The sequence below is a fragment of the Rhizobium sp. RM genome (assembly GCF_013390595.1).
Taxonomy (GTDB): Bacteria; Pseudomonadota; Alphaproteobacteria; order Rhizobiales; family Rhizobiaceae; genus Agrobacterium.
Window position 1 is genome coordinate 115,343 of record NZ_JACAWV010000020.1, and the last position, 101,689, is coordinate 217,031.

Annotated in this window: 94 protein-coding genes and 1 pseudogene; 34 read left to right on the top strand and 61 right to left on the bottom strand. The window is 56.6% G+C overall.

Annotation, left to right across the window (positions count from 1 at the left end; genetic code table 11):
* The first annotated feature begins 74 nt into the window (after positions 1-74).
* Entirely contained in the window at positions 75-917 is an 843-nt protein-coding gene (locus HWX89_RS15920; RefSeq protein ID WP_138791762.1) for a LysR family transcriptional regulator, read from the top strand.
* A 15-nt stretch (positions 918-932) separates the two neighbouring features.
* Here the strand turns inward: HWX89_RS15920 and HWX89_RS15925 are convergent, their stop codons facing one another.
* Positions 933-1,292: an ArsR/SmtB family transcription factor gene (locus HWX89_RS15925; RefSeq protein ID WP_138791761.1), complete on the bottom strand. Its 360-nt coding sequence runs from the start codon at positions 1,290-1,292 to the stop codon at positions 933-935.
* A 105-nt stretch (positions 1,293-1,397) separates the two neighbouring features.
* Between HWX89_RS15925 and HWX89_RS15930 the strand changes: the two genes are divergently transcribed.
* On the top strand, positions 1,398-2,504 hold the full coding sequence (locus HWX89_RS15930) for an NADH:flavin oxidoreductase/NADH oxidase (RefSeq protein WP_138791760.1): 1,107 nt from the start codon (positions 1,398-1,400) through the stop codon (positions 2,502-2,504).
* A gap of 70 nt (positions 2,505-2,574) precedes the next feature.
* Here the strand turns inward: HWX89_RS15930 and HWX89_RS15935 are convergent, their stop codons facing one another.
* On the bottom strand, positions 2,575-3,039 hold the full coding sequence (locus tag HWX89_RS15935; protein WP_178340797.1) for a heme-degrading domain-containing protein: 465 nt from the start codon (positions 3,037-3,039) through the stop codon (positions 2,575-2,577).
* A 349-nt stretch (positions 3,040-3,388) separates the two neighbouring features.
* On the opposite strand from HWX89_RS15935, the gene HWX89_RS15940 reads away from it, so the two are divergent.
* Positions 3,389-4,447 carry a D-alanyl-D-alanine carboxypeptidase family protein gene (locus tag HWX89_RS15940; protein ID WP_138791758.1) on the top strand — a complete coding sequence of 353 codons (1,059 nt, stop codon included), beginning with the start codon at positions 3,389-3,391 and terminating at the stop codon, positions 4,445-4,447.
* A gap of 77 nt (positions 4,448-4,524) precedes the next feature.
* On the opposite strand, the gene HWX89_RS15945 is transcribed toward HWX89_RS15940, so the two are convergent.
* The 6 genes from HWX89_RS15945 to HWX89_RS15970 all read right to left on the bottom strand — a co-directional run bounded on the left by HWX89_RS15945 (position 4,525) and on the right by HWX89_RS15970 (position 10,937).
* A complete protein-coding gene (locus HWX89_RS15945; protein WP_138791757.1) occupies positions 4,525-5,013 on the bottom strand; it encodes a GlcG/HbpS family heme-binding protein in 489 nt (162 codons plus the stop codon).
* Positions 5,014-5,110: 97 nt separating this feature from the next.
* A complete protein-coding gene (locus HWX89_RS15950; protein ID WP_138791756.1) occupies positions 5,111-5,692 on the bottom strand; it encodes a response regulator transcription factor in 582 nt (193 codons plus the stop codon).
* Positions 5,689-7,179, bottom strand: coding sequence for a sensor histidine kinase (locus HWX89_RS15955; RefSeq protein ID WP_138791755.1), 1,491 nt, complete (start codon positions 7,177-7,179; stop codon positions 5,689-5,691). Before HWX89_RS15955 ends, HWX89_RS15950 begins: the two co-directional genes overlap by 4 nt.
* Before the next feature lie 136 nt (positions 7,180-7,315).
* Entirely contained in the window at positions 7,316-8,746 is a 1,431-nt protein-coding gene (locus tag HWX89_RS15960) for a c-type cytochrome (protein WP_210271424.1), read from the bottom strand.
* 2 nt (positions 8,747-8,748) lie between these two features.
* Positions 8,749-10,380 carry a GMC family oxidoreductase gene (locus tag HWX89_RS15965; RefSeq protein ID WP_138791753.1) on the bottom strand — a complete coding sequence of 544 codons (1,632 nt, stop codon included), beginning with the start codon at positions 10,378-10,380 and terminating at the stop codon, positions 8,749-8,751.
* Positions 10,381-10,409: 29 nt separating this feature from the next.
* A complete protein-coding gene (locus HWX89_RS15970; protein WP_210271425.1) occupies positions 10,410-10,937 on the bottom strand; it encodes a sugar dehydrogenase complex small subunit in 528 nt (175 codons plus the stop codon).
* 385 nt (positions 10,938-11,322) lie between these two features.
* Between HWX89_RS15970 and HWX89_RS15975 the strand changes: the two genes are divergently transcribed.
* The gene (locus HWX89_RS15975; protein ID WP_178340798.1) at positions 11,323-11,709 is read left to right on the top strand and encodes a MarR family winged helix-turn-helix transcriptional regulator; all 387 of its coding nucleotides are present in this window, start codon (positions 11,323-11,325) and stop codon (positions 11,707-11,709) included.
* A 125-nt stretch (positions 11,710-11,834) separates the two neighbouring features.
* On the opposite strand, the gene HWX89_RS15980 is transcribed toward HWX89_RS15975, so the two are convergent.
* On the bottom strand, positions 11,835-12,668 hold the full coding sequence (locus tag HWX89_RS15980) for an oxidoreductase (protein ID WP_138791750.1): 834 nt from the start codon (positions 12,666-12,668) through the stop codon (positions 11,835-11,837).
* Between the two features lie 73 nt (positions 12,669-12,741).
* Entirely contained in the window at positions 12,742-13,203 is a 462-nt protein-coding gene (locus HWX89_RS15985) for a VOC family protein (RefSeq protein ID WP_138791749.1), read from the bottom strand.
* A 113-nt stretch (positions 13,204-13,316) separates the two neighbouring features.
* On the opposite strand from HWX89_RS15985, the gene HWX89_RS15990 reads away from it, so the two are divergent.
* The gene (locus HWX89_RS15990; RefSeq protein WP_138791748.1) at positions 13,317-14,201 is read left to right on the top strand and encodes a LysR family transcriptional regulator; all 885 of its coding nucleotides are present in this window, start codon (positions 13,317-13,319) and stop codon (positions 14,199-14,201) included.
* An 18-nt stretch (positions 14,202-14,219) separates the two neighbouring features.
* Here the strand turns inward: HWX89_RS15990 and HWX89_RS15995 are convergent, their stop codons facing one another.
* Entirely contained in the window at positions 14,220-14,942 is a 723-nt protein-coding gene (locus tag HWX89_RS15995; RefSeq protein WP_138791747.1) for a response regulator transcription factor, read from the bottom strand.
* A 1-nt stretch (position 14,943) separates the two neighbouring features.
* The gene (locus HWX89_RS16000; protein WP_138791746.1) at positions 14,944-16,179 is read right to left on the bottom strand and encodes a GAF domain-containing sensor histidine kinase; all 1,236 of its coding nucleotides are present in this window, start codon (positions 16,177-16,179) and stop codon (positions 14,944-14,946) included.
* Positions 16,180-16,470: 291 nt separating this feature from the next.
* Between HWX89_RS16000 and HWX89_RS16005 the strand changes: the two genes are divergently transcribed.
* The 8 genes from HWX89_RS16005 to HWX89_RS16040 all read left to right on the top strand — a co-directional run bounded on the left by HWX89_RS16005 (position 16,471) and on the right by HWX89_RS16040 (position 25,838).
* Positions 16,471-17,487: an ABC transporter substrate-binding protein gene (locus HWX89_RS16005; protein ID WP_138791745.1), complete on the top strand. Its 1,017-nt coding sequence runs from the start codon at positions 16,471-16,473 to the stop codon at positions 17,485-17,487.
* A gap of 95 nt (positions 17,488-17,582) precedes the next feature.
* Complete coding sequence (locus HWX89_RS16010) at positions 17,583-19,046, top strand: ATP-binding cassette domain-containing protein (RefSeq protein WP_138791744.1); 1,464 nt, start codon at positions 17,583-17,585, stop codon at positions 19,044-19,046.
* Positions 19,043-19,984, top strand: coding sequence for an ABC transporter permease (locus tag HWX89_RS16015; protein ID WP_138791743.1), 942 nt, complete (start codon positions 19,043-19,045; stop codon positions 19,982-19,984). The genes HWX89_RS16010 and HWX89_RS16015 overlap by 4 nt, the downstream gene beginning before the upstream one ends.
* Entirely contained in the window at positions 19,981-20,928 is a 948-nt protein-coding gene (locus tag HWX89_RS16020; RefSeq protein WP_138791742.1) for an ABC transporter permease, read from the top strand. Before HWX89_RS16015 ends, HWX89_RS16020 begins: the two co-directional genes overlap by 4 nt.
* A gap of 34 nt (positions 20,929-20,962) precedes the next feature.
* Entirely contained in the window at positions 20,963-21,883 is a 921-nt protein-coding gene (locus HWX89_RS16025; protein ID WP_138791741.1) for an SMP-30/gluconolactonase/LRE family protein, read from the top strand.
* 480 nt (positions 21,884-22,363) lie between these two features.
* Positions 22,364-23,512: a mandelate racemase family protein gene (locus HWX89_RS16030; RefSeq protein ID WP_138791740.1), complete on the top strand. Its 1,149-nt coding sequence runs from the start codon at positions 22,364-22,366 to the stop codon at positions 23,510-23,512.
* A gap of 11 nt (positions 23,513-23,523) precedes the next feature.
* On the top strand, positions 23,524-24,153 hold the full coding sequence (locus tag HWX89_RS16035; RefSeq protein ID WP_138791739.1) for an SGNH/GDSL hydrolase family protein: 630 nt from the start codon (positions 23,524-23,526) through the stop codon (positions 24,151-24,153).
* Positions 24,154-24,239: 86 nt separating this feature from the next.
* The gene (locus HWX89_RS16040) at positions 24,240-25,838 is read left to right on the top strand and encodes an ABC transporter substrate-binding protein (protein ID WP_138791738.1); all 1,599 of its coding nucleotides are present in this window, start codon (positions 24,240-24,242) and stop codon (positions 25,836-25,838) included.
* Between the two features lie 292 nt (positions 25,839-26,130).
* On the opposite strand, the gene HWX89_RS16045 is transcribed toward HWX89_RS16040, so the two are convergent.
* The 14 genes from HWX89_RS16045 to HWX89_RS16110 form a co-directional block, all read right to left on the bottom strand.
* Positions 26,131-26,892, bottom strand: coding sequence for an ABC transporter ATP-binding protein (locus HWX89_RS16045; RefSeq protein ID WP_138791737.1), 762 nt, complete (start codon positions 26,890-26,892; stop codon positions 26,131-26,133).
* Positions 26,892-27,728: an ABC transporter ATP-binding protein gene (locus HWX89_RS16050; RefSeq protein ID WP_138791736.1), complete on the bottom strand. Its 837-nt coding sequence runs from the start codon at positions 27,726-27,728 to the stop codon at positions 26,892-26,894. Before HWX89_RS16050 ends, HWX89_RS16045 begins: the two co-directional genes overlap by 1 nt.
* A gap of 4 nt (positions 27,729-27,732) precedes the next feature.
* Positions 27,733-28,620, bottom strand: coding sequence for an ABC transporter permease (locus HWX89_RS16055; protein ID WP_138791735.1), 888 nt, complete (start codon positions 28,618-28,620; stop codon positions 27,733-27,735).
* Positions 28,620-29,642: an ABC transporter permease gene (locus HWX89_RS16060; RefSeq protein WP_138791734.1), complete on the bottom strand. Its 1,023-nt coding sequence runs from the start codon at positions 29,640-29,642 to the stop codon at positions 28,620-28,622. The genes HWX89_RS16055 and HWX89_RS16060 overlap by 1 nt, the downstream gene beginning before the upstream one ends.
* 399 nt (positions 29,643-30,041) lie before the next feature.
* Positions 30,042-30,782, bottom strand: a complete 741-nt coding sequence (locus HWX89_RS16065; RefSeq protein WP_138791733.1) for a FadR/GntR family transcriptional regulator — start codon at positions 30,780-30,782, stop codon at positions 30,042-30,044.
* A 275-nt stretch (positions 30,783-31,057) separates the two neighbouring features.
* The gene (locus HWX89_RS16070; RefSeq protein WP_138791732.1) at positions 31,058-32,014 is read right to left on the bottom strand and encodes a LysR substrate-binding domain-containing protein; all 957 of its coding nucleotides are present in this window, start codon (positions 32,012-32,014) and stop codon (positions 31,058-31,060) included.
* Positions 32,015-32,057: 43 nt separating this feature from the next.
* Positions 32,058-33,569 (bottom strand): carboxylesterase/lipase family protein, encoded by a 1,512-nt coding sequence (locus HWX89_RS16075; protein ID WP_138791731.1) that lies wholly within the window; start codon positions 33,567-33,569, stop codon positions 32,058-32,060.
* A 7-nt stretch (positions 33,570-33,576) separates the two neighbouring features.
* Positions 33,577-34,365, bottom strand: a complete 789-nt coding sequence (locus tag HWX89_RS16080) for an ABC transporter permease (protein WP_138791730.1) — start codon at positions 34,363-34,365, stop codon at positions 33,577-33,579.
* A gap of 8 nt (positions 34,366-34,373) precedes the next feature.
* Entirely contained in the window at positions 34,374-35,243 is an 870-nt protein-coding gene (locus HWX89_RS16085; RefSeq protein WP_138791729.1) for an ABC transporter permease, read from the bottom strand.
* A complete protein-coding gene (locus HWX89_RS16090) occupies positions 35,243-36,298 on the bottom strand; it encodes an ABC transporter ATP-binding protein (protein WP_138791855.1) in 1,056 nt (351 codons plus the stop codon). Before HWX89_RS16090 ends, HWX89_RS16085 begins: the two co-directional genes overlap by 1 nt.
* Before the next feature lie 20 nt (positions 36,299-36,318).
* Complete coding sequence (locus tag HWX89_RS16095) at positions 36,319-37,392, bottom strand: ABC transporter substrate-binding protein (RefSeq protein WP_138791728.1); 1,074 nt, start codon at positions 37,390-37,392, stop codon at positions 36,319-36,321.
* Positions 37,393-37,421: 29 nt separating this feature from the next.
* Entirely contained in the window at positions 37,422-38,423 is a 1,002-nt protein-coding gene (locus tag HWX89_RS16100) for a dipeptidase (RefSeq protein WP_138791727.1), read from the bottom strand.
* A complete protein-coding gene (locus HWX89_RS16105) occupies positions 38,420-39,064 on the bottom strand; it encodes a 2-hydroxychromene-2-carboxylate isomerase (protein WP_138791726.1) in 645 nt (214 codons plus the stop codon). Before HWX89_RS16105 ends, HWX89_RS16100 begins: the two co-directional genes overlap by 4 nt.
* The gene (locus HWX89_RS16110) at positions 39,057-40,553 is read right to left on the bottom strand and encodes an NAD(P)-binding domain-containing protein (protein WP_138791725.1); all 1,497 of its coding nucleotides are present in this window, start codon (positions 40,551-40,553) and stop codon (positions 39,057-39,059) included. The genes HWX89_RS16105 and HWX89_RS16110 overlap by 8 nt, the downstream gene beginning before the upstream one ends.
* 285 nt (positions 40,554-40,838) lie before the next feature.
* On the opposite strand from HWX89_RS16110, the gene HWX89_RS16115 reads away from it, so the two are divergent.
* Positions 40,839-42,569 carry a methyl-accepting chemotaxis protein gene (locus tag HWX89_RS16115; protein WP_138791724.1) on the top strand — a complete coding sequence of 577 codons (1,731 nt, stop codon included), beginning with the start codon at positions 40,839-40,841 and terminating at the stop codon, positions 42,567-42,569.
* Positions 42,570-42,581: 12 nt separating this feature from the next.
* On the opposite strand, the gene HWX89_RS16120 is transcribed toward HWX89_RS16115, so the two are convergent.
* The 10 genes from HWX89_RS16120 to HWX89_RS16165 form a co-directional block, all read right to left on the bottom strand.
* Positions 42,582-43,283 (bottom strand): ParA family protein, encoded by a 702-nt coding sequence (locus tag HWX89_RS16120; RefSeq protein ID WP_138791723.1) that lies wholly within the window; start codon positions 43,281-43,283, stop codon positions 42,582-42,584.
* A gap of 116 nt (positions 43,284-43,399) precedes the next feature.
* The gene (locus HWX89_RS16125; protein WP_138791722.1) at positions 43,400-44,488 is read right to left on the bottom strand and encodes a protein-glutamate methylesterase/protein-glutamine glutaminase; all 1,089 of its coding nucleotides are present in this window, start codon (positions 44,486-44,488) and stop codon (positions 43,400-43,402) included.
* 11 nt (positions 44,489-44,499) lie between these two features.
* The gene (locus tag HWX89_RS16130; protein WP_138791721.1) at positions 44,500-45,360 is read right to left on the bottom strand and encodes a CheR family methyltransferase; all 861 of its coding nucleotides are present in this window, start codon (positions 45,358-45,360) and stop codon (positions 44,500-44,502) included.
* On the bottom strand, positions 45,357-45,851 hold the full coding sequence (locus HWX89_RS16135; protein WP_138791854.1) for a chemotaxis protein CheW: 495 nt from the start codon (positions 45,849-45,851) through the stop codon (positions 45,357-45,359). Before HWX89_RS16135 ends, HWX89_RS16130 begins: the two co-directional genes overlap by 4 nt.
* Positions 45,852-45,853: 2 nt before the next feature.
* Positions 45,854-47,674 (bottom strand): methyl-accepting chemotaxis protein, encoded by a 1,821-nt coding sequence (locus HWX89_RS16140; RefSeq protein ID WP_138791720.1) that lies wholly within the window; start codon positions 47,672-47,674, stop codon positions 45,854-45,856.
* A 1-nt stretch (position 47,675) separates the two neighbouring features.
* A complete protein-coding gene (locus tag HWX89_RS16145) occupies positions 47,676-48,221 on the bottom strand; it encodes a chemotaxis protein CheW (RefSeq protein ID WP_138791719.1) in 546 nt (181 codons plus the stop codon).
* Complete coding sequence (locus HWX89_RS16150; protein ID WP_138791718.1) at positions 48,218-50,185, bottom strand: chemotaxis protein CheA; 1,968 nt, start codon at positions 50,183-50,185, stop codon at positions 48,218-48,220. Before HWX89_RS16150 ends, HWX89_RS16145 begins: the two co-directional genes overlap by 4 nt.
* A complete protein-coding gene (locus HWX89_RS16155; protein WP_138791717.1) occupies positions 50,182-50,550 on the bottom strand; it encodes a response regulator in 369 nt (122 codons plus the stop codon). Before HWX89_RS16155 ends, HWX89_RS16150 begins: the two co-directional genes overlap by 4 nt.
* Before the next feature lie 4 nt (positions 50,551-50,554).
* On the bottom strand, positions 50,555-50,878 hold the full coding sequence (locus HWX89_RS16160) for an STAS domain-containing protein (protein ID WP_138791716.1): 324 nt from the start codon (positions 50,876-50,878) through the stop codon (positions 50,555-50,557).
* Positions 50,868-51,998 carry an HD domain-containing phosphohydrolase gene (locus HWX89_RS16165; RefSeq protein WP_178340799.1) on the bottom strand — a complete coding sequence of 377 codons (1,131 nt, stop codon included), beginning with the start codon at positions 51,996-51,998 and terminating at the stop codon, positions 50,868-50,870. The genes HWX89_RS16160 and HWX89_RS16165 overlap by 11 nt, the downstream gene beginning before the upstream one ends.
* A gap of 606 nt (positions 51,999-52,604) precedes the next feature.
* On the opposite strand from HWX89_RS16165, the gene HWX89_RS16170 reads away from it, so the two are divergent.
* Positions 52,605-53,375 (top strand): SDR family oxidoreductase, encoded by a 771-nt coding sequence (locus tag HWX89_RS16170; protein WP_138791715.1) that lies wholly within the window; start codon positions 52,605-52,607, stop codon positions 53,373-53,375.
* On the top strand, positions 53,372-53,812 hold the full coding sequence (locus HWX89_RS16175; RefSeq protein WP_210271426.1) for a cupin domain-containing protein: 441 nt from the start codon (positions 53,372-53,374) through the stop codon (positions 53,810-53,812). The genes HWX89_RS16170 and HWX89_RS16175 overlap by 4 nt, the downstream gene beginning before the upstream one ends.
* Positions 53,813-53,876: 64 nt before the next feature.
* On the opposite strand, the gene HWX89_RS16180 is transcribed toward HWX89_RS16175, so the two are convergent.
* Entirely contained in the window at positions 53,877-54,776 is a 900-nt protein-coding gene (locus HWX89_RS16180) for a LysR family transcriptional regulator (RefSeq protein ID WP_138791714.1), read from the bottom strand.
* Between the two features lie 116 nt (positions 54,777-54,892).
* On the opposite strand from HWX89_RS16180, the gene HWX89_RS16185 reads away from it, so the two are divergent.
* The 3 genes from HWX89_RS16185 (at position 54,893) to HWX89_RS16195 (ending at position 58,227) form a co-directional block, all read left to right on the top strand.
* Positions 54,893-55,825, top strand: coding sequence for a VOC family protein (locus HWX89_RS16185; protein WP_138791713.1), 933 nt, complete (start codon positions 54,893-54,895; stop codon positions 55,823-55,825).
* Between the two features lie 245 nt (positions 55,826-56,070).
* Complete coding sequence (gene ppk2 / locus HWX89_RS16190) at positions 56,071-56,979, top strand: polyphosphate kinase 2 (protein WP_138791851.1); 909 nt, start codon at positions 56,071-56,073, stop codon at positions 56,977-56,979.
* Between the two features lie 219 nt (positions 56,980-57,198).
* Positions 57,199-58,227 (top strand): CorA family divalent cation transporter, encoded by a 1,029-nt coding sequence (locus tag HWX89_RS16195; protein ID WP_138791712.1) that lies wholly within the window; start codon positions 57,199-57,201, stop codon positions 58,225-58,227.
* A 51-nt stretch (positions 58,228-58,278) separates the two neighbouring features.
* Here HWX89_RS16195 and HWX89_RS16200 read toward each other — a convergent pair whose 3' ends face one another.
* From HWX89_RS16200 to soxR, 8 genes are all read right to left on the bottom strand, one after another.
* Positions 58,279-59,376 (bottom strand): branched-chain amino acid aminotransferase, encoded by a 1,098-nt coding sequence (locus HWX89_RS16200; RefSeq protein WP_138791711.1) that lies wholly within the window; start codon positions 59,374-59,376, stop codon positions 58,279-58,281.
* A 250-nt stretch (positions 59,377-59,626) separates the two neighbouring features.
* Positions 59,627-61,804, bottom strand: a complete 2,178-nt coding sequence (gene katG, locus HWX89_RS16205; protein WP_138791710.1) for a catalase/peroxidase HPI — start codon at positions 61,802-61,804, stop codon at positions 59,627-59,629.
* The gene (locus tag HWX89_RS16210) at positions 61,801-62,271 is read right to left on the bottom strand and encodes a Fur family transcriptional regulator (RefSeq protein WP_138791709.1); all 471 of its coding nucleotides are present in this window, start codon (positions 62,269-62,271) and stop codon (positions 61,801-61,803) included. Before HWX89_RS16210 ends, katG begins: the two co-directional genes overlap by 4 nt.
* Positions 62,272-62,623: 352 nt before the next feature.
* The gene (locus tag HWX89_RS16215; RefSeq protein ID WP_138791708.1) at positions 62,624-63,847 is read right to left on the bottom strand and encodes a pyridoxal phosphate-dependent aminotransferase; all 1,224 of its coding nucleotides are present in this window, start codon (positions 63,845-63,847) and stop codon (positions 62,624-62,626) included.
* Positions 63,848-63,862: 15 nt separating this feature from the next.
* Positions 63,863-65,386, bottom strand: a complete 1,524-nt coding sequence (gene amaB, locus HWX89_RS16220) for an L-piperidine-6-carboxylate dehydrogenase (protein WP_138791707.1) — start codon at positions 65,384-65,386, stop codon at positions 63,863-63,865.
* Positions 65,387-65,441: 55 nt separating this feature from the next.
* Positions 65,442-66,839 (bottom strand): 2-oxoadipate dioxygenase/decarboxylase HglS, encoded by a 1,398-nt coding sequence (gene hglS / locus HWX89_RS16225; protein ID WP_138791706.1) that lies wholly within the window; start codon positions 66,837-66,839, stop codon positions 65,442-65,444.
* A 197-nt stretch (positions 66,840-67,036) separates the two neighbouring features.
* On the bottom strand, positions 67,037-68,068 hold the full coding sequence (locus tag HWX89_RS16230) for an L-idonate 5-dehydrogenase (RefSeq protein ID WP_138791850.1): 1,032 nt from the start codon (positions 68,066-68,068) through the stop codon (positions 67,037-67,039).
* Between the two features lie 183 nt (positions 68,069-68,251).
* A complete protein-coding gene (gene soxR, locus HWX89_RS16235; RefSeq protein ID WP_138791705.1) occupies positions 68,252-68,731 on the bottom strand; it encodes a redox-sensitive transcriptional activator SoxR in 480 nt (159 codons plus the stop codon).
* A gap of 88 nt (positions 68,732-68,819) precedes the next feature.
* On the opposite strand from soxR, the gene HWX89_RS16240 reads away from it, so the two are divergent.
* A complete protein-coding gene (locus HWX89_RS16240; protein ID WP_138791704.1) occupies positions 68,820-69,422 on the top strand; it encodes a superoxide dismutase in 603 nt (200 codons plus the stop codon).
* A gap of 38 nt (positions 69,423-69,460) precedes the next feature.
* On the opposite strand, the gene HWX89_RS16245 is transcribed toward HWX89_RS16240, so the two are convergent.
* The 7 genes from HWX89_RS16245 to HWX89_RS16275 all read right to left on the bottom strand — a co-directional run bounded on the left by HWX89_RS16245 (position 69,461) and on the right by HWX89_RS16275 (position 76,800).
* A complete protein-coding gene (locus HWX89_RS16245) occupies positions 69,461-70,840 on the bottom strand; it encodes an FGGY-family carbohydrate kinase (protein ID WP_138791703.1) in 1,380 nt (459 codons plus the stop codon).
* Complete coding sequence (rhaM, locus tag HWX89_RS16250) at positions 70,837-71,160, bottom strand: L-rhamnose mutarotase (RefSeq protein ID WP_138791702.1); 324 nt, start codon at positions 71,158-71,160, stop codon at positions 70,837-70,839. The genes HWX89_RS16245 and rhaM overlap by 4 nt, the downstream gene beginning before the upstream one ends.
* Positions 71,161-71,163: 3 nt before the next feature.
* Positions 71,164-72,177, bottom strand: a complete 1,014-nt coding sequence (locus HWX89_RS16255; protein WP_138791701.1) for an ABC transporter permease — start codon at positions 72,175-72,177, stop codon at positions 71,164-71,166.
* Entirely contained in the window at positions 72,174-73,175 is a 1,002-nt protein-coding gene (locus HWX89_RS16260; RefSeq protein WP_138791700.1) for an ABC transporter permease, read from the bottom strand. The genes HWX89_RS16255 and HWX89_RS16260 overlap by 4 nt, the downstream gene beginning before the upstream one ends.
* Positions 73,176-73,186: 11 nt before the next feature.
* On the bottom strand, positions 73,187-74,707 hold the full coding sequence (locus HWX89_RS16265) for a sugar ABC transporter ATP-binding protein (protein ID WP_400969648.1): 1,521 nt from the start codon (positions 74,705-74,707) through the stop codon (positions 73,187-73,189).
* A gap of 207 nt (positions 74,708-74,914) precedes the next feature.
* Positions 74,915-75,925 carry a rhamnose ABC transporter substrate-binding protein gene (rhaS, locus tag HWX89_RS16270; RefSeq protein WP_138791698.1) on the bottom strand — a complete coding sequence of 337 codons (1,011 nt, stop codon included), beginning with the start codon at positions 75,923-75,925 and terminating at the stop codon, positions 74,915-74,917.
* A 44-nt stretch (positions 75,926-75,969) separates the two neighbouring features.
* A complete protein-coding gene (locus HWX89_RS16275) occupies positions 75,970-76,800 on the bottom strand; it encodes a DeoR/GlpR family DNA-binding transcription regulator (RefSeq protein WP_138791697.1) in 831 nt (276 codons plus the stop codon).
* Positions 76,801-76,997: 197 nt separating this feature from the next.
* Between HWX89_RS16275 and HWX89_RS16280 the strand changes: the two genes are divergently transcribed.
* From HWX89_RS16280 to HWX89_RS16290, 3 genes are all read left to right on the top strand, one after another.
* On the top strand, positions 76,998-79,094 hold the full coding sequence (locus HWX89_RS16280) for a bifunctional rhamnulose-1-phosphate aldolase/short-chain dehydrogenase (RefSeq protein ID WP_138791696.1): 2,097 nt from the start codon (positions 76,998-77,000) through the stop codon (positions 79,092-79,094).
* 52 nt (positions 79,095-79,146) lie between these two features.
* Positions 79,147-80,439, top strand: a complete 1,293-nt coding sequence (gene rhaI / locus HWX89_RS16285; protein WP_138791695.1) for an L-rhamnose catabolism isomerase — start codon at positions 79,147-79,149, stop codon at positions 80,437-80,439.
* A gap of 63 nt (positions 80,440-80,502) precedes the next feature.
* Positions 80,503-81,150, top strand: coding sequence for an alpha/beta hydrolase family protein (locus tag HWX89_RS16290; protein WP_138791694.1), 648 nt, complete (start codon positions 80,503-80,505; stop codon positions 81,148-81,150).
* On the opposite strand, the gene HWX89_RS16295 is transcribed toward HWX89_RS16290, so the two are convergent.
* From HWX89_RS16295 to HWX89_RS16310, 4 genes are all read right to left on the bottom strand, one after another.
* The gene (locus HWX89_RS16295) at positions 81,139-82,509 is read right to left on the bottom strand and encodes an ABC transporter permease (RefSeq protein WP_138791693.1); all 1,371 of its coding nucleotides are present in this window, start codon (positions 82,507-82,509) and stop codon (positions 81,139-81,141) included. The two genes, HWX89_RS16290 and HWX89_RS16295, sit on opposite strands and share 12 nt — an antisense overlap.
* On the bottom strand, positions 82,506-83,192 hold the full coding sequence (locus HWX89_RS16300; RefSeq protein WP_138791692.1) for an ABC transporter ATP-binding protein: 687 nt from the start codon (positions 83,190-83,192) through the stop codon (positions 82,506-82,508). The genes HWX89_RS16295 and HWX89_RS16300 overlap by 4 nt, the downstream gene beginning before the upstream one ends.
* Before the next feature lie 5 nt (positions 83,193-83,197).
* Complete coding sequence (locus tag HWX89_RS16305; protein ID WP_138791691.1) at positions 83,198-83,656, bottom strand: hypothetical protein; 459 nt, start codon at positions 83,654-83,656, stop codon at positions 83,198-83,200.
* Between the two features lie 78 nt (positions 83,657-83,734).
* The gene (locus HWX89_RS16310; protein ID WP_138791690.1) at positions 83,735-85,492 is read right to left on the bottom strand and encodes an alkaline phosphatase; all 1,758 of its coding nucleotides are present in this window, start codon (positions 85,490-85,492) and stop codon (positions 83,735-83,737) included.
* Between the two features lie 227 nt (positions 85,493-85,719).
* On the opposite strand from HWX89_RS16310, the gene HWX89_RS16315 reads away from it, so the two are divergent.
* From HWX89_RS16315 to glpK, 9 genes are all read left to right on the top strand, one after another.
* Positions 85,720-86,490 (top strand): DeoR/GlpR family DNA-binding transcription regulator, encoded by a 771-nt coding sequence (locus HWX89_RS16315; RefSeq protein WP_138791689.1) that lies wholly within the window; start codon positions 85,720-85,722, stop codon positions 86,488-86,490.
* A 105-nt stretch (positions 86,491-86,595) separates the two neighbouring features.
* Positions 86,596-88,122, top strand: coding sequence for a glycerol-3-phosphate dehydrogenase (gene glpD / locus HWX89_RS16320; RefSeq protein WP_178340800.1), 1,527 nt, complete (start codon positions 86,596-86,598; stop codon positions 88,120-88,122).
* Between the two features lie 38 nt (positions 88,123-88,160).
* On the top strand, positions 88,161-89,243 hold the full coding sequence (locus tag HWX89_RS16325; protein ID WP_138793786.1) for an ABC transporter ATP-binding protein: 1,083 nt from the start codon (positions 88,161-88,163) through the stop codon (positions 89,241-89,243).
* 12 nt (positions 89,244-89,255) lie between these two features.
* Positions 89,256-90,326 (top strand): ABC transporter ATP-binding protein, encoded by a 1,071-nt coding sequence (locus tag HWX89_RS16330; protein ID WP_138793785.1) that lies wholly within the window; start codon positions 89,256-89,258, stop codon positions 90,324-90,326.
* A 3-nt stretch (positions 90,327-90,329) separates the two neighbouring features.
* The gene (locus HWX89_RS16335; protein ID WP_138793784.1) at positions 90,330-91,196 is read left to right on the top strand and encodes a carbohydrate ABC transporter permease; all 867 of its coding nucleotides are present in this window, start codon (positions 90,330-90,332) and stop codon (positions 91,194-91,196) included.
* A 14-nt stretch (positions 91,197-91,210) separates the two neighbouring features.
* A complete protein-coding gene (locus tag HWX89_RS16340) occupies positions 91,211-92,038 on the top strand; it encodes a carbohydrate ABC transporter permease (protein WP_138793783.1) in 828 nt (275 codons plus the stop codon).
* A 15-nt stretch (positions 92,039-92,053) separates the two neighbouring features.
* Positions 92,054-92,335, top strand: coding sequence for a DUF2160 domain-containing protein (locus HWX89_RS16345; RefSeq protein WP_138793782.1), 282 nt, complete (start codon positions 92,054-92,056; stop codon positions 92,333-92,335).
* 75 nt (positions 92,336-92,410) lie between these two features.
* The gene (locus tag HWX89_RS16350; protein ID WP_138793781.1) at positions 92,411-94,132 is read left to right on the top strand and encodes an ABC transporter substrate-binding protein; all 1,722 of its coding nucleotides are present in this window, start codon (positions 92,411-92,413) and stop codon (positions 94,130-94,132) included.
* Positions 94,133-94,202: 70 nt separating this feature from the next.
* Positions 94,203-95,699, top strand: coding sequence for a glycerol kinase GlpK (glpK, locus tag HWX89_RS16355; RefSeq protein WP_138793780.1), 1,497 nt, complete (start codon positions 94,203-94,205; stop codon positions 95,697-95,699).
* A gap of 18 nt (positions 95,700-95,717) precedes the next feature.
* On the opposite strand, the gene HWX89_RS16360 is transcribed toward glpK, so the two are convergent.
* The 5 genes from HWX89_RS16360 to HWX89_RS16380 form a co-directional block, all read right to left on the bottom strand.
* Complete coding sequence (locus HWX89_RS16360; RefSeq protein WP_138793779.1) at positions 95,718-96,545, bottom strand: ABC transporter permease; 828 nt, start codon at positions 96,543-96,545, stop codon at positions 95,718-95,720.
* Positions 96,546-96,649: 104 nt separating this feature from the next.
* Entirely contained in the window at positions 96,650-97,729 is a 1,080-nt protein-coding gene (locus HWX89_RS16365) for an extracellular solute-binding protein (protein ID WP_138793778.1), read from the bottom strand.
* Between the two features lie 23 nt (positions 97,730-97,752).
* Positions 97,753-98,790: an ABC transporter ATP-binding protein gene (locus HWX89_RS16370; RefSeq protein ID WP_138793777.1), complete on the bottom strand. Its 1,038-nt coding sequence runs from the start codon at positions 98,788-98,790 to the stop codon at positions 97,753-97,755.
* Positions 98,787-99,572, bottom strand: coding sequence for an ABC transporter permease (locus HWX89_RS16375; RefSeq protein ID WP_138793776.1), 786 nt, complete (start codon positions 99,570-99,572; stop codon positions 98,787-98,789). The genes HWX89_RS16370 and HWX89_RS16375 overlap by 4 nt, the downstream gene beginning before the upstream one ends.
* 87 nt (positions 99,573-99,659) lie before the next feature.
* Complete coding sequence (locus HWX89_RS16380; RefSeq protein WP_138793775.1) at positions 99,660-100,286, bottom strand: TIGR00725 family protein; 627 nt, start codon at positions 100,284-100,286, stop codon at positions 99,660-99,662.
* Positions 100,287-100,374: 88 nt separating this feature from the next.
* Between HWX89_RS16380 and HWX89_RS16385 the strand changes: the two genes are divergently transcribed.
* Both HWX89_RS16385 and HWX89_RS16390 read left to right on the top strand, forming a co-directional pair.
* Entirely contained in the window at positions 100,375-101,151 is a 777-nt protein-coding gene (locus HWX89_RS16385; RefSeq protein WP_210271428.1) for a DeoR/GlpR family DNA-binding transcription regulator, read from the top strand.
* 381 nt (positions 101,152-101,532) lie between these two features.
* Positions 101,533-101,689 (top strand): annotated as a pseudogene (locus tag HWX89_RS16390) (hydrolase); the annotation flags it as partial.

Sequence of the window (101,689 nt, forward strand, 5' to 3'; positions counted from 1 at the left end):
CGGAATAGCGCTCTATTAAAGTCTGCAGAATTAGGGGCTTGCGCATTTCAGCGATAACAGTTTGTTATAGATGTATGCGCTCCCTTGATCTTGAAGCCGTCGAGGCTTTTCTTCTCGTCGCCGAATTACAGTCATTCACTCGGGTTGCTGGAGTGATGAGCACGACGCAAGCCGCGATCTCCCTACGCTTGCGCAGGCTCGAAGACATGCTGGGGCATCGTCTTGTCGAACGAACACCGCGTCGCGTCCGTTTGACGGCGGCAGGTGAGCGTTTCCTGGAGCCGGCACGTGCTTATGTTGCTGCGGGCCGTCGCGCCCTTGATGTTTTTGGTAAAGAACCAACGCGTCTTGCGATTGGTGTCACGCATCACTTGATCGGTGCCGATCTGCCCCGCATCCTTCGTGTTGTGAGTGAACGGGAGACGAGCGTAACGCTTCATCTTCGAACCGCCGGCACTAGAACGCTGCTCGAACTTTACGATTCCGGCGAGCTCGACGCGATCGTCGTGTTACGGCACGACGATATCCGTCGCGACGGTGAGACCTTGTTTCAGGAAAACTTCAACTGGTACTGCAGCGTGGACTTCAGTCTGCCTCCGGACGCCCCTGTACCTCTCGTGCTTCAACCGGAACCCTGCAATCTGCGCGCCATGGCGCTTCGATCTCTGGAGAGCGAGAATATTGCCTGGCGTGAGGTCTTTGTAGGGACTGGAGCAACGGCTGTGGGGGCGGCGGCTGAAGCTGGGATCGGCGTTGCACTTCTGGCGCAGAGCGCAGCACCTGCCGGGGTGCGGGAGATCAACGGCACTCTTCTACCAGAGCTTCCAACGTTGGATGTCGTGATGATTTCTGCGGTGACGGGGGATCACGCCAACGCTGTACTTCGACGGATAACACGTGCTTTTCAGTCATCGTGAAGCAGCAATGATGGCTCAACGTTTTCCGGTTGAGGCGACAGCTTTATCGACACCACCATCCCGCTCCAGCTCTTCCATCAAAAGAGCGAGAAGGCCCGGGAACCGGGCGTCAATGTCGTCACGACGAAGCGAGGACGCGCGACGGTTACCGTAGTCGATCTGGCTGATCAAACCCGCTTCGCGAAGAATTTTGAAGTGGTGGGTCAGCGACGCTTTGGCGACCGGAAAGCCGAACGATGCGCAGTTGCGCTCAGTGCAATCAGGGAGCGTCGCCAGAATGGCAATCACCGTGCGACGCAAGGGATCGGACAGGGTGGAAAACACGACGCTGAGGTCGATTTCATCACGCGTGGGCTGGGGAAGAATTTCTGGCATACTGTAAATTACGAGGATTGGCTGCCTGGTGCAAGTCTAAGGTATGGCTTGACGCATACCCGCTTGCGTCCTAGGTATGGCCTATCCCATACCAAAGGTGACCTCATGCCCCAACCCCAACTTTTTACACCCTTCAAGATCCGTAACCTCGAACTCGAGAACCGTATAACCATTGCTCCTATGTGCACCTACTCGGCCGTCGACGGTTGCATGACGGATTGGCACCTTATTCATCTTGGGCAGCTTGCCCTTTCCGGCGCTGGTTTGCTGACGATCGAGGCGACAGCAGTTGTCCCTGAAGGGCGCATCAGCTACGCAGACGTCGGCTTGTACGATGACGCAACTGAAGATGCGATGCGCAAAACACTCCAGGGCGTCAGGAAGTGGTCGAACATCCCGATTGCTATCCAACTTGCTCATGCCGGACGAAAAGCATCGACGGATCTACCTTGGCAGGGTGGTGGGCAGATTGCGCCAGAGCACAAGAATGGTTGGCAAACCGAGGGGCCGTCGCCTGTCGCATTCAAATCGACCGACAATGCGCCGACCGAAATCAGCCGCGAGCGCATGAACGCGATCCGCTACGCTTTCGCAGAAGCTGCCGTCCGTGCCGCGCGTATCGGCATCGATGCTGTACAGATACACGCCGCGCATGGTTATCTGCTCCATTCGTTCCTGTCGCCGCTCGCCAATCAGCGAACGGATGAATACGGTGGAAGCCTTGAAAACCGGATGCGCTTTCCGTTGGAGGTCTTCGACGCGGTACGCGCGGCCTTCCCAGCAGACAAGACTGTCTCTGTCCGTGTTTCCGCGACGGATTGGCACGATGGTGGCTGGAATCTCGAGGAAACGGTTGAATTTGCCAAAGCTCTCGAGCTGCGTGGCTGCGATGCGATCAATGTTTCGACTGGCGGCCTGCATGTCGAGCAGAAGATCCCTGTTTCTCCTAGCTACCAGGTGCCATTCGCGCGCGTTGTGAAGGCTGCCGTGAAGATGCCGGTCGTTGCTGTCGGATTGATCACCGAGCCATCTCAGGCGGAAGGTATTGTTGCGACGGGAGATGCTGATCTGATCGGTCTGGCCCGCACGATTCTCTATGATCCACGTTGGCCATGGCATGCTGCCGCAGCGCTCGGTGGCGAAGTTTCCGCCGCTCCTCAATATCACCGCAGTCAGCCGGCGACCCTGAAAACCTTGTTCAAGGCCCTCTAAAATCAGGCATACCCCGACGCTTAAGTCGGGGTATGCTTTAACCCTTTGCGGGTATCGCCAAAGATCCCGCTCACGCTGGATCGATTTTCAGATGCTCCATGAGGATCTGGGCTGCAAATGCATGATCTTCTTCCCCGGTGAGACCTGAGATTGTCAGGCTTCCGATAATTCCGGCGTTCTGTACGACAATCGGGAAGCCACCGCCTGCCATGACGTAGTCGGCGATATCGGCACCGGTCTTCGGTGAAAACTCACCCTCGCGACCCTGCTCGAGCACGATGCGATAGGTTGACTTCAGGAACCGGCGCACGGTGTTTGCCTTGCGTCTCACCCATTCGCTGTTGTTTGAGGAGGCGCCTGGCCGCGACAGATAGACAATCTGACGGTCGAACGTTCTGATATCGATGGCAATTGGCAATTGCCGCTCGCTGGCAATTCTCCAGCCGATTGTTCCAAGCTCGAACGCGATATCTTCATCAAACTTCGGCAGGACAAGTCTGCGCTCCTGCTCCAGGACGGTCTTCAAATCACTCATCATGTTCTCGTTTTTGCTAAGGAAACCCGATCTTCCGTGCGTGACGTTATCGTCTCGGAACGCGGATATCAATTCGTCAGGAAGCATCTGTGCTTAGTCCAAACCGATCTCGCAGGGGCCCGTCAGAGCCGAACAGTTTCTCGTGATGTCGAAGCGTTAGCCATTGCGCTGTCGGTGGTACTGGTAGTATTCGAACATCTTGTTTTTCTGATCTTGCGACGGCTTCGACACATCAGCTCGATCTTCCCTATCTCACATGAACCGACCACAGCCAAAGCATCTGCCCATGTTATTCTCAAAGCATTCCATTTTTCATCGTCTAGGATGCGGCTTACCTGGCAACCCGGATATGCCGGGAAAACAGCCGACGAAGCGAATGTTCAAAGGCGCTTTGCTTGTTGCCTCTTGCCTGGCGAGCGTGCCGGCCAGTGCAACGCCGGTGCTGGTTGTGGATGTCGCAAGCCGTGATGTGCTTTATCAGGAGGATGCCGGCGTGCCTTGGTATCCGGCCTCGACAACCAAAATGATGACGGCTCTGCTGACCTTCGAGGCTCTTCATGCAAATGTCGTGAGCCTGAAGACGCCTGTTGTGATGTCGCGTAACGCGACGAAACAGGCGTTTTTGGAGTCTGGCCTCACGTTTGGCCGAACGATGACGATCGAGGATGCGCTTTATGCGACGATTACCGCGTCTGCAAATGACGTGGCGGTCGCTTTGGCCGAAACCGTTGCATCCAGCGAACCAAAATTTGTTGCCCGCATGAACGAGAGGGCCGCGCAGCTTGGGATGACTGGTACGCATTTCGCCAGTCCGAACGGTCTTTTCAGCCGGCAGAATTATTCAACGGCCCGTGATCTTGCGATCCTTGGTATGGAAATTGATCGGCTGTTTCCCGAGTACCGCCATTTCTTCCAGGCCACGGCAGTGACCATCGACGGCAAGGAGATCAAGTCGAACAATTTGCTCCTGAGCCGCTACCCGGGCACGATTGGAATGAAAACCGGTTTTCTCTGTGCGTCGGGGAGAAACTATGTCGGCCTTGCCACGCGCAATGGCAAGCAGGTTATGGTCGTCGTGCTCGGTGCGACTACGGAGCGAGAACGCAATGAGCGTTCCGCGCAGTACCTCACTCAGGCCTTCGACGGGCAATTGGCGGCACGTGCGGAGCGCGTGGATGACATTCCAAACAGGCCAGAGGTCGCGCCGGAAGATATGCGGATACGTCTCTGTACCAACCAGAGCGCGGCTTACGAGACCAGCCGCGAAGCGCTTTACCCAATGGGGTTGCCCGGCCACGAAACCTATTTGCAAGGTGAGGGGCCAAGCCAGGTCTACGCCATCCGCACATGGGCCAGCGAAACCGTTGAGAGTGTGCCGTTACCTGCTCCACGCCCCGTCACGCAGTGACGTAAGCCTATTGCCAGAATAGAGAAGACCAGCACCCGCAAGTCATTTGGCAGGCGCTGGTCATCGATCATTGAAGCTCACTTCAGCCGGTCAGCAAGTTTCTCGATCGCCTTCGTCGCGCAAGCCTCATCGAGGTGACCGCCGGGCGCGCCACCAACGCCAATTGCACCGATGGTGTCTTTTCCGATCTTGAGCGGAACGCCTCCCGCCAAAACCAGGAAGCCTGGAATGTCGACGAGACCGGCAGCTGCGGGGTTTTTCGAGACGGTTTCAGCCATCCCGCTGGTTGGATTGCGTGAGGATGCCGATGTGTATGCCTTGGCCGTGGCGGCATTTGCCGTGTGGGCACCAGCATTTTCAGCGCGAACCAGTGCCAGCAGGATGCCAGCCCGGTCGGTGACGGCTGCCGCAACATTGTAACCTTCGGCAGAGCACGCGGCGACTGCTGCGTTCGCCAGTTCGACTGCCGCAGCCGTGCCAAGGCTCGTCTGCTTGACGGTGTCTTGCGCGAAGGCGCAGCTTGCGAAAGCGGTTGAAAGTGCGATCGAAAGCAAAACGTTTTTCATATCCGTGGGTCTCCAGTTGCTGGTGTTGCTGGAGACATATTTAGCCAAAGAGAGATATTGCCAAAATTCGCAGAGACACTGACCTCTATCGGTAGAATTACCGATTAAGCGCAAGCCAGATACGCGTCTGTTCAGCAACGGCAGGCGTTCCAAGTTTCAGCGCAATATTTGCCCGGTGGCTGTCCACGGTACGGATCGATACACCGAGCGCGGCCGCGATCTCTTTGCTGCCGAAACCTTTTGTGACAAGGTCGATGACTTCGCGTTCGCGGCTGGTGAGTTGTTCCAGCAGCTTGCCCGTTTCGTGCTGCGCCATCAATTCTGACAGCTTGGCTTCGCATGATGTGATCGCGTCAATCAGTACATGTTCGTCCACCGGCTTCACCAGAAAATCCATGACGCCTGCCTTGAAAGCGCGACGACAGGCTTCGATATCGCCGTGCCCGGTGATCATGATCGCCGGCCAATCTATATCCATCTCGGACAGTTTTTTCAGAAGCTGAAGTCCGCTGGTTGCTGGCATGCGCAGATCCAGAATGATGACACCTGGCTTTGCTTTGTCCAGATGGGCAAGAAGATGGGCGGCATCGGAAAAAGCGGTCACCTCTTTGCCGTAGGTGGCGAGAAGCAGAGAAAGGGCTTCGCGAACGGAGGCATCATCATCGACGACGTAGATCATTCGGCGCTCCCCAATGGTATGCGGATCGTAAAACAGGCGCCATCATCATTGTGTGCTTCAAGTGTGCCGTTCATTTTTTCGATGAGGCGTGCGCAAAGCGGAAGGCCAAGACCCATCCCGTCTTTCTTCGTCGTGAAGAATGGTTCGAATATGCGCTCTATCAAGGCAGGGTCCAAGCCCGGACCGTTGTCGCTGACATTGATGATCACTTCCTTTCCTTGAGGTTCAGCCAAAATTCTGATGTGTGGGGCCGGGCGGTTGACCAGCGCGTCAACAGCATTGCGGATCAGATTGTGGATCACCTGCTGGAAGGAAATGACGTCGATGGCGATAAGACATGGCTTCTCGGAAATCGACGTTTCCAGAACGATGCCCCTTTGTGCAATGTCGGTCTCCACCAGACGCAGTGCACCAGTCAGCGCGTCAGTCAAGGACACATTCTCGATCTTTGCATCAGCTCCGGAAATATAGGCCCGCATACGGCTGAGAATGTCTCCTGCTCTTTTGGCTTCTCGGACATTGGCGTCAAGCGCCTGTTCGAGAATGTCTGTGCGGTTGATCGTGATCGCGCGGCGCGCTGCCTGGCTTTGCGCGAGCATTGCAGCCACAGGCTGGGCCAGTTCATGTGCAATCCCTGACGCCATTTCACCGAGCGCGTTTACCCGCCCAGCATGAGCAAGCTGCGTTTCTTGTTCAAGCAGGGCCGCGCGTTGCTCCTGACGCCGTCGCTCGCTGCTGGCATGGCGATACTGTCGAACAAGCCAGAGTGCTCCAGCCAGCACAACGAGAACCGGTATCAGAACTAGTGGAGGCAACAGTTCTTTCGGTCCGAAAACGCGACTGACGGTAAGCTTCAGAGGTTGTCCGGCATTGGAGGACGAAAGCGCTTCGCTTGCCGAGGTGATGGCAGGTGCGCTCGTTGGGCGCGTGAAAAGCACACTGTCGCCGAGAGACAGGCCTACAGAATACTCCGGTGGCATCTGCTCGATTGCCAGCAATCGGGTTGCGTCGATCCTCAGCCGCAGCAGCCGATTGAACTCAACCAGCTTGTAGATGTCATAGGCGTGCGCGCCCGGGATTGCGCGAACCATTGTGTCACCAGGGCTTTGTGGCTGGAGCAAACCTTCTGTGGGTTCGGAGGAGACAAGTGGACCTGTCGCTGCGCCATAGGTGACCACGCGCGAGACCGGGCCTTCGATCCTGATCGTGGCGATGTTCGTAATGCGTGAATAAAACGTGCTTACGGATTGCGCGAGCCCCTGCAGGCTTTCTGCAGGTTCATCGTTCGACATGCGGACGACTGCCGCAAGCGCCGTCAGGTGTGCGTCGTGCTGCGCCAGTTTTTCTGCCAGCAGGACATCAGTCTGCCGGGTCGTGGCGGCAAGTTCCGACAATCCCGTGTTGTAGCGGACGACCGCGACCGCGCAGATGGCGAACAAAGTCGTGACGAGGAATGTGGCCCAAAATCCTAGTGTGGCTGCTCGCAAAATGATCCCGATTGTTCAGATGCCATCGAAAATGGCATGTCTTGTGGACAGGGACCTGTCAAGCTTTGTCAAAACAGTAGGTTGCCCGCCATGGCATGGCGAGCAACACGTATGCGTCAATAATGTATGGTCATCCCTATAGCGGCATGGTGGATTTGCGGTGGCGCCGACGTAGCAGCACATAAAGTCCTGTAGCCAGGACAACCAAGGCTACGGTTACCCCGGCGCCGACACCAATTTGTGCCATGACCACCAGGTTGGAGGCTGAGCCGCCATTACGGATAACCTGAACGTCATCTGGCGTTACGGCAAGATCGGCGTTCCCGTAATGTTTGAAGATGTAGTTGGCAAGTGATGCCACTTCGACGTTGTTAAGCGACGTCAACGCATTGGACTGATCACCAAACGGTGGCATGAATGCGTGGTCGTCTCCGGTATGACGGTCAACACCATAGAGGATCGTTGCGATCAGATTGACGCCGTTGTCACCAGCAGTTGCGGCGTTCTTGAACAGGCTTGGGTAATATCCGTCACCTGTGCCCTCAGCGTTGAAGCCATGGCACGATGCGCAGTTGGCGGAGTAGATTTGCGCACCGGAGTTTACGCCGGCGAGGCCCTTTGCATAGTTTTGACCGCGGAACCCGGTCAATTCATTCGCCGCGCTGCCCAGATCGAAGCGGGTCGGAGCTGCCGTCTCTTTCGCAGGGCGAGCGGATGGCACGCTGCGAATATAAGTGGCTATCGCGTTGAGATCGGCATCTGTCAGGTGCTGGAAGCTGTAGCTGATCGCTTCCGCCATGCTTCCGGCCGCCTGGGCGCGGTGATCCAGTCTACCGGTCTTCAGGTAGGTCACGAGGTCCTGCTGGCTCCAGGAACCGATACCGGTGACCTTGTCGTTGGTGATGTCAGGCGCATACCAGGGGCCGACCTGGCCACCGCTGAGATTGGCAGCCTTCTGCTCCTGCATAAGCAAGCCGCGTGGCGTGTGGCACGTGCTGCAGTGTGCAGCACCCTCGGCGAGATATCGTCCACGGTTCCATTCGGCCGACCGCTGTGGATCATCCACATGGGTTCCGCTGGGGCGGAACAGAAGGTTCCAGCCCATCATCGACGCCCGGATGTTCATCGGGAAAGGAAGGCTGGTCTGCGGGGCCTCTTTCTCAACCGGCTCGACGCCCTGCATGAAATAAGCATAAAGCGCGTGGATGTCCTCATCCGTCATCACAGAATAGGACACATAAGGCATCGCCGGGTAGAGATTGGCGCCGTCGGCACGAACACCCTTTCGGACAGCATTGGCAAATGCCGCTTCGCTGTAATTTCCGATACCGAATTGTTTCGATGGCGTGATGTTGGTCGACATGATCGTGCCAACGGGAGAGGCCATCGGTAAGCCGCCGGCCATTGGTTCGCCGCCATGATGATTTGTATGGCAAGCGATGCAATCGGCGGCGGTGGCGAGGTATTTGCCTCTGTCCACCAGTTCTTTCGAGAACTCCTGCGCAGTGCTGATGCCCGGCAGGAAAGCGCCGAGAGCCAAGGCGAGAACGAATGTCTTTGTAGTCATGATCATGCGCCCCGCATCTGGCTGACGATTGCATCACCGGCCTTGATGGCAAGAGCGGTCATGGTGATCGTGCTGTTGCCGCAGGCTGTGGATGCCATGGCACCACCGCCGGGAATAAAAAGATTTTCGTGGTCGTGTGAGCGGCAGTCGGCATCGACAACAGAATTGCTCGCGTCATTGCCCATGATCGTGCCACCCATAATGTGCTTGCTCTGGTTGAACTTGGGGCTGATCTTGACGTCGGTCGCGCCCATCGCCTCGGCGATGCGACGACCGATCGGCAGCGAATAGACTTCGGCAGATTTGCGGGTGTACTCGCCGACATCGTAGTGGATCGATGGCTTGGGCAAGCCGAGCCAATCTTTCTTTTCGGATAGCGTCAGTCGGTTGTTCGGGTCTGGAAGGACTTCGTGCGCAGCGACGATATCGGCCGTGCAGGCTGTAAGCCGGCGGATTTCGGCGTCGAGCGCCTTGCCGACGAGCCCCTTCTTCAAGGCCGCGAAGGTGACGAAACGGTTGCGGGCGAAGTTGTTGAAGCGGAAATAGGCGCCAGCATGTTCGGAGCGGAATGCCCCTTGGGACGTTTCCATAATGCCGCTGTTGACCACGGGTCCAACGCCTGCCCAGAAGGGTTCCTTCGTCGTCACGGTCAATGTGAGCTGAGGGTGATCCATCATGTTGCGGCCGACCTGATCGGAACTGTTGGCGACCCCGTTTGGATTGCGGTCGTCTGCCGACATCAAGAGCAGCTTGGGATTTTCGAGGCCATTGCAGGCGAGGACGAAAAGCTTGCCGGTGACACGATGTGTCTGTTTGTTCTGATCGAGGTAATGGACAGCCTCGATCTTGTTCTGTGCATTGGTCTCCACCTTGTAGACGACAGAATCGACAAGGATCGTGGCGCCTTTGTTTTCCAGCCGATGTAGCGAGGTTGCCGCATCGTATCGTGCCCCAACGGGACAGACGGGGACGCAGTTGTTGCTGGCACAACAGGCGGGGCGGTCATCGTAGGGCATGCCGCTGTTGCGCGCCTGCGCGACCGGAATGTTGTTGTATCCCAGGGTCTTCACGACCTCGGTGAAACGGTTTTCGCCGGGAGAGAACGGCAATGCAGGCATGGGGTAGGGTGCAGAGCGCGGGCGTTGCGGCCATTGCAGCGCAGGGTCAGAGGGGCCGCAGATGCCAAGCTTTTGCTCAGTGCGAACGTAATAGGGCTCGAGCGTGTCGTAATCGAACGCCCAGTCTCGGCCAACGCCGTAGAGAGAGCGAAGACGCATGTCTTCGGGTGTCAGGCGCCAGGACGTACCAGCCCAGTGCCAGGTGGAGCCCCCGGCGTAACGAATGAAGGTCTGGGCGTAACTGTCGGGACCGCTCAATTGAAGATAGGCGTCTTCCGGCTTTTCTCCGCCGGTTGGATGGGGTGCCCAGGGACGCGGTGGATAGGCAACGGATGTATCGCCTTTGACACCGAGTGGGGCGTTTCGGAAGTTCTCGACGACTTCGGCCCGCGTAACGCGCGGCCCCGCCTCGATCATCAAAACGGAATGACCGGCATCGAGCAATTGTTCTGCGATAACGACGCCAACGACGCCCGTTCCGACGATGACGACGTCGGCACTGTTCTTGGTAACCATGGGAAAGGTCTTTTCTTCGCTGGGTTTTCTTAGAAACGCGGCATATCCGCGAGCGGCACGCTTGGACGGTGCCACATGTTTGGACCAGTCAGTCCGTAAGACGGGATCGTCACGATATCGCCCGTCGTCTTGAAGGTGAGCGCTTCTTCGAAGGTGAAGACCGTCGCATCGCGCTTTTCGGAGGAACAGCCGCTATACCAGGCAGATATTACCCACAAAGCGAAATCCTTCAGTTCTCCATCCGGCACGTCGGGGAAGAAGTCCTCGACGACTTTGGCGTTGTTTTTCTCGGCAATGGCGATGATTGCATCAAGCATTTCGGAGCAGCGGACGTATTGCTTGGAGGCCGTTTCTGCGATGCGCGCGCCGACATCGGCATTCAGCCGATGGTCGATCAACAGGTTGGACATTCTCATGAAGCGCCCGCTCATGTCGGCGGCATCTGTCGCTGCAAGCGACAGCGGCGGACAGAGTGTAGCAAGCATGCTGCCGCCGATGAGGCTTGCTCCGCCGAGCAGCAAGCTGCGGCGAGATAAAGTGTTGGCTGTTTGGGGCACTATCGTTCGTCCACTTCAATGATTGGAACCGCCGCGCAGGAAAAACCAGGCGCGAAAACGCCGGTTGCGGAGCGTTGCGCGAGCGGGCAAGGTCGGGCAATATTTGCCCTGCGGCAGCCTCTATCGAGTCTCGTGAAAGGCCGGCGCGTTGTTATGGGGAGGGAAGCTGTATTCAGTCATGGATTCAGTCGTGTCATCGATGCTGGAGGTCTGCGACAACAAAGCGCAGCGTCCTTCCATAAATTAGTTGGATTACTGATAATCAGCTACGCCACTAATTTCCTATTGTCAATTCTGGGAAGAGGCACTCGCAGTCTTAATGCTTACAGCCGCGCATATGCTTAACACCCACGGTATCCTCCTGCGGCGTTGCCAGCAGGTCGCCTTGGGCATATTTACCGAGGAAGCGGAGGACATTGGCTTTTCTCCGACACAGTTCAGCGCACTTGCCTTTGTGCAGATTGAACCTGGCATTCAACAGAACATGCTTGGTGAACGCATCGCCCTTGATCGCTCTTCGGTCACCAAGTGTGTCGAGATCCTGGAGGCACGCGAACTGATCACACGAACGATTGACCCCTCTGACAAACGCGCCCGCCTTCTCCACATCACGCCGGCGGGGATCGAAGTTCTGGATCAGCTCACCAAAGCTGCTGCCCGTGCCCGCGCCCGGATTGAAGCTTCCATGGGGAAGGATCAGTTCCAGGCGTTTCTCAAGAGCATGAATGATTTCGTCGCGGTGCCTGCATCCGAAAAGCAGGACAAGGATTGAATTGTCGCCGCAGTATCATGGCTGCTAGCAAAGTCGTGTAGAGCTCCCAGAGAGCCAGCGTTCTCAATTGTAAGAGAAAAAAATACACAGAGACGAGTTATCTCCGCCTCTGTGTATGAAGAGTGTCATTCAGAAATGAAATCGGTCGATATCGATACCGCACGCCATTCCGAGAGAATTGCCGCGTCTTTGCGATGTTTGTCTTCAATCGCGGCGACAGTGTCACTGCCGAGGGGCAGTCTCAGCGGGGGATTGGCGGCATCTGCGAACTCGAGGAGAACTGCCGCCAGCTTTTTCGGATTACCGGGCTGGTTGTGGCTGAGGTCGGCCGCGACCGAGCGGACCATCCCGGCGGTGGCTGCGTAGTCGGCGATAATGTTTTTGCTGACGGACAGCGAAGTGCTGTCGAGAAAATCGGTGCGGAAATAGCCCGGTTCGATCACTGTCACATGGATACCAAGCGGTGCGAGTTCATCGTGCAGGGCTTCACTTATTCCTTCAACCGCAAATTTGGTCGACGAATAGACACCAAATCCCGCAGCACCGCGATAGCCGCCGATCGAGGAAATATTGAGTATGCGACCCGAGCGCGCTTTCCGCATATGCGGCAGGATTGCGCGTGTAACATTCAGGAGGCCGAAGACGTTGGTGCGGTAAACTGCTTCTACCTCGGCGGCAGAAGCTTCCTCAACCGCTCCCATCAGTCCGAAGCCGGCATTGTTCAGAAGGACATCGATGCGACCGAAGCGGGCGATTGCTTCACGTGCTGCCGTTTCGGCCTGCTGTTCGTTGGTGACATCAAGCGAGATCGGCATCAGATTGGGATGTGTTCCGAAACGATCGGTTATCGCCTTCGGGCTACGGGCCGTGGCGACGACGTTATCTCCATTGGACAGAGCCAATTCCGTGACGAGAGCGCCAAAGCCGCGGGATGCACCTGTGATAAACCAGGTTTTCATGGGTATTCTCCTTGTAAGATGAAGATGTTGATGAGCCGTCGTCGGATGATGAGCGGGCGGCGATGAGGAAAGATCAGGCAAGCACTTCAGCAAGTTCGATCAGATTGCCGAAGGGATCACAGAAGAACGCGAGACGCCGGCTGATCGCGGGCAATTCAAAGGGTTCGGTCACGATGGTGACGCCGCGTTTTCGCAGCTCCTCAACCGTATCGATGACGCTGGTGACGTTCAGGCAGAAATGGTGGTAGCCGGCATATTTCAGGCTGTCTCCGAGATCTGCGTAGGGACGAAGCTCGATGGGAGAGGGATCGCCGCCCCCCAGTATTTCGATGTAGAAATGGTCGTCCGTCGCCGGGGCAAGATAAGCGAGTTGCTCATCTGCGTAATTCCATTGCGCGACCACCCGGAAATCAAGTTTCTCGACATACCAGCGTTTAGCACTTTCAAGGTCAGGTGTGCGAACGGCGACGTGGTGGCCGTGCATGTCGGCAAACGGCGATGTTTTGTTTTGTGGAGGAGCAATAAAGTCGGCCATCGGTTTCTCCTTGTCGGTAAGGCGTTCAGAGGCTTGCGAGGAGAAATCTGGACCCTTTTCATGTTTTTGATTAGAGAGGTAATTCTCTCTTCAATCATGAGCGAGGCTCATTAATGCGCGCAGCCGATCTGTCTGAACTTGCAGCTTTCGATGCCGTTGCTCGGCATCGAAGTTTTCGCCGGGCTGGGGAGGAGAGAGGTGTGACCGCATCCGCAATCAGTCACGCGGTCAGCAATCTTGAGGCGCGGGTGGGCATACGTCTGTTGAACCGGACGACACGCAGCGTTTCGTTGACAGACGCCGGCGCAATGCTTCTGGCACAGCTTTCACCTGCATTCGGAGACATTGGTTCAGCGCTCGATGCATTGAACCAGTTTCGCGATACACCTTTCGGAAAAGTTCGCATCAATGCGCCGAGTTCGGTCGCGCCTTTCGTTTTCCGCTCGGTCATGGCACCACTGATAACGGCCAATCCCAATCTTGAAGTTGAGATTGTTACAACGGATAGACTGGTGGATATCGTCGAGGAGGGGTTTGACGCCGGGATAAGGCTCGGAGAAAGCCTTCGGGATGGTATGACGGCGGTAAAGATCAACCCTCGTCTCAGGTTTGCGGTGGTTGGTTCGCCCGCATATCTCGCCACGCATCCGGCTCCGAAATCTCCGGAGGATTTGCAGAGTCATGTCTGTCTGCGCAACATTTACCCTAGTGGCACGCCATATCCCTGGGAGTTCAGTCGAGCTGGAAAAATCATTGAATTTCAACCGTCGGGACCGCTCTCGCTTGATGACCACGAGTTGATGGTTGAGGCGGCGCTTTCCGGCATCGGTCTCGCCTATGTCTGGGAGGAGAGGGCACGCCCCCATATCGCCGATGGCAGGCTGGTAGAATGCCTAGCGTCCTGGAGCGCCCCGATGGAATGGCTCTACATCTATTACCCGACACGCAGGTATATATCCGCAGGCTTGCGTGCCGTGATTGAAGCCTTACGGGTCTAGTGAGACCGGATCAGGCGGTTAACGGGGTCCCGCCCATTCGGACAATTCTCGTTCTGCCCGTTCGAGCGCGCTGTAGTTTAACAGCTTGCGCAGGAAGGCGACGGTCACTGCGCGCGTTCTGAGATTGTATCGGCCTTCAGCTTCATCGTCGCCGGCGGCCTGATGAACGTTCAGTTTTTCGTAAAGACTTTGTAGGCGATTTTGCACGCTGCGTAGCGAAAGATTGCGCCGACGGGCAATCGCCTTGTCAGTCAGACCGAGTGCAACATCGACCAGGATCTCATACTCGGAGTCGGTAAAGCCGTGCGCTTTGCCCAGGCTTTTTTCCTGTAGACCGCGCACTTCCCGGTCGATCACACATTGTGCCTCGATGAAAATGCTGCGCAATGCCAACCGCAAGCGGTCGTCGGATGCTGATTTCAGAACATAACCGTAGGCTGCGCCTTCCGGAACAATTCGGGATACCCCTCGGACATAGGCCTCGTCGGAGTAGTTCGACCAGAACAGGATGCGAGTATCAGGTCTTTCCTTCCAGATGGTGCGAGCAGCCTCAATGCCATTACGCTCGTTCATCTGTAAATCCATGACGATGTGAGCCGCGCGGTTTTCGCGTGCGAGTTTTTCGCCGGTCCTGCCGTTTGCAGCTTCCAGAACGGTGTCGCATTCCGGCAGGGCGGCCCGCACTGCTTCGTTAAGATAGGCGCGGTGCAAAGCGTCGTCCTCAACAATCAACACATCCATGTCAAAGCTCCTTGCGCCCGTCGAAAACATCCTTGGGCAAGAAAACGGTGATGCAGGTACCTTTAGCCTGATCGTTCCTGCCAATCTCAAACCGAGCGGAAATCAGCCGCGCCCTTGTTTTCATGTTGCTGATGCCATGACCGCCGACACTGCCATTTTCGCCACCGCCCGTACCGTCGTCGCTGATTTTGACCCTGAGGCCACCATTCACAATCGATAATGTCACCGCAATCGCCTCGGGTTGGGCATGGCGGATTGCGTTGTTGATTGCCTCCTGAACGATACGGAAGAGCGAAATCGCCACTGTTTTATCGAGCGTTTCGACCAGACCATCCGTATCGTCGGCGACTGACCAGTTGATGATGTATCCGCTGTCGCGCACGGACCGGTCTACATAGGTTTCGATTGCCTGCACGACACCAAACAATTGCAGAATTGAAGGCTTTGCCTCCTCGATGATTTCACGCAGATCCTGCATGCAATGCTGGAGGCTTCGCACCACCGGCTCGAGCATCTCACCGGAGAGGTCTGTCGTATAACTCATCCGCTCGATACGTCGTGCAAGCCGCGTCAAATCCGCCAGTGTCTGATCGTGCAGATCCATGCCTATGCGTTGTCGTTCGGCCTCCAGCGCTTCGGTCAATTGTAGGGCGCCCAGCCGAAGGCCCTCCTCGCGGGCGTTGGCACGGGCTTCTTCAATCGCGGAACGCTTTGCCTGCTCCGCGGCGCGGATCGCGTAAAAATAGGGGGCCAGCAAATCCGCGACGGCGCGGGCATTGGTGACATCCTCCATCGAGTAGGCATTGGATTGATGTGACGAACAACTCAAAGCACCAATAATGTCTCCATGCACCTTCATCGGCACATGCAGACGGCTATGTAGATTGAGCTCTATGATCGGGCTGGAAAAGGCGCCTTTGAAATGGAAACGTGGATCCGCGCAGGCATCCCCGCTCAATAGATAGTCGACCTCGCCTGACAGCACCGAGCGGATAGGGCTTCCCGTCAAAAGTGCCGGTGGCTGTTTGCTCCAGGCGCTTGCGAGGCCACTTTCATAGGCAATGTGATATTTGTCGTCGAGTTGCTTGATGCAGACATCAAGATGGTCATGCGGGATGATATGGGTGACCTCGGTCGCCACTGCCTGAATGATCGCATTGAACTCGAGCTGCCCGGCAAGCAGACGCGAAATGCCCATATAGTGATGGAAAAGAGCGCTTTTTGGCGTGTCCAGCATGTGCGGACGCCCTCCCAAGCGCCTGCCGTATCGATATTGGGTGTCACACGAGCACCAGCAACTTATTGTGCGCTTCACGATGCTGTTCGTCTTGCGGGTTCCCGCATCCTTTCTGCGGAAACGCGCAGAAAGATTGCCGTTATGCGCCTATACAAGCCCAATCTTCTTGGTCATTCTCGCTTGTACTGGGGAAAGGAGCTCCAGTGCAAAGGAATTTCGACTACCGCCGAGGAGATTTGCGGGAGATCGGATTTCCGGCCCGCAAAGGGCAAGCCACCAGGGAGGAAATCAATGGCTTTCAGGAAGATGCTTTTGGCATCGGTCGCTGTCGCGTGCGCAGCTTTGCCGATCGTCGCTCACGCCGACACATCGGCAAAAAAAATCGCGCTATCGAACAATTATGCTGGGAACTCATGGCGCCAGGCCATGCTCACGAGCTGGGACAAAATCACCAAACAGGCGGTGGCCGATAAACAGGTCGCTGCGGCCGACCCGTTCACGACTGCCGAGAACCAGGCGACCGAGCAGGCCGCCCAGATCCAGAACCTCATTCTTCAAGGTTATGATGCGATCGTCATCAATGCTGCATCTCCTACCGCGTTGAACGGTGCGGTTAAGGAAGCTTGTGACGCGGGTATCATTGTCGTTTCCTTTGACGGCATCGTCACCGAGCCGTGCGCATGGCGTATTGCCGTGGACTTCAAGGCCATGGGCGAAAGCCAGGTCGACTATCTTGCGAAAGCAATGCCGAAGGGCGGAAACCTGCTGGAAATCCGCGGACTGGCAGGTGTCTCGGTGGATGACGAGATTCACGCCGGCATTGCTGCTGGCGTTGCCAAAAACCCGCAATTCAAAATTGTCGGTTCAGTTAATGGCGATTGGGCGCAGGATGTCGCACAGCGCGCTGTCGCAGGTATCCTGCCGAGCCTTCCTGAGGTTGCTGCTGTCGTGACGCAGGGTGGCGACGGCTATGGTGCGGCGCAGGCCTTTGCTGCTGCAAAGCGCCCGACACCGACCATCGTCATGGGCAACCGTGAAGACGAGTTGCAATGGTGGAAGCAGCAGAAGGACGCGAGCGGTTACGAAACCATGTCGGTTTCCATTGCACCTGGCGTCTCTACGCTTGCCTTCTGGGTGGCCCAGCAAATCCTTGACGGCAAGGATGTCAAGAAGGATCTGACCGTTCCCTTCCTTCGCATCGATCAGGGCAATCTCGAGGACAATCTCAAGAACACCCAGAAGGGTGGGGTGGCGAATGTCGAATATTCGCTGGAAGATGCCCAGAAGGTTATCTCCTCGGCCAAATAGGCTCGTGCTTCCTGATCACAAGAGATTGCGGCGTTCTTTGAAGGGCGCCGCGACCTCGCTCTATTCCTCGTCGCAGATTACTGGCGTATTTGCTCATGAATGACATCATCGAGACCGAAGAGGTCGTCGCCGCGCGCGGTGTGAAAGTCGTATTCGGCGCGGTAAAGGCGCTTGATGGTGCAGATCTGGTTATCCGCTCAGGCGAATGCGTCGGGCTCGTTGGCCACAACGGTGCGGGAAAATCTACGATCGTCAACGTTATCAATGGCGGGTTGACCCCGCATGAGGGGGCCGTCTCGTACCGCGGTCACCAGCACCATCACGGCATTGCTGTAGCACGAGCCAACGGTGTGCGTTGTGTCTTCCAGGAGCTTTCTCTCTGCCCGAACCTGACGATCAGCGAAAATGTCAGGGTCATGCATGCGGCGATGAGCGGACGAAACTGGCGCGGCCGTGCGCTTACGATGATCCGGCAGACACTGGATGACATTTTCCCTGGCCACGGTATCGACTGCGAACTGACCGTTGATGAACTTTCGATCGCTGAACGGCAAATGGTCGAGATTGCCATCAATTTTTGTCGGAGCCCGGAGGCGCCGAGGCTGGTGATCCTTGACGAACCGACATCCTCGCTCGATGCGGGGCTGGCTGAGCAATTGATGGACTATGTTCGTCATTTCGTTCGCGGCGGCGGCTCTGTTTTGTTGATCTCGCACATTCTTGGCGAAATTCTTTCGACGGCGACCCGTATCGTGGTGATGAAAGATGGTCGGGCCGTCGCCAACCGGCCTGTTGGCGAGTTTACCACCCGCACGCTGGTAGAAACCATGGGTAGTGTCGTCAAGGAGCAGGATAGACGCAAACGCGACGATCAGGGGGCGGGTGACCTGGTTTTGTCCATGCCTGCTCGTAAGGGCGAAGGTCTCGCTTTTAAAGCCTATCGTGGTGAAATCGTTGGGTTGGCAGGTCTAGGCGGTCACGGCCAGACGGAAGCGCTACTTGATCTATATCTCACGCAAAACAGCAATTGGCTGCCATCTCGCAAGACCGACATCGCCTTTGTTGCTGGCGACCGCAGCCTGAACGGCACGTTTCCCTTGTGGAGCATTCTAAAAAACCTCTCCATCGCTTCACTACGCGATATCTCCTCCTTGGGTCTCGTCGACCGGCAAAAAGAAGGTGAACTCGGCGCTCAATGGAAAAAACGTATCGAGATCCGCACGCCTGATATGGGCAACAAAATTCTTTCTCTCTCCGGCGGCAATCAGCAGAAGGTGCTTTTTGCGCGCGCTCTCGCAACTACGGCCGGCACTGTGCTGATGGACGACCCGATGCGTGGCGTCGATATCGGTACCAAACAGGAGGTCTACGATATCTTGAGAACCGAAGCATCTCATGGCCGCACGTTCATCTGGTATTCTACGGAAATGGATGAGATTCGTCTTTGCGACAGAGTTTATGTGTTTCGTGATGGTGCCATCCAGGCGGAATTGATCGGCGAGGATATAACCGAACAGAATGTGCTGGCTGCATCGTTTTCCGGAGGCGATCACGCATGAAGGTCTCTGCGAGCGCTCTACGCCTTATCATTCCTGCCGCCTCCCTTAGCTTTCTTCTCATCGCGGTCTTTTACATGCAGCCGCGCGCTATGAGTTACACGGGCCTCAATCTGCTCTTCAATCTCGCGGTGCCAATCGCACTTGCCACGATTGCGCAGATGCTGATCATGTCCGTCAACGATCTCGATTTGTCGATGGGTACATTCGTCAGTTTCTGTGCCTGCGTGACTGCGACGTTTCTGCAGGATGCGCCACTTGTCGGGATTTTGATCTTCGCCGGAGCGATCGCCGTCTATGCTCTGCTTGGCGCCGTCATCCATATTCGTGCATTGCCGTCCATCGTTGTGACACTCGGCATGAGTTTCGTCTGGGGCGGTCTTGCAGTCCTGATACTGCCATCGCCGGGAGGACAGGCTCCTGCGTTCATCCGCTCCCTCATGACGGCAAAACCGCCATTTGTACCGATTGCCATCGTTGCGAGTATCCTCATCGCTGCCTTAGCTCACTACATTGTCATGCGCTCTTCCTTTGGTGTGTTGATGCGCGGCGTCGGCGGAAATTTCCGGTCTGTCGAGCGGTCCGGCTGGTCTGTCGTCGGCATTCGTGCTGGTACCTTTGCACTTGCCGGCTTCTTCGCGGTGCTCTCAGGCATTGCACTGGTCGGATTGACGACGTCTGCTGATGCCAACATCGCGTTGCGCTACACGCTCCTGTCGATTGCTGGTGTCATTCTGGGCGGTGGGGAATTTGTCGGTGGCCGTGTTTCGCCCATCGGCGCGGTGATCGGTGCACTGACGCTGACGCTCGCGGGCTCGTTTCTGTCTTTCATGCGTATTTCACCTGACTGGCAAATTGGTGCCCAGGGAGCGATCCTTATCATCGTGCTTGCCTTGCGCATCCTGCTCAACCGTCTTGAAAAGCGGGAGAAAAATCAATGAACGGTTTTGCTACTCTCTCCAAGAAACCTTGGATCTGGTCTTTTGCGGCTGCGGCGGCGGTCTGGACCATCACCGTTCTGTTCACCGGTGGCGCGAGCTCCTTTGGTCTCTCGCATGCGGCACTGACATTCGCGGCCTTTTCGGTCATTGTCGGAATTGGCCAGATGTTCGTTATCACGCTTGGGCCGGGAAATATTGATCTCTGCGTCCCTGCGACGATGACGCTGTCCGGCACGCTAGCGCTCAAATTCATGGATGTGTCGGACGGACTGATCCTGCCAGGTTTGCTGGTGGCCATACTGATCGGTATCGGTATTGGCATTGGAAACTACGCGCTCATAAAGCTTCTGCGCATTCCGCCGATCATCGCAACGCTTTCCATGAGTTTTATCGTGCAATCCATTGCGATCTGGTCAAACCGTGGCCTGCGTATCAAACCTCCGGAAACCCTGGCGACATTTGCCACCTCAAGCCTGCTGGGCATTCCAAACGTGGCACTTGTGGCATTGCTGCTTTCTGTCATCGCATGGCTGTTGCTCGACCGCACGTTTTACGGCCGCTGGATTTCGGCGATAGGGCAAAGCACCTTCGCTGCCCGTATGACTGGTATTCCCGTCGATGGCGCGCGCTTTATCACCTATGTGCTGTGTGCCGTGCTGGCGGCTATCGCCGGTTACCTTCTCGCCAGTTTTTCCGGCGGTGCAGCACTCAATATGGGCTCGGAGTATCTCTTGATGTCTATCGCCGTTGTGGTGATCGGCGGGACAGCCGTCGCGGGTGGAGATTCCAACGTGCCGGGCATCTGGGGCGCCTCGCTCTTCATGTTTCTGGTGGTTTCCATGTTGAATACCTACGGCTTCGGCGCTGGAATTCGCCTCATTCTCACCGGGCTCATCATCATTTCCGTCATTCTACTGGCAAGTGGCCCCAAGGCAACGCGCTGAACCCTGAACAAGAAGCTGCAAGCGGATAACGCACATGACAACAGACCTCACCTCTCCGTACGAAATCCATGATGAGCGCTTTCGTCTCCTGATTGTCGGCAATGCCGAACTGGAAGAGCTTTATTCCGGCTGCCGTTGGGCGGAGGGGCCAGTCTGGTTCTCGGACCTGAATTGCCTCCTGTTCAGTGATATTCCCAATGAGCGTATGCTACGGTGGGTACCGGATGGCGGGATTTCGGTCTTCCGCCAGCCGTCGAACTTCACAAACGGAAACACCCGCGATCGGCAGGGGAGGCTGGTATCGTGTGAACATGGCGGGCGACGTGTCACGCGGACCGAGGTGGATGGCTCCATCACTGTGCTCGCTGACAGTTTCGACGGAAAGCGTTTGAACTCTCCCAATGATGTGGTGGTAAAGTCTGATGGCAGTGTCTGGTTTACTGATCCGACCTACGGCATCCTCTCAGATTATGAAGGTTATAAGGCCGAACCCGAGCAGAAAACCCGCAATGTTTATCGGCTGGACCCCGCAACAGGCGAGATCATGATCGTTATCGACGATTTCGTTCAGCCAAATGGTCTTGCTTTTTCACCTGACGAAACCAGGCTCTATGTTGCAGATAGCTCCTTCAGTCATGACGTTTCCCGCCCGCGCCACATCCGCGTCTTCGACGTGGTTGATGGTGTGAAGCTCGCTAATGGGCGAGAGTTTTGCAATATCGACAAAGGCCTGCCCGATGGGTTTAGGCTGGATACGGCGGGTAATCTTTGGACGAGTGCAGGGGACGGGGTGCACTGCTTTTCTCCGGACGGGACGTTGCTCGGCAAGATCAAGGTGCCGCAGACGGTGGCAAACCTCACATTCGGCGGTCCAAAGAGGAATCGCCTGTTCATCACAGCAACGAAGTCGCTTTACTCGGTCTATGTCGCGGCGACCGGCGCCCAGGTACCCTAGACCCAAGAGACGCTGACGTGAATTTGGACCAACCGGCGTGCCGCAAACCCCTTGCGGCACGCTTTTCTCGTCGCGGGCCATCGGTTACGACGGCGCTATCCGTTGGCCCCAACATTGCGCTTTCCATTTGCCGCTACTCCAGCGCATCGAACGCTACACAGGCCAATGGAGTTGTTTCTTAATCTGTCCACAAGTTGCTCCTCTTAAGACTGGAATGGCAAAAAACGCGCGAGTTTTCCATGTCAGGAGCTGTGTTGCACGACATGTCCCATCGTCTCGATGGACGCTTGACGTTGTTGCTAGGATGCACTGTTTCGTGATTATTTAGATAGATCAGCGTCTTGTCTGGCCTATCGCAGGCTTCACAATACAAAGCTGATTATTTGTCATGCAAGTTTGACAAGTTGTCTGTTGTCTGTCTAATATCGTGTTAGACAAGACGGCGTTCGAAACTGCGCCTGTTTGCATACTGGAGGAACAATGATTATCACCGACGTCGAAGTGCGGGTTTTCCGCACGACCACGCGCCGCCATTCGGACAGTGCTGGCCATGCACATCCGGGTCCCGCGCACCAGGTCGAGCAGGCCATGCTCACCATTCGCACTGAAGACGGTCATGAAGGGCATTCGTTTACAGCTCCGGAGATTGTGCGTCCGCACGTCATCGAGAAGTTCGTGAAAAAGGTGCTCATCGGACAGGATTATCGCGATCGCGAACGTCTGTGGCAGGATCTTGCCCATTGGCAGCGTGGCTCCGCTGCACAGCTTACCGATCGCACACTTGCGGTTGTTGATTGCGCGCTGTGGGATCTTGCCGGTCGCACGTTGAATCAGCCTGTATACAAGTTGATCGGTGGTTATCGCGACAAGGTTCTGGCCTATGGGTCAATCATGTGCGGCGATGAAATCGAAGGCGGCCTTGCCACGCCGGAGGACTATGGCCGGTTCGGTGAAACGCTTGTTAAGCGTGGCTACAAAGGGATCAAGCTACACACCTGGATGCCGCCGGTAAGTTGGGCGCCCGATGTAAAGATGGACCTGAAAGCCTGTGCTGCTGTGCGCGAGGCTGTGGGCCCCGATATTCGCCTGATGATCGATGCGTTTCACTGGTATTCGCGTACCGATGCGTTGGAACTCGGTCGCGGCCTTGAAAAACTTGGCTTCGACTGGATCGAGGAGCCAATGGATGAGCAGTCGCTGTCTTCCTACAAGTGGCTTGCCGATAATCTCGATATTCCGGTCGTCGGTCCCGAAAGCGCCGCTGGCAAGCACTGGCATCGCGCCGAGTGGATCAAGTCAGGCGCTTGCGACATTCTGCGTACCGGCGTCAACGATGTCGGTGGTATCACGCCCGCCCTGAAGACCATGCATCTGGCCGAGGCCTTTGGCATGGAGTGTGAGGTGCACGGCAACACGGCGATGAACCTGCACGTTGTGGCGGCAACAAAAAATTGCCGCTGGTATGAGCGGGGCCTTCTTCACCCGTTCCTCGAATATGACGATGGGCACGATTATCTGAAATCGCTGTCTGACCCGATGGATCGCGACGGTTTTGTCCACGTGCCGGATCGCCCAGGCCTCGGCGAGGACATCAATTTCGAATTTATCGAAAACAATCGCGTTCGGTGAAGGCGGCCACGATGAAGAATGTTCTGGCTTTTGGTGACAGTCTGACGTGGGGTGCTGATCCCACGACGGGCTTGCGGCACCCGCCTGAAGGTCGCTGGCCGGAGGTGCTGGCCGTGGAACTCGGCAGTGCGGTAACCGTCGTTTCAGAAGGATTAGGTGGTCGCACCACCTGCTATGACGACCATGCCGGGCCGGCCTGCCGCAACGGTGCTAAAGCACTACAGGTTGCGCTTGCCAGTCATATGCCGCTCGATCTCGTGATTGTCATGCTCGGCACGAACGACATCAAGCCTGTTCACGGAGGACGCGCTGATGGGGCATTTTCCGGTATGCGCCGTCTCGCGCAGGTCGTCGATACCTTTCCTTATAAGCCAAGCGGTGCAAAACCGAAACTTTTGATCGTGGCGCCACCGGCCTGCGGCCCAAGTGCTAATGGCCAGCCGGCGGCGGGACGTAGCGTTGCCGAGTCGGAACGACTTGCCCCGCTTTACCGCAAGCTTGCCGATGAACTCGGCCACGGTTTCTTCGATGCCGGTTCCGTTGCCTCGGCGTCTACCGTCGATGGCGTACATCTCGAAGCCGTGGAAACGGCGGCGATCGGTCGGGCGCTCGTTGCGCCCGTCCTCGAATTACTTGGTTGAACCGTCCAGTTCCTGTGGAGGAACAGGCTGGCGGGTCTTGTAACCGTAGGCCGTATTCCGTGTGATCGGCCACAAAAGGAGGAAGCATGAAACATTTTCTAGCAACGGTCGCGTTCGGTGCGCTTCTGGTTTCAGCCATGCCCTACGGCGCCTTGGCCGAGACCCCGGAAGATCAGCTCGTCGTCGCAACGACCATGAACAACATCCTGACACTTGATCCGGCTGCGATCACGGGTCGTGAAACCGTTCAGGTGCTCAACAACATCTACGACACGCTCGTGGTGCTCTCGCCTTCAGATCGCAGCGTTCAGCCGCGAATTGCTGAGAAATGGGAGATTTCCGAAGATCGCAAGTCTATCCGTTTCCATCTGCGCAGCGACGCGAAATTCGCCTCCGGCAATCCTGTCACTGCCGGGGACGTTGCATGGAGCCTGAAGCGCCTTCTCGCGCGCAATCTGGCGCAGTCCTCATTCTTGAAAACGCGCGGTTTCACGCTTGACGCTGCCGACAAGCTGTTCGTTGCCGAAGACGACCACACTTTTGTGCTAAACCTGCCAAAGGCTGATGACCCCAACTTGCTGCTGATGATCCTGGCGCAAAATGGCCCTGGTTCCATCCTGGATAGCAAGACGGTCTTGGCCAATGAGAAGGATGGCGATCTCGGTGGCGCATGGTTGACACTGAATTCCGCAGGTTCCGGCCCATTCAAATTGACGCAGTGGAAGTCGAACGAGTTCATCATTCTGACCCGCAGCAGCGATTACTGGGGCAAGGCTCCGGCCATGAAGCGCGTGTTGTTGCGCCACCTGCCGGAATCGCAGTCCCAGCGCCTCCTGCTCGAAAAGGGCGACATCGACGTTGCCTATTCGCTGCAGGCTCCAGACCTCAAGTCGCTTGAGGCTGACAAAGAGGTTGCGATTGAATCCACGCCCGGTTCGGGCTTCTATTATCTCAGTGTTTCGATGAAGGACGATCACTTCGCAAACAAGAAAGTGCGTGAGGCGCTTCGTTACCTGATCGACTATGACGGTCTCGATAAGGCGGTTATGCCTTATTACGGCAAGCTTCATCAGCGTCCGCTTTCCACCGGCGTCATGGGCGCTCTGCCGGATGAAGGCTACAAGCTCGATGTCGAGAAGGCCAAGGCGCTTCTGGCTGAGGCGGGCTACCCGAACGGCTTTAAGACAACGCTTCGCGTACTCTCCGAAGATCCGTTCATGAAAGCGGCGACAGCGATCCAGAATACGCTGGCACAGGCGGGCATTCAGGCCGAACTGATCAGCGGTTCGGGCGACCAGATTTACGGCGCGATGCGTGAGCGTAAATTCGAGATGCTGCTCGGTCGCGGCGGTGGCGGTCAGCAGCCGCATCCAGACAACAACCTGCGCTCGATTGCCTATAACCCCAATAATTCTGACGATGCAAAGCTGACGAACTATCAGAGCTGGCGGACAAGTTTCTTCGACGAGAAGCTGAACAAGCTGATCGAAGAAGCGTTGGTCGAGCAGGATCCTGCCAAGCAGGCCAAGCTCTACGAGGGTGTGCAGCAATATATGGACGAGATCGTCATGTCGATCCAGCCGTTCTCGGAAGTCATCGATACCGCCGCGTTCCGCAGCGACGTCAAGGGAATGATCGTCAGCCCGTGGCTCTCTCGTTTCGAAGAAGTGTCGAAAGCCCGTTAATCACTGACGTCAGTAGTAATGTTATGGAAAGGCGTGTCTCAGGACACGCCTTTTTTTTGTGACTCCCGCACTCGACAGGATTTCTGTCGAATAGAGAGAACGACTGGGTACGCGGAGCTTAGACCCGGCGCAGTTTGTCATGATCCCTTCACTGGTTTCCGCTTACCGACGCAGACATCTTCAAACGCTGGGCTTTGAACGACGGCCAAAAAAATACCCGGCACAGAGGCCGGGTAAATCGGGGAGGAAGACTGTTGGTTAGTCGTCGAGCGGAGTGGTCTCGACCCGTAGCTCAGTGCGCGCCTTCATACTCCAGCGATGCGCCGATCAGTTCACGCGCGTAGGGGTGGGTGGCCTGGTTGCCAGCGATTGCTTCGCGAGGGAGAACCTCGGTGATCTCACCATGGAGCATGACGGCGAAACGGTCACACATGTGATCGACGACGGCCAGATCGTGCGTGACCATAATGTAGGTGAAACCTCGTTCTTCCCGCAGGCGCTGCAACAAGTTCAGGATTTCAGCCTGTACGGAGACGTCGAGTGCCGATGTCGGTTCATCAAGCAGCAGCAGTGACGGCTCGAGAATAAGTGCGCGGGCAATCGCCACACGTTGGCGCTGCCCGCCAGAAAGCTGGTGGGGGAACCTGTCAAGAAACGAGACGGGAAGGCCAACGTCAGTGATGGCCTTGCGCATGCGGGTTTCGCGGTCGTCAAGCTTGTGGATGGCAAGCGGCTCGTTCAGAACGGTACGAACGGACTGGCGCGGATGAAGGGAGCCATAGGGGTCCTGAAACACCATCTGCAGCGTCCTGCAGCGCTCGATCAGTGGCATATCCCTGACCGATTTCCCATTGATCAGGATATCGCCAGTCCATATGTCGTTGAGCATCGAGATGCAGCGTAGCACCGTCGATTTGCCGGAGCCGCTTTCTCCGACGAGGCCAAAGCATTCGCCAGGTACTACGTCGAAGGTGACGTCGGGCAGGACTTTGGTTGCAGTTGGACCGAAGCCGAAGGTGATGGAAAGATTACGAGTTTCGACGGAAACGGACATCAGGCATTCTCCTCCAGCCATTCCGGACGGCGATCGAGCATTGCAAGAGGCGCGCGTGCGCCGCCAATCCTCGGTTGGGCCGCCAGCAGGCCGCGGGTATAGGGATGGGTGGCCTTTTCAAGATCTTTCGCGGCCACCGTTTCGACGATACGTCCCGCATACATGATCAACACGCGGTCGCAGAAATTACGAACGAGATTGAGGTCGTGGCTGATCATGATAAGGCCAATGCCGCGATCGCGTACCAGTCCGTCGAGGATATTCAGCACCTGGAGACGCACCGTCACGTCAAGCGCGGACGTCGGCTCATCAGCAATGACGAGGTCAGGATCTGCCAGCAACATCATGGCGATCATCACACGCTGACCCATGCCGCCGGATATTTCGTGCGGATATTGGTCATAGACCCGTTTGGGATCGCGGATTTTGACGGCGTCGAGCATGGAGAGCGCTTTTTCTCGCGCCTCAGCCTTCGAGCATCTGAAGTGCCGCAGGTAGGTTTCCGCAACCTGCTCGCCAACGCGAACAATGGGGTTCAGCGAGAATTTGGGGTCCTGCAGGATCATCGACATGCGTCGGCCACGGATCTTGAGCATCTCCTTTTCGCTGAGCGAAGTGAGATCCAGACCATCAAAACGCAGTGTATCTGCGGTAATCGTCGCACCGGGGAGAAGTCGCAAAAGCGCACGGCCGACGGTGGATTTGCCGGAGCCAGACTCACCGACAATGCCTAGGCGTTCACGGCCGAGAGTGAAAGAAACGCCACGGACGGCATCGACGGGTGATCCGCCATAGCGGATACGAAGGTTTTCGACGTCGAGAATTGTCTTGTCCATCGCCTTATCTCCGGTTCATCTGCTTGGGATCAAGCGCGTCGCGCAGTCCGTCGCCAAGAAGGTTGAAAGCAAGGCTCACCGACAGGATCGCTACGCCGGGGAAAGTTACCAGCCACCAGCTATCGAGCATGTAACGGCGACCGGTTGCGATCATCGCACCCCACTCCGGCAAGGGAGGCTGGGCGCCGAGGCCGAGAAAGCCGAGGCCTGCTGCCGTCAGAATTACGGTTGCCATGTTCAGTGTCAGCCGGATGAGGACCGACGGCAGGCACATGGGCATGATCGACTTGACGATGATGCGTGTCGACGATGCACCCTGCAGGCGCGCTGCAGAAATGTAGTCGGCGTTGCGGAATGTCATTGCCTCGGCGCGCGCAAGACGTGCGATCGGCGGCCAGGACGTCAGTGCGATGGCTATGATCGCATTGTTCAGGCTTGGTCCAAGTGCAGCGACAAAGGCGAGCGAAAGGATGAGGCTTGGAAACGACAGGAAAATATCTGTCACACGCATCATCACGGTGTCGACCTTGCCGCCAAGGTAACCGGACGTGGCGCCGACGATCAGGCCGATAGGCCCGACAACGATCGAGACGAGGAAGATGATCGTCAACGTGATCCGGGCACCCCAGACCAATCGGCTGAAGATGTCGCGGCCCAGTTCGTCCGTGCCGAAAAGATGGCCGTTGCCGGGCGCCTGCAGCGTGTTGACGAGGTTCTGGGCGTAAGGATCATGCGTCGCAATCAACGGTGCGAAAACCGCTGTCAGGATCAGAAGCGACAGGACAGCGAGGCCGAATGCCGAGGTCGGGCTTTTCAGCAGGAAACGAACGATGTTTTTAAGTGCGATCAGCGAGGCTGGCAGACGCACGGTGGCTTCAGCACGGGTGGTCATTAGCGGGTCCTCGGGTCGAAGATACGGTAAAGGGCGTCAGACAGAAGGTTCAATCCGATAAAGATGACGCCGACGATCAGCACACAGGTCATCACGGCATTCATGTCGCCGGTGATGAGGTTGCTGGTAAGATACTGGCCAAACCCCGGCCACGCGAAAACGGTTTCGATCAGAACGGCGCCTTCGAGCAGTGAACCGTAGGCCAGCGCAATAATCGTGACGAGCTGGACGCGGATATTGATGAAGGCGTGTTGCCAGATGGTCTGGTTCTGGGACAGTCCCTTCACGCGGGCCGTCGTAACATATTCCTGGCCGAGCTGATCGAGCATGAAGCTGCGTGTCATGCGGGTGATGTAGGCCGAGGAAGAATAACCGAGCAGGGCGGCAGGGAGAATGATGTGGTTAACCGCAGACCAGAACACATCCATCTCTCCGGCGAGCAGGCTGTCGATCAACAGAAACCCTGTCCGTTCGTCCACAAGTCCGATGTAGAACTGATCCATTCGTCCACTTCCGCCGACGATGCCGAGATGGGCGTAAAAGACGATCAAAGCGATCATGCCGGTCCAGAAAATCGGCATCGAGTGACCGAAAAGGCTGAAGACGCGTACGACGTGATCCGGCCAGCGGTCCTTGTTGACGGCGGCAATCACGCCAAGCGGTATGCCAAGTCCCGCACCGATCAGGATCGCAAATGTAGCCAGTTCGATGGTTGCTGGCATGACATGCAGGATGTCCTGAATGACGGGCTGGCCGGTACGGATCGATGTGCCGAAGTTGCCGGTAAAGACATCGCCCAGATAGTAGATGAATTGTTCCCACAGTGGACGGTCGAGGCCAAGCGAGCGGAAGACCTGCTCATAGGTTTCGCGGGTGGCGTCTTCTCCAATCATGGCGCGGACCGGGTCGGCCGGCATAAGCCGACCGATGAAGAAGGTCAGAAGCAGTAGCCCGAGCAGCGTTATAGCTATCGTGCCAATCTGACCGGCTGCACTGTAGAATCGTAAGGGGCGTTTTGACATGGTTCCTCCCTGCGGCCTCACCTCCGGAGAGGCGGGCTATACAGGCTCCCATCCTGTATGACAATTATGGCAAACCTGTCACAGGTTATCAGGGCTGTCAAGCCGCGCCGACGGCCGGAAACGGACCGGTGTCGCGTAGTAGAGCAAAAATTAGCTGAGAACTATGACTTCCAAGGTGCGCGCATTGAGCGAGAGGGCCTCGGATTTTCGTCGGAAAAACAGGTGTGACTGCACGAGGATGGTTGGGAATCACGAGATCATCTCGCCGCGCCTTTAGATGGAACGCCAAGAGGCGCGAGCGAGGAGTCCAACTTGTATGATCACTTGATAGCGATGTTTCCGGGTCGTGCGGCTCTGCCGGCGAGATAGACCTATCTTGCCAGAAGTTTCTGGAAACAATCAGGACGATTCGGGTGTTGTCGTGCGGGAACGAAGAAGCACATTATATCGTTCAAGGCTGCCGCGAAGATGCGCGCGCATCCGCTCGCGTGCTGCAGTCGCATTGCCTTCAATGATCGCCTCGACGATCAGCCCATGTTCTTCTTGCAGATGAAGATTGTAGTCCTTGGGTCGTGATCCAGGTGCGGAGCCCTGAAGCTCGCCACGCGGGATGATACCCGACCGTATCAGTTGCAAAAATTCCGGGAAACGGCGGTTTTGCGTCGCCTCGGCAATGGCAAGGTGAAGTTCGAAATCCGCGTCGCGGGTTGGGCTTCCAGTTGCCAGACAGTCTCCGACACGTTGATGCGCATCAATGATCGCTTCGATCTGGGCCGCGGACCGGCGCGATGCCGCGAGCCCGGCTGATTCCACCTCGAACACCGTTCTCAGTTCGAGAAGCTCGATAACGGATGAGATGCGCTGTGTCGTCAGATCCTTGAACGGCTGATCGGGTTTCGGCTTCGTTTCAAGCGCAAAAATACCGGCGCCTTTTCTTGCTTCCACCAATCCATCGGCGCGTAAAATGGCGATAGCCTCCCGCACAACGGTACGGCTGACGGAATATTCACGGGTCAGGGCATTTTCGCTCGGCAGTCTGTCGCCGGGCCGAAACACGCCTTCTGTCAAATCTTTTCGCAGCGCGGCGCTGATGGTTGCCGCGAGCGATGCACCACGTACGGTCGTGTTTGCAGCGTCCATGTCCGCCCTCACTTGTTAGAACCTGTCTGGCATGTTAGCCGTTATCACGCCGAAAGCAAGAGTAGCATCATGCGAACAGATGCTCAGGCATGGGGCGGCGCCTTCCAGCCGACGTCATGCGTCGTCTTCCAGCTACTATCCGCGGACATGGAACTTAAACTTCACGTTGTCATCGCAATCAGGCGCGATCTAGCGGAACAGGTTGCAGCATTTTAGGCGGATTGAGATCGTAGAATGTTAGCTCTGGATGCTGGCGATCAGGGGAAAGGATGTTGTCAGTTGCCTCTGTCGATTGCGGGCACCTCGGCCAGCGTATCATAGATCACAGCATGGGGAATGTCGGCAACGATCCTGCGGGCCGCTGCCACCAGCTGTTCCACTTCCGATATGGCTGGGCGACCGGCTGCGGTCACCAGACCCCACTGGAAAGGGATACGGAAGGACAAAGGTAGAACCTTCACACCCTGGACAGGCAATCCCCAGAGCGTAACGGACTCAACGATGGCGATACCAAGACCCATACGCGCAAGCGAGAGGGAAACGTAGGTGGCGTTGCTGTCGATGACAGATGCCGGCTCGACGCCATGTTTGCCAAGGGCTTCGTTGATCCGCATCCGGAGACGGAACGGGTTGGCAGAGGCAATCAGCCGGTGACCGGAAAGGTCGGTGGCGGAAAGTACATTTTTGTCGGCCAGCGGGTGATCTTCTGCAACAACTGCGACACAGGGCACTTCGCCCAACCAATGAACTTCGATGCCGGGATTGTCGAGCGGTAGGCTGACTACGCCGAGATCTGCCGTTCCGGCAACGACCGCCTGCACGACGTTCTCCGATGATATGCTTTGCAGATGAACGTGGTTGGGAAATCGTTCGGGAGATAGCGTTGCAAGTGCGCGCGGCAGCAAGCTTGCGGCAATAGCGGGAATGGATGCCACTTCAATCGAGGTGGGACGGCTGGCTTCGATACGCCGTGCCCGCTCGCTGATGGTCTTTAGCCCGCTTAGAAACAGTTCGGCCTGCGAATAGAACGCCACGCCTTTTTCCGTCGGGGTTATCCGGGGACCATTGCGATGCAGAAGTGCGAAACCGAGCTCTCCCTCCAGATCCTGGATTAGCCTGGTCACGACCGGCTGGGATTTCCCCAGTGCCTTGGCGGCGCCGGTTATGCTGCCAATTGAAACGACAGCAACAAAGGCTTCCAATTGCCGTGTGTCGAGATAATCAGACACCATTTTTCGCTCCGCCACGAGAATTCACGTCTTCTATTTTAGGGGCTTATGCCGCGTTGTCGTCTGCTTTGCCAGTCTGCTTCGTCCATAGAGCTGTACGCACATCAAAGGGATCGATCCTGGCGACAAATCCGTTCGGTGCCAGCTGAAGCACGACTGGGTTCAGCTCGGTGTAAGACGGCCATTCGATTTCCTCCGCCGCCGACCGCTCATCCTTTATGAAAGCGGCCCACAGATTGTGTATTGCAGCAGCGAAGGACACGTCCGTTACGCGCTGACGTTCCGGTAAAGCGTTCTCGTCACGGCCAGCCCTGAACCAGACTGCACCGACTTCCGCGCCGTGCGCAGCGCCGAGTTCGTGGGCTTCAAACGCTCCATAGAGATATTTGAGAACCGGGTTCGCACGGGCATGCAATCTGGCGAACCGGACAGCCGGTAGCTGGAATACGAGATCGCCAGCGACCGCTCGCCAAATGCCGCGTGGGTTGTGTTCTGGAAGCGCCTGGCGGTAACGTGTGACAATGCCGCACCCGTCGAGGCCACACGGCCGCACTCGTTCATGCAGCAGTGCTGCGCAGAGATCGAAATCCATCTCCGGCTGTGCCGTTGCATGTGTGAGATACTCTGCCGTTGTGCAGCCTATCATCATCGGGACAGGTGCGGTTCGTCCTGCAGCCGCCGCGCATTCCGGATGTTCCGGAAGGCTCGTGCCGTCTATGACGGGCACGAATGGAACACCGAGCATGGCGGCCGATCCATCGCGTTCGAAATCGTGTCGCTCGTAGGATTCGTTGCAGAGGTCGCGCTGGATTTCGAGTAGCCGGGTGATCGGAAGTTCTTCAAGCGTGCTCTCGTCGGCGGCCATCGCGGAGACAAAACGCTGCGTCAGCTTTCTGGCGTCATCGGGTGATGCAATGGCCGTGCTTGCGCCGCTTTGCGGCATGGCGCGGTGAAACAGTCCATGTGCTGCCGGCATGGCCATCAATGTTGCAACAGCAAAGCCACCGGCAGATCTTCCTGCCAAAGTCACGCAGGTCGGATCGCCACCAAAACGTTCGATGTTGTCGCGCACCCATTCCAAAGCCGCGACGATGTCGAGCAATCCACGATTGTCCGGCTTGCCGTCGACATGGAGGAAACCGAGCGCGCCGAGGCGATAATTCACCGTCACCTCGACAATGCCGCTGGCCGCGAAAGCGCCGCTTTGAAGTACAGCCTCATTGGCGGAGCCGACTGCATAACCGCCACCGTGCACCCAAAGCAAAACTGGTGCCTTGCCGGCCGGATCTGGCGTGCGAATGTTAAGTGTCAGAAAGTCGGTCCCAAAGGTCAGTGTCGAGGTTGCTGCGGTCCCGACCGGCCCATATGTCGGGATTTGTGGGCAGACCGGACCAAGTGTCGTCGCGTCCCGTATGCCACGCCATGGTGAGACTGATTGCGGCGCCTCAAAACGCAACGCCGGTGTGATCGGTGCTGCATAGGAGACACTCAGGAAGGAGTGAATGCCATTTTCGACGAATCCGCCTATGGCACCTCTGGTGGTTTTGACAACCGTCATCGTCTCCTCACAATGCCTTGCGCAAACCGATCAGCCGTTCAACAGCCACGACCACGGCTACGGAAATCAGGATGAGAATGACCGAAAGTGCTGCAATCTGCGGATCGGTCGAGTATTCGAGGTAGTGATAAATCTCCGTCGGCAACGTTGAAGATTTGACCGACACGATGAAGAGAGAAATTGTCGCTTCGTCGAAAGAGATGAGGAAGGCGATGACCGCACCTGCAATCAGGCCAGGTCTGACCAATGGCAGTGTGATGCGCCAGAGCACCATTGCGGGTGAGGCACCATGGACCAGTGCCGCTTCTTCTATGCGGCGATCAACTGCCATCAGGCTCATGCTGATCGTACGCACAGTATAGGGTGTGGTAATGCCGAGATGGGCAAGGAAAATGCCGGTATAGCTGTCGAGCAGACCGAGCGGTCCCAGCACAAGCATAACGCCGACGGCCAGCACGATGTGTGGGACGAGGAAGGGCGCAAGGATCAGGAAGTTGATAGCGCCCTTGCCCTTGAAGTCGTAACGCGACAACGCAAGCGATAGAAGAAGCCCGGCGAAGATCGAAACAAAACCGACCAGTAGACCAATGCCGAGGCTTCGCCAGAAGGCGGCGATAAATTTGGCGTTGGCAAATACCTTCGCATAGGAGCCGAAAGATAGGCTCTCTGGCGGAAATGCCAGATATTGCCTTGTATCAAAGGAAATGACGAGAACGACGATGATCGGCGCCAGCAGGAAGAGGTAGAGCAGCGCGATCGTCAGGCCGAATGTGAGACGTCCGAGTTTGGCGTTCATGGACGGCCTCACGTTTCAAGCGCGCGCATCGCGCGCTGGTAAATCAGGATCACGCTGCCGAAGAGGACGAGGAGCAACACAGAAAGTGCCGCTGCCAATGGCCAGTTCAGGGTGACTGTCGCCTCATTAAATACTTCCGTACCGATGACGAACACACGGCCACCGCCCATCAGGCGCGGCGTGACGAAGGATGAAATTGCCAGCACGAAAACCAGCAATGCTGCGGTGAGGACCCCCGGTAGCGACAGGGGCAGGATGATGCGCGTGAAAACGCGAAAACGGTTTGCCCCGAGCATTGCGGCTGCTTCTTCCAGCTGGGCGTTGAGGCGGCCAAAGCCACTCAACATTGCGAGAATGGCGTAGGGCATCAGAATTTCGATCAGTGCTACCGTCGCGCCGAAATAATTATTGGTCAGCCTGATGACACCATCCGTCAAGCCGGCAGATTGCAGTGTTGTATTGATAACGCCGCGGTCACCCAGGATGACCATCCAGCCATAGGTACGGACGACGGAAGAGGTCAACAGAGGCGCGACCGCCAGCGCTGTCAAAACGCCGCGCCAGCGGCTCTTCGTGCGGGCAAGAAACAAAGCAATCGGATAGGAAAGCACAACCGCGAAAAACGCGACATTCACGCCAAGATAGAGCGTGTTCCAGGCGAGTTTCCAATAGAACGGATCGAATAGAACGGTGCGGTAAGATTCAAGCGTCCAGTCGCCACCTTTCAGTGCTGCGACGGCGGATGAGGCGAATGACGCGCGCACAAGCCAAAACAGTGGCAACAGAAATGTTGTCAGCAGGGCGAGAAGCCCGGGCAACAGCAGAAGCAGGAGAACACCGCGAGAACCGCCACCGGAGGAATGGCCGGGAACCGCCATTACGCGGCCTCCCCGACAAGCGTCACATCGTCGGGCGCGACCGAGAGGGTGACGTGGTCACCCTTCATCGGCAAAGTCGCGGCATGGGTTGGAAGATCGGCTTGAAGGCGATGATCCCCCGCTTTCACAGAAATCGTCAGCATCTGGCCGCGATAAACGACGTGATCGACGATGCCTGAAAACGAATTGACGCCTTCACCCAGCACAAAGCGATGCGGACGCACGAGGAAACGCGCAGTTTCGCCAACGGAGGCTTTGCCCGAAAAATGAAGCGGACCGAGGCCTGAAATTTCTGCGTGACCCGGTGCCGTTACGGTTCCAGCCAGGAAGGAACCGGCACCGATGAAGGACGCCACAAATTCCGTACGTGGGCGGTCGAAGATCTCGCGTGGCGTACCGATCTGTTCCAGCCGTCCCTCGGACATCACGGCAAGTCTGTCGGCCATCGAAAGCGCTTCATCCTGATCGTGGGTCACGAAAATGCTTGTGACGCCTGTGCGGTTCTGGATATCGCGAATTTCATCGCGCATCTCGTCCCGCAACTTGGCGTCGAGATTGGAAAGCGGTTCATCGAAAAGGAGGAGGGCGGGTTCGATGACAAGTGATCGGGCAATTGCCGCACGTTGCTGTTGTCCGCCGGAAAGCTGCGACACGCGTCGTTCGCCATAGCCAGACAGTTTCACGAGATCGAGGGCTTTAAGCACCCGCTCGGTTCTCTCCGGCTTGGCGATGCCGCGCATTTCCAGACCAAAGGAGATGTTTTCGGCAACGGTCATATGCGGAAAAAGGGCATAGGCCTGAAAGACCATGCCCATGTTGCGCTTGTAAACCGGGGTAGCCGAGATGTCGCGACCATCGAGACGGATCTCGCCCAAGGTTACGGGAATGAGACCTGCGATCATGCGCAGGATCGTCGTCTTTCCACAGCCCGAAGGGCCGAGCAGCGCCAGCATTTCCCCGCGCGGCAGGGAAAGGCTGACGTGATCGACGGAGGGCTTGAGGGCGCCCGGATAGGTCTTCACGAGATTGTCGATCTCGAGGTGGTGATCGGCCATGGCGTCCTTTGCCTCTATTCTCAGTTTGCCGCGATAACCTCGCGGTTGATCCGCTGAATCCATGCCGAGTATTTTTCCGACACGAAGTTCCAGTCCAGCGAAGACTGTGCGGCTTGTGCTTCCTTGCTGCCATAGATACGGGCAGCAACCGGTTCCGTCAGCGAAACCTTGGTGTTAACAGGACCGTAGAAGCTCTTCTCGGCGAAAGTCGCCTGTGCTTCCGGGCTTAGTGCGTAGTTCACGAAGAGTTCCGCGGCTTCCTTGTTCTTGGAACCCTCGACGAGACCAATGGTATTCGTCTGGCCGATTGAGCCTTCCTTTGGAAGCGCCACACCGATCTTGCCGCCCTGCGTATCATGCAGGTACTGGGCGCGACCGTTCCAGCAGATGGAAAGATCGACTTCACCGCTTTGTACCACCGCATAGCAATCGGGAGCCGGTTCGAACGTTGAAACGCTTGGTGCGATTTCGTTCAGGAGTTCGATCCCCGGATCGATCGAGTTCTTGTAATCGCCGCCCTTCAGTTTGGTCAGGATCGGCAACAGGATGACACCGCGTGTGTCGGAAAGCTTGGCGGCAATCTTGCCCTTGTATTGGGGATCGGTCAGATCGTTCCAGCTTGTGGGCGGGGTTTTGACGCTGTCGGTGTTGTAGAGAATAGCCAGGTTGTCTTGCGAGAAGGCGACGGCGCGGTCACCGTCGATCCGTGCCCATTCTGGCTGATCGGCAAGATTGGTCACCTTGGCGGCATCAAGCTTGGTGAACAGTTCTTCCTTGTTGGCCTTGATAGCAACCGAAACGTCGATCAGCGCGACATCGACCTTCGGGTCGGCGCGTTGGAGGGTAAGGAGCGCCAGTGTCTCGGCAGAGTTCTTGCTCTGCTGATACGTGACTTCAATGCCCGGATATTTGGCCTTGAAGGCGTCGATCACGAACTTCTGGTAGTTATCCGCAAACACGCCTGAGAACCCGACGACGTTGACGGTGCCTTTGGTCGCGTCCTGCGCGAAGACAGAGCCAGAAAGCGAGGCGATACCGGCAGCAACGATGCCGGCGAAGGTCGCGGCCTTGCGGCCCTTGATAGCATTTTTCATGTCAATTGCCTCCGATTGATAAAGTCTTGTCAGTTTGTCGGCCGCCAGGCGGCATCAAGTACGCGTAGCCAGTTCTGCCCCAGGAGTTTGAGAACCAGAGCTTCGCTCCAGCCGCGCGCGAGCATGCGGGACGTTAGGTTCGGAACGTCGCCAATTCGTTCGATGCCCTGCGGTTTGGAAATCTTCACCGTTGCAAATTCAGTCAGGGTGCGGGCTGTTCCCTTGTCCTTGTTCGCCCAGATCTGCCAAGGACCAGGGCGCGGGCGTTCCTGAGAGAAGTCGGTGCCGATTCCCACGTGATCTTCCCCAACGAGGTCAATGATGTAGGCCATGGCATCAAGATAGTCTTCGACCGTTGCGTCGTTGCCGGCTGCAAGACCCGGCGCGAACAAGCTGACGCCGATGATTCCGCCCTTTTCGGCGCATGCCTTGAACAATTCGTCCGGCTTGTTGCGCTTCACGTCACGCAACGCGCGGGGCAACACATGCGAGATACAGACAGGTGACTTGGATCGCTCGATCACATCTGCCGTCGTCCTGTCACCCACATGGCTGAGGTCGCAAAGCACACCAACGCGGTTCATTTCCGAGAGCACTTCGCGCCCAAAACCGGTCAGGCCGCTATCGTTCTCTTCCAGGTATCCCGCTCCGGAATAGTTCTGGGTATTATAGGTCAACTGCATGATGCCGACGCCGAGATCCTTGAAAATCTCGACATAATCCAGCTTGTCTTCGAGCGGCGAAGTATTCTGCCAGCCGATGATGATACCTGTCTTGTTTTCTTCCTTGGCGGCGTGGATATCGGCAACAGTACGCACTGGTCGGATAATATCATCGTTTTCGCGCATAAAGCGCTTCCACTCGCTGACATAACCGACGCCTTCGCGGAAGTTTTCCCAGATCACGCTCGACGCGTTTACTGCGGTCAGACCGCCCTTGCGCATGTCCTCGAATATCGACCGGCTCCACTGGCAGGTCTGCAGGCCATCGATCACGATGGCTTGGTCGTGGAGTTTTTGAGCATCGGTCATCGGAATGTCCTTACCGCAGATGGTGTCTGTTCTTGCTTGAGGGCCGCCAAGGCGCGGCCGGCGAATTCCAGTCTGTCCTGACCCCAGAACAATTCGCCGTTTACGACATATGTGGGCGTGCCGAAGATGCCGAGACGCTCCGCCTCCGCCAGATTACCGTGCCATTCGGCAACGATGTCGTCGGGCTGAGGATCACGCACGAGCGCGGCGCCTTCGGGGCCAATAGTCGCCGTAGCAATGTCGCGCAACGTGTCGAGGTCGGCGATATCGCGTTCCTCCGCCCACAGGCCACGCTGGATTGCAAAGGAGAGGCTGATGGCATCGAGACCCGCCGTCTGTGCGGCGATGACGGTCTGTGCTGCTCGCTCTATGGTGGCACAGGGGTAGAATTTTGGTGTCAGGTTAAGGGGCATGTTGAGGTGCCGGCGCCAACGATCGAGCTCGACAGCATGGTACCGCTGTCGCGCGTCGGGACGCGTGCGCAGCGGAATGCCGCCATTGGCCTCGATGATGCGAATTGGGCGCAAGACAACCTCCGCACCATTCGCCTTTGCGATTTTAACCGCGTGCGGCGCACCGAAATAGGCCCAAGGCGAGGAGATGCCGTAGAATATCTCCAGTTTTACAGCCGTCTCAACCATTTGCGGTCTCCTGTTCTTGATTTTCATCCGCGTCGAGCCATTCGTCGCCAATGATTTCCGAGACGTCGTGGCCCATGAATGTCTCGAGATGGCGGTAGCGATCTTCGACGAAGAGTGAACGGGCGATGCCTTCGGCCAGCCGCTCGGCACCGTGGCTGACGGAAGGGATGCCGCTGGTGATCTTGCCGTGAGAAGGAACCGCCGGGTATGCGAAGCAATAGATGTGTGAAATTGTCTCCGCTTCCGCAGCGCTGAGGTCAGGCTTGGGCAGAAACTCGAACGATGGCCCGAGATAGGGATAGATACCCAGCGCCTCGTTCCGGTTATGTGCCGGTGGCTGATAGACATCGCGCCATAAAAGGACGCGGTCCTGAAGAGCCGTGAATTCGGGCCGTTGTGCAAAATTGACGTCGAATCCCGTCGCGAAAATGATGATGTCGACCGTATAGCGGCCTTTGGGGGTGCAGATTTCCACGGCGTCGTTGGTTTGCGTCAGTGCGTTTATGGGGCTGCCAAGGTGGAAAAATGCATTCTTATGGCGCGACACGCGAAGAACGCTGTGACGCGGCGGTGGAATTTGTGTGCGCTCGGCTTCTGTCATGAAGGTCCAACGATCTTCGTCCGGCAGGCCGATAAAACCGTGTGTCATGCCAAGACCGGCAACGCCTCCAAACTTCTCGACGCGGGGAATATCCTGACGCCGTATAAAGAGATCGACGCTCGCCGCACCCGCCTCTAGTGCTGATGCAGCATTATCCATGGCTGAAGCTCCGGCCCCGACGACGGCGACACGCTTTCCACGTAATGTCGAGATATCGAACACATCACCGCTATGGCGGATAAAACGGGCTGGAACGGTCGCCGCGACGTCCGGCAGTCGTGGTGCGCCAAGGCCATCCAGACCGGTGGCAAGAATGACGCGTCGCGCCAATACGCGCTGGCTTCCTGTTTCTCCACCGAAATCGAGTTCCAGCAGTCCGTCATGCCGGATTGCCAGGTTTTCGAGTGCTTGGTCATTGCTCACAGGCAGGGTCAGAACACGTCTGTACCACACCATGTATTCCATCCACATTTCACGCGGAATAAGCTGCATGGCCTCGAAGGCCTGTCCACCAAACTGGGCTTCGTACCATGCGCGGAAGGTTAGCGATGGAATACCAAGCGCCGGGCCTGCAAGTTCCTTGCGCGTACGCAGTGTTTCCATACGCGCCGACGTGATCCACGGCCCTTCCTGGCCAGCGGGAGCCTTGTCGAAAGCCCGGACATTGTTCATGCCGGTGAAAAGCAAGGCAGCAAGGGCCGTCAGGCCGCAAAGTCCCGCCCCAATCACCGCAACATCAAGAACGTGATCTTCAGCAGAGTTCGTCTCAGGAACCCACGACCGTGCCGGTCGCTCAAGCAGCTGCAATTCATAGGCAAGCCTTTCCTCAAGCGCCTTCAGCCCGAAGGATCTTTCCTGTGAACGGCTTGTCCCGTAATCGTCAATCATGCTTTTTCTGCATTTATCAATGTAATGAATTCTATTTACGCATCATAAGAACCACAGAACGCCGATCCCGGGAAGCAAAAATCTTCTAATAATTGGCCGTTTCAGGCAAAAAATAAGGCGCTGAACATTTTGTGGGCACATGCCGCCCTCCATGATGATCCGCGCGGTAAGGTAGGACTTGGTCAACCACGCGCGTTGTTAACGCGCGATCAACTTAAAATATTCACTGACTGTTTTTGAGCTCGCCCTATCCTTGCGTTATTCAACTACAGGAAAAATCGCGACGTGAGACATCTATCAAAAGCTGAAACGCACGACCCGCAGGCCTATTTGACCGAGCGTCTGGCGCTTGCGCAGTCTCGCATCGAGCAAACATTCCTTGATGGCGGTTCGGTCCTCGTCTCAGTCATGGAAATCCTGAGCGAGCTCATCGCGATCCTGGATCGCATGACCGGCTCCATGGATGGCGATACCGCCGGTACGGCAGTGTCCAACATGCAAAAGACGGTGGAGGAGCTCATCCGTCTTCCCGAAATGGAAAACGCACGGCAAGCAGCATTCACTGAAATGAGCACGCTTTGCAAATCCTCGAACGGCCATGTCGACGATATCAAGGAGACTATCCGCTATTTGAAAACCTTCGCAGTCACCGTGAAGATCACGGGCGCGGGTATCTCCGAGTTTTCCGCTTTTGCCGAGGAAATACGAGAGCGTATTCATTTCGGAGGCGATGAAGTTGCCAAATTTGCGCAATATCTCGATCTCATGGATAAGCAGCTCGCCAAAGCGCGTGATGTTTCGTCCGCTATCGGGGTGGATTTCGAAGCGACGATCCCGGAAATTGTCGGAGGGTTGAAGACCAATGCGGGTCGCATCGGTGACCAACATCGCGATATGACGGCGATGGCATCCAAGGTGAAGTCGATTGCACAGGGCGTACAGGTCAAGATCGGATCGACACTCTCTTCGCTGCAGATCGGCGACATAACCCGCCAGCGCATCGAGCATGTGAATACAACACTGGCTCTTTTCGACGAGTATCGGCGCTCAGAGGAAGCAATGGTGCTGAGCGCTGCCGAAATGGATGCCTTAAGTGATACGGTGTTCGAGCTGGTTCGCGCGCAGATCGACGAAACAGCTGCAACCTTCCAACAGGATTGTCGCAAGATTTTTGCTGGAATCGCAAGCTTTGCCGATGATGCCGCCAACATTCTCTCTCTCCGCGATCGGCTGGTGGAAGATGCGGACAAGGACGGCGGCAGCGCGCTTCAACTGCTTGAAAGAGATATCGCCAAGGCGTGCAATCTCGCAGGTCGCGTGCAGGAGAGTATGGTTGAAGCTAACGCGGCCGTCTCATCGGTGACCGGTACGGCGCAGGATCTCTTGCAGGGCATCGAGGTTCTAAGGTCCATCAAAACCGAAATTCACTACATGGCGCTGAACTCCAACCTGCGTTGCTCAAAGCTGGGTGACGAGGGACGTTCGGTCAATGTTGTCAGCGCTGAGCTTCGGGTCTTCGCCGACAAGCTGGAGACACCTGCAGACGCAATCGTTGGCGATCTTCGCCGGATCGAGGCGGCGATTGCCGATCTGGCTGGCGAAAAACAGAGCTCCGCAGATCTGCGCGAACCGTTGAATGAGGCGCTTGACGCAGTCAGCCAGGCAAAGATCCAGATGGAAACCGGTCTGCGGGATCTGGCGGAAGAAGGGCAGGCGGTTTTCAGCCGTATCAGCGCCGCCGTGGTGAAGCTTGATTTTGAGAGCGAGCTTGGCAACGTTCTGGAAGAATGCAGGCAAATTGCCGGGGATATCGCTGTTACCAGCGCTCAGGATATAACGGCATTCGCAGAAAAGATCCTTCCCTTATCGTCTCGCATCTACAAGATCTATACAATGGCACAGGAGCGCGACGTCCATATGCACTACCTGCCGGTCGATCTCGCGTCCGGCCCGAAAGAGCTGATGACTACAGCCTCGGATGACGACGACGATCTGTTCGCCGACGCGCTTTTCTAGAATTTCCTTGTTTCAGGCCGCCTGCATCAGTTTGCTGGCGGTCTCCTTCTCTGAAGCTTCAAGCAACCGCAGAACTTCGTCTGCGAAAGCGCCTGCATTTCTGAGGGCCTTGTCGAGGTTGCTGACAGTGCCTGAATTCATCGTGTGCAAGCATCCATCGAACTCGAACATATCTCTGAATGCCGATCTCTCGAAGATCGGCGTATCGAGGACACGGACATTCCTTTGTGCCAGGAGTTCGCGTGCGGCCAGCAGGGCACGCGTGGTGACAAGCGGATTAACGCGGGTCAGGACGACCGAATGCTCGATCCGGATATTTGCTTTTTCATAGAGGTAGCGCAGCAGTTCAAGAACTTGTGCGCCACCCTGAGCATCCATCGTGCTGCCCTGTACGGGAATAATTACGTGGTTAGAAAGGCCGATCGCCGTTGCCAGCAATGGTGATTGGGCGCCCGGCAGATCGATGAGGATGTGGTCGAACGCGCGCCGGCTATCGAGGACATGCTGTTGAAGTGTCGTCGCGGTCACATAGGTGATGACTGAAAATTCGACTTTGGCGTCGGCTTTTTCGCGCCAGCGGGATATCCAGCGTTGCGGATCGGTATCGATCACGCAGACCCGCGACCCGCGCCGGGCCAGTTCGGACGCCAGCAGCAACACAGCAGTTGTTTTGCCTGCGCCGCCTTTGGTGTTCGCGAAGGTGATAACTGGCATGGCATGACCCGGAAGATTGGTCGGAGACAGTCATGCCTCGCTCAACGCACCTGTTGCATGGTGTTGCCAGCATCATTGGCGAGTTTGGTTAACGCTGGGTAAAACAGTCGGCGATATTAACGACGGCGATCCTCTGCCAGGATTTCCTGCGCAATCTTGTCGAGGTGAAGGATCTTGTCGACACCGCCATGTGCAATTGCTTCCTTGGGCATGCCGAAGACGACGGACGATGCTTCGTCCTGAGCAACTGTGAAAGCACCGGCCTGATGCATCTCCAACATGCCGCGAGCACCGTCGTCGCCCATGCCGGTCATGATGATACCCATTGCATTTGCCCCTGCCGCGCGTGCGGATGAGCGAAACAGGACGTCGACAGATGGGCGATGCCGTGAAACGAGAGGACCGCTGCGAATTGAGACACGGTAACGGGCTCCTTGCCGTTCCAGCAGCATGTGCTTGTCGCCCGGCGCAATCAGCACATGGCCACGCAAAACCGGGTCACCGTCCTCTGCTTCCTTGATTTCCACATCGCACAAGCTGTTTAGACGCTTTGCAAAGGCTGCGGTGAATTTCTCCGGCATATGCTGGACGATAACCATACCGGGAGAGTTTGCCGGTAGCCTCATGAGCATTTCACGCAACGCTTCTGTCCCGCCCGTGGACGCACCGACACATATCACCATTTCTGTGGTCCGCGCCATCGCCTTGCCCGACGGGGGCGGCAGCACGGCATCGGCCGTCAGTTTGGCGAGGGGACCGCTGGCTGAGGCTGATCGGAGGGCAGGGCGTGCATTTCCGACGCGGGCATGGGCAGCACTTTTGACGACTTCGCAGATGCGGGAAGCCTGCTCGGCAAGATGATCTGCCGCAGCGATTTTTGGTTTGAGAATGATGTCGACAGCACCCGCTTCCAGAGCCTGCAGCAGTGTTTCCGATCCGGCTTCCGTCAATGACGAGCACATGACCACCGGGATTGGTTTTTGCGACATGATCTTGCGCAGAAAAGTAATGCCGTCCATGCGTGGCATCTCCACGTCGAGCGTAATGACGTCTGGGATTTCTTCCTGGATACGCTTGGCCGCGACAAAGGGATCAGATGCGGCTCCGATCACTTCGATCTTTGGGTCGCTCTCTAGAACCTGCGTCAAGGTCTGCCTGACGCTGGCAGAATCGTCGACAATAAGGACGCGGATCTTTTTCGACATGGTGCCCGCCGTTACTGTTTCTTGAAAACGGTATTGGCGACCTGACGTAACGGCAGGTCGATACCGGTTATGGTTTCGGAATGGCCGATGAAAAGATAGCCTCCCGGCACCAGGCGACGGCATAATTCGGTCAGCACATGTGTCTGTGTTTTCTTGTCGAAATATATCAAAACGTTACGGCAGAAAATAAGCTGCACTGCATCGCCGATCTGATACGTCTTATCCATAAGATTAAGACGAGCGAAGCCGATTTTTGACCGCAACCTTGGAACAATCCTCACGTCCCGACGACCAGCGTCGACCGGGCGCATGACGTATTTGCGCATCATTTCTGCGGGAACCGGATCGAGAAGCTCACGGGCATAGATGCCACTATGGGCTTTCCTGAGTACGTCGGTGGAGAGATCGGTGGCGAGGATGCTAAAGTTGCTAATCACCTGTTTATCGAGAGCTTCGGACAGCACCATCGCCATTGTATAAGGCTCTGCGCCTGTCGAGCAGGCAGAACTCCAGGCTCTAATACGATTGTGACCCTCACTCACCAATGCCGGTAAGGCGAACTTTTCCAGGTAGTCGAAATGGTTCGGTTCGCGGAAGAAATCCGTCTTGTTTGTGGTCACCACGTCGATCAGATAGATTGCTTCTTCTTCCAGCCCGTCTTCACGGAACAGAAAGTTGCAATATTCGCCGAAGGTGGCATGGCCTGTGGCGCGCAGGCGCTTTCGCAAACGTCCCTCAAGCATCGTGCGCTTGGTATCGGGCATTTTTATGCCGCTGTAATTGTAGATGTATTCGGCGAGCAGCTTGAAATCCCGCTGGCTCAATCCGTCGTAAGCAGCGGCGGACGCATTCACGGAAACGGCTCCCCTCATGCTGCTTGGACCGGTTTGCCACTCTGCCGGGCAAGGGCGCTCTCTTCATCCGAAAACAGTTTTGCCAGGTCGATGATGACAACAAAGTCACCCTCTCGACGCACGACGCTGGCAATATAGTCGCAGTTCCATTGAACACCGATGTCGGGCGCGGATTCCATCTGGTCGCGGCCGAAAGGCGTTACCTCGAACACCTTGTCCGCCACGAGACCAACCGCAAGTGTCCGGGTCGGGAAGGGGATATCCAACACCAGCACACGCGTATGGGTGGTCCTCACGCTGCGGCTCATCCCGAGCCGCAGGCGAAGGTCGATGATGGGCACGCCCTGCCCACGCACGTCTCTCAGACCCAGCAGATATTCGGGGCTGTAAGGGATTTTGAAAGTATCCTCGTAGTCGAGAATTTCACGAACGACAGTCACAGGAACCGCGAAGACTTCCTCGCCGAGGCTGAACGTCACAAACTGGAAATCGGAGGACGTGCTGGTCATCATCAGGCGCTTTCGCGGAAATCCGCATCATCGGCGTCAGGACCGCCCATGGACATGTCCAATGCAAAACCCTTGGCGCGGGCTTGCTGGGCACCGACAGAATTATCCGTGTGAGGCTTGCGTGCGACAGCAGGTTTGGTGGTTGCCCGTGGGGTAGCGACAGGCTTTGCGGCTGGGCGGCGCAGAACTTGAGCTGGGTGCGACGAGAGACCTGAAGCGTCAACCTTGAAGAAGGCGATGCTGCTCTGCAGTTCCTCTGCCTGTGCAGCCAGCTCTTCCGATGTCGCCGACATTTCTTCGGATGCGCCGGAGTTCTGCTGCGTGACCTTGTCGAGCTGCTGGATCGCCTCGTTTATCTGTGCGGCCCCGATATCCTGTTCGCGGCATGCGGCAGAGATCTCGGCAACCAGTTCTGCCGTCTTGCGGATATCCGGAACCAGACGGTTCAGCATGTCACCCGCATCCGTCGCCACCTTCACCGTCTCGCCGGAGAGCGAGCTGATTTCAGCCGCCGCGGCCTGGCTGCGTTCGGCGAGTTTGCGGACTTCCGACGCCACGACGGCAAAGCCCTTGCCGTGTTCACCGGCACGTGCGGCCTCGACCGCAGCGTTCAGCGCGAGAAGGTCGGTCTGACGGGCAATTTCCTGCACGATCGAAATCTTCTCTGCGATGGTGCGCATCGCGACCACTGCGCGGTTGACGGCTTCGCCGCTGGCTTCGGCATCTTTCGACGACTGGCGAGCGATCTTCTCCGTCTGTGCGGCATTGTCTGCATTCTGCTTGATGTTGGCAGCCATCTCTTCCATCGAGGCCGATGCCTCTTCGGCAGACGATGCCTGTTCTGTAGCGCCCTGGCTCAACTGCTCGGAACTCGCAGACAGCTCCTGGCTGCCGGAAGAAACGTTGTCGGAAGCGGAAAGAGCATCTGCAACGATACCACGCAGGCGTTCGACCATACGTTCGAGCGCAAGACCAAGCGTATCGCGCTCTGACAGCGGCTTCGGCATGACGGTTAGGTCGCCATCGGCGATGCGGTCTGCAATGCTGGCGGTGTTGCGCAGGTTGCCGGTCATAACGTTGATACGGTTTACGAGATCCTTGATCTCGTCATTCGTTTTGATCTCGACGTTCTGGTTGAGGTCGCCAACCGAAACTGCTTCGGCAACCGTCATGATCTTGCGCAGGCCGCTGCTGATGCCGAGTGCGATCCAGAGTGCTGTTGCCGCGGCAATGAGGACGGCAACCGCCGATGCACCGATCAGAAGGGTGCGGGTCTGTTCGTAAGCGTCATTTGCCGCTTGCTTGGCGGCTTCAAGACGATCGCGGTTCATCTTGACGCCTTCATCCAGCTTTTGCGTCAAGGCATTGGCCGCCAGGCGACCATCCCCGGAGGAGAACGACGCAGCAAGCGAAGTGTTGCCCTGCGCGACCAGTTCGCGCACGCGATCGTCGCTCGCTTCGAACGCTTTTGTGATCGCCTGAAGGTCCGTCCAGTATGCACGTGTTTCGGCGCTGGCGCTGGTCGCCATATCGCTGAGCATCGCGTTGATATGGTTGCGGCTTTCGTCGCTGGACGCCTTGTGGCGCTGGGTTTCTTCCTGCGATGTTGAAAGGATCATGTTCTTTTGCGACCGGACAGTCGTCAGAGCCAGGGCATTCATCTGATGCACCTTGTCGAGACGCACGACCGTGCCTTCGACGACGTCGTCCATCGAATCCTTGGAGACGCCGAGGCTGTAAATGCCGTAGCCGGCGGTTCCGGCAAGCATCAATATAAGGAAGCCGAAGGCGGCGGCCAGCTTCATCTTGATTGTAAATCGCATATCAATGCTCCTTGGAAAGTTCGATGACGTTGCCGCGTGTGCTGCCGACGCCCGGACCCGCGTCGCGGTGTGCCGTGAAAATTGCTGTGAGATTCGGAAGAATGACGAATTCGCTGCCCCGTTTGATGAGGCAGTGGATGTAATCTGCGCGCCACCGCATCCCAACACTGGGTGGGGGTTCGCTAGCGGCCCTGCTGAATGTTGTTACCTCATTCACCTTATCGGTGCGGATGCCGACCAAAGTGGTTTCGTTGTCGAGCAGAAGCTCGACGACGACGATGCGGCTGTCGATCGTCCGCTCAGTGGCGTCCATGCCAAAAGCGAGGCGAATGTCGGCAAGGGGAATGACCTTGCCGCGAAAATTTATCACGCTTGCCACGAAGGGCTTTGCGCCGGGAACCGCGGTTTCTGGCAAAAGGTCGAGGATTTCCTGTACTTTCACAGCTTCTATGGCAAAGGTTTCGCCGGCGATGTTGAAGGTAAGCACCTCCACCTCGCTGAAATCACCCCAGAATCCGTCGGTTTTTTTCAACAAAGGCTGGTTCATCCTGCCGCCCGCAATTGCGCCTCCTGCTGCTGTCCCGCTGTCACCAGATGGGCGACATCGAGAATGAGTGCGACATTGCCATCGCCGAGGATGGTTGCACCGGAGAAGGTCGCGACGTCATGGTGCAGTTTGGACATGGCCTTGATGACTGTCTGGTGGTCGCCGATGATCTGGTCCACCACCAGTCCGACGCGCTCGGACCCGGTGGAAACCACGACAACTTTCTGGAATTCGCCAGGCGCCGTGCCGGTGTGGAACAATTCGCGCAGGCGGATAAAGGGGACAAGGCTTTCGCGCAGCGAAATGAAGGAGCGGCCACGCGAACGGATGTCGTCTTCAGGTGACAGTTCGAGGCATTCTTCCACGGCCGGCAGCGGGATAACGTAGCAGCCATTGCCGACGCGCACGAGAAGGCCGTCGATGATGGCCAGCGTCAACGGGATCGCAAGCGAGATTTCTGAGCCGACGCCCGGTTCGCTGACGATGTTGATCGTGCCCCTTAAGGCTTCCACGCTTTTTTTTACGACATCCATGCCGACACCACGGCCAGAAAGATTTGTAACTTCTGCCGCTGTTGAGAAGCCCGGCTGGAAGATCATCTGCAACAGGTCCTGATCGCTGACTTGGGCATTTGCAGCCAGCAAGCCGGAGGCCTCTGCCTTGGCGCGAACCCGTTGACGGTCGATGCCCCGCCCATCGTCACGGATCGTAATGGTCACATCACCGCCGGACTGACGGGCAACGAGGGTGATGCGACCCTTGGCCGGTTTCCCGGCTGCGATACGTTCATCGCTCTTTTCAAGACCGTGGTCGCAGGAGTTGCGAACAAGGTGGATAAGTGGGTCTGCAAGGCGCTCGATGACGGCTTTGTCCACCTCCGTGCTTTCGCCTTCGGTCTCGAGTTCGATCTGTTTGCCGGTCTCCCGTGCCAGATCATGGATGAGGCGCCGGAAACGGCCAAATAGCTGGGCGATTGGCACCATGCGCAACACCATCATCGTGTCGCGCAATTCGCCAGAAAGACGTTCGACATCTTCTGATACTGACCGCAAAAGGATATCCGCACTGCCACCTGCCAACTGCGAGAGGCGTGATTGGGCGATGACCAGTTCGCCGACCCGATCCATCAACTCATCCAGTCGTTCCGCAGGTACGCGGACGTTTTCGGCGGTCTTGTTACCTTTTGGTTCGACTGCAGCCTTTTTGGTCTCCGCAAGCGGTTCGGGAACGATCGGCGCTGTCACGACCGCCGCCTTGATTTCACGTACGTCGATTTCCATGTCGTCCATGACAAAGATGAAGACGTCATCGATCGCCGATTGCGGTTGCTCCGTCGTCAAGCGGACTGTCCAGCCGAGGTGGAGGTCGCTCGGGTTCAGTACCTCAAGCAAAGGAACAGTGGAGGTATCGGCAACAATTTCGCACTCGCCGAGTTCCGCCAATTCATCGAGCAGACCAAGAGGGTTTGTCCCGTTCGCCATGGCGTTGACCGGCAATCTAAACCGGATTTCCCAGGTGGCGGAACGTGTCGTCGATGGTTTGTCTGCCGTGCTCTGAGTGGGAAGATGGGTGAGAACGCCACTGTCGCCACCCGCACCGACAGCAGCGTGTAGTCTGGCAAGAAGTCGTTCGCCGACGTTGCCTTGAACGCCATGCGGGTTTTCGACCAATGCCTGCATGTGATCCTGTGCTTCGAGGACGGCGGCCACCAACTCGCTGGTCGCCGGAACCTCGCCCTTCCGCACGCGATCGAATGCTGTCTCGCAATGGTGGGTGAAAGCGGCGAGCGCTTCGAACCCGAACATTGCGCCGGACCCCTTCAGAGTATGCAATCCGCGGAAAACCGCGTCGATCTGGTCCTGATCGGTCAGATCATGCAGCAGGTCCAACAGACCGCTTTCAATCTGCTCGAAAAGCTCAGCTGCTTCTGTCCTAAAAACCTGAATGGGGTCCAGTGTGGTCATTTTCCAAGGACCTTTTTGACGATCTTGACCAGATGTTCCGCGTCAAAAGGCTTCGTCAGCCAACCGGTTGCGCCTGCGGCCTTGGCACGCGCCTTCATATCGGCGTCGGATTCCGTCGTGAGGAAGATGATCGGAATGCCGGTATGGGCCGGAGACTGACGAAGGGCCTCGATCATCTCGAGACCGTTCATGTTCGGCATGTTGAGGTCGGTGATGATCAGGTCGAAATTCGCGGCCTTTGCCTTGCCAAGACCGTCCTGTCCGTCGATAGCCTCGGTGATCTGATAACCGGCGCCTGTCAGGGCAATTTTGGTTGTCATACGGATGCTGGCGGAATCGTCGACTGTCAGAATATGCGCACTCATTCTATTATAGGTCCTTTCCATGCAGCCAGAACCGGCGGGAGGCGTCATCCATCCGCGACAGGAAACCGCCCCGTCGTAGTGTCTGCAGAACCTGGCCGTCTGCTGCGTCTTTCAAAGTTATGGTTTTGTTGTCTTGCGCCGCAGATTTGCGGCAAGCTTCGATGAGTTGCACAAAGCTCAGGTCCGCGTCGGCATCATCAGGCACCTCTACGATAAGGGTATCGGTGTTTTCGAGGCCCTGGAGGAGGAGACTGTGTGCGGCCGAAATCGAGCGTATGGACAGGGCCTGTGGCATCACCAAAGTGTTTTTCGTGGCTTCACCCGACATTGGGAAACTCCCGTGTGATGTGCGTGATCTGATCGTCCGCCGATTGGGGCTCATCCGGCATCTCGAGGCTTGGAACCTCAATCTCCAGAAGTTCATGGCCAGCCATCAATCTTTCGATCTGCGGCCATTGGCGCTGGAAAGCTGCCACGCAGTCCGGATCGAAGTGAATGCCACTTTGTGCATCGATGTGTGCATAGGCCTCGTGAACGGACCATGCCTTCTTGTAGGGGCGCTCCGAGCACAGGGCTTCGAAAACGTCGGCAATTGCAACGATACGGGCTTCCAGAGGAATAAGTTCGCCAGCAATTTCGTGAGGATATCCGGTGCCATCCCACTTCTCGTGATGGCCGCCAGCAATGGCTTCTGCAACGCGCAAGAGTTCGGACGTTCCCTTTTCAAGGATCTGTACGCCGATGCCGACATGCTTTCGCATTTCGGTGATCTCGTCGTCCGTCAGACGGCCCGGCTTCAGTAGCACGCTGTCAGAGATGCCGATCTTGCCAACGTCGTGAAGCGGGGCGGCAAGATAGATCATTCGGCAGTGGTCTTCGTCGAGGCCTAGATCTTTCGCGATAAGCATGCTGATTTGTGCGACCCGGGAGATATGGTCGCCAGTGTGGCCGTCGCGAAACTCAATCGCGCGCGCCAAGCGCCAAATGATTTCTTCCTCCCGGGCTGCAAGCTGGCGAGTAGCTTTCTGCACCTCACCCACCAGCCTGCTTGCCTGGCCAGCGAGATCGCGCTGTGCTCTGCGCAAGTCGAGGAGATTACGGACACGCGCTTTAAGCTCAATCGGGTCGAAAGGCTTGTTGATGAACTCGGTAATGCCAGCTTCGATTGCTTCGATGAGGATTGGTCGGGCTGTTTCAGATGTGATCATGATCACAGGCACATGCGAAAAATGCTTGTAGGCCTTGAGCGCTTCGACGAGTTCGATGCCATTGTATTTCGGCATCGTATAGTCGACCACAAGCAGATCGACGGCGTTGTCGCGGCAAAACTCCAGCGCCTCGACTGGATCGATAAAACCGACGATTTTTCTGAGCCCGGGGAGGCCCCGGATCGCCGCATCCAAGGCAACAAGAATTGATTTGCTGTCATCGACCAATACGATTTGCACATGTCCTCGCTATCGCTGAATTGCCAACATATTGACGTGCGAAAGCCTCCGCGATCGCGGATAGAATTCGACAGTTAGAAAACATTTTTTTGGGAAAAGACCGACCGCGTCATGTGATCAGTAAAAATAAAGCTTCTGCGGGAAAGGCTTCATACAGACAACTTTTTGGTATGGAGAATTGATCATATCTTGATTAACAGTGAATTAAATCTTGCTTATAAATGCGTCTATAGAGGTGAGGGTGGGCCCTTCACTTGATGCAAAAACTTGTAGACGAAGACGAAGCTAAGCTGCGTTTGAACCACGGCTACCGTCGTCAATTTTTCCAAAAGTGAGCATTTCCAGAGTTTTGCTGATCGGAGCAGGTCGCGAGATCGGGACGGCCTCTCCAATCTTGACTTTTTTGTGATTGCTTGTGCCGCCGTCAACGTGGGTTGAACGCTTCGTTCAGTCGCAGGTAGTTGACCATCAATCTAATCGTGGATAAAGTTTATCCATGAATAGGGCGTGAAATGCATTTGAGAGAGCCGCCGGTTCATCTGAGCAGCTTGATGATCTTAACCCAGACAATGCGAGCGGCTGTGCGTCGCCAAAGGAGGAACTGAAATGAGCAATTCCAAGAAGATTGTCGTCATCGGCGGCACGGGTCTTATCGGCGCGAAGGCCGTCACCATTCTTCGCAGCGCCGGTCATGAGGCAGTTGCGGCAAGTCCAAGCAATGGCATAAACGCTTTTACGGGGGAGGGGCTGGACCATGCTCTCGCCGGTGCGGACGCGGTCATCGATGCGTCAAACATGATGTCCTTCGATGAGCCCGTCATTCGCAACTTTTTCGAGACGTCCAGCCGAAATCTCGTGGCAGCAGAGAAGACTGCTGGTGTGCAGCACCATGTCGTGTTGTCGATCGTGGGCACAGATGACCTGGTCGCCAATCCGTATATGAGCGGTAAGCAGGCACAGGAGCGCGCAGTAAAAGGATCAGGACAAGATTACACCATCGTCCGTGCCACGCAGTTTTACGAATTTATGAACACGTTGGCCGACGCCTACACTGTAGAGGGTAGCGTAAGAGTGCCTGCGATCGATTTCCAGCCCATTGCAGCAGATGACGTCGCTGCTGCTCTGGTCAAGGTCGCACTCGATAAACCGCGCAATGGCACCGTTGATCTTGCAGGCCCTGATCGGGCGCCCTTCGAAACTCTGATGAGAACCTATTTGGCCGCCAGAGGCGACAAGCGCAGCGTGAGTGCCGATGCTTCCCTTGGTTACTTCGGTGCCCCAGTTCACGTGGGCTCGCTTGTCCCGGCAGCAGCTCCTCACCGCGGAGATATCACCCTGGAAGCCTGGCTTTGCACCCAACAACTGGAGAATGTATGATGAAAATGGTCGCTTATACTCTCGCCCTCTCTTTCCTTCCTCTCACGGTCGTCTCGGCGCATGATGTCGCCAAACGCGACCTCGCTTACGAAACAAAGGGAGCGAAAGTAACACCAGTCTACGAGCATCCCCTTCCCGACGTACCGGGAAAAAGCGTGAAAGGCGTGCTCGTCGAATATGAACCTGGTGGCTACAACTCCGCACATACCCATGCGAAGTCGGCTCTCATCTACGCAACGGTGCTTGAGGGGGCGATCCTCAGTGGCGTGAATGGCGGAGAGGTAAAAACCTTCACGAAGGGCCAAAATTTTACCGAGCTACCAGGCGACCAGCATGATGTGAGTGCCAATGCGAGCAAAACGCAGCCCGCGAAGCTTCTCGCAGTTTTTGTCGTCGACACTGACGACACTGTTTTAACGACGCCGCTGAAACCTTGAAGATCGAGACGGAGCAGCTTTTGGCTGGCTCCGTCGTCTCACGCCTAACCAGAGACGAGAATGATCAGCGAAGCATGACCATATGCGGCGGTAGCTGCTCTTCGAAGAATTTCGAAAATGTCGCAATGCGTGGCGGCAAGGCCTGATAGGGTGGGTAATACAGGGTCAGCCAGAGCTCCGGCGGTGCCCAACCTGGTAGAACGTGGACAAGCCGTCCGCTGCGAATGTGTTCGGCGATATTAAATCCCGGCAGCATCGCAACACCTACGCCATTGGCCGCCATATCTGCGAGAACCTCGCCGCTATTGGCACTGAAGGCGCGTCCGGCGGAAATCGAAAGGCTGGAGCCTCCGTCTGACAGAACCCAGTTCTCGCGCCGGCTTTCACCGCTATAAGCCAGGCAATCGTCAGGGCTCAGCTCACTCGGGTGCTTCATCTGCGTAAACCGGCTACCAGGTGCAGCGACCAGAATTCTTGGAACGGCCCTGATCTTGCGCCAGATCGTAAACTTGTCCGAAGGTGCTGACGAAATGCGGATTGCCAGATCGTAGTCGTCATCGACGATGTTGACCAAGCCGTCCGATAGCGAAATCTCGAAGCACATTTTCGGATAGAGTTCTTTGAAACCAGAAAGGATTGGCGGCAACACCGTTTTTCCAAGCCAGGTCGGTGCACTGATCCTCAAACGCCCTTCATCAGCCTTGTGGGCATTCCTGACATCGCGCCTTGCATTTTCGAGAGCCTCTACGGCTGGCTGGATCTGGGCGGCAAACACGGCGCCATCGGTGGTCAACGACACCTGACGGGTCGTTCGGACGAAGAGTTGCACACCAAGATCGTCTTCAAGTGCCGCGATGGCGCGGGTAACAGCCGCAGCCGTCATACCCAGTTCACGGGCGACCTGCGCAAAATTGCGCTTTTCGGCAGCGAGGAGGAATGTTTTGAGAGCTTTGTGATCGTTCATGTCAATTATTTCAAAATCCGCAATTCATTCGAGAGAAATATTGCAATTCTGAACGGCAATCAAGAGGGCTATATCCTGGTCATCGAAACGGACACACCGGATAAGGACCGACCGCCATGATCAAGGACATCAAGGGATTGCACCACGTCACCTCCATGGCGTCGGATGCACAGCAGAACAACAAGTTTTTCACAGAAACACTCGGCCTGCGCCGGGTTAAGAAGACCGTCAATTTTGACGAACCCGGCGTCTACCATCTCTATTATGGGGATGAAACAGGTACGCCCGGTAGCGTCATGACCTACTTCCCTTTCGCAAACATGATGGCCGGCCGTCCAGGCGTCGGTGAAGTTGGCGAAACCCAGTTTTCCATCCCTAAGGGCGCACTCGGCTTCTGGAAGGACCGCCTGATCACCAATGGCGTCGGTGGCATCCAGACCGACAAGGTCTTTGGTGCTGATCGTCTTCGCTTTACCGGGCCCGATGGCGACGGTCTGGCTCTGATCGAAACGGCAGAAGATGCACGCGCCCCTTGGGTCATCGACGGTATTTCCGAAAACCACGCCATTCGCGGTTTTACCGGCGCTCGATTCAATCTGCATGACACGGGAGCAACCGAAGAGCTTCTTCAGTTTATGGGATACGAACGAGCAGAGGCTGAAGGAGATGTGACGCGGTTCGTCATTCCCGGTGGCAACGGGGCCGACACAATCGATCTCGCTGCTCTGCCCAAAACGCCTTTTGCGCGCCAAGGGGCAGGCTCAGTCCACCACATTGCCTTCGCTGTGGAAAATCGCGAGAAGCAATTGGAAGTTCGCAAGGCCTTGATGGATACCGGATACCAGGTGACGCCAGTCATCGACCGCGATTACTTCTGGGCTATTTACTTCCGGACCCCGGGCGGCATCCTCTTCGAGATCGCCACCAACGAACCAGGCTTCGATCGTGACGAGGATACGGCACATCTCGGTCAGGCTCTGAAGCTTCCGAACCGCTACGAGCCCTTCCGCAACCAGATCGAAGCGGGTCTCGCGCCACTCGCTGCCTAACCTCAGCCTTTGTTGGCGCCGGCACTCCATCGCGTATTTCCTCGCGCGACAGGGGTGCCGGCGTCGTATTTTGTTTTGTGCCTTCAGGTGGGAAACGGTCAGCCAAATTGCTGAATCGAGACGGCTTTGCCGATGACATGGTGTCGCAAACGCCTTTGCGTGTCGCAATCTGCGTCATGTCATGCGATTGTTGCATGAGCATGTTTGATGGCAAGGTTACCACCACGCAACTGACGGGCAAAATCATGATCGAAACTAATCAGTTGAGCCGCATCAAGGCAGAGATTGCCGACAGCTTTGATGAAGAGCTGGAAATGCAGATGGAAGAAGATCAGTTGGACCAGCTGGTCGTTGAAGGATTGTCTGAACCGGCTGCCCAGACGTTGGAGCGCAAGGTCTACTTCCGGGAACTTTTCCGTCTCCAGCACGAACTTGTCCGGCTTCAAGACTGGGTCCAGCACAAGAAACTCAAGGTCGTCGTCTTGTTCGAAGGCCGCGACTCCGCTGGTAAGGGCGGCGCAATCAAACGTGTCACCCAGCGCCTCAATCCGCGTGTCTGCCGCGTGGTGGCGCTACCAGCACCGACCGAGCGCGAGCGCAATCAGTGGTATTTCCAGCGTTACGTTCCGCATCTGCCGTCGGCCGGCGAAATGGTGCTGTTCGACCGCTCCTGGTACAATCGTGCGGGCGTTGAGCGTGTCATGGGTTTTTGCACGCCCGACGAACTCGAAGAGTTCTTCCGTTCCGTTCCAGAGTTTGAACGCATGCTCGTTCGCTCCGGCATCGTGCTTGTCAAATACTGGTTCTCGATCACCGATGAGGAGCAGGAATTCCGTTTCCGTATGCGCATCCACGATCCCCTCAAGCAATGGAAACTCTCGCCGATGGATCTGGAAAGCCGTATCCATTGGGAAGAGTATACGAAGGCCAAGGAGGAAATGCTCGAAAGAACGCATATTCCTGAAGCGCCGTGGTGGGTCGTCCAGGCCGTCGACAAGAAAAAGGCACGCCTGAACTGCATCGCTCACCTTCTTGGACAGATTCCTTACGAGGACGTTCCTAAAGACGCGATCGAACTGCCGGACCGTGTACGAAATGACGACTATATTCGTCACCCGGTCCCGCCGGATATGTATGTTCCCGAGGTTTATTGACCACGTTCGTGGTGATGCCGTATCCCGGTCGCGCTGCATGAGGGCGGCCGGACGTTGCATCCAAGATGCACCTTGAAAGAGCCTCTCCTATTTTGAGGATCGATGCTGGCGAACAAACTGTCAGCGTGTCTTCCTGCGCCACGAAATTTCCATAACCATTCCCCGGCCATTGCGGTAAAATACTGCAACATATCAACAATGCCGTTTGGGAAGACTGAGATGGATACATCCGCCAAGCCAGACACAACATACGGCGATGAGCCAGGCATTCGCTTCGCACTTCTTCTGGATGCACAGGGAGGCAGTCGACAGATTACCCTCCAGGAGCTGCTGGACTGGAAACCGCAAGATGGCGTGTTATGGCTCCATCTCGAACGGGACCATCCGGCAGCGGTCGCGTGGATCAATCAGCGAAGCGGCCTTGATCCACTCGTCTGTGAAGCACTGCTGGCTGAAGAATCCCGCCCGCGCGTCGAACCGATCAATGATGGCCTGCTGATTACGTTGAGAGGCGTGTGCGGGGCGGCACCCATCGAGGTGATCGAAGAGAGCGGTGACCTTGATCTGGTTCCCTTACATATTTGGGCAGATGCGAACCGCCTGATCACATTGCGGGATAGTGGGCACTACATTACAGCCTTGCGCGATATCCGGTTCGCACTGAACAAGCGTACGGGACCTCGCAATACCGGTGAATTGTTGGCGATCGTTGGCGACAAGCTGGTAAGGGATCTCGAACCCGTTCTCGACGCAATGGACGAGGAAGCGGATGAGCTCGACGATCTTATCTTTCAAAAGGCGTCAGGCGAGGTTCGGGAGCGTTTGAAATTGCTGCGCAGACGGTCTGTTCAGTTGCGTCGTTATTTGATGCCACAGCGCGATGCACTGGTCCGCATCGAGCATGATGACGCAATATGGCTTTCTGAGCGAGACAAGCTGCGCATTCGCGAGGTGATCGACAAGCTTGTTCGTTTTGTCGAATATCTTGACTCAATCAGGGATCGAACCGGCATTTTGCACGACGACCTTTCTACCGTGATCGGCGAGCGTATCGCACGCAACTCGAACCGGCTGTCGGCTCTTGCTGCACTTTTACTGCCGCCAAGCGTGATTGCAGGTCTTTTCGGCATGAATGTTGGAGGCATTCCCGGTGTGAACGACACCTGGGCCTTCATCCTGATCGTCGGTTTCGTGATTGCTCTTTCCGTCGCAACACTGTTGCTATTGCGGAAAATCGATTGGCTCTAAGTGATGCGGCCGAGAGGTCTCGGTCGCATCTCGTCGTTTTTGGGGCGCTTCTTAGAACAAGCGATCCAGCCAGTTATGCGGATCTGCGGCGCGTCCGAACTGGATATCGGTGAGCGCGGCCTTCAACTTGCCAGTAACCGTTCCAGCATTGCCGTCGGCAATCGTGAAGCCGTGGTTACGACCCTTGACCTTGCCGATCGGCGTGACGACAGCAGCGGTACCGCAAGCAAAAGCTTCTGTCAGTCGGCCGCTCTTGGCGTCTGCCTGCCATTGATCGATCGAGTAGGGCTCTTCACGAACCGTCAGCCCCATGTCGCGCGCGAGCGCAATCAGTGATGCACGCGTAATACCGGGCAGGATCGTGCCGGTCAGCGGCGGCGTTTGCAGAGATCCATCGTCAAAGACGAAGAAGATGTTCATGCCGCCAAGCTCTTCGATCCAGCGTCTCTCGACCGCATCGAGGAACACGACCTGATCGCAGCCTTCACGCTGGCCTTCGGCCTGTGCGGCAAGGCTTGCGGCATAGTTGCCGCCGCATTTGGCTGCGCCCGTTCCGCCGGGAGCAGCACGCGTATAGTTTTCCGATACCCAGAGTGTCACAGCCGATGCGCCGCCCTTGAAATAGGAGGCAACCGGGGACGCGATGACGGAGAAGATGTAGTCGGTAGCCGGTCTGGTGCCGAGTGCCACTTCGCTGCCTATCAGGAAGGGTCTCAGATAGAGAGACGCACCTTCTGCTGTCGGAATCCAATCGCGATCAGCGCGCACCAGAGCCCGAACAGATTCAACGAACAGATCTTCCGGTAGCTGAGGCATGGCCAGGCGTTCTGCCGATGCGCGAAAACGCTTGGCGTTGGCATCGGGGCGAAACAGTGACGCACCGCCATCTGGAAGATGATAGGCTTTCATTCCCTCGAATATCTCTAGGGCATAATGGAGAACCATCGACGCCGGGTCGAGATCGAGACCTTTGCGCGGCTCAAGTTTCCAGTCATGCCAGCCGCGATCCTTGTTGTAGCGCAACGTGATCATGTGGTCGGTGAATATCTGCCCAAAGCCGGGGTTCTGGAGCAGTTTCTCACGTTCGCTCGCGGAAACGGGGTTCGGGTGCTTTTCGACACCAAGGGTCAAGGTGCTGCTGTCGCTCATGTCTCGCCTGCTCTTTCTGACTGACGCAAGTGTGCGGTCTCGCACGCTATCGAACAAGACACTATCTCAGGTCCAGCGATATTTGATTGCGTTTATAGCTCGATAATAGGCGATATTGGCATCAGATTCGATCCACCAAGACAAGTAGACGAAACGTGTGATCGGGCATCTTCAAAGCAATAAACTGACGTGCAAAAAGGCGCTGTGTTTCAAGCGCCTTTCGCTATTTTTGCGATGCTATTGGCCTTGCTTAGCGCTGCAGGTCAAAGCGATCGAGGTTCATGACCTTCGTCCAGGCCGCGGCAAAGTCATCAACGAACTTCTGCTTTGCATCCGAGCTCGCATAGACCTCTGCCAGAGCGCGCAGGATCGAGTTTGAGCCGAACACGAGATCGACGCGTGTGCCAAGCCATTTCAGTTTGCCGGTCTTGCGATCGGTGCCCTCAAAAACGTCCTGGGCGTCAGAAATTGACTTCCATTGCGTGCTCATATCCAGAAGATGCACGAAGAAGTCGTTGGTCAGCGCTCCCGGCGTTTCGGTGAATACGCCATGGGTCGACCCATCGGTGTTGATGTTGATTGCGCGAAGGCCGCCAATCAGAACGGTCAGTTCGGGCGCAGTCAGCGTCAGCTTCTGTGCGCGATCGATCAGCAACACCTCGGCAGGAACGGAAGCGGTCTGCTGGTAGTTACGGAAACCATCGGCCACCGGTTCCATCCCTGCGAAGGATTCGGCGTCGGTCTGCGCCTGCGTCGCATCGGTACGGCCGGGGGTGAATGGCAGCGTGATGTTTTGACCTGCAGCCTTCGCCGCTTCTTCAACGCCCGTATTACCTGCCAGCACGATCAGGTCGGCAAGCGAGAGTTTCTTGCCGCCGCGCGCGTCTTCATTGAACGCGGTCTGGATATCTTCCAAAACAGCGAGGACGCGAGCCAGTTGCTCGGGCCTGTTGCCCTCCCAGTCCTTCTGCGGCGCAAGGCGAATACGTGCACCGTTTGTACCTCCGCGCTTGTCGCCACCGCGGAAGGTCGAGGCAGAGGCCCAGGCCGTCCCGACGAGTTCAGAAACGGTCAGTCCGGATTCCAGAATCTTGGCTTTCAGCGCTGCAATATCGTCAGCATTGACCAGCGGGTGGTCTGCGGCCGGTACCGGGTCCTGCCAGATCAGTTCTTCCTTCGGAACTTCCGGTCCGAGATAACGCGCGCGAGGACCAAGATCACGGTGCGTGAGCTTGAACCATGCGCGTGCAAAGGCTTCGGCGAAAGCCTGCGGGTTTTCGAGGAAGCGGCGCGAAATCTTTTCGTATGCCGGGTCGAGACGCAGCGACAGATCGGTGGTCAGCATGGTCGGCTTGTGCTTCTTCGACGGGTCGTGGGCGTTCGGAATAATGTCTTCCGCGTCCTTGGCTTCCCACTGGATCGCACCACCGGGGCTGCGGGTCTGTACCCACTCATATTTAAACAGGTTTTCGAAGAAGAAGTTGCTCCATTGAGCGGGCGTCTGCGTCCACGTCACTTCGAGGCCGCTGCCGATCGCATCAGCACCATGGCCCGTGCCGAAGTTGCTGGCCCAGCCGAGGCCCTGAGCCTCAAGCGGCGAAGCTTCCGGATCGGGACCCTTGTGCGATTCTGCCGAAGCGCCATGGGTCTTGCCGAAAGTATGACCGCCAGCGATCAGCGCGACGGTTTCCTCGTCGTTCATTGCCATGCGCTTGAAGGTTTCGCGAATGAATGCCGCAGCGGAGATTGGATCGCCGTTCGCGTTCGGGCCTTCCGGGTTGACGTAGATGAGGCCCATTTCCGTCGCGCCGAGGGATTTGTCGAAGCTATCCAGTGGTCGGTGTTTCAGCCAGGAGGTTTCCGAACCCCAGTTGACGTCCTGGTCCGGTTCCCAAGTGTCTTCACGACCGGCGGCGAAGCCGAATGTGCGAAAGCCCATGGTTTCCAGTGCGACATTACCCGTCAGGATCAGCAGGTCGGCCCAAGAGATCTGCTGGCCATACTTCTGCTTGATCGGCCACAGCAAACGGCGTGACTTGTCGATGTTCACGTTATCAGGCCAGCTGTTGAGCGGTGCAAAACGCTGCTGACCACGACCACCGCCACCGCGACCGTCGCTCAGGCGATAGGTGCCGGCTGCATGCCAGGACATGCGAACAAATTGCGGGCCGTAATGACCGAAGTCGGCCGGCCACCAGTCCTGCGAGTCCGTCATCAATTTGCGCAGATCATTCTTCAGCGCTTCGTAGTCAAGCTTTGCGAATTCTTCGCGATAATTGAAGGTCTGTCCCAATGGGTCAGATTTGGCCGAATGCTGGTTCAGCAGGTCGACGCGAAGCTGGTTGGGCCACCAGTCCTGGTTTTGCACGCCGCGTGCTGGTTTTCCGGTTGCGGCCCCTGAGTATGGACACTTTGCTTCGTCTGTCATGGCTTGAGCTTCCTCTCTTCAATAATGGGGTCACAATCGCGGCAGATGCCACGAAATACGATGCTGGCCTCGATGATACGCATGCCGTGCGTGTCGGAGGGTTCCAGGCAGGGGGCGTGGCCGACAACGCAGTCGACATCCTCGATACGTCCGCACTGAATGCATTGGACGTGATGATGATTGTCCTCAATGCGGGTTTCGTATCTGGCACTCGCCGAGTCCGGCAGGTTGATCCGGCGGATGAGGCCGATCGCCGAGAGATCCTGCACGATCAGATGAACGGCCTGTACAGAAATCGTCGGCAAGGGAGCGCGCACGGCCTGAAAAATGGTTTCTGCATCCGCGTGCGGATGGTGATGCAGGTAGTCGAGAACTGCGATGCGCTGCGATGTCGCGCGCAATCCTTTGGCTCTCAGAACCTGCGGCCATTGATGGTCGTGGGCGTGGTGGTGCGTTGTTTGGTCCATGGCGGGCAACATACTTCTTATTTTGAGTAGGTCAATATAACGAGGAAATAAAATGTGGATACCCGATGGGATCTGTTACGCAGGGAACGGCGGCCTGCGATAACGTCCTTAAACGCTCAAGCTAAAATCGCTCACGAGTTTTAGAGGCAGAAAGCTGCGCGCAGCATGTCCCGTTGACGGCGCGCGCCGCAGACTTTTGGAAGCAGGGAGAATTGGGGAGAGAAATACAGCAGAACGCTGCCCTGTCGGTCGCTGAGAACAGTGAGCGGCAGGGCAGGGCGTTTCAACCGGCCGCCAAGAGGGGCCAGAGATGGTCTTGCCGTAAAATGGTTTGATAAGGCCGTGTCGAACCTTACTTCAGGTCTGCGCAGGCCTTCGCGAGGCGTTGAAGCGCCTCGACCAATTCCGGTTCAGATGTGGCATAGGAAATCCGGAAGAAGGGCGACAGGCCGAATGCAGCACCGGGTACGACGGCGACATTGGCGTGGTCGAGGAAATAGGCGCAAAGATCGGTATCGGTCTCGATCACTTTTCCGTCCGGAGTCTTTTTACCCAACAGACCGGCGCAGCTCGAGAATGTATAGAATGCACCGTCCGGCACACGGCAATCGATACCCTCGATCTCGTTCAGCCCAGAGACGACAAGATCACGCCGGCGTTGAAAACTTGCAGCTCTGTCCTTCAGGAAATCTTGCGGGCCATTCAGCGCTGCTACGGCCGCAGCCTGCGAAACGGAGCAGGCGCCGGAGGTCGACTGGCTCTGTACCACCGACATTGCCTTGATGAGCGCTTTCGTGCCACCGGCATAACCGATGCGCCAGCCGGTCATGGCATAGGCTTTCGAGACGCCGTTGACAGTCAATGTCCGCTCCTTCAGCCGCGGTTCCACCTGGGCAGGGGTTACGAACTGAAAGCCGTCATAGACAATATGCTCATACATATCGTCGGCGATCAGCATGACATGCGGATGCCGCAGCAACACATCGAGCAGCGGGCGATACTGTTCTGCAGAATAGCTTGCACCGGATGGATTGGATGGCGCATTCAGCATAAGCCAGCGTGTTTTCGGCGTAATGGCTGCTTCCAATTGTTGCGACGTCATGCGGAAGCCATTTTCGGCCGCGCACGGAACCAGCACGGGCTTGCCGCCACACATCACGACAATATCGGAATAGGTCACCCAATAAGGGGTGGGAATGATGACCTCGTCGCCGGGGTCAACCGTGGCTGTCAGGGCATTGAAGAGTATCTGTTTTGCGCCGGTCGAAACGATGATCTCGTCAAGCGCATAGTCCAGCTGGTTTTCGCGCTGGAACTTGTCGCGGATGGCCTTGCGCAGCTCCAGTGTTCCCTCTGTGGCTGTGTATTTCGTTTCACCACGCTGCATGGCTCCCCATGCAGCGTGTTTGATGTGATCGGGAGTGTCGAAGTCAGGTTCGCCCGCACCCAGAACGATGACGGGTTTACCTTCCTGCTTCATGGCGCGCGCCCGCGCGCTGATCTGCGCGATGGGTGAAACATCGATGCGAGAAATGCGTTCAGCGGTTTTGAACGCCTTCGTTGCGCTGCCGTCCATGATTTCTCGCCCCTGTTATTCGATGTCGAAGGAAACGCCCTGCGCCAGCGGCAGTGCTTTCGAATAGTTCACGGTGTTGGTAGCACGGCGCATATAGGCTTTCCACGCATCCGATCCGGATTCGCGCCCGCCGCCCGTTTCTTTTTCGCCACCGAAGGCACCGCCGATTTCGGCGCCCGAAGTGCCGATGTTGACATTGGCGATGCCGCAATCTGACCCTTCCGACGACAGGAACCGTTCCGATTCCTGCATGTCACGCGTGAAGATCGAGGACGAGAGACCGGCAGCGACCGCATTGTGCGCGTCGATTGCCTGATCGAAATCGCTGTATTTCATGACGTAAAGGATCGGGGCGAAGGTTTCTTCCAGAACCGGCCCATCCTGCTTCGGCATTTCGACGAGCGCAGGCTTGACGTAATAAGCGTTAGGCGCGCCCGTATCGACACGATCGCCGCCATGCACAGCGCCGCCATGTGATTTTGCCTCTCCCAGAGCTTTCTGCATGCCATCGAAAGCAGCCTTGTCGACCAGCGGGCCGACCAAAGAAGAGGTCTCAAGTGGATTGCCGACAGAAACGGATGCGTAAGCCTTCTTCAAACGCGGTACGAGCTGATCGTAGACGCTGTCATGCACGAAGAGGCGGCGCAGCGTTGTGCAGCGTTGACCGGCGGTACCCATGGCACCAAATGCGATAGCGCGCAAAGCCATGTCGAGGTCGGCCGATGGGCAAACGATGCCGCCATTGTTACCGCCGAGTTCGAGAATGCCGCGGGCAAAGCGCTTTGCCAGACGCGGACCGACGTCGCGACCCATACGGGTCGAGCCCGTAGCGGAAACCAGCGGTACCTTCGGATTATCAACGAGGGCTTCGCCAACAGTGCGATCGCCGATCAGAAGCTGAGACAAGCCGGCAGGCGCGTCGCCGAAGCGTGCAGCGGCGCGTTCGAAAATCCCCTGAACGGCAAGTGCCGTCAGCGGGGTTTTTTCCGAAGGCTTCCAGACCACCGGATTGCCGCAGACAATGGCGAGTGCCGCATTCCAGGACCAGACGGCGACGGGGAAATTGAAAGCGGAAATGACGCCAACGATGCCAAGTGGGTGCCAGGTCTCCATCATTCGGTGGCCCGGACGCTCGGTTGCAATGGTCAGACCGTAAAGCTGGCGCGACAGGCCGACGGCGAAATCGCAGATGTCGATCATTTCCTGAACTTCACCGAGGCCCTCTGAGGGGATTTTACCGGCTTCAATCGATACCAGTCGGCCGAGTTCGGTTTTATTGGCGCGCAACTCTTCGCCCAGAAGACGGATCAGTTCGCCGCGACGTGGAGCAGGAACGTTGCGCCAGATCTTGAAAGCTGCGTCGGCCTTTTCGACGATCGCGCCAACTTCATTGGCCGAGACCGTCTTGAGTTCGGCGATCGTCTCGCCTGTGACCGGGGAATAGGATGGCATGTCGCCGCCGGTGTAAAGATCGGCCTGAACGCCAAGCTTCCCGAGCAGGGCTGCCGTTTCCTTGCGAACATCAACGGTTTTCGTCATTGCTTTTCTCCATGTCTTCAAATTTCTTCGGCGGCTTCAGCCGCAAGGTAACGGACTATTGCGCTGCGGTCAGCATTTCTATGACGCCGAGGCAATCGTTGAGAGAGGCCTTTTCGATGGCCGTATAGTGCGCGAACTCATCAATCACAGATGCGCCGAGATCACGCTCGAACATCACCTGATTTGGGCTCGCGGTGAATTCCTGTGTTGCATCGTCGCCAAGGTTGGACTGGAAAATACCGGCCGCGCTTACGGGTAGAAAGTCTTCATAGACGATGGGATCGAACTGGATCAGCCCTTGCGCGATGGCCGTTTCGATGTCGAGTTCAGGTTGTGATGCCGCCTTGCCTTTTTGGGTCAACGAATAGCTGAAGTAACCAAGCCCGGCTTTTCGGATGCCGTTCCAGTCATCTGGAAATGCCGTGAAGACATCGGCAAGGGCTGCTTCATACTCAGCGGAGTTCGATCCGTCTGCCGCAGGACGCACCTTGGCGCGGGTTTCGTTCAACAGGGCGTCGTAGAGGGCGCGCCCCTTCGGTGTCAGCGCCACGCCGCGTTGCTCGATTTCACCGAAACGGGCCGTATGCGAACCGGCGTGCCATACACCTTTTTCACCAATGAATGCGACGGGTTCTTCGAGTGCCTTGAAAGATGTCTGGCGTAGAAGGATAGGACATTTTCGCGTCGGAGGACCTTCCACCACGGCTTTCGGCGCAATGCCTTCAGCGGGCATCAGCGTCTGAACAGCATCGATGTCGAGCGTCCGGGGTGTAAGATGATTGATATGCGGCCCTTTGAACGAGACAACGTCGGCGATCAACCGATGTGCGTCGTGCAGGCGCTTATACATGCCGGCATCGACAATGGCTTTGTCGTGCCAGCGGAAGGTTTCAAGAACTTCGGCCACGAAGAGAGCGGCGTCCGCAGCGTCAAGACCGCCATCGCGTTCTGCCTTTTCCACCAGTGCAGTCGCCTTGCCGGTAAAGATCTTGCGCGCGGCAAGCACAGTCGCGGCTTCCTTGCGCAACTCCTCGTCCACGATCAAATCCAGACGCAGCAGCGAGGTGAATACGCGGAACGGGTTCCGTTTCAGGTGACGGTCTTTCACCGGCCGGAATGCAGTGGAGTGGACGGGAACGCCAGCGGTGGACAGATCATAATAGCCGACCGGGTGCATGCCCATGACAGCAAAGACGCGACGCATCATTGAAAGCTCGGCAGCTGTCCCAAGGCGGATTGCACCATGGCGCTCCTGCGAGATGCGCTCGAGCGAATCCGTGGCCTCCAGGCGCTCTTTCAATTGCGGCTCGGCGTCGAGCGTCGCATTGTTGACCCTTGCGACCAGTGCCATGAGCGTGCCGTAAGCCGGAACCTCGTCTCGATACATCGATGACATCGCTGCGGAAAACTGGCTGCGAATATCGTCAGCGGCTACGAATTCACGGGTTTGCATCAGGTCATACCTCACCACTATCGAGACTTCCGGCAATTCAATCCTCACACGATATCGGAATGAACTTGGGCTGTCTTGTAAGCTTTGAGACTGACTTGATGCGAAAAGAGAATGAAATTGATGTTAAGCTGCTGTTCGAATGGCGAACAGCCGTCTCACCAAGGAAGGCAAAACGGCTGTCATATCTGCTCGGTGCATTAGAATGCGAGCTGTACTTTCATCGATTTGCTGCGATCGCCGGCGGCTTCGAAGGCAGTCACCGCATCGTCTATCGGATAGATGCTGGTCAGCAACGGGCTAAGGTCCACGCGGCCCTGATTGATGAGATCAACCGCAAGGCCGAACTCCTCGTGGAAGCGGAAGGTGCCTTTCATCTCGATTTCCTTTGCCACGACCATGTTTTGCGGAATGGAAACATCGCCGCCTAGGCCAAGCTGAACGACTGTGGAGCGTGGGCGCAGAACTTCAAGACCAGAGCGAACGGCACGCTCGTTGCCAGATGCTTCGAACTGGACGTCGAAGTATCCCTTGTTTGCGGAATAAGCAGCAAGCGCCTCAGGATTGGTTGCGACATTGATGACGCGGTCTGCACCGATTTCCAGTGCTTTCTCAAGTACGGCATCCATCACGTCCGTTGCGACGACTTCACGGGCACCATGGGCACGGGCTGCAATGATTGCCAGCGCACCGATCGGGCCGCAACCTGTGACCAGCACACGTTTGCCAAGCAACGCACCAGCGCGGTTGACTGCGTGCAAGGTTACCGCAAAAGGTTCAGCCATCGCGGCTTCGTTGATCGATACCCCTTCGGCTACTTTGTGGCACTGCCAGGCCTCGGCAACAAGCCGCTGGCGGAATGCACCCTGGATGTGAGGCATCGGCATGGCCGAACCATAAAAACGCATGTTGAGGCAATGGTTCTGCTGGCCGGCAAGGCAGTATTCGCAGGAATTGCAGGGGCGGCTTGGCGAGACTGCTACACGGTCACCGACGGTGAGGCCGGATACGCCTGCACCGAGTGCCTTGATCGTGCCGGCAACCTCGTGTCCAAGGATCATCGGCTCGCGGACACGTACGGTGCCGAAGCCACCGTGATTGTAATAGTGCAGATCAGAACCGCAAATGCCGCCAGCCTCGATCGCAACTTCCACCTGACCGGGGCCAAGGCTTTCGACTTCTTTCTCCTCAACGCGAAGATCTTTCGCGGCATGAATGACAACGGCTTTCATCATTTACCTTTCCGACTACTCCCAGGGACGGGCCGTGCGACCTTCGTTCCCAATACGCCATGTTATCGGTAACATAAAGAGCAAAAATGGCGGATTTTCAGATAAGCAGTCGCGAGGGACAGGAAATATCCATCGCGGAAAAGGCAGTTCCGCGAATTAAAATCGTCGCGTGCATCATCGTTATCATGATGTTTCGTCGAGGTTTTTTTGAATTGTTGCGGCCATGATGACAGGTCCGTTGCCATCAAGTGCAAGCTTGTCATCAGGATTTCTGAGAGGACATTCCGTTAATGAGAGACACCCGCATCCAATGCAACTATCGAGTTGATCGCGCAAGGCAATCAGTCCGGAAATACGGCGCTCAAGATGAGCGTGCCATCTCGAAGACATATGTGACCATTGTTTTTTGGTAGGGCTTGCATCAAGCGGTAGTTCGGCCAGCGTTTCCTGTATCTCACTCAATCCTATACCGACCCGTTGTGCGGCCTTTATGATGGCGACTCGCCGTAACATGTAGCGCGCGTAACGGCGCTGATTTCCCGACGTGCGTACTGACGCGATCAGCTTTTTTGTCTCATAGAAATGCAGGGTTGATACGGCGACGCCGCTTCGCCGCGCCAGTTCTCCTACCGTCAGCGGAGCGTAGATATCTATTTTCTTCACGTGTCTTGACCTCAACTATGGTTGAGGTTTTATAAGCTAGGCCGTTCCGCGGGGCAACGTTGTCCCCGCTTGCAAGAAAGGATACGGAATGGCTTTCTCTCTCCCCGGTCTCCCTTACGCCCACGATGCTCTCGCTTCTCTCGGAATGTCGCGCGAAACGATCGAGTTCCATCACGACATTCATCACAAGGCCTATGTCGACAACAGCAACAAACTGATCGCGGGTACAGAGTGGGAGACGAAATCGCTCGAAGATATCGTGACCGGAACGTATCAGGCCGGTGCCGCGGCCCAGAGCGGCATATTCAACAACGTGTCGCAACATTGGAACCACGCTCTGTTCTGGGACATCATGGGGCCGGGCGAAAACAAGAAAATGCCGGGCGAACTGGAACAGGCGCTTAAACAGTCCTTCGGCTCAGTCGAAAAGTTCCGCGACGAGTTTTCTGCCGCGGGTACTGGCCAATTCGGTTCCGGTTGGGCATGGCTCGTCAAGGACAAGGACGGGTCCCTTAAGGTCACGAAAACCGAAAATGGAGTGAACCCATTGTGCTTCGGTCAGACGGCCCTGCTTGGCTGCGACATCTGGGAGCACAGCTACTACATAGACTTCCGCAATCGGCGACCCGCCTATTTGGCAAATTTCCTGGAAATACTCGTAAATTGGGAAGCAGTTGCTAGCCGGCTCTGATCCTGGCCTTTTGAGAAAAACTGGCGAGAGGCTGGAAATCAGGCGATTTCAACAGCCTTTCGCCACGCATTCCTGTAGTTTGTAAGCGGAAGTGAAGGCGCAATAGACAACGTTCGCGCTTCCCTTGGACGTGCACCCGTCAACATGGCCGCACCCAGAGCGGTCCCGCTTAATGATCCACCTTCTGGAACGAGAACATCGCGATTGGTCGCTGACGCTAGCGCCCTGAGATAGTTCGTGTTCCCGCTCATAGGCCCCTCAACGATAATCGGTCCTTCTGCTCCGGTGAGTTCCAGACACACCTCGGTCATCAGCGCGACATAAAGGGACGCAGCGGCGATCTTCTCCGCATCCGAAGCGGGTGTGCCGATCCATTCTTTACTGCGCCCCGGAAAGGGACCCGAACCCTCGACCACGTTCGGCAAGATCATCACCGATCTCTCGAGAACTGAACTGATAGCTTGATCGATTTCCTCTGTCGGTGCGGTCAGTCCCTGCGTCAGGACCTCGAATTCACGACCGCCCATAAACCGGGCGGATGGTGTCGGTTTGCCAAAGGCATTGACATTGGCGAGGCTGTCGCGTTCGGGCGTTAGTCCCTCAAGATTGCCGGGTGTTGCAAAACATACCACCCACGTACCAGTGGAAACGACTGCAAATGGTGGGGCGCGGAATAGCACGTGTGGCAACAGCGATGCGTTGGAATCGTGAATTCCGCAAAACACGGGAACCGGGTGTTGCAATCCAAGCTGATGGCAAAGCTCAGACTTGAGCTGGCCAAGTGCATCAAAGGCCGAGTGGACGGGTGCCATCTTTTCTCGGAGATCGAGACGGTCGACCAATGATGAAAACTGACCCAGTTCCGGAGCCCACAGATCCGTATGGCAGCCAAGCGACGTCGCCTCATTTGAAACGATGCCCGTCAACCGAAAGGCCCAGTATTGCGGGTATGTGAGGATCGACGCGACACGACGGAATTCGTCCGGAAACCCCGATTTTTGGAAGTGTAATTGGGCACCGAGATTGAGGCCAGCAGACAGGGGCGGCGAAAAGGTCTCTGAAAAGTCGGGACGAAGCCCGGCGTAGGTTTCGCGGATAGCTTGTGGATACTCATACTCGTAGTCGAGTATGGGAAGAGCAAGCTCGCCGTTTTCGTCCAGCAGAGCCGCACTCGCGCCATGTGTTGTGATCGAGATCGCATCGAAGCCGGGTGAAGCTGCAAAACCGGCAAGAGCCTCCTGAATGAACGTCCAAAGCGCATCGATATCATAATGCGGATAGGGCGGTGCGGCGATGATGGTGTTGGGTGTCTTGCGAACAGAAATCTCCGCTCCACTTTCTCCATCCAGCAAAACGACCTTCGCATTGGTCTTGCCGATGTCGATCACCGCAATGCGCTTGAAGTGATTGTCGCTCATGGCAGGTGGAACACCGTGACAAGATCAGTCGCGACCGGTGAGTTATCGGGATTGCTTTCCATGATGTCGGCCATATGCGCCCACCATTTTTTCATCACAGCATGATCGGGCAGAGAGGCCATGCCGTGGTTTTGCGGGCGGCTCAGAACACCAAAAAGAATGTTGGTTTCTCGATCGAGATGTATGGAGTAGTCGCTGACGCCTGCCTGATGCAGCAGCGTTACAAGTTCCGGCCAAATTTCGTCGTGACGCTTTTGATACTCGGCTTCCTTGCCGGGAAACAGCTTCATCTTGAAGGCGTATTTTTCAAGCTCGGGCACAGTTCAGGACCTCATGGCGCGGAGACGGCGAACAACGATTGGAATGGCGATGGTGATGATCAGGAGCAGGCCGACGAAGATCGACATGACGATGCCCGGCACGTTGAGAAGGCCGAGACCGAAGGTAACAAGGCCCATCACGAAGGCAGCGATCACAACACCACCGATGGTCCCGGAGCCGCCGAGAATGGAGACGCCGCCCAGCACGACCATCGTCACCACTTCCAGCTCCCACCCTTGAGCGATGGATGGACGCGTGGACCCAAGGCGCGAGGTCAGGCAAACGGCGGCAATCCCGCTCATAAACCCCGTCAACAGGAACAGGACGAACTTGATGCGCTCCACCGGAATGCCGGAGAAGCGCGCGGCTAAAGGGTTGTTGCCAATGACATAGACCTGACGGCCGAAATTCGTGGCGTGCAACAGAATGGCGAAAATGACCGCCATGACAATGAAAAGCAGGAATTCGAAGGAGAAGACCCAGAAGACATAACCCTGACCGAAGTAAGCGAAATCCGCCGGATATTTCCCGTAAGCCTGATCGCCCAGCATCACATAGGAAATGCCGCGAAACAGGCTCATCGTACCGATGGTGACGACAATGGACGGCAGCTTCAATCCGGCAACCAGAAAGCCGTTGAATGCGCCACACGCCACGCCAACGCCGATCCCAATGGCGACAAGCCCTGGTGTGGCCACACCCATCTGCACCGCATAACCCATGGCGGTCGAGGCGAGCGCGATGATCGCTGCGACGGAAAGGTCGATTTCACCCGCAATGACCAGGAGTGCCATCGCAAATGCGATCAGCGCCTTTTCGGTGAAGTTGAAGGTTGCGTCCGATAGGTTCCACGCATTGAGAAAGTAAGGCGAAGCAAGCGAGTTCGCGATAAAGATCAGGATCGCGACGCCGAGCAAAAGCACTTCCCAGCTTGCCATAACGCGTTTGAAGGGGGTGCCGAGTTTGTCGGGAATGACGCGCGCGGCTGTTTTGGTTTCCGGTGCGATCAGGCTCATGCTACGGCCTCCTTCCCATTATCTGCCGCTGCCCTGTCGCGCAGGATGATACGGCCTCTCTTGGCTTCGGCGCGAGCATTGAACACAACCGCCAGAATGATGACGACGCCCGAGATTGCCATTTGTGCGAATGGAGAAATTCCAATGACCGGCAAAGCATTTTTGATGACGCCAAGGAAAAGTGCGCCGAGAACTGCTCCAATTGCCGTTCCAATGCCACCAGCAATCGAAATGCCGCCGATCACATTGGCTGCCACGCTGTCGAGTTCAAGACCGGCAGCGATATCGACATAGGCCACCGCATAACGCGAAACCCAGAGATAGCTGGCGAGCCCGGCAAGTGCACCGGACAATACAAAGGCGAGGAAGCGTGTGCGACCGACGTCGATCCCGGCGTAAACGGCAGCGCCCGGATTGCCACCGGATGCATAGGCTGAACGACCGAAAGACGTTCTCGTCAAAACGAGCCACGCGCCAGCGATGATGATGATCGCCACCCACGACAGCACCGGCAGGCCGAGAATCGGTGTCCGGGGCACGTTGAGAAACGTTGGCGACATCTGGTGCGCGTTAACCCAGCCACCGCCGGAAAGCACGAAAGCCATGCCTCGATAAATGGTCAGCGTACCCAGCGTCACGACGATCGGCGGAATACGAAGCCACCAGACGAGAATGCCGTTGATCGAACCGAGAAGGGCACCGATCCCGACTGCCATGGCGACAAGAAGCGGGAGCGGAACGCCGGGAAAGGCGGCGTTTGTCATCGCCACAGCCATGCCCGTGAAGGCAAGATTGGCTGCAACGGAAAGATCGATCGATTTCGTCAGAATAACTGCCATTTGGCCGAGCGCCAGAATGATCAGGATCGACGTATCGTTGAAGATGTTGACGAGATTGGCTGGGCGCTCAAAACCGGGAGCACGGAACGAGAATCCGGCTATCATAAGTATGATGATGCCCGCCAGAAGGATTTCGCGGTTCTTGAAGAAACGTTGCATGGGTGTTCCTCTCACGCGTTGCCCGTGGCGGCACGCACCAGCTTTTCCGGCGAGAAATCGGCACGTTCGAAGACATCAGCCATAAGCCCCTCGCGCATGACGATGGCTCGGTCGGACATGCCGAGAATTTCCGGCAGTTCGGATGAAATCATGATGATGGAAAGTCCTTCTGCGGCCAACTCGCTGATGAAACCGTGAACGGCGGCCTTGGAACCGATATCGATGCCTTTTGTCGGTTCATCCAGAATGATGACCTTCGGCTGCGTAGCAAGCCATTTGCCAATGACGACTTTCTGCTGGTTGCCGCCCGATAATGTGCCCACCGGCACTGAGAGGGCTGCAGCGCGCAGATCGAGCCGTGACGCATATTTGCGGGCCAGTGCAAACTCGTTGGCGGCAGCGAGAAAACCTTTTCGCGATGTCCGAGCGAGTGAGGGCAGGGACATGTTCTGATAAATCGGCATTTCGAGCGCCAGTCCGTGTCGTCCACGCTCTTCGGGCACGTACACGATACCGGCTCGGATAGCATCTTCCGGTGAGCGGATGGAAAGTGGGTGGCCATCAAGCGTCATGGTACCGGACGCGGGTCGCGTGATGCCGAACAGGGATTGGCATAGTTCGGACCGTCCCGCGCCGATCAACCCGTATAGCCCAAGAATTTCACCTTTCCGCAAGTCGAAGGAAATGTCGCGAAACTCTGTGTCATGGCAGTACTTTTGAACGGAAAGCACAGTGCTGCCGATATTCACCACCTGTTTCGGGAAGGCGTCCTTAACGTCCCGTCCAACCATCAGCCGGACGATTTCGTCCTGCGGAGCGTCGGCAAGCACGCCTGCTCCAACCATTTTGCCATCGCGGAACACGGCGTAATTCTCTGCGATTTCGTAGACTTCATCGAACTTGTGGCTGATGAACAGGATCGCTTTTCCCTGCTTTTTGAGATTCTGGACGATGCGGAAGAGGTCGTCGATTTCCTTGCGGGAAAGAGCTGCGGTTGGCTCATCCATGATGACGATGCGTGCCTCTACTGAAAGCGCACGTGCGATTGCGACAAGATGCCTTTGCGCAATGGAAAGGTCTTTGAGGCGGATCGTCGGATCAATCCGGCTTTCCAGTCGCTCAAGGAGGGAGCGCGAACGATCATTGATGGTTTTCCAGTCAATGAAACCGAAGCGGTTTTTGGGTGCGTGGCCAAGAAAGATGTTCTCGCCGACTGACAGTTCATCGAAAAGGACTGTTTCCTGATGAATGGCCGTAACGCCAGCATCAATTGCGTCTTGTGCGCTGTGAAAATGGACAGGCTTGCCGTCAAGCAGGATTTCTCCTTCATTCGGCCTGTAAATCCCGGTCAGGATTTTCACAAGGGTGGATTTACCCGCGCCGTTCTCGCCAATCAGCGCGGTAACGGTGCCAGGGTAAAGCGCAACATTAACGCCATCCAGCGCCTTCACACCTGGAAAAACCTGGCTGATGCCACGCATCTCGAGAACAGGCGAGACAGCGGATTGCTGAGGCACTGTCGCTTCTTTCATTTTTTCTGCAGCCATTGTCATTATTGCGAACCTGGGCGCCTGCTAAAGCGCAAGAAGCAAAAACATGCGCAAAGCCATTCCTGGATGGTCCCGTGAATTGCGACGCACACTGAAGGTATCCCCGGGCGACGCCCGAGGATGGTTTCAAATGTTGGGTATGGGTGTCATGCCGCGTTGATGCCGATCAACGAGGCATTGGGCAAAAGATCAGAAAATCTTCGAGAACTGATCGATGTTCTTGGCGTCGTAGATGAACGGGTCGGCCATGGCCGCTTCGCTGTTTTCACCCACTTTGATCTTGCCCATGCGGCCTGCCTCGATCTCCGAGCCCGGCTTGCCGTCGGTTTCGCCCTTCACGAGGCGATAGGCGATCTGTGTCGCGGAGTAACCGAGATCGATCGGATTCCAGATGGCGAATTCCTTGGTGGCACCAGACTTGATTGCGCCTGCCATTTCGGACGGAAGGCCGAGACCAGTGACGAAGACCTGACCGATTTTGCCTGCATCCTTAACAGCCTGGGAGGCCGCCAAAACACCAACCGTGGTCGGCGCAACGATGACTTTCACATTCGGCTGCGAAGAGAGAAGGCCCTGGGCTTCGCGATAGCTCTTATCAGCGAGGTCGTCGCCATAAACCGTGGTGACCAGGTTCAGGCCCGGGAAGTCCTTCAACTGCTTCTTCATCTCATCGATCCAGATATTCTGGTTCGTGGAGGTGGTGGTTGCCGACAAGATAGCAAAATCACCCTTGCCGCCTTCCAGATGCGACGCTGCAAGCTGCAGGCACATTTTGCCGATCAGCGCGTTGGAAGACGGGTTGAGCTGAAGGATACGGCCTTCCGGTGCAACGCCCGAATCCCAGGAAATGACCTTGATGCCGCGCTGGGCTGCCTTTTTCAGGGCTGGAACAACAGCGTCCGGATCGTTGGCGGAGATGGCGATCGCATCGACGCCCTGTGCAATGAGCGAATTGATGACTTCGATCTGGCCTTCCGCAGTCGTGCTGGTCGGACCGGTATAGATGATCTCAACACCACCAAGGTCCTTTGCGGCCTCTTGTGCGCCCTTGTTGGCGGCTTCGAAGAAACCGTTTCCGAGCGACTTGACGACGAGCGCGATCTTGACGTCGGCCGCCTGGGCAACGCTTCCCAGCCCCAGGGTGCCAAGTGCCACACCCAATGCCAGAGCATGACCCAATTTTCTGCGTGTAAGTTTCATTCCCTTTTCCTCCCGTTTGAAACTTTCCTCTCCCTCGGTGCTCCTCACGCGACCGAGGCGGAACCCTCTTCGTCCGGCGGCTGCGGCGTTTGCGCGCCAGCCACCGTTCCTGCAATCACCAGTGTGACGCCCGCATTCTCGACCATCCGCGCTGCGTCGTCCGAAATTCCCTCATCGGTGATGATGGTCGTGACATTTTCCAGCGGGCAAAGGATGAGGCTCGAGCGTTTGCGAAATTTCGACGAGTCGACCATCACGATCAGTTCTTCTGCCTGCCGCATCAGCTTCTGTTCGCTCTGGATCACCAGCGCATCCGATTCCATGATGCCAAGTGCGCCGACGCCTTGCGCACCCAGGAAAATTCGTCGCGCATAGAAGTTGCGTATGGCATCATTGTCGAATGGCGACAAAATCAAGCTTTGATCGCGGTAGATCGCGCCACCAGGCACACTGACATTGCACTTGGAGTGCTTGATCAAATGTTCTGCAATGGCGAAAGAATTGGTCATCACCTGTAGCCGGCGCGCAGCCATGTAATGCACCATCTGGAATGTGGTGGTACCGCCATTCAGAATGATTGCGTCGCCGTCATCGCAGAGATCGACAGCTTTGCGCGCAATTGCGCGTTTTTTGTCGATGTTGACTGATTCGGAGACCCGGAAAGGGCGTGCCGCCAGATTGCCGAGCTGCGGCGGATGTACAGCTTCCGCACCACCACGCACTCGGCGCAACTTTCCCTGAACGTGCAAAGACGCAATATCCCTGCGGATCGTCGCTTCCGACGCGTCCGTCAGTTCAGCAATATCCTGAACCGTCACGACAGGCTTCTCCTGTACGGCGCTCAAAATGATGCGATGGCGTTCGCGTTCGTGCATTGGGTCCTCCTGATCGCAATTATTCGTAATCTCTTTACGTTGTCAATCAACAACGATCAAATTATTCAATGGTGCGACGCACAATGAAAAATTATGATCGTTTGTGATTGACATTGCGTTTTTGAATGCGCGATATCTACGCTCGAAGGAGGCGGACCGGGTCGGTTCCGCGATGAAGATGACATTGGGAGGAAAGCATGACGGGAAAATCCCGCCTTCTCGAAAACCGTTGGGATGATGCCCATGCCGCCAAGCTCGATGAGCCCGGCAAGCTGCTGTATCGCTCCAATCTTCTGGGTGCAGACAAGCGCATCACGAATTATGGCGGTGGCAATACCTCGGCAAAGGTTCTCGAAACCGATCCTCTGACAGGTGAAAAAGCGCGTGTCATGTGGGTGAAGGGCTCTGGCGGAGACGTCGGTACAATCAAGCTCGATGGTTTTGCTACGCTATACCTCGACAAGCTTGAAGCCTTGAAGGGTATTTACAAGGGCGTCGAAGACGAAGACCGCATGGTCGGCTTTCTGCCGCACTGCACGTTCAATCTCAATCCCCGCGCCGCGTCCATCGATACGCCTTTGCACGGTTTCGTGCCGTACGATCATGTCGATCACATGCATCCTGATGCGATCATCGCGATCGCTGCGTCGAAGAATTCCAAGGAATTGACCCAGAAGGTATTCGGTGACGAAATTGGTTGGCTGCCATGGCGCCGCCCAGGCTTCCAGCTCGGTCTTGACCTCGAAGCCTTTGTGAAGGCCAACCCTAAGGCCAAGGGCGTCGTGCTTGAAAGCCACGGTCTGTTCACCTGGGATAACGACGCTAAGAAATGCTACGAGCTGACGCTTGCCATCATCAACAAGGCGATCGATTGGTTTGCGAGTGAGACAGAGGGCAAAACCATCTTTGGTGGCTCAGTCGCAAAAAGCCTGTCTGCTGAAGAACGACGCGCCATTGCTGCACGTCTGATGCCAGAAATCCGTGGCCGTATCGGTCGTGAGGAACGCAAGCTCGCCGATTTTGACGATCAGGATGCTGTGCTTGAATTTGTCAATTCGAAAGACCTGAAACCTCTAGGCGCACTCGGTACATCGTGCCCGGACCATTTTCTGCGCACCAAGATCCGCCCGTTGATCCTTGATCTTGATACGTCCAAACCTGATGTCGACGCACTCGTTGCGGGCCTAGACAAGGCCTTGGACGCGTATCGTGCCGATTACACTCGTTATTACGAGACGTGCAAACACGCAAACTCCCCCAAGATGCGCGATCCAAATCCGGTGATCTTCCTGATCCCTGGCGTCGGCATGCTCTCCTTTGCCAAAGATAAGGCGACCGCGCGTATCGCCGGCGAGTTCTACGTCAATGCTATCAATGTCATGCGTGGCGCTTCAACTGTGTCTGACTATCAGGGACTTGCCGAACAGGAAGCTTTCGACATCGAATATTGGCTGCTGGAAGAAGCAAAGCTTCAGCGCATGCCCAAGCCCAAGAGTCTGGCCGGTCGCATTGCCTTCATCACGGGCGGCGCGGGTGGCATCGGTCGGGCAACGGCTGAGCGTCTTGCAAGCGAAGGTGCCTGCGTGGTGCTGGCGGATATTGATGAAGGTGCGTTGCAGAACACCAGAGGGGACTTCGAAAAGCGTTTCAGCTCCGATGCCGTTCGTACAGTCAAGCTTGACGTCACCAAGGAAAACGCCGTCGTTTCCGCATTTGTGGAAGCAAGTGTTGAATTTGGCGGCATCGACATTCTGGTTTCAAACGCTGGTATTGCGTCCTCTGCTCCGGTCGAGGACACCACGCTTGAGATGTGGAACAAGAACATCGATATTCTTGCGACCGGTTATTTCCTCGTGTCGCGCGAAGCATTTCGTTTGTTCCGTCGCCAAAACCTTGGTGGCAATGTCGTGTTCGTCGCATCCAAGAACGGCCTTGCATCGTCGCCCAACGCTTCGGCCTATTGCACTGCAAAGGCTGCGGAAATCCATCTTGCCCGGTGCCTTGCTTTGGAGGGCGCAGACGCAGGCATTCGGGTGAACACGGTCAATCCAGACGCGGTTCTTCGTGGATCGAAAATCTGGAGCGGGGAATGGCGCGAGCAGCGTGCCGCATCCTCGAAGATCGAAGTGACGGATCTTGAGGAACACTACCGCAAGCGCTCGATGCTGAAGCTCAATGTTTTCCCTGAGGACATAGCCGAGGCAATCTACTTCCTGGCGTCAGACGCCTCCGCAAAATCGACCGGCAACATCATCAACGTTGATGCCGGTAATGCCCAGAGCTTCACACGATAGGGAAAAGGCGGCGGGTGGCGGTGGGAGTGCCGCCTCCGTCGGGGAGGAAAAGATGACCGAGACGAAGATTGCGGCTGACACCATTGCGGCTGAAAATGACAAACGTTCTGCGGCATTGCAGAATGATTATGACGCGCTTGGTGCGCAGCTCGCACGTCGCAATATTGATATCGATACGATCACCAAGAAGGTATCGGAGTTTTTTGTCTCCGTTCCGTCCTGGGGCGTTGGCACCGGAGGCACGCGATTTGCGCGTTTCCCGGGCACGGGTGAGCCGCGCGGGATTTTTGACAAGCTTGATGACTGCTCTGTAATCAACGAGTTGACCCGCGCGACACCGAATGTTTCGCTTCACATTCCGTGGGACAAGGAAGATCCGAAGAAACTCAAGGCACATGCGAATGCGCTGGGTCTGGGCTTCGATGCGATGAACTCAAATACATTCTCCGACGCACCCGGTCAGACCCACTCCTATAAATATGGCTCGCTTAGCCACACGGATGCTGCAACGCGCGCTCAGGCGGTAGAGCACAACATCGAATGTATCGAAATCGGCAACGCCATAGGCTCGAAAGCGCTGACGGTGTGGGTTGGCGATGGTTCGAACTTCCCCGGCCAAAGCAATTTTACCAGAAGCTTTGAACGCTATCTGTCGGCAATGGCCGATATCTACAAGGCGTTGCCGGATGACTGGCGCATCTTTTCCGAACACAAGATGTACGAACCGGCGTTTTATTCGACCGTTGTGCAGGACTGGGGCACAAACTATCTGATCGCCAACACCCTAGGAGAAAAGGCATTCTGCCTCGTCGACCTCGGACACCACGCCCCGAACACCAATATCGAGATGATCGTTGCCCGCCTCATCCAGTTCGGCAAGCTTGGTGGCTTCCATTTCAACGACAGCAAGTATGGCGATGACGATCTGGATGCGGGGTCCATCGAGCCATACCGTCTCTTCCTCGTTTTCAATGAACTGGTGGATGCCGAACATCGTGGGGTGAAGGGCTTTCATCCGGCGCATATGATCGATCAGTCGCATAACGTGACCGATCCGATTGAAAGCCTGATCTCAAGTGCCAACGAGATAAGGCGTGCCTATGCACAAGCGCTACTTGTGGATCGGTCGGCTCTCGACGGTTTCCAGAACGACAATGATGCCCTCATGGCGACCGACACCCTGAAACGGGCGTACCGCAGCGACGTGGAGCCTATTCTCGCAAGAGCGCGGCAACTGGCGGGCGGCGCGATCGATCCTATTGCCACCTATCGGGCAAGCGGCTATCGCGCCAGGGTCTCGGCAAAGCGCCCAGCTGTGGTTGGCGGTTCTGGTGGCATTGTCTGACGCGGTTTCATTCGAGACAGAATCCATCTAGTTTCGAACGGGATGACGCAAATCGGATGACACATGCCGCTATCCTTTTTGATTGAAGGCCCCAACGACGCCCGGTTCACAATTTTGCTTGCGCATGGAGCCGGAGCGCCGATGGATTCGGCGTCAATGACGGGTGCGGCAGTTGCCCTTGCCAATGCGGGTTTTCGAGTAGCCCGTTTCGAGTTTGGTTATATGGCGGCGCGGCGAAGTTCCGACAGTCGAAAACCGCCACCACGGGCGGACACGCTTAATCCTGAGTTTAAAGCCGCTATTGCCGATCTTGCACCGACCGGGCACCTGATTATCGGAGGTAAATCCATGGGCGGCCGTGTTGCCAGCATGATTGCCGATGAGCTCCATGATGCTCATGCGATCGCTGGCCTTCTTTGCCTGGGTTACCCCTTTCATCCTCCGGGCAAACCCGAAAACCTCAGGACAGCGCATCTCGAGTTCCTTAAAACGCCGACTTTGATCTGTCAGGGGACGCGTGATGAGTTCGGAACACGTGAAGAGGTTAGTACCTATCCGCTTTCCAGTCAGATCGATTTTCTTTGGCTAGAAGACGGAGATCATGATCTTAAGCCCCGCAAGAAGGTCTCGGGCTTTTCCACGGCGGACCATCTCGCAACCGTTGAAAAAACGGTGCGAGACTGGGCTGATAGGTTGCCGTTAGGCGCGTAGTGCAGCGGCAGGGGACTGGCGGTAGGCAAATGCCGCAGGAATGGCAGCGAGGATTGCCGCAAAGCCAAGGATGATGGCCGCAAGTAATACGTCCTGTCCTATGAAGGTGACGGGGAAGACGATCCCGCTTTCGCCGGCAAGCACATGTGCTATCGCCATAGATGCCCCGTAACCCATCAGGAAACCGAGAATGACGCCGGTGCCGATCAGGCACAACAACTCCAGCCAGACGATGGAGAACAGCGCTGCGCGCGGGGCTCCGAAGGCGCGAAGAGCACCGATCTGCCGGCGACGCTGGCCGATATGCAGAACGGTGACCAGCAGCAGTGATGCAGCCACCAGGACTTGCGAGCCGGTTGCCACTGCAAACAAGACCAGTCTTGCATCACCCAGTGTCGCATAAAGCCGCGTCAGCACTTCGCCGGGGAAGACACCAACAGTCGTGCCGCCTCGATATTCCTGCCGCAGCTTGTATGCGTCCGCAATGGTTTTCGGTTTGACGAGGATTGCCGGTAGTCCGGGTACATCGTGATCCCAGTCCTCCACGATCGGCGCGTCCGCGTGAGCGGAATGATCGTGCGCTTCGTGGTCGTGATCCTGGCTCGGGCTCGCAAAGTGACCGTGACCGGAATAGTCGTGGGATGCATGGTCATGGTTGGCTTCGCTGCCGCTGGCATGATCATGGTCATGCTCCGATTGGGGTTTTTCCTGTCCGGCTGTCGCCGCGACTTCTTTTCCTTCGGTTCCATCGTCATGCCCAAGGCCGTGAATGTGCCAGACGGCCTGTATGGGCACGAGGATAGCACGGTCCCATGCGGTGCCGGTCGGCTTCAGGCGACCAGAGACAGTGTAGGCAAGTTCGCCATGTGTATGGCCGCCTTCACCGGGCGCTCCATGCATAGGCTTGATTTCCGCGCCAAGGGCAAGAGATACAGCCGAGCCGACCACAGCCTGACCTTCAGTCATGAAAACTCGGCCTTCCTGCAACCCGGCGGACAGGTTTGCCACGAGCGCAGTTGTCGTGCCGACAATCGGAAAACCGTTGAAGGAATCGCCGAAACCAATTGGCGCCGCCCAGGCAACACGAGGATCGTTTGCAAGCCTTGCCAATACCTCTCCCTCCATCAGCGGAAGAGGAGAGGGCTGAAGAAAGACCGAGGACAGCACGAGTTGTGTTTCGCTGCCGGCCGCGCCGACGACAAGGTCGAATTTGTCGGCTGCGCGAGCGCTACCAAGCCGCAGCGACCGCTCTTGAAGTGTGACTGTCACGCTAAGGGCAACAGCCAGCGCGACAAGAAGGACGACCACCAGTGCGCCGAGCCAGAGGCGGCGCAGGTCAGCAAGAATGAAGCGGATCATGCTGCCATCTCCGCCTTGCCGTCGTGACCGAGGCGACCGGCATTCAGAGTAACGCGGCGATCAAGACGCTCGGTGAGGCGGCTGTCATGCGAAACGATGATCAATGTACTCTGCTCGGTCGCTGCCAGTTCGAGGAGAAGATGCCCGACAGCCTCGCCGCTTTCGCGATCCAGACTTGCGGTCGGTTCATCGGCAATGACGACGCCAGGTTTACGCAAAAGTGCACGGGCCACCGCCACACGCTGCATTTCTCCCCGGGACATTGTCTCGATGTTCTGGTTGTGGCGTTTAATGCCGACACGCGACAACAGATCAGCGGCCCGTTCTTCAAGAGTTAACGACGATGCACGCGAAAGCCGGGCCGGAAGGAGGACATTGTCGAGCGCAGACAGCCCTGGGAACAGGTGAAAGTCCTGCATGATGAGGCCAATATTTTCAGCTCGCCATCGGTCGCGGCCGCTCTCTGAAAGACGGGTGATATCTGTGCCCGACCAGGCAACGGCGCCATTGTCCGCCCGTTCCAGGCCACTGATGATATTCACCAGTGTGCTTTTACCCGAACCGGACGGGCCGGTTACGGCCACACGGGAGCCGGCAGGCAGATCCAGTTTTTCGATGAAAAGCACCGGATCATTCAAGCCGGGAAAGGAAACGGACAGGTTTTCAAGAGAGAGAGAAAGCATGCTGTTCAGGCAACCCAATATTTCGCGTCACGAATGCGCAGGCGGCTGACGAAACCGGTTTCTGGGTCAGTCCAACTCCCCATTTCCAAAACTCCGGAGACCTCGATACGGGTGCTCGGCTGCACGAATGTCTGTTTTTCGTCGAGATAGATGACCACGATATTGTCCGGCCAGTCGGAGTCCGATGAGCAGAACGGGCAAATCGACATCGGGATCTCGGTCAGAACGAAAAAGGCGGCTTCAGCTTTCAATGGTGGGGCCATGAAGCCACCCATCGTCACGGGCTTGCCGACAAGTCCCTTCAACTTTTCGGAAAACTCGAGGCCAAGTACGCTTATCTTGCTGTAGAGGTCACCGAAACCGATCTCGGCATTGGCCGCGGCCATGGACATTTTGTGAGAAGCGAAGACCGGCGAAAGACCGAGCAGTGTCAGCATGTGACGGCGGCTGAGCAAGGGCGGCATCTTGTACCTCTTCAGGCTTTAGAAACAGGAATTCCGGGCGTAGGTGCCGCCCGGAATATTGCATAATTTTAGATCACGTCAGTTCGACGCAACCGTGCCAAGTGCAAATGTGTCTGCAAGTACGCGGTAAACGTCGCTCTGTTCCATGTAGCCCTTGAAGCCATCGGAGCCGGGGCCGGTCGATTGCAAAACCATGTCGTCTACAGCGTGGACGCCGCTGTCGCCGCTCTTGGGGATATTGCCCTGAACGAAGACTGCGCCGGGAACGTCCTTATAGGCTTCGTTCGCAACATATTCCTTTTTCTCGTTCTGGATCGCCGGAACGAAAGGACCGTCAAGCTTCGGGCGGAACGTCTCATAGTGATCCGGGCCGTTATTGGCATTCAGGAACAGGCGGCGGGTGACATCGATCTTGTCCGGATAACCGTCGCCATCGGCATCCGTGTAGTTCGGGAAGCCTGCGTCGTCGTAGGTGCCGACCTTTTCACGCATTTCGGTGCCTTCCTTTTCGTCATCAACAGTACCGATGATGGAAACGCCGTGCGTATGGTCGCCGGTGAAGACGATCAGTGTGTCCGGGTTCTTGGAGGCGAATTCGCGCGCAACGCCAAGTGCCTTGTCGAACTCGATGGTTTCAACGACCGCGCGGTCCCAGTCGAGCGGATGAGACATCTTGTCGATGTTTGCGGCTTCGACCATCAGGAAGAAACCTTCAGGGTTCTTGGAGAGTTCGTTGAGCGCGGTCTCAGTCATTTCGACCAGGCCGGGCTGCTCGGGGAACTTGCCGACGGTGCCCTTTTTCAGGAAATTGCGATCGAGAAGCGTATCCATGTTGCCGGTGTGGAAGAGGCCAAGGATCTTGCCGCTATTGGTGCCGGCAGCGGTCGCGAGTTCGCCCTTCGTGGTTGCCAGCGAATATCCAGCTTCCTGGAACAGCTTGATATAATCCTTGTCGTCCTTGCGCTTGGAACCAACGGTTTCCTTGGGCAGGAAGTAGGCGGAACCGCCACCGAGAACAACTTCTGGCTTAACGTCGAGCAGCATGCCGGTGATCTCAGGCTTGTCGCCGCGTTTGCGGGTATGGGCAACCACGGCTGCAGGCGTTGCGTCCTGAAGTTCGGAGGTCGTGACGACGCCGATCGACTTCTTCGTTTCGCGGCGAATTGCTTCGGCCAGCGTTTCGACCTTCGGATCGTCAAAGCTGTCAGGCGTGCGGTCGGCGTAGACGCCAATCGCGTTGACGGCAGTTTTATGGCCGGTCATGTAGGCAGACATTGTGTTTGCGCTGTCAGTCGCGACAGCGTTGGTTGCGGAGGTACCGATAAAGGCCATCCGGTCCATTTCGTCCATGTTCAGACGGCCGCTTGCCTTGCCTTCAGTCATGCCCTTCGACATCAGTCGGGCAGCCGTGCGATGTGCAACGGAAAGACCATCGCCAACCATGAAGATGATGTTCTTGGCTTTCGGTGTTGCCGAGGTGCCGTATACGTCCCAGGTGACTGACTTCTTTTCGTCGCCTGCCGTGACTTCAATTACATAGGCGCCCGGCTTTGCAATCTTCAGATCGCGCAGGATAACCGCTGAGCCCAAGCTCTTGTCTTCCTTGCCTTTTTCGTCAGCAACGAATTGGGCTTCAGAACCGAAGACAGCTTTGTAGTCCTGACCGTTGACGGTGATCTTCACGTCATCCTGCTTGACGACGTTTTTCAGTTCCACTTTGAAATCGAAAGGCGAACCGGCGAGGATCGTTGCCCGATCAAGCGGGTAGACGGTGGCAGCTTGCGCCGCGCCGGCCAGGAAAGTGGTCGTAGCGAGTAGAGCTAGGAAATGTCGCATGGGAGCCCTCTTAATGACATCGTTGATCGTCGATGGCATAGCTTTGGCGGATGACAGTTGGATGACGGTCATCAAGCAAAGTTGGTCGCTTCGTTGTGACGGGCGCATCGATTGACCGGCGGTGGAGATCGCGCATGCTTAATCCCCCGAGAATACCGATCACTTGACATTGGTTTTTCGTTTCTCCTTCAATAGAATAAAAAACGAAAGAAATGGGAGGATAACTATTGCTCACCCCGCGACAGGACGAAATAGTTGCACTTGCTAAAGCCAATGGCAGGGTATTGGTCGACGAACTGGCAACGCGCTTTTCTGTAACGCCTCAGACCATCCGTAAGGATCTGAACGATTTATGCGATGCACGCGCCCTGACCCGCATTCATGGCGGCGCCATTTTTCCGAGCGGCAATGAAAACGTAAAATACGAAGCGAGGCGGGCAATAGCTTCGACGGAAAAGCAGGCGATAGGCGCTGCAGCCGCCGGATTGATACCAAACAATTCCTCGCTGTTCATCAATATCGGCACGACGACCGAAGCGGTGGGCGAGGCATTGGAGAACCACCACGAGTTGATGGTCATCACTAACAATATCAATGTTGCCAACAGGTTGCGCGTTTTCCCCGGCATTGAGGTGGTGATTGCCGGTGGTGTGGTGCGCGGTGCGGATGGTGGCATCGTCGGAGAAGCGGCGGTTGACTTCATTCGCCAGTTCAAGGTGGATTTTGCTGTGATCGGTGTGTCGGCAATCGATGAAGACGGCGCCCTGCTCGATTTCGATTTTCGTGAAGTGAAAGTTGCCCAGGCAATCATGTCGAATGCCCGGCACGTAATTCTGGTGTCTGATTCTTCCAAGTTCGAAAGAACCGCCCCGGTTCGTATCGGTCATATCTCGCAGGTCCACACATTCATTACCGACCGTTGTCCTTTGGAAAGTGTGCGAACCATCTGTGCTGACAGTGATGTGAGGCTTATCGAAACGGCAGAAAACGCGGCCTGAGCGCGTGTTTTAATTTTCGTTTGACATTCGTTTTTCGTTCGAATTAGATGTTCTGGCTTTCAATATATCGATGGGGAGAGCGTCGATGAAAGCGCGGGAGGAGCAATGTCTGGTGAGGCAATTCGCGACATTTTCGTGATTGGCGGCGGCGTGAACGGCTGCGGGATTGCGCGCGATGCGGCAGGCCGTGGTTATTCTGTTGCGCTTGCGGAAAAGGGTGATTTTGCCTCTGGCACGTCGTCTGCGGCGACCAAGCTGATCCACGGCGGTCTGCGTTATCTCGAACATTACGAATTCCGGCTGGTGCGCGAAGCGCTGATGGAGCGCGAGGTGCTGTGGGCGATGGCGCCGCACATCATCTGGCCAATGCGTTTCGTGCTGCCGTTCCAGAAAGGCGGCGTGCGCCCGGCCTGGCTGATCCGGCTCGGCCTGTTTCTCTATGACCACCTGGGTGGCCGCAAGCTGTTGCCAGCGACGAAGACACTCGACCTTCGCCGCGATGTGGCCGGCAAGCCGCTGAAGCCGGTGTTTGCCACGGCGTTCGAATATTCCGATGGCTGGGTCGATGATGCCCGTTTCGTGGTGCTGAATGCCCGCGATGCGCAACAGCGCGGTGCGACGATCCTGAACCGCACCCGCGTGGTGTCGGCACGGCGCGAGGCTGGCCTATGGCGGATCGAGACCTTTGACGAAAAGAGCGGGCAGGCGGGTGTCTATACGGCCCGCATGCTGGTCAATGCCTCCGGTCCCTGGGTCGATACGGTGCTGTCAGGCGTGTTCGGCCGCAACAATGTCCACAATGTCCGGCTGGTGCAGGGCAGCCATATCATCGTGAAGAAGAAGTTTGCCGATCCGCGTGCCTACTTCTTCCAGAACCCGGATGGGCGTATCATCTTCGCCATCCCCTATGAGCGGGATTTTACCCTGATCGGCACGACCGACCGCGACTATACCGGCGATCCGGCCAATGTGCGTATCAGCGCCGAAGAGACGAGCTATCTGTGCAATGCGGCAAGCGAGTATTTCTCCGAGCCGGTCAAGGCGGAGGATATCGTCTGGACCTATTCGGGCGTTCGCCCGCTGTTCGATGATGGTGCATCGAAGGCGCAGGAAGCAACGCGCGATTACGTCCTGAAGGTGGAAGGCGCCGATGGCGAGGCACCGCTTCTCAACGTGTTCGGCGGCAAGCTGACAACCTATCGCCGCCTGGCCGAGCATGCGCTGGAAAAGATCGGTTCAGCCATTGGAGCAAAGGGCAACGCCTGGACAGCGTCTTCCCATCTGCCAGGTGGTGACTTCGGGGTGAATGGTTATGAGGAACAGGTGAAGGCACTTGTGGGGCGCTACCCGTTCCTTGAGCGTGTGCATGGTGAGCGACTGGTGCGCAACTACGGTACGGATGCTGGTGAACTGCTTGGCGCTGCATCGGGCGCTGCCGATCTCGGTCGCCACTTCGGTGGAACGCTCTACGAGATCGAGGTGCGCTGGCTGGTCGAACGCGAATGGGCCGTCACCGCAGATGACATCCTCTGGAGACGCACAAAACAGGGCTTGAGGTTGAGCGGCGATGAGGTGAGGGCGCTGCAAGACTATCTGGATGGTGTCGCCGGCAGTCATGTGAAGGCGATATAAAAATTCACACCGAAGGCTGGAGGAGGCTTTGGGTTTAGATGCTTGAATTGCGAGACGTCTCGAAGATGGTTGGCGGAGAATATCATATTCATCCGACGGACCTGACGTTGCAGCGTGGAAGCCTGAATGTGCTTCTTGGGCCAACGTTATCCGGCAAAACCACGCTCATGCGATTGATGGCGGGCCTCGATCGGCCAAGTGGCGGTGCGATCTTTTTCAACGGCGAGGATGTGACCGGGCGTCCGGTTCAGACGCGCAACGTTGCCATGGTCTACCAGCAATTCATCAATTATCCGGCGCTCACTGTGTATGAAAACATTGCGTCTCCGATGCGTGTGGCCGGCAAGGATCAGGCGACCATCGACAGGGAAGTCCGTAAGGCCGCAGATCTTCTGAAGTTAACCCCTTATCTCGACCGCACACCGCTTAATCTGTCCGGTGGCCAGCAGCAGCGTACGGCATTGGCACGCGCCATCGTCAAGAATGCCAATCTGGTACTTCTGGACGAGCCGTTGGCCAATCTTGACTACAAGCTGCGCGAGGAATTGCGTCTGGAATTGCCGCGTATCTTTGCAGAGTCCGGTGCTATTTTCGTCTATGCGACAACAGAACCATCAGAGGCGCTTTTGCTCGGTGGCAATACGGCTACACTGAGCGAAGGACGGTTGACACAATTCGGCAGGACTATCGATGTCTATCGCCGGCCGGTCGATATCGTTACCGCTGCCACTTTCGCCGATCCACCGCTGAACACGATAGAGGTGATGAAAACGAACGGCAGTTTTGTGCGCGCTGATCGCCAAGTGATGGCGGTTCCGGCCCATCTTGGGACCATTCCGGATGGTCCCCTCACGATCGCCTTCCAACCACACCATCTGTTTCCCGCATCGCAGGCGCATACGGCGCAACCCATCCAGGCGCGGACATTGATATCGGAAATCGCCGGATCGGAAAGTTTCGTGCATATCGAATTTGCCGGGCAACGTTGGGTGATGCTCGCACAGGGCATTCACGACATCGAACCCGACCGCGAGATAGAACTGTTCCTCGACACGCAACATCTTATGGCTTTCGACGCAAACGGTCGCGCCATCGGTGTTGCTCCTGTCGGGCAGGTTTGAGGAGGGGCGATCATGGCACGCATCACGCTGGATCATATACGCCACGCCTACAGCGCCAAGGCGCAAGCCGCAGGCGATTACGCGTTGAAGGAAGTCCATCACGAATGGGAAGACGGCGGTGCCTATGCGCTACTCGGTCCATCCGGCTGTGGAAAAACGACGTTGCTCAACATCATTTCCGGTCTTATTCGGCCGTCGGATGGGCGCATTGCCTTCGACGGAACTGATGTTACCGATCTCGCCACGGAAGATCGAAATATTGCCCAGGTTTTCCAGTTCCCGGTCGTTTACGACACCATGACCGTCTACGATAATCTCGCCTTTCCGTTGCGCAACCGGCATGTACCGGAGGCAGACGTCGATCGGCGAGTTCGCGAAATCCTTGAAATGACCGATCTCGGGGGCATGGCGAAGCGCCGTGCGCACGGACTGACAGCTGACCAGAAGCAGAAGATTTCCCTGGCGCGCGGACTGGTTCGCTCGGATGTAAACGCCATTCTTTTCGATGAGCCGCTGACGGTCATCGATCCGCACATGAAATGGGTGTTGCGCTCTCAGTTGAAACGCCTGCATCGCCAGTCCGGCTTTACAATGGTCTATGTCACCCACGACCAGACGGAGGCGCTGACCTTCGCAGACAAGGTCGTGGTGATGTATGATGGGCAGATTGTGCAGATCGGCACGCCGGCGGAATTGTTCGAGCGGCCAAGCCATACATTTGTTGGTTATTTCATCGGTTCGCCGGGGATGAATGTCATCCCGGCAACGCTCGATGGGAACAGGGTCAAGCTCGGCGATGAGGTTCTTTCACTCGACTTCACCCCCAAGACGAACGCCGGCGCCAAGACAGAACTAGGCATCCGACCGGAATTCGTTCGGATCGGCCGCGAGGGCATGCCCGTTAGAATCAACAGGGTCGAGGACATCGGGCGTCACAAGATTGTTCGGGCCACATTCGCGGGGCAGGCAATAGCGATCGTGGTGTCGGAAGATGCAGACATTCCTGCTGAAGCGCGCGTTACGTTCGATCCCGGCGCAATCAGCATTTACGCAGATTCCTGGCGCGTCGGCAGGGAGGGCTGAGGGATGAACAAGACCTGGAATAACAAGGCCTGGTTTCTGGTGCTGCCGGTGCTCGTGCTCGTGGCGTTCTCGGCGGTCATCCCTTTGATGACCGTTGTGAACTATTCCGTGCAGGATACGTTCGGAAATAACGAATTCTTTTGGGCGGGTGCGGATTGGTTCGTGCAGACATTGCATTCCGACCGTTTTTGGGAAGCGTTGCAGCGCAATCTGATCTTCTCGATCATCATCCTGCTTCTGGAAATCCCGCTTGGTATTTTCATTGCGCTCAACATGCCGAAAAAGGGCATTGGTGTTCCTGTTTGCCTGGTCTTGATGGCGCTGCCATTGCTGATCCCGTGGAACGTAGTCGGAACAATCTGGCAGGTATTCGGACGTGTCGATATTGGCCTGCTCGGACGCACGCTTGCAGCGATCGGGCTCGACTACAACTATGTCCGCGATCCGATCGATGCCTGGGTCACCATCATCGTTATGGATGTCTGGCATTGGACGAGCCTCGTCGTGTTGCTTTGCTATGCAGGTCTGGTATCGATCCCGGACGCCTATTATCAGGCGGCAAAGATCGATGGCGCCTCTCGCTGGTCGGTGTTCCGCTATATTCAACTGCCGAAGATGAAACGTGTTTTGCTGATCGCTGTGCTGCTTCGCTTTATGGACAGTTTCATGATCTACACCGAACCTTTTGTTGTCACGGGCGGTGGCCCCGGCAATTCCACGACGTTCCTGTCGATCGACCTTGTCAAGATGGCTGTGGGTCAGTTTGACCTCGGGCCTGCTGCGGCCATGTCGATCATCTACTTCCTCATCGTCCTGCTGCTTTCATGGATCTTCTACACCGTGATGACCAGCGGCGACGAGAACGCGTGAGGGGAGAGGACATCATGGCTCAGACAATCAAATACAAACCGGCTGGTAACTACTCTTGGGTTGTTTCGACGATCTACATCGTCTTCCTGCTGCTGCCGATCTACTGGTTGATCAACATGAGCTTCAAGGAAAATGCCGAGATTACCGGTACCTTCTCGCTCTGGCCGATCAACCCGACACTGCGCAACTATACGATAATCTTCACAGATCCATCTTGGTACAGGGGCTACATCAATTCGATCACCTATGTTGCTCTGAACACGGTGATCTCTGTGCTTGCTGCGCTGCCGGCTGCTTACGCCTTCTCGCGCTACCGGTTCCTCGGGGACAAGCATCTGTTCTTCTGGCTGCTGACAAACCGCATGGCACCCCCTGCCGTTTTCGCGCTTCCCTTCTTCCAGCTCTATTCCGCGTTCGGGCTGATCGACACGCATATCGCTGTCGCACTGGCGCATTGCCTCTTTAACGTACCGTTGGCTGTTTGGATCTTGGAAGGTTTCATGTCCGGTGTGCCGAAGGAAATCGATGAGACGGCCTATATCGACGGCTATTCGTTCCCCCGTTTCTTCGTTCGGATCTTCATGCCACTGGTGGCGTCTGGCATTGGTGTTGCTGCCTTCTTTTGCTTCATGTTTTCGTGGGTTGAACTTTTGCTTGCCCGCACGCTGACAACGACAGCTGCAAAGCCGATTTCAGCGATCATGACACGCACGGTATCGGCATCGGGCATGGATTGGGGAGTGCTTGCTGCAGCCGGTGTGCTGACCATCATTCCCGGGGCGCTCGTCATCTATTTTGTCCGCAACTATATCGCCAAGGGCTTCGCGCTCGGTCGCGTCTGAGAAGGGAGATTGGACATGAATTTTTCCTGGATGGCGTGGACATTGCCAACCGCATTGTTCTTCCTGACGATCCTCGTGCTTTTGATCAGCATGGGCGTCTGGGAATATCTGGCGCCGGGTGGATCGCCACGTGTTGGCATTTTACGGTTTGAGACGACGAGGGGGGATCGCCTCTTCATCTCGCTGCTCGGTGCGGCGTTCATTCATCTCGCATGGCTGGGTTTTGTGGGACCCAACCTGTGGTGGGCACTTGGCCTCGCGGTGGTCTACGCCATAGGCGTTTTCCGCTTTGTGTAGGCCGGGAGGATACAGATGGCTGGGTGACTGGCCGCCTGACGTTAAGACTGCAATCGCAAACCTTGGGAGGATATTATGCGAAGGCATCTATTAGCGACAACAGCAGGAATATTGTTGGCGATGGCGGGTTCCGCCTATGCTGGCATGGACGAGGCAAAGTCCTTTCTTGACAAGGAAGTCGGGGAGCTTTCGACGCTGACCCGCGCCGATCAGGAAAAGGAAATGCAATGGTTCATCGATGCGGCAAAGCCTTTTGCCGGCATGGACATCAAGGTGGTCTCTGAAACCATCACCACGCATGAATATGAATCGAAGGTTCTGGCGCCAGCCTTTACCGCCATCACCGGCATCAAGATCACCCATGACCTGATTGGTGAAGGTGACGTTGTTGAGAAACTGCAGACGCAGATGCAGTCCGGCGAAAACATCTATGACGCCTATATCAACGATTCCGATCTTATCGGTACACATTGGCGCTATCAGCAGGCGCGCAGCCTGACCGACTTCATGGCCAACGAAGGCAAGGACGTTACAAACCCCGGCCTGGACATCGATGACTTCATAGGCAAGTCTTTCACAACGGCACCCGATGGAAAGCTCTATCAGTTGCCGGACCAGCAGTTCGCAAACCTTTACTGGTTCCGCTATGACTGGTTCAACGACGACAAAAACAAGGCGGATTTCAAGGCGAAATACGGCTACGATCTCGGCGTTCCAGTCAACTGGTCGGCATATGAAGACATTGCCGAATTCTTCACCGGCCGCGAGGTCGGTGGCAAGAAGGTCTATGGCCACATGGACTATGGCAAGAAGGACCCGTCGCTCGGTTGGCGCTTTACCGACGCGTGGCTGTCCATGGCTGGTAATGGCGACAAGGGTATTCCGAACGGCAAGCCGGTTGACGAATGGGGCATTAAGGTTGACGAAAAGTCACGTCCGGTCGGCTCGTGCGTCGCCCGCGGTGGTGACACCAACGGTCCAGCTGCCGTCTATTCGATCCAGAAATACCTGGACTGGATGAAGGCCTACGCTCCGGCTGCTGCTCAGGGCATGACCTTCTCCGAATCCGGTCCTGTTCCATCGCAGGGTGAGATCGCCCAGCAGATGTTCACCTACACCGCCTTCACCGCCGACTTTGTGAAACCCGGTCTGCCGGTCGTCAACGAGGATGGAACGCCGAAGTGGCGTTTTGCTCCGAGCCCGCACGGCGTCTACTGGAAAGATGGTATGAAACTTGGCTATCAGGACGCCGGTTCATGGACGCTCATGAAATCGACACCTGACGATCGTGCCAAGGCCGCCTGGCTTTACGCACAGTTCGTGACCTCCAAGACAGTCGACGTCAAGAAGAGCCACGTCGGACTGACCTTCATTCGCGAATCCAGTATCCGGGACAAGAGCTTCACGGAGCGCGCTCCGAAGCTTGGCGGTCTGGTCGAGTTCTATCGCTCGCCGGCCCGCGTGCAATGGTCGCCGACCGGTACGAACGTTCCGGATTATCCAAAGCTTGCGCAATTGTGGTGGCAGGCCATCGGCGATGCGTCTTCCGGTGCAAAGACCCCGCAGGAAGCGATGGACTCGCTTTGCGCAGAGCAGGAAAAGGTGCTGCAGCGTCTTGAGCGCGCCAAGGTCCAGGGTGAATTCGGGCCTGCGCTGGCGGAAGAGCACGACATCGAATACTGGAACAAGGACGCAGTTTCGAAGGGTAATCTGGCACCACAGCTGAAGATTGCCGACGAAAAGGAAAAGCCTGTTACCGTCAATTATGACGAACTGGTCAAAAGCTGGCAGAAGTAATTTCTGACGGCACATTCTAACCGGGGCGGCTTGCCGCCCCGGTCATTTGCATCTTGAAGGGAGTGACATAATGGGTGGGTATATTCTGGCGATCGACCAGGGAACGACATCAACGCGATCTATGGTTTTCGATCGCGATATGCGGGTCATCGGGGTCGGACAGCGAGAATTCCCCCAGCATTTCCCGGCATCTGGCTGGGTGGAGCATGAACCGGAAGATATCTGGAACAGTGTGGTGGAAACCATCCGCCTGGCGCTGGCAGACGCAGGTATCGGCGCCTCCGACATCGAGGCGATCGGCATTACCAATCAGCGCGAAACCACTGTTCTATGGGACAAAAATACCGGCGAGGCCGTCCATCGTGCCGTTGTCTGGCAGGATCGCCGCGCCGCGCCGGTGTGCGAGGAGTTGAAGAGACGCGGGCTGGAGCCGCTCTTTGCGAAAAAAACAGGGTTGCTTCTTGATCCTTATTTCTCGGGAACGAAGCTTTCATGGTTGCTCGACAGCGTAAGCGGTCTGCGTGAAAAGGCAGTCAATGGCGAGATATGCTTCGGCACTGTCGACAGCTTTCTGATTTACCGTCTCACAGGTGGCCGACGTCACGTGACCGATGCCACGAATGCGTCGAGAACGTTGATCTACAACATCGAAGAAAATGCCTGGGACGACGAACTCCTGTCCATTCTCGATATTCCACGCGCCATGCTGCCGGAGGTACTGGATTGTGCTGCCGATTTCGGCATCACGGACAAGGCTTTGTTCGGCGCTGAAATTCCGATCCTCGGCGTGGCAGGCGACCAGCAGGCGGCCGTCATCGGCAACGCCTGCTTCGAACCGGGCATGATGAAGTCGACCTATGGTACCGGCTGCTTTGCGCTGCTCAATACAGGTACGGATCGCGTTGTATCGACCAACCGACTGCTGACCACCATCGCCTACCGGCTTAACGGTGTTACGACCTACGCGCTCGAAGGGTCGATCTTCATTGCAGGCGCGGCGGTGCAGTGGCTGCGCGACGAACTCGGATTTATCTCAGTTGCGTCGGAGGTTAGTGCACTTGCCGAAAAGGCGGATCCCAACCAGCGGGTTTATCTAGTTCCGGCGTTCACGGGACTCGGGGCACCTTACTGGGATGCGGAAGCGCGCGGCGCCATTTTCGGTTTGACGCGTGGAACCGGCCCGGCCGAGTTTGCGCGCGCAGCACTGGAAAGCGTCGCCTATCAGACCTTCGACCTGCTCGAGGCCATGCGCAAGGATTGGGTAGGCGATAACGGCAAGACGGTTCTCAGGGTCGATGGTGGCATGGTTGCTTCCGACTGGACCATGCAGCGGCTTGCCGATGTTCTTGCCGCACCCGTCGACCGCCCGGTTTTTCTCGAAACGACGATTTTGGGAGCGGCATGGCTTGCAGCATCGCGTGCCGGTATCTGGCCGGATCAGGAAGGCTTTGCCGCGCATTGGAAGCGTGACCGTCGCTTTACGCCCGATCTCGATGGCGCTGAACGCGAGCGTGCTATCGCCGGCTGGCGAGACAGCGTGAGCAGATGCCTGTCGCGACCGGCATAACCAGGTTCATCATGCTTTTTAAGTCGACCGGCTCTTCCGGCCGACAGCTTCTCCAAGCGAGATGATCAGGGCGCAAATCGCGATGAGCACAAGCGAGGCTGCCGAAGCTGCGGGCAAGTCAGTCCCGGTTTCGGAAACCTTGCTGTAGAGAACCAGTGGAAGAATGTTCACCTGTGTGCCGACAAGAGCGAGCGCTGTACCATAGGCTCCTACCGCCACGGAAGACGTCAGGCAGAACGCGGCCACGAGGCTTGGTGCGATCTGCGGCAGCATCACATCGACCATCGCGCGGCCATTACTGGCTCCAAGCGAACGCGCCGCAATCAGCTGGTTGCGGTCGAAATTACTGATGGCCGGAAGCACGATAAGGACAACGCGCGGGACGAGATAGTAAGAGTAGGCGAGCCCTAGGCCGAATGGTGAAAAAATGAAGCCCCCGACCACGGCTGGATCGAAGCCGAGTTCGGCAAGCAGCAGGGTTACGAAGCCCGAGCGCCCAAGCAAAAGAATAAAGCCATAGGCCACGATCAGCCCTGAAAATGTCAGCGGCAGAGAGAGAGCAATCAATGCGGCCATCTTAAGCCGCGGTGCTAGGCGGGCTAGGGCAAGAGCGACGCAAAAACCGACGATCAGGGAAAACAGGGGGGCGGCTGTTCCGAGAATCAGCGTTCCCTTTAATCCGTTCCAGAAGACCGGATCGTCGATCAATCGAACGAATGCGTTGCCGCTATCCGAAAATGCTCCAATCAGAACCGCACTGATGGGGAGGATAAAGAACAGGCCAAGGACTGTACAACCGGGCAAGGCGAACAGTGCGAGTGCTTTTTTGGAGGCACGAACGCCCATCGAAATTCTCCTGATAGGGATGGTTGCCAGTTGCAGACCGACGTTGTCTGCCCGTTGGCGTGCCACCCGCCGCCTTCATTGCACGGCGAGTGGCTCAGGCGGTCTTACTGACCCAGAACGGCTTTGGCCCAACCGGCGTCAATTTCCGCCTTCTTGGCCGTTGCCTTGGCGATATCGAGCGGCTTGATCTGGGTGGCAGTCGGCATCTTGGCCGCGACAGCCTCAGGAAGCTTGATGTTGTTGACGGAGGGGCGGACATAGCCTTCGGCAAAGATCTTCTGACCTTCGTCGCTCATGACGAAGTTCAGCCATAGCTTGCCTGCATTGGGATTCGGGCCGTTCTTGACCAGTGAAATCGCATAGGGGGCCGCGGCCGATGCCTCCTCGGGAATGACGACCTCGATGCCGTCTGCCATGCCATCCGTGAACTTCGCTTTCAGCCCATCGTTTTCGTAGCCGATCCAGATCGGGATTTCACCCTTCAGGAACTGGGCGTAAGGCGTTGTGCCGACGGTGCGCAGGACATTGCCTGCCTTGCTGAGCTTGCCGAGATAGTCGATGCCAGGTGTCACGTTGTCCATGCTGCCGCCATTGCCGAAGCTTGCTGCGAAGGTGACAACCTGTCCCTGGCCGGTCGAACGTGGGTCCTGATAGACGATTGCATTCTTGTATTCGGGCTTAAGAAGGTCGGCCCAGGTTTTCGGAACGTTTTTAACGAGCTTGGTGTTGACGAGGAAGGCAACACTTAGCGTGTGGACGGTGAACCACTGGCCATCAGTCGCACGAAGCGTCTCGGGCAAGCGGTCAAAGTTTGTTGGCTTGTAGCCTTCGACAACACCAGCCTTGGCGGCATCAAGCGCAGATGCGGCGAAGTAATAGGCCGTGTCGGCCTGCGGGCGGTTGCGGGATTTGTCGAGGGCAACAACTGTGGCTGCAGAGCCGAGATCGTTATAGACCATCTCCACACCCGGGTAACGCTTCTGGAAAGCCTTGAACTGGCCTGCCCAGTTCGCCCATGTCGGGCCGGTGTCGAATGACACGACGAGACCTTCTTTCTGAGCTGCGTCATAAAGCGCTTTTTCACCCTGATAGAGTTCTGGGCCCTCAAAGGCGAGTGCGCTGGAGGCAAAGCTCAAGGCCATGGCGCCTGCGGCCATGGTTGTCATGAATTGGCGTCTGTTCATGGTCGTACCTTTTTTGCTGAAATTCAGTTGGGGGGAAGAAGGCGTACTGCGTCTGGAGGGACCTGCACGGATGTCACAGCCTCCCTCAGATGGGTTTCGAGGCGGATGAGGCCGCCCTGAACATTGAGATCGATGCGACGGATCGGACCGAGGTAACGATCGGCGGCGACAACCCCGGAGAAGATGCTGGCGGAGGTCTGCGCATCAGCGTCGACTGCGGGAGTAATCCGTTCGGGACGAACGAACACGGTCACCGCTTCCCCCGGCGTGTGACCTTTGGTGTCGCAGCGGAGTGAGCCGATCTCGGTCTCAACCAACCCGTCGGCGGTGATCCTGCCCTTCCAGAGGTTCGATTGGCCGACAAAAGCCGCCACATAAGCATTGGCTGGTGTTTCGTAAAGTTCCTGTGGGGTGCCGATCTGGATCAACCGACCGTCGCGCATCACGGCGATCTTATCGGCTATTGAAAGCGCCTCTTCCTGGTCGTGTGTCACGAGCAATGTCGCGATGCCTGAAGCGCGTTGAACGCGCAAAATCTCGTCGCGCATGTCTACACGCAGATTGGCGTCGAGGGCCGAAAGCGGCTCGTCGAGAAGAAGGCCTTGAGGTTCGAACACCAGTGCGCGGGCAAGGGCAACGCGCTGCTGCTGTCCGCCTGAAAGCGCGGCGGGAACATCATCGGCCCGGTGGCTCATGCCGACACGATCCAGCATGTCGATTGCCCGCGTGCGCCTTTCAGCTTTGGTGATGCCGCGTACCTTCAACGGATAAGCGACATTTTCCCACAAGCGCATATGCGGAAAGAGCGCGTAGTTCTGAAAAACGACGCCAAGTCGCCTTGCCTCCGGAGAAAGTGCACTGACGTCGTTGCCATCAATGAGAATACGGCCATTGGACGGGCTGACGAAGCCAGCAAGCAGCCTCAGGATTGTCGATTTGCCAGAGCCCGAGGCACCTATGATGGCAAGAAGCTCACCACGCCCGATCTCAAGTGAAAGATCGAAGATGCCGGTTTTTGCGCCCGGATAGGTGAAGCTGACGTTTTCATATGTGAGCGTCATGCGGAAACTGCTTTCTTGTCGCCTGAAAACTTGGATGTGAGGCTGCTTGCCAGCGACGCGATGGCGGCGAGGAAAAGCAGCACGATGGTGGCCGCACAGGCAAAGCCAGTTGCGCCGTAAAAGGCTTGCAGAAGCACAACGGGGTAGGTGCGGGAGAGGAACCCGGAGATGAGGTTTGAAAGCTGAAATTCGCCAATCGACAAAGCCGCAACAGTCAGCATGGATGACATCAGACTGGGGCCAAGCAGCGGAATGACGATGTCGCGAAGTCTGGGGAGGAAGGAGGCGCCAAGCGTGGAGGCGGCATGTTCGTATTCGTCCAGCCGCAACTGCTCCATGTCGGCGACAAGTGCCGTGACTGTGTAGGGCAGCGTCAAGACAAGATGACCTGCCGCCAGTAGCCAGAAGCTGCCAAGCCATGGGAGCGTGTCGGATGAAAAGACAAGGATGAAGCCGAAGGCAAGAACGAGATCAGGGACCGCAACCGGAAGCAATGTCACCAGACGGGCCGCAAATCTGACACCGCCTCTGGCGCCCACCTGGATGGCATATGCAAAAGGCAGGCCGATCAAGATATTCAGGGCGCAGGTGACGCCGACGATCTGCAGGCTGGTGATAAAGGCTCGGCGAAAACTGGGGTCCGCCATTACCTCCTCATACCAGCGCCAGGTGAAACCCGTCGGCAGAAGGGTGTTACTCCAGTTTTCGCCGAACGAGCCCAGTGCAAGCAAAAGCACGGGGGATACCAGAAAGATCAGATAGGCGATTGCAATGAAGGGCAAGAGGGCAGCCTCTTAAGTGTTGCGGTTCGATGTCCGCCGCCCTTCTAGTGATGCGATGTAATAGTTTGATGACAAATGGAAGAAAACTTACAGATTAGAGAGAATCCGATTGGCGATGCGTTCCAGCGCATCTTCAATGGTTTCTATGACTGGCACGCTCTCGACATGCGGAGCGCCGGCCATGGCAAGAACCAACCGGTTGAACTGCAGGCCCAGCGCCATTTCGGACAGGGTGCCGACGCCACCGCCGACAGCAACGAGCGCTATACACGCACGTGCAATAATGGCGTTACGAGCAGGACCTATGCCTGTGGCAATCGGTATAGCAACGAAAGGGTTGGCTGCTTGCCATTCCTCATCCGGCAATATCCCGATTGGCAAGCCACCACGCGAAGCATGCCCCTCACATGCCGCTTCCATAACGCCATTCTTTCCGCCGCAGATCAGCTGCAGGCCGTGATCCGCCATTGCTGAGGCAAGTTGGTAGGCTGTCTGTCGCTGTTCAACGGTTGCGTCTCGGGGCCCGATGATGCCGATCGGAACCCGTTTGAGCAAGCGATGCCCGGCAAGACACTTCAAGGCTTCAAGTGGCGTTACGGTTGAACTGGAATTGTCGGGAGCATCGTTATCCAACCATTCCAAACGGGAAGGATCGAAGACTTTTCCAGCACCGTGCAGGCGTTTTTCCTGTGCGTTCCAGCGCAATTCCACCATAATGATTTTTGCTCCGTTCAATTCTTAAAACTGTCATGTAATTTGTAATATAAGTGACATTAATGGGAGTTTTATGACAAGAGATGACATGCCAGAGAATAGCGAGCTGACGCCCCGCCAGACCGAGATATTGCAACTGGTGGGGGAGCATGGATATGCAACGCTGGAGACCCTTTCTCAGCGCTTCGATGTTTCCGTACAATCGATAAGGCGAGACATCATCCAACTCGATAAGCTCCGTTTGTTGCAACGCTTTCACGGCGGAGCGGGGCCTATGGATTCGACCGTTCGTCTTGGATATGCCGAAAAGACGATGCGGGCAGCGGCTGCCAAGAAGAGAATAGGACGTTTGGCCGCAAACTTGGTGCCTGATGGCGCAGCAATCTTCCTGGACGTCGGTACCACCGTAGAAGCCGTCGCCAGTGCGCTCAAGGAACGCGCTATTCGTCTGCATGTCTTTACCAACAGTCTTGCTTGCGCGATGCTTCTGACCGGGGAACCCGATCTGCACCTTCATGTCTTTGGTGGCTCTTCGCGCGGCGCTGACGGTTCACTTGTCGGTGCCAGAACACTGGCTGAGATCGAAACAATCCACTTCGATTTCGCATTCATCGGTTTTTCCGGCTTTGCGACGGATGGCACGATCCTCGACTACGATCTTGAAAAGATCGCAATTAAGCAGGCGGCAATGCGGCGTTCGGTCCAGTCAGTTCTGGTTGGTGATCATTCGAAGTTTGCTCGCAAGGCAATCGCGACCGTGGGGAGCCCCCGCGATTTCTCCCATCTTGTCACCGATCTTGCGCCTCCGGATTTTCTCCTGTCTTCTTTCGCCAAAGCAAAGCTCGAAGTCGTCGAGGCGGGTTGATGGATCTGACCTGCAAAACGGCACTGTAGCGTCTTGCAACCACGTCAGGCGTTTTTCGTAGTTGCTGTTACGATCGCGGGCAATGCGTTCAAGCGGTGTGACTAATCGTCAAAGCATATGACTTGGAAGCAAGACCTTCCGCGATAAGTGAGCGATGATCCGTTCGGTTGCGCGTTGCGGGCTCTGCCACATAGATTGTTTCAATAATCGCAATTCATTCGCAATTATTATTGCAATTCTGTGCCGCGTTCGGTTGGGCTAGTTATAGCTCCAACAGAGACGCGACGGACACACCGGACAACACCAGAGCTACACCGGTCACGCCCAAGCGACAACGTTTCAACCCAGCCGCCTTTGGCCATCATTTTACGGAGAACCACCATGTCGAAGCTTGAAGTCCTGACCCCCGCAAACAGCCAGCTCATCTTCATCGACCAGCAGCCGCAGATGGCTTTCGGCGTCCAGTCGATCGACCGCCAGACGCTGAAGAACAACGTCGTCGGTCTCGCCAAGGCTGCCAGGATCTTCAACATCCCGA

What these genes read in the sequence shown, in the direction of transcription:
- HWX89_RS15920 (WP_138791762.1), top strand. Translation starts at nt 75, where the DNA reads ATGCGCTCCCTTGATCTTGAAGCCGTCGAGGCTTTTCTTCTCGTCGCC.
- HWX89_RS15925 (WP_138791761.1), bottom strand. Translation starts at nt 1,292, where the DNA reads ATGCCAGAAATTCTTCCCCAGCCCACGCGTGATGAAATCGACCTCAGC.
- HWX89_RS15930 (WP_138791760.1), top strand. Translation starts at nt 1,398, where the DNA reads ATGCCCCAACCCCAACTTTTTACACCCTTCAAGATCCGTAACCTCGAA.
- HWX89_RS15935 (WP_178340797.1), bottom strand. Translation starts at nt 3,039, where the DNA reads ATGAGTGATTTGAAGACCGTCCTGGAGCAGGAGCGCAGACTTGTCCTG.
- HWX89_RS15940 (WP_138791758.1), top strand. Translation starts at nt 3,389, where the DNA reads ATGCCGGGAAAACAGCCGACGAAGCGAATGTTCAAAGGCGCTTTGCTT.
- HWX89_RS15945 (WP_138791757.1), bottom strand. Translation starts at nt 5,013, where the DNA reads ATGAAAAACGTTTTGCTTTCGATCGCACTTTCAACCGCTTTCGCAAGC.
- HWX89_RS15950 (WP_138791756.1), bottom strand. Translation starts at nt 5,692, where the DNA reads ATGATCTACGTCGTCGATGATGATGCCTCCGTTCGCGAAGCCCTTTCT.
- HWX89_RS15960 (WP_210271424.1), bottom strand. Translation starts at nt 8,746, where the DNA reads ATGACTACAAAGACATTCGTTCTCGCCTTGGCTCTCGGCGCTTTCCTG.
- HWX89_RS15965 (WP_138791753.1), bottom strand. Translation starts at nt 10,380, where the DNA reads ATGGTTACCAAGAACAGTGCCGACGTCGTCATCGTCGGAACGGGCGTC.
- HWX89_RS15980 (WP_138791750.1), bottom strand. Translation starts at nt 12,668, where the DNA reads ATGAAAACCTGGTTTATCACAGGTGCATCCCGCGGCTTTGGCGCTCTC.
- HWX89_RS15985 (WP_138791749.1), bottom strand. Translation starts at nt 13,203, where the DNA reads ATGGCCGACTTTATTGCTCCTCCACAAAACAAAACATCGCCGTTTGCC.
- HWX89_RS15990 (WP_138791748.1), top strand. Translation starts at nt 13,317, where the DNA reads ATGCGCGCAGCCGATCTGTCTGAACTTGCAGCTTTCGATGCCGTTGCT.
- HWX89_RS15995 (WP_138791747.1), bottom strand. Translation starts at nt 14,942, where the DNA reads ATGGATGTGTTGATTGTTGAGGACGACGCTTTGCACCGCGCCTATCTT.
- HWX89_RS16000 (WP_138791746.1), bottom strand. Translation starts at nt 16,179, where the DNA reads ATGCTGGACACGCCAAAAAGCGCTCTTTTCCATCACTATATGGGCATT.
- HWX89_RS16005 (WP_138791745.1), top strand. Translation starts at nt 16,471, where the DNA reads ATGGCTTTCAGGAAGATGCTTTTGGCATCGGTCGCTGTCGCGTGCGCA.
- HWX89_RS16010 (WP_138791744.1), top strand. Translation starts at nt 17,583, where the DNA reads ATGAATGACATCATCGAGACCGAAGAGGTCGTCGCCGCGCGCGGTGTG.
- HWX89_RS16015 (WP_138791743.1), top strand. Translation starts at nt 19,043, where the DNA reads ATGAAGGTCTCTGCGAGCGCTCTACGCCTTATCATTCCTGCCGCCTCC.
- HWX89_RS16020 (WP_138791742.1), top strand. Translation starts at nt 19,981, where the DNA reads ATGAACGGTTTTGCTACTCTCTCCAAGAAACCTTGGATCTGGTCTTTT.
- HWX89_RS16025 (WP_138791741.1), top strand. Translation starts at nt 20,963, where the DNA reads ATGACAACAGACCTCACCTCTCCGTACGAAATCCATGATGAGCGCTTT.
- HWX89_RS16030 (WP_138791740.1), top strand. Translation starts at nt 22,364, where the DNA reads ATGATTATCACCGACGTCGAAGTGCGGGTTTTCCGCACGACCACGCGC.
- HWX89_RS16035 (WP_138791739.1), top strand. Translation starts at nt 23,524, where the DNA reads ATGAAGAATGTTCTGGCTTTTGGTGACAGTCTGACGTGGGGTGCTGAT.
- HWX89_RS16040 (WP_138791738.1), top strand. Translation starts at nt 24,240, where the DNA reads ATGAAACATTTTCTAGCAACGGTCGCGTTCGGTGCGCTTCTGGTTTCA.
- HWX89_RS16045 (WP_138791737.1), bottom strand. Translation starts at nt 26,892, where the DNA reads ATGTCCGTTTCCGTCGAAACTCGTAATCTTTCCATCACCTTCGGCTTC.
- HWX89_RS16050 (WP_138791736.1), bottom strand. Translation starts at nt 27,728, where the DNA reads ATGGACAAGACAATTCTCGACGTCGAAAACCTTCGTATCCGCTATGGC.
- HWX89_RS16055 (WP_138791735.1), bottom strand. Translation starts at nt 28,620, where the DNA reads ATGACCACCCGTGCTGAAGCCACCGTGCGTCTGCCAGCCTCGCTGATC.
- HWX89_RS16060 (WP_138791734.1), bottom strand. Translation starts at nt 29,642, where the DNA reads ATGTCAAAACGCCCCTTACGATTCTACAGTGCAGCCGGTCAGATTGGC.
- HWX89_RS16065 (WP_138791733.1), bottom strand. Translation starts at nt 30,782, where the DNA reads ATGGACGCTGCAAACACGACCGTACGTGGTGCATCGCTCGCGGCAACC.
- HWX89_RS16070 (WP_138791732.1), bottom strand. Translation starts at nt 32,014, where the DNA reads ATGGTGTCTGATTATCTCGACACACGGCAATTGGAAGCCTTTGTTGCT.
- HWX89_RS16075 (WP_138791731.1), bottom strand. Translation starts at nt 33,569, where the DNA reads ATGACGGTTGTCAAAACCACCAGAGGTGCCATAGGCGGATTCGTCGAA.
- HWX89_RS16080 (WP_138791730.1), bottom strand. Translation starts at nt 34,365, where the DNA reads ATGAACGCCAAACTCGGACGTCTCACATTCGGCCTGACGATCGCGCTG.
- HWX89_RS16085 (WP_138791729.1), bottom strand. Translation starts at nt 35,243, where the DNA reads ATGGCGGTTCCCGGCCATTCCTCCGGTGGCGGTTCTCGCGGTGTTCTC.
- HWX89_RS16090 (WP_138791855.1), bottom strand. Translation starts at nt 36,298, where the DNA reads ATGGCCGATCACCACCTCGAGATCGACAATCTCGTGAAGACCTATCCG.
- HWX89_RS16095 (WP_138791728.1), bottom strand. Translation starts at nt 37,392, where the DNA reads ATGAAAAATGCTATCAAGGGCCGCAAGGCCGCGACCTTCGCCGGCATC.
- HWX89_RS16100 (WP_138791727.1), bottom strand. Translation starts at nt 38,423, where the DNA reads ATGACCGATGCTCAAAAACTCCACGACCAAGCCATCGTGATCGATGGC.
- HWX89_RS16105 (WP_138791726.1), bottom strand. Translation starts at nt 39,064, where the DNA reads ATGGTTGAGACGGCTGTAAAACTGGAGATATTCTACGGCATCTCCTCG.
- HWX89_RS16110 (WP_138791725.1), bottom strand. Translation starts at nt 40,553, where the DNA reads ATGATTGACGATTACGGGACAAGCCGTTCACAGGAAAGATCCTTCGGG.
- HWX89_RS16120 (WP_138791723.1), bottom strand. Translation starts at nt 43,283, where the DNA reads ATGCCAGTTATCACCTTCGCGAACACCAAAGGCGGCGCAGGCAAAACA.
- HWX89_RS16125 (WP_138791722.1), bottom strand. Translation starts at nt 44,488, where the DNA reads ATGTCGAAAAAGATCCGCGTCCTTATTGTCGACGATTCTGCCAGCGTC.
- HWX89_RS16130 (WP_138791721.1), bottom strand. Translation starts at nt 45,360, where the DNA reads ATGAGGGGAGCCGTTTCCGTGAATGCGTCCGCCGCTGCTTACGACGGA.
- HWX89_RS16135 (WP_138791854.1), bottom strand. Translation starts at nt 45,851, where the DNA reads ATGACCAGCACGTCCTCCGATTTCCAGTTTGTGACGTTCAGCCTCGGC.
- HWX89_RS16140 (WP_138791720.1), bottom strand. Translation starts at nt 47,674, where the DNA reads ATGCGATTTACAATCAAGATGAAGCTGGCCGCCGCCTTCGGCTTCCTT.
- HWX89_RS16145 (WP_138791719.1), bottom strand. Translation starts at nt 48,221, where the DNA reads ATGAACCAGCCTTTGTTGAAAAAAACCGACGGATTCTGGGGTGATTTC.
- HWX89_RS16150 (WP_138791718.1), bottom strand. Translation starts at nt 50,185, where the DNA reads ATGACCACACTGGACCCCATTCAGGTTTTTAGGACAGAAGCAGCTGAG.
- HWX89_RS16155 (WP_138791717.1), bottom strand. Translation starts at nt 50,550, where the DNA reads ATGAGTGCGCATATTCTGACAGTCGACGATTCCGCCAGCATCCGTATG.
- HWX89_RS16160 (WP_138791716.1), bottom strand. Translation starts at nt 50,878, where the DNA reads ATGTCGGGTGAAGCCACGAAAAACACTTTGGTGATGCCACAGGCCCTG.
- HWX89_RS16170 (WP_138791715.1), top strand. Translation starts at nt 52,605, where the DNA reads ATGAGCAATTCCAAGAAGATTGTCGTCATCGGCGGCACGGGTCTTATC.
- HWX89_RS16175 (WP_210271426.1), top strand. Translation starts at nt 53,372, where the DNA reads ATGATGAAAATGGTCGCTTATACTCTCGCCCTCTCTTTCCTTCCTCTC.
- HWX89_RS16180 (WP_138791714.1), bottom strand. Translation starts at nt 54,776, where the DNA reads ATGAACGATCACAAAGCTCTCAAAACATTCCTCCTCGCTGCCGAAAAG.
- HWX89_RS16185 (WP_138791713.1), top strand. Translation starts at nt 54,893, where the DNA reads ATGATCAAGGACATCAAGGGATTGCACCACGTCACCTCCATGGCGTCG.
- ppk2 (WP_138791851.1), top strand. Translation starts at nt 56,071, where the DNA reads ATGATCGAAACTAATCAGTTGAGCCGCATCAAGGCAGAGATTGCCGAC.
- HWX89_RS16195 (WP_138791712.1), top strand. Translation starts at nt 57,199, where the DNA reads ATGGATACATCCGCCAAGCCAGACACAACATACGGCGATGAGCCAGGC.
- HWX89_RS16200 (WP_138791711.1), bottom strand. Translation starts at nt 59,376, where the DNA reads ATGAGCGACAGCAGCACCTTGACCCTTGGTGTCGAAAAGCACCCGAAC.
- katG (WP_138791710.1), bottom strand. Translation starts at nt 61,804, where the DNA reads ATGACAGACGAAGCAAAGTGTCCATACTCAGGGGCCGCAACCGGAAAA.
- HWX89_RS16210 (WP_138791709.1), bottom strand. Translation starts at nt 62,271, where the DNA reads ATGGACCAAACAACGCACCACCACGCCCACGACCATCAATGGCCGCAG.
- HWX89_RS16215 (WP_138791708.1), bottom strand. Translation starts at nt 63,847, where the DNA reads ATGGACGGCAGCGCAACGAAGGCGTTCAAAACCGCTGAACGCATTTCT.
- amaB (WP_138791707.1), bottom strand. Translation starts at nt 65,386, where the DNA reads ATGACGAAAACCGTTGATGTTCGCAAGGAAACGGCAGCCCTGCTCGGG.
- hglS (WP_138791706.1), bottom strand. Translation starts at nt 66,839, where the DNA reads ATGCAAACCCGTGAATTCGTAGCCGCTGACGATATTCGCAGCCAGTTT.
- HWX89_RS16230 (WP_138791850.1), bottom strand. Translation starts at nt 68,068, where the DNA reads ATGAAAGCCGTTGTCATTCATGCCGCGAAAGATCTTCGCGTTGAGGAG.
- HWX89_RS16240 (WP_138791704.1), top strand. Translation starts at nt 68,820, where the DNA reads ATGGCTTTCTCTCTCCCCGGTCTCCCTTACGCCCACGATGCTCTCGCT.
- HWX89_RS16245 (WP_138791703.1), bottom strand. Translation starts at nt 70,840, where the DNA reads ATGAGCGACAATCACTTCAAGCGCATTGCGGTGATCGACATCGGCAAG.
- HWX89_RS16255 (WP_138791701.1), bottom strand. Translation starts at nt 72,177, where the DNA reads ATGAGCCTGATCGCACCGGAAACCAAAACAGCCGCGCGCGTCATTCCC.
- HWX89_RS16260 (WP_138791700.1), bottom strand. Translation starts at nt 73,175, where the DNA reads ATGCAACGTTTCTTCAAGAACCGCGAAATCCTTCTGGCGGGCATCATC.
- HWX89_RS16265 (WP_400969648.1), bottom strand. Translation starts at nt 74,707, where the DNA reads ATGAAAGAAGCGACAGTGCCTCAGCAATCCGCTGTCTCGCCTGTTCTC.
- rhaS (WP_138791698.1), bottom strand. Translation starts at nt 75,925, where the DNA reads ATGAAACTTACACGCAGAAAATTGGGTCATGCTCTGGCATTGGGTGTG.
- HWX89_RS16275 (WP_138791697.1), bottom strand. Translation starts at nt 76,800, where the DNA reads ATGCACGAACGCGAACGCCATCGCATCATTTTGAGCGCCGTACAGGAG.
- HWX89_RS16280 (WP_138791696.1), top strand. Translation starts at nt 76,998, where the DNA reads ATGACGGGAAAATCCCGCCTTCTCGAAAACCGTTGGGATGATGCCCAT.
- rhaI (WP_138791695.1), top strand. Translation starts at nt 79,147, where the DNA reads ATGACCGAGACGAAGATTGCGGCTGACACCATTGCGGCTGAAAATGAC.
- HWX89_RS16290 (WP_138791694.1), top strand. Translation starts at nt 80,503, where the DNA reads ATGCCGCTATCCTTTTTGATTGAAGGCCCCAACGACGCCCGGTTCACA.
- HWX89_RS16295 (WP_138791693.1), bottom strand. Translation starts at nt 82,509, where the DNA reads ATGATCCGCTTCATTCTTGCTGACCTGCGCCGCCTCTGGCTCGGCGCA.
- HWX89_RS16300 (WP_138791692.1), bottom strand. Translation starts at nt 83,192, where the DNA reads ATGCTTTCTCTCTCTCTTGAAAACCTGTCCGTTTCCTTTCCCGGCTTG.
- HWX89_RS16305 (WP_138791691.1), bottom strand. Translation starts at nt 83,656, where the DNA reads ATGCCGCCCTTGCTCAGCCGCCGTCACATGCTGACACTGCTCGGTCTT.
- HWX89_RS16310 (WP_138791690.1), bottom strand. Translation starts at nt 85,492, where the DNA reads ATGCGACATTTCCTAGCTCTACTCGCTACGACCACTTTCCTGGCCGGC.
- glpD (WP_178340800.1), top strand. Translation starts at nt 86,596, where the DNA reads ATGTCTGGTGAGGCAATTCGCGACATTTTCGTGATTGGCGGCGGCGTG.
- HWX89_RS16325 (WP_138793786.1), top strand. Translation starts at nt 88,161, where the DNA reads ATGCTTGAATTGCGAGACGTCTCGAAGATGGTTGGCGGAGAATATCAT.
- HWX89_RS16330 (WP_138793785.1), top strand. Translation starts at nt 89,256, where the DNA reads ATGGCACGCATCACGCTGGATCATATACGCCACGCCTACAGCGCCAAG.
- HWX89_RS16335 (WP_138793784.1), top strand. Translation starts at nt 90,330, where the DNA reads ATGAACAAGACCTGGAATAACAAGGCCTGGTTTCTGGTGCTGCCGGTG.
- HWX89_RS16340 (WP_138793783.1), top strand. Translation starts at nt 91,211, where the DNA reads ATGGCTCAGACAATCAAATACAAACCGGCTGGTAACTACTCTTGGGTT.
- HWX89_RS16345 (WP_138793782.1), top strand. Translation starts at nt 92,054, where the DNA reads ATGAATTTTTCCTGGATGGCGTGGACATTGCCAACCGCATTGTTCTTC.
- HWX89_RS16350 (WP_138793781.1), top strand. Translation starts at nt 92,411, where the DNA reads ATGCGAAGGCATCTATTAGCGACAACAGCAGGAATATTGTTGGCGATG.
- glpK (WP_138793780.1), top strand. Translation starts at nt 94,203, where the DNA reads ATGGGTGGGTATATTCTGGCGATCGACCAGGGAACGACATCAACGCGA.
- HWX89_RS16360 (WP_138793779.1), bottom strand. Translation starts at nt 96,545, where the DNA reads ATGGGCGTTCGTGCCTCCAAAAAAGCACTCGCACTGTTCGCCTTGCCC.
- HWX89_RS16365 (WP_138793778.1), bottom strand. Translation starts at nt 97,729, where the DNA reads ATGAACAGACGCCAATTCATGACAACCATGGCCGCAGGCGCCATGGCC.
- HWX89_RS16370 (WP_138793777.1), bottom strand. Translation starts at nt 98,790, where the DNA reads ATGACGCTCACATATGAAAACGTCAGCTTCACCTATCCGGGCGCAAAA.
- HWX89_RS16380 (WP_138793775.1), bottom strand. Translation starts at nt 100,286, where the DNA reads ATGGTGGAATTGCGCTGGAACGCACAGGAAAAACGCCTGCACGGTGCT.
- HWX89_RS16385 (WP_210271428.1), top strand. Translation starts at nt 100,375, where the DNA reads ATGCCAGAGAATAGCGAGCTGACGCCCCGCCAGACCGAGATATTGCAA.